General features: G+C 64.4%; 105 protein-coding genes, 2 tRNA genes and 2 pseudogenes (1 of these 109 running past the window's edge). 62 read left to right on the plus strand and 47 right to left on the minus strand.

Annotation, left to right across the window (positions count from 1 at the left end):
- Positions 1 to 162 precede the first annotated feature (162 nt).
- On the plus strand, positions 163 to 1,218 hold the full coding sequence (locus RFM40_RS19575) for an ABC transporter permease (RefSeq protein WP_320278033.1): 1,056 nt from the start codon (positions 163 to 165) through the stop codon (positions 1,216 to 1,218).
- A complete protein-coding gene (locus RFM40_RS19580) occupies positions 1,215 to 2,159 on the plus strand; it encodes an ABC transporter permease (RefSeq protein ID WP_320278034.1) in 945 nt (314 codons plus the stop codon). Before RFM40_RS19575 ends, RFM40_RS19580 begins: the two co-directional genes overlap by 4 nt.
- A gap of 192 nt (positions 2,160 to 2,351) precedes the next feature.
- Here RFM40_RS19580 and RFM40_RS19585 read toward each other — a convergent pair whose 3' ends face one another.
- On the minus strand, positions 2,352 to 3,119 hold the full coding sequence (locus tag RFM40_RS19585) for an SDR family NAD(P)-dependent oxidoreductase (RefSeq protein WP_320278035.1): 768 nt from the start codon (positions 3,117 to 3,119) through the stop codon (positions 2,352 to 2,354).
- Positions 3,120 to 3,427: 308 nt separating this feature from the next.
- Between RFM40_RS19585 and RFM40_RS19590 the strand changes: the two genes are divergently transcribed.
- Both RFM40_RS19590 and RFM40_RS19595 read left to right on the plus strand, forming a co-directional pair.
- Positions 3,428 to 3,577, plus strand: coding sequence for a hypothetical protein (locus tag RFM40_RS19590; RefSeq protein WP_320278036.1), 150 nt, complete (start codon positions 3,428 to 3,430; stop codon positions 3,575 to 3,577).
- Between the two features lie 166 nt (positions 3,578 to 3,743).
- Entirely contained in the window at positions 3,744 to 4,682 is a 939-nt protein-coding gene (locus tag RFM40_RS19595; RefSeq protein ID WP_320278037.1) for an LLM class flavin-dependent oxidoreductase, read from the plus strand.
- Positions 4,683 to 4,721: 39 nt separating this feature from the next.
- On the opposite strand, the gene RFM40_RS19600 is transcribed toward RFM40_RS19595, so the two are convergent.
- Genes RFM40_RS19600 through RFM40_RS19610 form a run of 3 tightly spaced genes read right to left on the minus strand, consistent with a single transcriptional unit; the run spans position 4,722 to position 6,129 of the window.
- Positions 4,722 to 5,654, minus strand: a complete 933-nt coding sequence (locus RFM40_RS19600; protein ID WP_320278038.1) for a sigma-70 family RNA polymerase sigma factor — start codon at positions 5,652 to 5,654, stop codon at positions 4,722 to 4,724.
- A complete protein-coding gene (locus RFM40_RS19605; protein WP_320278039.1) occupies positions 5,651 to 5,977 on the minus strand; it encodes an antibiotic biosynthesis monooxygenase family protein in 327 nt (108 codons plus the stop codon). Before RFM40_RS19605 ends, RFM40_RS19600 begins: the two co-directional genes overlap by 4 nt.
- Positions 5,962 to 6,129 (minus strand): hypothetical protein, encoded by a 168-nt coding sequence (locus RFM40_RS19610; protein ID WP_320278040.1) that lies wholly within the window; start codon positions 6,127 to 6,129, stop codon positions 5,962 to 5,964. Before RFM40_RS19610 ends, RFM40_RS19605 begins: the two co-directional genes overlap by 16 nt.
- Before the next feature lie 100 nt (positions 6,130 to 6,229).
- Here RFM40_RS19610 and RFM40_RS19615 point away from each other — a divergent pair, with 100 nt between their 5' ends.
- Positions 6,230 to 6,421, plus strand: coding sequence for a hypothetical protein (locus tag RFM40_RS19615; protein ID WP_320278041.1), 192 nt, complete (start codon positions 6,230 to 6,232; stop codon positions 6,419 to 6,421).
- Here the strand turns inward: RFM40_RS19615 and RFM40_RS19620 are convergent.
- A complete protein-coding gene (locus RFM40_RS19620; RefSeq protein ID WP_320278042.1) occupies positions 6,384 to 7,058 on the minus strand; it encodes a cysteine hydrolase family protein in 675 nt (224 codons plus the stop codon). The two genes, RFM40_RS19615 and RFM40_RS19620, sit on opposite strands and share 38 nt — an antisense overlap.
- A gap of 201 nt (positions 7,059 to 7,259) precedes the next feature.
- Between RFM40_RS19620 and RFM40_RS19625 the strand changes: the two genes are divergently transcribed.
- From RFM40_RS19625 to RFM40_RS19655, 7 genes are all read left to right on the plus strand, one after another.
- Positions 7,260 to 8,054, plus strand: a complete 795-nt coding sequence (locus tag RFM40_RS19625; protein WP_320226787.1) for an ATP-binding cassette domain-containing protein — start codon at positions 7,260 to 7,262, stop codon at positions 8,052 to 8,054.
- A gap of 17 nt (positions 8,055 to 8,071) precedes the next feature.
- Positions 8,072 to 9,016 (plus strand): tonB-system energizer ExbB, encoded by a 945-nt coding sequence (gene exbB, locus RFM40_RS19630; protein WP_320278043.1) that lies wholly within the window; start codon positions 8,072 to 8,074, stop codon positions 9,014 to 9,016.
- 6 nt (positions 9,017 to 9,022) lie between these two features.
- Entirely contained in the window at positions 9,023 to 9,514 is a 492-nt protein-coding gene (exbD, locus tag RFM40_RS19635) for a TonB system transport protein ExbD (protein ID WP_320278044.1), read from the plus strand.
- Positions 9,511 to 10,491, plus strand: a complete 981-nt coding sequence (locus tag RFM40_RS19640) for an energy transducer TonB family protein (RefSeq protein ID WP_320278045.1) — start codon at positions 9,511 to 9,513, stop codon at positions 10,489 to 10,491. The genes exbD and RFM40_RS19640 overlap by 4 nt, the downstream gene beginning before the upstream one ends.
- Positions 10,492 to 10,569: 78 nt before the next feature.
- Positions 10,570 to 11,964 carry a multicopper oxidase family protein gene (locus RFM40_RS19645; protein ID WP_320278046.1) on the plus strand — a complete coding sequence of 465 codons (1,395 nt, stop codon included), beginning with the start codon at positions 10,570 to 10,572 and terminating at the stop codon, positions 11,962 to 11,964.
- A 135-nt stretch (positions 11,965 to 12,099) separates the two neighbouring features.
- Positions 12,100 to 12,591 (plus strand): hypothetical protein, encoded by a 492-nt coding sequence (locus RFM40_RS19650; RefSeq protein ID WP_320226782.1) that lies wholly within the window; start codon positions 12,100 to 12,102, stop codon positions 12,589 to 12,591.
- A gap of 278 nt (positions 12,592 to 12,869) precedes the next feature.
- Positions 12,870 to 13,202: a hypothetical protein gene (locus tag RFM40_RS19655; RefSeq protein ID WP_320226781.1), complete on the plus strand. Its 333-nt coding sequence runs from the start codon at positions 12,870 to 12,872 to the stop codon at positions 13,200 to 13,202.
- 233 nt (positions 13,203 to 13,435) lie between these two features.
- Here the strand turns inward: RFM40_RS19655 and RFM40_RS19660 are convergent, their stop codons facing one another.
- The 4 genes from RFM40_RS19660 to RFM40_RS19675 form a co-directional block, all read right to left on the minus strand.
- Positions 13,436 to 13,843: a curlin gene (locus RFM40_RS19660; protein WP_320278047.1), complete on the minus strand. Its 408-nt coding sequence runs from the start codon at positions 13,841 to 13,843 to the stop codon at positions 13,436 to 13,438.
- 178 nt (positions 13,844 to 14,021) lie between these two features.
- On the minus strand, positions 14,022 to 14,423 hold the full coding sequence (csgH, locus tag RFM40_RS19665) for a curli-like amyloid fiber formation chaperone CsgH (protein ID WP_320278048.1): 402 nt from the start codon (positions 14,421 to 14,423) through the stop codon (positions 14,022 to 14,024).
- A 60-nt stretch (positions 14,424 to 14,483) separates the two neighbouring features.
- The gene (locus RFM40_RS19670) at positions 14,484 to 14,921 is read right to left on the minus strand and encodes a curlin (protein WP_320278049.1); all 438 of its coding nucleotides are present in this window, start codon (positions 14,919 to 14,921) and stop codon (positions 14,484 to 14,486) included.
- Positions 14,922 to 16,826: 1,905 nt separating this feature from the next.
- Positions 16,827 to 16,902 (minus strand) — tRNA-Ala (locus tag RFM40_RS19675).
- Positions 16,903 to 17,043: 141 nt separating this feature from the next.
- Here RFM40_RS19675 and RFM40_RS19680 point away from each other — a divergent pair.
- Both RFM40_RS19680 and RFM40_RS19685 read left to right on the plus strand, forming a co-directional pair.
- Positions 17,044 to 17,334: a YggT family protein gene (locus tag RFM40_RS19680; protein ID WP_320226777.1), complete on the plus strand. Its 291-nt coding sequence runs from the start codon at positions 17,044 to 17,046 to the stop codon at positions 17,332 to 17,334.
- A 15-nt stretch (positions 17,335 to 17,349) separates the two neighbouring features.
- Positions 17,350 to 17,661 (plus strand): DUF167 family protein, encoded by a 312-nt coding sequence (locus RFM40_RS19685; RefSeq protein WP_320278050.1) that lies wholly within the window; start codon positions 17,350 to 17,352, stop codon positions 17,659 to 17,661.
- Between the two features lie 223 nt (positions 17,662 to 17,884).
- On the opposite strand, the gene RFM40_RS19690 is transcribed toward RFM40_RS19685, so the two are convergent.
- Genes RFM40_RS19690 through RFM40_RS19700 form a run of 3 tightly spaced genes read right to left on the minus strand, consistent with a single transcriptional unit; the run spans position 17,885 to position 20,603 of the window.
- Entirely contained in the window at positions 17,885 to 18,766 is an 882-nt protein-coding gene (locus RFM40_RS19690) for a MurR/RpiR family transcriptional regulator (RefSeq protein WP_320278051.1), read from the minus strand.
- Positions 18,763 to 19,830, minus strand: a complete 1,068-nt coding sequence (locus RFM40_RS19695; protein ID WP_320278052.1) for an ABC transporter ATP-binding protein — start codon at positions 19,828 to 19,830, stop codon at positions 18,763 to 18,765. Before RFM40_RS19695 ends, RFM40_RS19690 begins: the two co-directional genes overlap by 4 nt.
- 2 nt (positions 19,831 to 19,832) lie before the next feature.
- The gene (locus tag RFM40_RS19700; protein ID WP_320226773.1) at positions 19,833 to 20,603 is read right to left on the minus strand and encodes an SDR family NAD(P)-dependent oxidoreductase; all 771 of its coding nucleotides are present in this window, start codon (positions 20,601 to 20,603) and stop codon (positions 19,833 to 19,835) included.
- Positions 20,604 to 20,776: 173 nt separating this feature from the next.
- On the opposite strand from RFM40_RS19700, the gene RFM40_RS19705 reads away from it, so the two are divergent.
- The 4 genes from RFM40_RS19705 to RFM40_RS19720 all read left to right on the plus strand — a co-directional run bounded on the left by RFM40_RS19705 (position 20,777) and on the right by RFM40_RS19720 (position 25,771).
- A complete protein-coding gene (locus RFM40_RS19705; RefSeq protein WP_320278053.1) occupies positions 20,777 to 22,006 on the plus strand; it encodes an ABC transporter substrate-binding protein in 1,230 nt (409 codons plus the stop codon).
- A gap of 473 nt (positions 22,007 to 22,479) precedes the next feature.
- Positions 22,480 to 23,349, plus strand: a complete 870-nt coding sequence (locus RFM40_RS19710; protein WP_320226830.1) for a carbohydrate ABC transporter permease — start codon at positions 22,480 to 22,482, stop codon at positions 23,347 to 23,349.
- Entirely contained in the window at positions 23,346 to 24,173 is an 828-nt protein-coding gene (locus tag RFM40_RS19715) for a carbohydrate ABC transporter permease (RefSeq protein WP_320226771.1), read from the plus strand. Before RFM40_RS19710 ends, RFM40_RS19715 begins: the two co-directional genes overlap by 4 nt.
- A gap of 77 nt (positions 24,174 to 24,250) precedes the next feature.
- Positions 24,251 to 25,771 (plus strand): M81 family metallopeptidase, encoded by a 1,521-nt coding sequence (locus RFM40_RS19720; protein ID WP_320226770.1) that lies wholly within the window; start codon positions 24,251 to 24,253, stop codon positions 25,769 to 25,771.
- Between the two features lie 107 nt (positions 25,772 to 25,878).
- On the opposite strand, the gene RFM40_RS19725 is transcribed toward RFM40_RS19720, so the two are convergent.
- From RFM40_RS19725 to RFM40_RS19750, 6 genes are all read right to left on the minus strand, one after another.
- Entirely contained in the window at positions 25,879 to 27,930 is a 2,052-nt protein-coding gene (locus RFM40_RS19725) for a M3 family metallopeptidase (protein ID WP_320278054.1), read from the minus strand.
- Positions 27,931 to 28,030: 100 nt separating this feature from the next.
- Complete coding sequence (locus tag RFM40_RS19730) at positions 28,031 to 28,447, minus strand: nuclear transport factor 2 family protein (RefSeq protein ID WP_320226768.1); 417 nt, start codon at positions 28,445 to 28,447, stop codon at positions 28,031 to 28,033.
- A gap of 24 nt (positions 28,448 to 28,471) precedes the next feature.
- Positions 28,472 to 29,113 (minus strand): carbonic anhydrase, encoded by a 642-nt coding sequence (locus RFM40_RS19735; RefSeq protein ID WP_320278055.1) that lies wholly within the window; start codon positions 29,111 to 29,113, stop codon positions 28,472 to 28,474.
- 143 nt (positions 29,114 to 29,256) lie between these two features.
- Positions 29,257 to 30,018 (minus strand): DUF429 domain-containing protein, encoded by a 762-nt coding sequence (locus RFM40_RS19740; RefSeq protein ID WP_320278056.1) that lies wholly within the window; start codon positions 30,016 to 30,018, stop codon positions 29,257 to 29,259.
- The gene (gene pdxY / locus RFM40_RS19745) at positions 30,015 to 30,899 is read right to left on the minus strand and encodes a pyridoxal kinase PdxY (protein WP_320273297.1); all 885 of its coding nucleotides are present in this window, start codon (positions 30,897 to 30,899) and stop codon (positions 30,015 to 30,017) included. Before pdxY ends, RFM40_RS19740 begins: the two co-directional genes overlap by 4 nt.
- Before the next feature lie 12 nt (positions 30,900 to 30,911).
- Entirely contained in the window at positions 30,912 to 31,163 is a 252-nt protein-coding gene (locus tag RFM40_RS19750; RefSeq protein WP_320222453.1) for a hypothetical protein, read from the minus strand.
- A gap of 154 nt (positions 31,164 to 31,317) precedes the next feature.
- Between RFM40_RS19750 and RFM40_RS19755 the strand changes: the two genes are divergently transcribed.
- The 5 genes from RFM40_RS19755 to ppa all read left to right on the plus strand — a co-directional run bounded on the left by RFM40_RS19755 (position 31,318) and on the right by ppa (position 34,958).
- Entirely contained in the window at positions 31,318 to 31,962 is a 645-nt protein-coding gene (locus tag RFM40_RS19755) for a LemA family protein (RefSeq protein ID WP_320226763.1), read from the plus strand.
- A gap of 181 nt (positions 31,963 to 32,143) precedes the next feature.
- Entirely contained in the window at positions 32,144 to 32,995 is an 852-nt protein-coding gene (locus RFM40_RS19760) for a TPM domain-containing protein (protein WP_320226762.1), read from the plus strand.
- Positions 32,996 to 33,000: 5 nt separating this feature from the next.
- The gene (locus RFM40_RS19765) at positions 33,001 to 33,639 is read left to right on the plus strand and encodes a TPM domain-containing protein (RefSeq protein ID WP_320226761.1); all 639 of its coding nucleotides are present in this window, start codon (positions 33,001 to 33,003) and stop codon (positions 33,637 to 33,639) included.
- 149 nt (positions 33,640 to 33,788) lie between these two features.
- Positions 33,789 to 34,295, plus strand: a complete 507-nt coding sequence (locus RFM40_RS19770) for a GNAT family N-acetyltransferase (protein ID WP_192249618.1) — start codon at positions 33,789 to 33,791, stop codon at positions 34,293 to 34,295.
- 129 nt (positions 34,296 to 34,424) lie between these two features.
- Positions 34,425 to 34,958, plus strand: a complete 534-nt coding sequence (gene ppa / locus RFM40_RS19775) for an inorganic diphosphatase (protein WP_320273299.1) — start codon at positions 34,425 to 34,427, stop codon at positions 34,956 to 34,958.
- On the opposite strand, the gene RFM40_RS19780 is transcribed toward ppa, so the two are convergent.
- Together RFM40_RS19780 and RFM40_RS19785 are read right to left on the minus strand one after the other, a co-directional pair.
- Positions 34,959 to 35,549, minus strand: coding sequence for a hypothetical protein (locus tag RFM40_RS19780; RefSeq protein ID WP_320273300.1), 591 nt, complete (start codon positions 35,547 to 35,549; stop codon positions 34,959 to 34,961).
- 44 nt (positions 35,550 to 35,593) lie between these two features.
- A complete protein-coding gene (locus RFM40_RS19785; protein ID WP_320273301.1) occupies positions 35,594 to 36,211 on the minus strand; it encodes a TetR/AcrR family transcriptional regulator in 618 nt (205 codons plus the stop codon).
- Between the two features lie 78 nt (positions 36,212 to 36,289).
- Here RFM40_RS19785 and RFM40_RS19790 point away from each other — a divergent pair.
- Positions 36,290 to 37,568, plus strand: a pseudogene (locus RFM40_RS19790) (MFS transporter).
- Positions 37,569 to 37,829: 261 nt separating this feature from the next.
- A complete protein-coding gene (locus RFM40_RS19795; protein ID WP_320278057.1) occupies positions 37,830 to 39,404 on the plus strand; it encodes an alkaline phosphatase D family protein in 1,575 nt (524 codons plus the stop codon).
- 210 nt (positions 39,405 to 39,614) lie between these two features.
- On the opposite strand, the gene RFM40_RS19800 is transcribed toward RFM40_RS19795, so the two are convergent.
- Positions 39,615 to 39,896, minus strand: a complete 282-nt coding sequence (locus RFM40_RS19800) for a hypothetical protein (RefSeq protein ID WP_320278058.1) — start codon at positions 39,894 to 39,896, stop codon at positions 39,615 to 39,617.
- A 201-nt stretch (positions 39,897 to 40,097) separates the two neighbouring features.
- Here RFM40_RS19800 and typA point away from each other — a divergent pair, with 201 nt between their 5' ends.
- Positions 40,098 to 41,927: a translational GTPase TypA gene (gene typA / locus RFM40_RS19805; protein ID WP_320223805.1), complete on the plus strand. Its 1,830-nt coding sequence runs from the start codon at positions 40,098 to 40,100 to the stop codon at positions 41,925 to 41,927.
- Positions 41,928 to 41,982: 55 nt separating this feature from the next.
- Here typA and RFM40_RS19810 read toward each other — a convergent pair whose 3' ends face one another.
- From RFM40_RS19810 to RFM40_RS19820, 3 genes and pseudogenes are all read right to left on the minus strand, one after another.
- Positions 41,983 to 42,492 (minus strand): DUF1062 domain-containing protein, encoded by a 510-nt coding sequence (locus RFM40_RS19810; protein ID WP_430691711.1) that lies wholly within the window; start codon positions 42,490 to 42,492, stop codon positions 41,983 to 41,985.
- 470 nt (positions 42,493 to 42,962) lie between these two features.
- The gene (locus RFM40_RS19815) at positions 42,963 to 43,286 is read right to left on the minus strand and encodes a YciI family protein (protein WP_292340500.1); all 324 of its coding nucleotides are present in this window, start codon (positions 43,284 to 43,286) and stop codon (positions 42,963 to 42,965) included.
- A 187-nt stretch (positions 43,287 to 43,473) separates the two neighbouring features.
- Positions 43,474 to 44,037, minus strand: a pseudogene (locus tag RFM40_RS19820) (peroxidase-related enzyme).
- A 129-nt stretch (positions 44,038 to 44,166) separates the two neighbouring features.
- Between RFM40_RS19820 and RFM40_RS19825 the strand changes: the two are divergent.
- Both RFM40_RS19825 and RFM40_RS19830 read left to right on the plus strand, forming a co-directional pair.
- Positions 44,167 to 48,939 (plus strand): NAD-glutamate dehydrogenase, encoded by a 4,773-nt coding sequence (locus RFM40_RS19825; RefSeq protein WP_320278060.1) that lies wholly within the window; start codon positions 44,167 to 44,169, stop codon positions 48,937 to 48,939.
- A 391-nt stretch (positions 48,940 to 49,330) separates the two neighbouring features.
- Positions 49,331 to 50,707, plus strand: coding sequence for an MFS transporter (locus RFM40_RS19830; RefSeq protein ID WP_320278061.1), 1,377 nt, complete (start codon positions 49,331 to 49,333; stop codon positions 50,705 to 50,707).
- A gap of 134 nt (positions 50,708 to 50,841) precedes the next feature.
- Here the strand turns inward: RFM40_RS19830 and purH are convergent, their stop codons facing one another.
- The 3 genes from purH to RFM40_RS19845 form a co-directional block, all read right to left on the minus strand.
- Entirely contained in the window at positions 50,842 to 52,458 is a 1,617-nt protein-coding gene (gene purH / locus RFM40_RS19835; protein WP_320278062.1) for a bifunctional phosphoribosylaminoimidazolecarboxamide formyltransferase/IMP cyclohydrolase, read from the minus strand.
- A gap of 98 nt (positions 52,459 to 52,556) precedes the next feature.
- The gene (locus RFM40_RS19840; RefSeq protein WP_320278063.1) at positions 52,557 to 54,281 is read right to left on the minus strand and encodes a heparinase II/III family protein; all 1,725 of its coding nucleotides are present in this window, start codon (positions 54,279 to 54,281) and stop codon (positions 52,557 to 52,559) included.
- 190 nt (positions 54,282 to 54,471) lie between these two features.
- The gene (locus RFM40_RS19845) at positions 54,472 to 54,951 is read right to left on the minus strand and encodes an Lrp/AsnC family transcriptional regulator (RefSeq protein ID WP_320226747.1); all 480 of its coding nucleotides are present in this window, start codon (positions 54,949 to 54,951) and stop codon (positions 54,472 to 54,474) included.
- A gap of 84 nt (positions 54,952 to 55,035) precedes the next feature.
- Here RFM40_RS19845 and RFM40_RS19850 point away from each other — a divergent pair, with 84 nt between their 5' ends.
- A complete protein-coding gene (locus RFM40_RS19850) occupies positions 55,036 to 55,971 on the plus strand; it encodes a DMT family transporter (protein WP_320278064.1) in 936 nt (311 codons plus the stop codon).
- Positions 55,972 to 55,998: 27 nt separating this feature from the next.
- On the opposite strand, the gene RFM40_RS19855 is transcribed toward RFM40_RS19850, so the two are convergent.
- Complete coding sequence (locus RFM40_RS19855; RefSeq protein WP_320278065.1) at positions 55,999 to 57,408, minus strand: RsmB/NOP family class I SAM-dependent RNA methyltransferase; 1,410 nt, start codon at positions 57,406 to 57,408, stop codon at positions 55,999 to 56,001.
- A complete protein-coding gene (gene htpX / locus RFM40_RS19860; RefSeq protein WP_320278066.1) occupies positions 57,399 to 58,430 on the minus strand; it encodes a zinc metalloprotease HtpX in 1,032 nt (343 codons plus the stop codon). The genes RFM40_RS19855 and htpX overlap by 10 nt, the downstream gene beginning before the upstream one ends.
- A gap of 121 nt (positions 58,431 to 58,551) precedes the next feature.
- On the opposite strand from htpX, the gene RFM40_RS19865 reads away from it, so the two are divergent.
- A complete protein-coding gene (locus RFM40_RS19865) occupies positions 58,552 to 58,770 on the plus strand; it encodes a DUF1674 domain-containing protein (RefSeq protein WP_320278067.1) in 219 nt (72 codons plus the stop codon).
- Between the two features lie 6 nt (positions 58,771 to 58,776).
- Here the strand turns inward: RFM40_RS19865 and RFM40_RS19870 are convergent, their stop codons facing one another.
- Positions 58,777 to 59,442, minus strand: coding sequence for an HAD-IA family hydrolase (locus RFM40_RS19870; RefSeq protein ID WP_320278068.1), 666 nt, complete (start codon positions 59,440 to 59,442; stop codon positions 58,777 to 58,779).
- Between the two features lie 396 nt (positions 59,443 to 59,838).
- Between RFM40_RS19870 and RFM40_RS19875 the strand changes: the two genes are divergently transcribed.
- Positions 59,839 to 61,332 (plus strand): TadE/TadG family type IV pilus assembly protein, encoded by a 1,494-nt coding sequence (locus RFM40_RS19875; protein WP_320278069.1) that lies wholly within the window; start codon positions 59,839 to 59,841, stop codon positions 61,330 to 61,332.
- A gap of 390 nt (positions 61,333 to 61,722) precedes the next feature.
- The gene (locus RFM40_RS19880) at positions 61,723 to 62,991 is read left to right on the plus strand and encodes a cyclopropane-fatty-acyl-phospholipid synthase family protein (RefSeq protein ID WP_320226740.1); all 1,269 of its coding nucleotides are present in this window, start codon (positions 61,723 to 61,725) and stop codon (positions 62,989 to 62,991) included.
- A 27-nt stretch (positions 62,992 to 63,018) separates the two neighbouring features.
- Here RFM40_RS19880 and RFM40_RS19885 read toward each other — a convergent pair whose 3' ends face one another.
- The 3 genes from RFM40_RS19885 to acs form a co-directional block, all read right to left on the minus strand.
- The gene (locus tag RFM40_RS19885; protein WP_320278070.1) at positions 63,019 to 63,837 is read right to left on the minus strand and encodes a sugar phosphate isomerase/epimerase family protein; all 819 of its coding nucleotides are present in this window, start codon (positions 63,835 to 63,837) and stop codon (positions 63,019 to 63,021) included.
- 207 nt (positions 63,838 to 64,044) lie between these two features.
- Positions 64,045 to 64,794, minus strand: coding sequence for an MOSC domain-containing protein (locus RFM40_RS19890; protein ID WP_320278071.1), 750 nt, complete (start codon positions 64,792 to 64,794; stop codon positions 64,045 to 64,047).
- Complete coding sequence (acs, locus tag RFM40_RS19895; RefSeq protein WP_320278072.1) at positions 64,794 to 66,749, minus strand: acetate--CoA ligase; 1,956 nt, start codon at positions 66,747 to 66,749, stop codon at positions 64,794 to 64,796. The genes RFM40_RS19890 and acs overlap by 1 nt, the downstream gene beginning before the upstream one ends.
- Positions 66,750 to 67,051: 302 nt before the next feature.
- On the opposite strand from acs, the gene RFM40_RS19900 reads away from it, so the two are divergent.
- Positions 67,052 to 67,324 carry an usg protein gene (locus tag RFM40_RS19900; RefSeq protein ID WP_320226736.1) on the plus strand — a complete coding sequence of 91 codons (273 nt, stop codon included), beginning with the start codon at positions 67,052 to 67,054 and terminating at the stop codon, positions 67,322 to 67,324.
- Between the two features lie 190 nt (positions 67,325 to 67,514).
- Here RFM40_RS19900 and RFM40_RS19905 read toward each other — a convergent pair whose 3' ends face one another.
- Both RFM40_RS19905 and RFM40_RS19910 read right to left on the minus strand, forming a co-directional pair.
- Entirely contained in the window at positions 67,515 to 68,549 is a 1,035-nt protein-coding gene (locus RFM40_RS19905) for an aldo/keto reductase (RefSeq protein ID WP_320226735.1), read from the minus strand.
- 40 nt (positions 68,550 to 68,589) lie between these two features.
- Complete coding sequence (locus tag RFM40_RS19910; protein ID WP_320226734.1) at positions 68,590 to 69,774, minus strand: MFS transporter; 1,185 nt, start codon at positions 69,772 to 69,774, stop codon at positions 68,590 to 68,592.
- Between the two features lie 120 nt (positions 69,775 to 69,894).
- Here RFM40_RS19910 and RFM40_RS19915 point away from each other — a divergent pair, with 120 nt between their 5' ends.
- On the plus strand, positions 69,895 to 70,800 hold the full coding sequence (locus RFM40_RS19915) for a LysR family transcriptional regulator (RefSeq protein ID WP_320278073.1): 906 nt from the start codon (positions 69,895 to 69,897) through the stop codon (positions 70,798 to 70,800).
- A 166-nt stretch (positions 70,801 to 70,966) separates the two neighbouring features.
- Here RFM40_RS19915 and RFM40_RS19920 read toward each other — a convergent pair whose 3' ends face one another.
- The 3 genes from RFM40_RS19920 to RFM40_RS19930 all read right to left on the minus strand — a co-directional run bounded on the left by RFM40_RS19920 (position 70,967) and on the right by RFM40_RS19930 (position 73,624).
- Positions 70,967 to 72,016 carry an aldo/keto reductase gene (locus tag RFM40_RS19920; protein WP_320278074.1) on the minus strand — a complete coding sequence of 350 codons (1,050 nt, stop codon included), beginning with the start codon at positions 72,014 to 72,016 and terminating at the stop codon, positions 70,967 to 70,969.
- Positions 72,017 to 72,254: 238 nt separating this feature from the next.
- On the minus strand, positions 72,255 to 72,656 hold the full coding sequence (locus RFM40_RS19925; RefSeq protein WP_320278075.1) for a hypothetical protein: 402 nt from the start codon (positions 72,654 to 72,656) through the stop codon (positions 72,255 to 72,257).
- 302 nt (positions 72,657 to 72,958) lie between these two features.
- Complete coding sequence (locus RFM40_RS19930) at positions 72,959 to 73,624, minus strand: YggS family pyridoxal phosphate-dependent enzyme (RefSeq protein WP_320278076.1); 666 nt, start codon at positions 73,622 to 73,624, stop codon at positions 72,959 to 72,961.
- Between the two features lie 144 nt (positions 73,625 to 73,768).
- On the opposite strand from RFM40_RS19930, the gene leuS reads away from it, so the two are divergent.
- From leuS to RFM40_RS19950, 4 genes are all read left to right on the plus strand, one after another.
- Positions 73,769 to 76,396, plus strand: a complete 2,628-nt coding sequence (gene leuS, locus RFM40_RS19935) for a leucine--tRNA ligase (protein WP_320278077.1) — start codon at positions 73,769 to 73,771, stop codon at positions 76,394 to 76,396.
- Positions 76,383 to 76,961 (plus strand): LPS assembly lipoprotein LptE, encoded by a 579-nt coding sequence (lptE, locus tag RFM40_RS19940; RefSeq protein WP_320226728.1) that lies wholly within the window; start codon positions 76,383 to 76,385, stop codon positions 76,959 to 76,961. The genes leuS and lptE overlap by 14 nt, the downstream gene beginning before the upstream one ends.
- 383 nt (positions 76,962 to 77,344) lie before the next feature.
- The gene (locus tag RFM40_RS19945; RefSeq protein WP_320278078.1) at positions 77,345 to 77,773 is read left to right on the plus strand and encodes a MerR family transcriptional regulator; all 429 of its coding nucleotides are present in this window, start codon (positions 77,345 to 77,347) and stop codon (positions 77,771 to 77,773) included.
- On the plus strand, positions 77,709 to 78,128 hold the full coding sequence (locus tag RFM40_RS19950; RefSeq protein WP_320278079.1) for a carboxymuconolactone decarboxylase family protein: 420 nt from the start codon (positions 77,709 to 77,711) through the stop codon (positions 78,126 to 78,128). The genes RFM40_RS19945 and RFM40_RS19950 overlap by 65 nt, the downstream gene beginning before the upstream one ends.
- A 254-nt stretch (positions 78,129 to 78,382) precedes the next feature.
- Here RFM40_RS19950 and fsa read toward each other — a convergent pair whose 3' ends face one another.
- A complete protein-coding gene (fsa, locus tag RFM40_RS19955) occupies positions 78,383 to 79,039 on the minus strand; it encodes a fructose-6-phosphate aldolase (protein ID WP_320221639.1) in 657 nt (218 codons plus the stop codon).
- A 91-nt stretch (positions 79,040 to 79,130) separates the two neighbouring features.
- Here fsa and RFM40_RS19960 point away from each other — a divergent pair, with 91 nt between their 5' ends.
- The 8 genes from RFM40_RS19960 to RFM40_RS19995 all read left to right on the plus strand — a co-directional run bounded on the left by RFM40_RS19960 (position 79,131) and on the right by RFM40_RS19995 (position 88,090).
- On the plus strand, positions 79,131 to 81,314 hold the full coding sequence (locus RFM40_RS19960; protein ID WP_320278080.1) for a primosomal protein N': 2,184 nt from the start codon (positions 79,131 to 79,133) through the stop codon (positions 81,312 to 81,314).
- A 52-nt stretch (positions 81,315 to 81,366) separates the two neighbouring features.
- Positions 81,367 to 82,062 carry an aspartate/glutamate racemase family protein gene (locus tag RFM40_RS19965; RefSeq protein ID WP_320278100.1) on the plus strand — a complete coding sequence of 232 codons (696 nt, stop codon included), beginning with the start codon at positions 81,367 to 81,369 and terminating at the stop codon, positions 82,060 to 82,062.
- A 112-nt stretch (positions 82,063 to 82,174) separates the two neighbouring features.
- Positions 82,175 to 82,570 (plus strand): AGROH133_08824 family phage infection protein, encoded by a 396-nt coding sequence (locus RFM40_RS19970; protein WP_320226724.1) that lies wholly within the window; start codon positions 82,175 to 82,177, stop codon positions 82,568 to 82,570.
- Between the two features lie 351 nt (positions 82,571 to 82,921).
- Entirely contained in the window at positions 82,922 to 83,482 is a 561-nt protein-coding gene (locus tag RFM40_RS19975) for a F0F1 ATP synthase subunit delta (protein ID WP_320226722.1), read from the plus strand.
- Positions 83,482 to 85,011, plus strand: coding sequence for a F0F1 ATP synthase subunit alpha (gene atpA, locus RFM40_RS19980; protein ID WP_320226719.1), 1,530 nt, complete (start codon positions 83,482 to 83,484; stop codon positions 85,009 to 85,011). The genes RFM40_RS19975 and atpA overlap by 1 nt, the downstream gene beginning before the upstream one ends.
- 29 nt (positions 85,012 to 85,040) lie before the next feature.
- A complete protein-coding gene (locus tag RFM40_RS19985; protein WP_320278081.1) occupies positions 85,041 to 85,925 on the plus strand; it encodes a F0F1 ATP synthase subunit gamma in 885 nt (294 codons plus the stop codon).
- Between the two features lie 76 nt (positions 85,926 to 86,001).
- On the plus strand, positions 86,002 to 87,582 hold the full coding sequence (gene atpD, locus RFM40_RS19990; protein ID WP_320226715.1) for a F0F1 ATP synthase subunit beta: 1,581 nt from the start codon (positions 86,002 to 86,004) through the stop codon (positions 87,580 to 87,582).
- 100 nt (positions 87,583 to 87,682) lie between these two features.
- Entirely contained in the window at positions 87,683 to 88,090 is a 408-nt protein-coding gene (locus RFM40_RS19995) for a F0F1 ATP synthase subunit epsilon (protein ID WP_320273330.1), read from the plus strand.
- A 103-nt stretch (positions 88,091 to 88,193) separates the two neighbouring features.
- Here RFM40_RS19995 and RFM40_RS20000 read toward each other — a convergent pair whose 3' ends face one another.
- Positions 88,194 to 89,690 (minus strand): mannitol dehydrogenase family protein, encoded by a 1,497-nt coding sequence (locus RFM40_RS20000; RefSeq protein ID WP_320278082.1) that lies wholly within the window; start codon positions 89,688 to 89,690, stop codon positions 88,194 to 88,196.
- A 191-nt stretch (positions 89,691 to 89,881) separates the two neighbouring features.
- Between RFM40_RS20000 and uxaC the strand changes: the two genes are divergently transcribed.
- The 8 genes from uxaC to RFM40_RS20040 are packed head-to-tail and all read left to right on the plus strand — an operon-like array spanning position 89,882 to position 96,961.
- Complete coding sequence (gene uxaC / locus RFM40_RS20005; protein WP_320278083.1) at positions 89,882 to 91,300, plus strand: glucuronate isomerase; 1,419 nt, start codon at positions 89,882 to 89,884, stop codon at positions 91,298 to 91,300.
- 32 nt (positions 91,301 to 91,332) lie between these two features.
- Positions 91,333 to 92,310, plus strand: a complete 978-nt coding sequence (locus RFM40_RS20010) for a TRAP transporter substrate-binding protein (protein WP_320278084.1) — start codon at positions 91,333 to 91,335, stop codon at positions 92,308 to 92,310.
- Positions 92,307 to 92,897 carry a TRAP transporter small permease gene (locus RFM40_RS20015; protein ID WP_320278085.1) on the plus strand — a complete coding sequence of 197 codons (591 nt, stop codon included), beginning with the start codon at positions 92,307 to 92,309 and terminating at the stop codon, positions 92,895 to 92,897. The genes RFM40_RS20010 and RFM40_RS20015 overlap by 4 nt, the downstream gene beginning before the upstream one ends.
- 3 nt (positions 92,898 to 92,900) lie before the next feature.
- Positions 92,901 to 94,181: a TRAP transporter large permease gene (locus RFM40_RS20020; RefSeq protein WP_320278086.1), complete on the plus strand. Its 1,281-nt coding sequence runs from the start codon at positions 92,901 to 92,903 to the stop codon at positions 94,179 to 94,181.
- 11 nt (positions 94,182 to 94,192) lie between these two features.
- A complete protein-coding gene (locus RFM40_RS20025) occupies positions 94,193 to 94,966 on the plus strand; it encodes a FadR/GntR family transcriptional regulator (RefSeq protein WP_320226699.1) in 774 nt (257 codons plus the stop codon).
- A gap of 17 nt (positions 94,967 to 94,983) precedes the next feature.
- Positions 94,984 to 95,835 (plus strand): 5-dehydro-4-deoxy-D-glucuronate isomerase, encoded by an 852-nt coding sequence (gene kduI, locus RFM40_RS20030; RefSeq protein ID WP_320278087.1) that lies wholly within the window; start codon positions 94,984 to 94,986, stop codon positions 95,833 to 95,835.
- On the plus strand, positions 95,832 to 96,599 hold the full coding sequence (gene kduD, locus RFM40_RS20035) for a 2-dehydro-3-deoxy-D-gluconate 5-dehydrogenase KduD (RefSeq protein WP_320278088.1): 768 nt from the start codon (positions 95,832 to 95,834) through the stop codon (positions 96,597 to 96,599). Before kduI ends, kduD begins: the two co-directional genes overlap by 4 nt.
- A 29-nt stretch (positions 96,600 to 96,628) precedes the next feature.
- Positions 96,629 to 96,961, plus strand: coding sequence for a cupin domain-containing protein (locus RFM40_RS20040; protein ID WP_320226695.1), 333 nt, complete (start codon positions 96,629 to 96,631; stop codon positions 96,959 to 96,961).
- Between the two features lie 208 nt (positions 96,962 to 97,169).
- Here the strand turns inward: RFM40_RS20040 and RFM40_RS20045 are convergent, their stop codons facing one another.
- Positions 97,170 to 98,264, minus strand: a complete 1,095-nt coding sequence (locus tag RFM40_RS20045; protein WP_320278089.1) for an IS4 family transposase — start codon at positions 98,262 to 98,264, stop codon at positions 97,170 to 97,172.
- 159 nt (positions 98,265 to 98,423) lie between these two features.
- Complete coding sequence (locus RFM40_RS20050; RefSeq protein WP_320226694.1) at positions 98,424 to 99,050, minus strand: LysE family translocator; 627 nt, start codon at positions 99,048 to 99,050, stop codon at positions 98,424 to 98,426.
- A gap of 165 nt (positions 99,051 to 99,215) precedes the next feature.
- Between RFM40_RS20050 and recQ the strand changes: the two genes are divergently transcribed.
- A complete protein-coding gene (recQ, locus tag RFM40_RS20055) occupies positions 99,216 to 101,063 on the plus strand; it encodes a DNA helicase RecQ (RefSeq protein WP_320278090.1) in 1,848 nt (615 codons plus the stop codon).
- A gap of 220 nt (positions 101,064 to 101,283) precedes the next feature.
- Here the strand turns inward: recQ and RFM40_RS20060 are convergent, their stop codons facing one another.
- The 3 genes from RFM40_RS20060 to RFM40_RS20070 all read right to left on the minus strand — a co-directional run bounded on the left by RFM40_RS20060 (position 101,284) and on the right by RFM40_RS20070 (position 104,499).
- Positions 101,284 to 101,736, minus strand: a complete 453-nt coding sequence (locus RFM40_RS20060) for a cupin domain-containing protein (protein WP_320273341.1) — start codon at positions 101,734 to 101,736, stop codon at positions 101,284 to 101,286.
- On the minus strand, positions 101,733 to 102,362 hold the full coding sequence (locus tag RFM40_RS20065) for a TetR/AcrR family transcriptional regulator (protein ID WP_320278091.1): 630 nt from the start codon (positions 102,360 to 102,362) through the stop codon (positions 101,733 to 101,735). The genes RFM40_RS20060 and RFM40_RS20065 overlap by 4 nt, the downstream gene beginning before the upstream one ends.
- Positions 102,363 to 102,879: 517 nt before the next feature.
- Positions 102,880 to 104,499: a caspase family protein gene (locus RFM40_RS20070; protein ID WP_320278092.1), complete on the minus strand. Its 1,620-nt coding sequence runs from the start codon at positions 104,497 to 104,499 to the stop codon at positions 102,880 to 102,882.
- A 231-nt stretch (positions 104,500 to 104,730) separates the two neighbouring features.
- Between RFM40_RS20070 and RFM40_RS20075 the strand changes: the two genes are divergently transcribed.
- Positions 104,731 to 105,507, plus strand: coding sequence for a sulfotransferase family protein (locus RFM40_RS20075; RefSeq protein ID WP_320278093.1), 777 nt, complete (start codon positions 104,731 to 104,733; stop codon positions 105,505 to 105,507).
- 116 nt (positions 105,508 to 105,623) lie between these two features.
- Here RFM40_RS20075 and RFM40_RS20080 read toward each other — a convergent pair.
- Positions 105,624 to 105,713 (minus strand) — tRNA-Ser (locus tag RFM40_RS20080).
- A 325-nt stretch (positions 105,714 to 106,038) separates the two neighbouring features.
- Here RFM40_RS20080 and RFM40_RS20085 point away from each other — a divergent pair.
- From RFM40_RS20085 to RFM40_RS20095, 3 genes are all read left to right on the plus strand, one after another.
- Complete coding sequence (locus RFM40_RS20085; RefSeq protein WP_320278094.1) at positions 106,039 to 106,749, plus strand: 50S ribosomal protein L21; 711 nt, start codon at positions 106,039 to 106,041, stop codon at positions 106,747 to 106,749.
- Between the two features lie 101 nt (positions 106,750 to 106,850).
- Positions 106,851 to 107,120: a 50S ribosomal protein L27 gene (rpmA, locus tag RFM40_RS20090; protein ID WP_126097380.1), complete on the plus strand. Its 270-nt coding sequence runs from the start codon at positions 106,851 to 106,853 to the stop codon at positions 107,118 to 107,120.
- Positions 107,121 to 107,246: 126 nt separating this feature from the next.
- Positions 107,247 to 107,834 (plus strand): GNAT family N-acetyltransferase, encoded by a 588-nt coding sequence (locus tag RFM40_RS20095; protein WP_320227566.1) that lies wholly within the window; start codon positions 107,247 to 107,249, stop codon positions 107,832 to 107,834.
- Between the two features lie 169 nt (positions 107,835 to 108,003).
- Here RFM40_RS20095 and RFM40_RS20100 read toward each other — a convergent pair whose 3' ends face one another.
- Positions 108,004 to 108,867, minus strand: a complete 864-nt coding sequence (locus RFM40_RS20100; RefSeq protein ID WP_320278095.1) for an endonuclease/exonuclease/phosphatase family protein — start codon at positions 108,865 to 108,867, stop codon at positions 108,004 to 108,006.
- Positions 108,868 to 109,211: 344 nt separating this feature from the next.
- On the opposite strand from RFM40_RS20100, the gene obgE reads away from it, so the two are divergent.
- The 3 genes in view from obgE to RFM40_RS20115 are tightly spaced (at most 14 nt apart) and all read left to right on the plus strand, a layout consistent with a single transcriptional unit that may run on beyond the window.
- The gene (obgE, locus tag RFM40_RS20105) at positions 109,212 to 110,249 is read left to right on the plus strand and encodes a GTPase ObgE (protein ID WP_320278096.1); all 1,038 of its coding nucleotides are present in this window, start codon (positions 109,212 to 109,214) and stop codon (positions 110,247 to 110,249) included.
- The gene (gene proB / locus RFM40_RS20110; protein WP_320278097.1) at positions 110,246 to 111,385 is read left to right on the plus strand and encodes a glutamate 5-kinase; all 1,140 of its coding nucleotides are present in this window, start codon (positions 110,246 to 110,248) and stop codon (positions 111,383 to 111,385) included. Before obgE ends, proB begins: the two co-directional genes overlap by 4 nt.
- A 14-nt stretch (positions 111,386 to 111,399) precedes the next feature.
- Positions 111,400 to 111,584, plus strand: partial view of a glutamate-5-semialdehyde dehydrogenase gene (locus tag RFM40_RS20115; protein ID WP_320278098.1) — the 5' portion only. It continues 1,102 nt past the right edge of the window; only the first 185 of its 1,287 coding nucleotides appear in the window; its start codon is at positions 111,400 to 111,402; its stop codon lies beyond the right edge, outside the window.

Consider the following 111,584-nt stretch of genomic DNA (forward strand, 5'->3'; position numbering starts at 1 on the left):
GTCCGGTTCGAGGCTCAGTCGCTTCCATCGCACAAATCTCTGTCCGTGCAGATACAAGGGGCGGCGCTGACGCCCGATGTGGTATCGATCGAACATAAGGCAATTGTCCTTCGATAATGGGTGTTCCGGCTTGACGGCTGTCCCAGGGACGGAGCACGCCTGATGTTTCGTCTCGAAGCCCGCACTTCGACGCCTGCCTGGTTCAATCTCGCGCTACCGCTGCTGGCGATCGCGGTTACGTTGGTTTTGTGCAGCGGCCTGATCGCGGTGGCCGGCGCCGGCGTGATCGAGGCCTATGGCGTGATGCTGTCGGCGTCGCTCGGCGACAGTTACGCCATCACCGAGACGCTGGTGCGCGCCGCGCCGATGATCTTCACCGGCCTCGCGGTGGCGATCGCCTTCCGCGCAAAATTCTGGAACATCGGCGCCGAGGGCCAGCTGCTGGCCGGCGCGGTGGCGAGCTGCTTCGTCGGCGCGATCCCGATGCCGGGCTATCTCGCCATGCTGTTGATGGCGCTTGTAGGCGCGGCTGCGGGCGCTCTCGTCGCGCTGGTGCCGGCGACGCTCAGGGTCAAATTCAAGGTCGACGATGTGGTCAGCTCGCTGCTGCTCAACTCGGTCATCTATTACGCGCTGATGGCGCTGATCGAGGGGCCGTGGAAGGATACGTTCAGCGGCTATCCGATCTCGCCGCCGATCAAGGACTCGGCCAATTTCCCGGTGCTAATCGAAGGCACGCGGCTGCATCTCGGCGTCGTCGCGGCGCTGATCGCGGCACCGCTCTGCTGGTTCCTGATTGCGCGCACCACGCTCGGTTTCCGCATCCGCGTCACCGGCGAGAACCAGGAAGCGGCGCGCTATGGCGGCATCAACGTGCAGCGCGTGCTGCTTTCCACCGCGCTGCTTTCCGGCGCGCTGGCCGGGCTCGCCGGCGTCGGCGAGGTGGGCGGCGTGCACTTCCAGGTGATGAGCGACATTTCGCCGGGCTACGGCTATTCCGGCATCGTCGTCGCGATGCTCGCGCGGCTCAATCCGCTCGGCGTGGTGCCGGCGGCGCTCTTCCTTGCCGCGGTCATGACCGGCGCCGAGGCGATGTCGCGCGCGACCGGCGTGCCGGCTTTCCTCAGCGACGTCATCCAGGGCACGGCGCTGCTTGCCATGCTGGTGGCGCTGCTCTTCACCGCCTACCGCATCCGCCGCGTGGGAGCTCCATCATGAGCGCGGTGTTCGAGCAGATTTTTCAGGTCGGCTTCCTTGCCGCCATCATCCGCATCGCCACGCCGCTGGCCTTCGCGACGCTCGGCGAAATGTTCTCCGAGCGCGCCGGCGTGCTCAATCTCGGCATCGAAGGCATCATGCTGCTCTCGGCGATGGCCGGCTTCACCGGCGCCAGCCTCAGCGGCAGCCTGTGGCTGGGCGTGCTGGTGGCCGTGCTTACCGGCGCGCTGATGGGCGCGCTGCACGCGCTGTTCACCGTAGCGCTGGGTCTCAGCCAGCATGTCTGCGGCATCGGCGTGACGCTATTCTCATCCGGCCTTGCCTATTTCCTCTACCGGCTGATCTTCGGCCAGCAGTCCGTGCCGCCGAGCATCGATGGTTTCAAGCCGGTGCCGATCCCGCTGCTTTCGGACATTCCCATCCTCGGCCCGGCCGTGTTCAACCAGTTCACGCTGGTGTATCTCGCGATCATCGCCATACCGCTCGCCGCCTTCGTGCTCTATCGTACGCCTTGGGGCCTGTCGGTGCGCATGGTCGGCGAGAATCCGCGTGCCGCCGACTCGGCCGGTGTCAGCGTGATCGCCACGCGCTTCCAGGCGGTGATCCTCGGCGGCGCCCTGATGGGGCTCGCCGGCGCGTTCCTCACCATGGCGCAGTTCAACGCCTTCACCTTCGGCGTCGTCTCAGGCCGCGGCTGGGTGGCGATCGCGCTGGTCGTGTTCGGCCGCTGGGATCCATGGCGCTCGGCGGGGGCGGCACTGCTCTTCGCCTTCGTCGATGCGCTGCAATTGCGCATGCAGGCAAGCGGGCTCGGGCACATTCCTTACGAAGCCTTCCTGATGCTGCCCTTCATCTTCACCATCGTCGCCATGGCCTTCATGTCGCGCAACGCGGTGGCGCCATCGGCGCTGTTGAAGCCGTTTCGAAGGGAAGAGCGGTAGCAAAGCTTGGGTTCCTCGCCCCCACGAAGGTGGGGGAGAGGTGGCTCGGCGGAAGCCGAGACGGAGAGGGGAATGGCTCAGCCTCGGCGTGGTTCCGCGAAAACTCGCCAGCATCGCAGCCCCCTCTCCGTCCGCTTCGCGGCCACCTCTCCCCCGCTTCGCGGGGGCGAGGAACCTAGATTCTGAAAAGCCTCAAATCGCCGTAAACGCATTATCGACGAACAAATGCGCGCCGTTGACGAAGCTCGATTCGTCGCTGGCGAGGAACAGCGCCGCCTTCGCCACCTCCTCCGGCTCGCCGATGCGGCCCTGCTGCGCGGCCATCGCCGCGTCCGAGACGTCGACGCCGAGCTTGCCGAGATCGGCGACCTCGCGCAGGCCGTGCGGAGTGCGGATGAAGCCGGGGCAGACGGCGTTGCAGCGGATGTTGCGGTCGCGGAACTCCACCGCGATGGCGCGGGCGAACATATGGCAGGCGCCTTTGGTGGTGTCGTAGAGCACTTCGTTCGGCGTTGCCGCCACCGCCGAGATCGACGAGGTGCAGACGATCGAGCCGCCGCCGGCGGCGATCATGCCGGGCAGCACCGCGCGCGTCATCAGGAACATCGAGCGCACGTTGACGGCGTGCAGCCAGTCCCATTCCTGTAAGGTCGTCTCCAGGAACGGTTTGATGACGATGGTGCCGGCATGGTTGAACAGCACGGTCACCGGCCCGAATTTTTCGGCCGCCGCCTTTGCCGCCGCTTCGACCTGCGCTTCGTCCGAAACGTCGGCGACGAAATGCTCGGCGATATGACCCCGCGCGCGGATTGCAGCGGCGGTCTTGCCGGCCGCCTCGCCGTTGCGGTCGATGATCGCCACCTTGGCGCCTTCGGCGGCAAACAGCTCGGACGCCGCTCCGCCCATGCCCGTCGCACCGCCCGAAATGATGGCGACCTTGTCCGCCAGCCTTCCACCCATGTCTTTTCTCCGTTCTGTTCTCTGAAGGGTCTTTTTGCCCAGCCGGGATGCTAAACCGGCCGCCTAGGATGGCCAAGCTCTATCGGGCAAGGGCTTTTTGGCTTCGGCAGGCCGCTCCGATTGGCCGATTCCAGGTCAATCCAAGGTCAGTGCCCCACACTCCGGCGGTCGGGATCCTCCCTTGAAGGAGGGTAAGAAAAACCACCAATTTCTAGAATCTGAGAATGTCGTTTCAAAAACGCCTAAAAAATAGCAATCGACAAAGTCTACTAACTTTATAGATTAATGGCCGAGACGGAGGCTCGACCATGTCCTACATCCAGAACGCCCAGCGCAGGGGCCAAAGGCTGACCGCCGGTGAGAGCTGGAGGCCCGCCTATGGCGGCACTTTCGCCTATGTCGTCTTCGCGCTGGCATTCGTGTTCACCGGCGCGGTGGTGCTGGGTCTCATACCCTGATTGACGGGTCCTGATTGCATCGGGGCCGAGGCCCCGCTGTGCAAAATCTGAGTTGAATAATCGAGCAGATGACTGGCCAAGCGCCGGGCGCTGTCGTGCGCCTACGCATTGGATTTGTTCGCGGGTTTTCAGAACGGGGCGACCCAACGTGATGGAGGAGATGGCGATGCCGATCGAGTTCACGCATGTTCCCGGTAAGCCTGCCAATGGCAGCTTCTTCTACGATTTCGCCGAGACCGCGACCAAGCTGTCGCTGATCGAGGATGCCGGTTTCCGCAAGCTGGTGGTCGACGATCCGGCCGGCCTGCTCACCAATATGGACATCGCCGCCCAAACGCTCGACCGCACGGCGTCGCTGGAAGTAGTGCTGACGCACTGGGCCGGCGTGGTCGAGCCGACGGTGGCGGCCAGGCAGCTTGCGGCGCTCGACGCCAAAAGCGGAGGCCGCCTGTCGCTCAGGATGCTGAGCGAGCCGCTCGATGACAGCGACGCCGAGGCGCGGCCGGCCGGCCACAGCGTGGTCTGGCAGCGTATCGACGAATATCTGGTGCTGTTGAAACGGCTGTGGTCGAACGACAAGCCTTTCGATCACGAAGGCGCCTTCTACAGCGTGAGAGGCGGTTTCGTGCCGCGCAAGGGCCCGCATGGCGCCGACCTCGCCATCCGCCTCGGCGGACAATCGGGCACGGCGCTGAAAGTCGCCGGCCGGCACGCCGATGTTTTCGAGCTCGCGACTGGTTCGCCCGACGAGGTCCGGCAGCTTATCGAGCGCGTGCGCGGCGCCGCCGCCGAGCACGGCCGTGCCGCTAAGCTGCGTTTCGCGCTTCCGGTCCGCATCCATCCGGAAGGCTGGGTAGGCGCCTCCGACCATCGGGCGGTCGAGCTTGCTGGACCACCGGCGCGGCTTGCGCTCTCGCTGTTGCCCTACGCCACCTTGGGCATCGAGGAATTCATGATCAGCGGCATCGACCGGCCCAGCGAGATCGCGCGGATCGGCCGCGAGACGATCACTCTGATCTCTAATTCGCTGGCGCGGCGCGAAGCCGATATCCCGCAGCCAGGACCGTTTGCGCCGCGCTCCTTCACGGACGCTCGCATCGGCTGAAATTGCCGGTCGAGGTGAGACCGGCTGTTGCGGCCGGTCTTATTGAGGATCGATGGCCGATGGCGGCTGCGGGGCATAATCCACACCGTCCATGACATAGTCCGCGAAGAGGAAATCGCGGATGCCGGCGATCCGGCCATTCTCCCAATCGAGGAGGATGAAGTAGCGCGGCGGCCTGTCCGGACGGTCCGGGCTCGTGACCAGGATGGCCGGCCGGCCTTCGATGGTGCCGGTGGTGAAATGCCAATGCGTCTCGTCTGCATAGCGGCCAAAATAATTGCCGACATACTCCTTGCCTTCGGCGCGAAGCCGATTGACCAGCTCCAGCTTCACGTCGTCGGCAAGCAGGCCGCGCAAGGCATCGAAATCCCGGGCGTTGAAGGCGGCGACATAGTCGCCGAGGCGCCGCATGTCCTCTCGGTTGAGGGCCGGGCGCGGCGCTGCTGACCGAGGTGCTGCCGCCAGCTTGCGCAGGTTTTCGCGGCCACGCTGCAGCGCGCCCTTGATCGCCGTTTCGGTGGTTTCGAGGATCTCGCCGATCTCTTCCAGGCTGTGGCCGAGCACGTCTTTCAAAACGACGGTGCATCGCTGTGCCGGCGGCAACTGCATCAGCTCGGCAAGGCTCGCCTCGGCGGCGATACGCGCATCGATGGGCGAGTCTTCGTCGGCGAGCGTATCGAGCTCGATGTCACTCTCATGCGCCTTGGAGCGGCTTCGCTTGCGCAGGAAATCCAGCGCTGAATTATGCGCGATGCGAAACAGCCAGGACTCGGTCTTGTCGGGCATGTCGCCATTCCTGATCGCCACGAAGCCTTTGGCCAGGGCTTCCTGGACGATGTCTTCGCCATCGATGACCGATCCCACCATGCGTGAGCAATAGCGGTGCAGCTTGGCCCTCAGGCCTGCGGCTTCGCGCTCGAAGGCGCGAAGCCTTGCTTCGGTCGTAGCAACGGGATGGTCCGAGCCGGTCACGAAGCCTCCTGGTTTTCCACTCCGCCGGTATGGGAATAGCTGGTGTGGCCCATCACGGTCTCGCCGGTTCCAACCTCCATAATCGTCTTCATGTACTCGGCGAAGCGGCGATCGCTGCGGAAGGCGGCGATGTCCTCGGCCGAGCGCCATTGCGAGATGTTGACCACCTTGCTGCCGTCGCCGCCGACGACCACGGATGACGACAGCGAGCCCGGCTGCTTGCTGAAGAAGTTCCGCGTCCCTTCGGCAAGCACCTTGGCGAGGTCCCGCTGCTTGCCGGGCTTGGCGGTGAAGACGTTGATCAAGGTCACTGCGGTCGACATGGCTTGGCTCCGTTTGTCCTGGCGGAGGCCATTGTGGCTTCCGCGATCGTCACAACCGTCAAGACGAACGCGATGCCGGGAACGGAACGGTGCATGCGAAAAAATTGATTGGCGGCCAACAAGCGCCTGTCGATCGGCAATGCATCGGTCATTTTCAGGAAAAATTCCTCCCCACCGTTCCGAAAGGTACCCGTCATTCGTCCTGGTGGGTGCCGATGCTTCTGGCGCCGGCATCAACCAAGGGAGAGAAAAATGTCGATCCTGTCATCCATCAGCCGCATGGCGACCGAATACGCGACCGTCCATGCCCGCTACCGGGCGGCGCGGACACTCTATTTGCTGCCGATGGATATCCGCAAGGATATCGGCTGGCCGGAGGTCGGCGACCCACGCGATCCCGAAGCCGTCAGTTCGCCGCGCCCGCGAGTCGTGACAGCGCGGTGATGACGGCCTCCGAGTCCGTCAGCGCGCCGAAGACGCCATCCTCGACGGTCACCATGTGCAGGGCGGCTTCGTGCGCCTTTTGGTCGCCGCTGGCGCAGGCGTCCGCGATCGTCAGGCATTGGAAATTGCGGTCGCAGGCCTCGCGCAAGGTGGTGTGCACACAGACATCGGTGGTGCAGCCGGTGAAAAGCAGATGCGTTATGTCCCGCGCGCGTAGCACCAGCTCCAGGTCGGTATAGGTGAAGGCGCCGTTGCAGGTCTTGTCGACGACGATGTCCTGCGCAGCCACCTCGATGTCGGCGACGATCTGGAAACCGGGGCTGGATCGCAGCAATATGTCGGTGCCGTCCAGTCCCGCCCGCTTGCGTCGCCATTTCTCGTAAGGCGTCATGTCGGCCATGTCGGCGCGATAGCCTTGCCTGGTGTGGATGACGGTCAAGCCGGCGGCGCGAGCGGCTGCAATCAGCCGGTTCACGGCCGGCAGAATCGCCCTCAGCGGCGCGGGGTCATAGCCTTTTCTGGCGAAGTACCCTGTCGGCGACAGAAAATCCTCCTGCAGGTCGATCACCAGCAGCGCGGTGCTTTGCGGCACCAGACGGCCGTCATAGGGGAAGTCGAAAGGTGTCGCCTTGATCATCGCCTGCTGCCTCGATTGCTACCGTATCGTGACTCAGCGGCGGCATTACCGTCCAGACCTCACTGCGGTCCCGATCAGGGTCCCGGCAATTTGTTGATCAACAAAGTCACCTTTATAGTTGACTAGTTACCTCATGTTTTCTAGTCAACCGGCGTTGGCCGCCTTGGCGACAGCCCGAGGCAGCGGCCGGTTGGGAGACGGATGTTGACCGGAGCAGATATCCAGACAGCCTTTCATGTCGAGGCGGTGCGCTTTGCCGTCGGCGAGCGCACGCTGCTCGGGCCGGTCTCGCTCGAGCTGCAATGCGCGCGTGTCTACGGGCTGATCGGCCATAACGGTTCCGGCAAGTCGACGCTGGTCAAGCTTCTGGCGCGCCAGCAGCCGGCAAGCTCCGGCGACATCCGCTTCGCCGAGCGCCCGCTCGCCGGCTGGGGCGCGCGAGAGCTGGCGCGGGCTCTCGCCTATCTTCCGCAGACGACGCCGGCGGCGACCGGCCTCACGGTGCGCGAGCTGGCGGCGCTCGGGCGCTATCCCTGGCATGGCGCGCTCGGCCGGTTCGGGCCGGAAGACAAAAGTCATGTCGAGGAGGCGCTGGCGCTGACCGACATGAGCGCTTTCGCTGACCGGCTGGTCGACGAGCTTTCCGGCGGCGAGCGGCAGCGCGCCTGGCTCGCCATGCTGGTGGCGCAGAATGCCGGCGTGATGCTGCTCGACGAGCCGATCTCGGCGCTCGACATCGCGCATCAGGTCGAGGTGCTCGGTTTGGTCCGAGAGCTCAGCCGCAAGCGCGGCCTTTGCGTCGTCGTGGTGCTGCACGACCCCAACATGGCGGCGCGCTATTGCGACGAGCTGATCGCGCTGAAGGAAGGACGGCTGCTGAGGCGCGGCACGCCGGACGAGATCATGCGGGGCGACGTGCTCAAGGACATTTTCGGCGTCGAGATGGGCGTGCTCAAGCATCCCGTCAGCGGCCAGCCAATCGGTTACGTGCAATGAAGAAGCGAGGACGAACCTTGTCCCGGAACAGTTTTTTTGCGGCACTGGCCGCGTCCGTCATTTTTTCGGCAGGCCCTATTCTTTCAGCCAGTATAGCGCTGGCGCAGGAGCAACCGGCAACGCCGGCGCCGGCCGCACAGGCGCCCACCCAACAGCCCATGACACCGCCGACAGCCGTGCAGGCACCGGTCGAGCCGGATACCCAGCCGGCTCCGAGCAACGCCGGGGGCGAAGAGCCTTCCGCTGTTGCGCTGACGCTGCCGCATGACCTCTCGCCCTGGGGCATGTTCATGGCGGCCGACATCGTCGTCAAAGCCGTCATGGTCGGGCTTGCCTTCGCCTCGCTGGTCACCTGGACGATCTGGCTCGCCAAGTCGCTGGAGATCCTCGGCGGCAAGCTGAGAGCTCGCCGAGCGGCCATTGCCATCGGCAATGCCGCGACGCTGATGCAGGCCGGCCGCGCGCTCGGACACGGCAACGGACCCGGCGTGCTCTTGGTGCGGGCGGCGGAGGAAGAGCGCGCACTTTCGGCCGGCGCGCTCGACCATGCTTCAGGCGACGGCCTGAAGGAGCGCGTCACCTCCAGGCTTTCGCGCATCGAGGCGGCGGCGGCACGGCGCATGTCGCGCGGCACCGGCCTGCTCGCCACCATCGGCTCGACGGCGCCCTTCGTCGGCCTGTTCGGCACCGTCTGGGGCATCATGAACGCCTTCATCGGCATCTCGCAGGCGCAGACCACCAATCTGGCGGTGGTGGCGCCGGGCATCGCCGAAGCGCTGCTCGCCACCGCCATGGGCCTGGTCGCGGCCATTCCTGCGGTGGTGATCTACAACGTCTTCGCGCGCTCGATAGCCGGCTACCGGCAGATCCTCGCCGACGCTTCCGCTGGCGTCGAACGGCTGGTCAGCCGCGATCTCGATTTCCGCACGGTGCCGCCGGCGACGGCCATGGCGGCGGAGTAGACGGCGATGGCGGCGCGGATCCGTGAGACGACGGGCGAGGATCTCGAGGAAAGCCACGAGATCAACGTCACGCCGTTCATCGACGTCATCCTGGTGCTGCTGATCATCTTCATGGTCGCGGCGCCGCTGGCGACCGTCGACGTCAATGTCGACCTGCCTGGATCGACCGCGACGCCGGCGCCACGGCCCGAGACGCCGCTGTTTCTGACGCTGAAAAGCGATCTCACGCTGGCGATCGGCAATGACAGTGTGCCGCGTCCGGCCTTCGCCGCGGTGCTCGACGGCCGCACCAGGGGCGACAAGCAGACGCGCATCTTCCTGCGCGCCGACAGAAATGTCGGCTATGGCGAGCTGATGGAGGTGATGAACCTGCTGCGCGCCGCCGGCTATCTCAAGGTGGCGCTGGTCGGGCTGGAGACATCCGGTACCGAGGGCGCGGGCCGGGCAGGAGCGCCAGCCGCCGGAGCTGCGCCGCCGACAGCCGGGACCAGCCAATGACGACCGCCGCCTTGCCCCGAATACCTCACCCGCGCTTCGGCCTCCGCGAAGCCGGCCTGTGGGCGAGCGCTGCCGCGATCATTCTCGCCGCGCATGTCGCGGTCGCCTATGCGGTGCAGAACCTCAGCTTCGCCGAAGTGCCGGACGGCGGCCCGCCGCCGGCTCTGGCGGTCGAAATGGCGCCGATGGTGATTGCATCTGCTATGCCGGAAGACGTAGCGACACTCGACGCGGTCACGCCGGATCCGCCCGATGCGGCAGAGACGCCGACGGTCAGCGAAGTAAAGCCGGTGACCGAGCCGGCGCCGGTGGTGGAAGAGGCCGAGCCGCTCACAGAGCAGCCGGTCGAGGCCGATAAAGCGGAAGAGGCCGAACAGGCAGGGCCGACCGTGGCAGCGCTGAGCGAGCAGCAGCCGCTGGACGGGGTCGTGCCTGATCCTGTCGAGGCCGTGGCTCCCGACGTCGTCATTCCAGTGCCGCAGCCGAAACCGGTCGACACGGACGTCAAGGCGGACAAGCCGGTCGAGGCGAAGAAGAAAGCGGAAAAGCAGCCTGCCGAAAAGCCGAAGCAGCGGCCAAAGAAGGAAAAGCCGGCGCCCGCCAAGACGGTGACGACGGCCAGCATCGATGCCAAGGCGGGAGCGAAGGCCGCAGCGCCGCAATCCTCCGACGCGGCGCCGCGGTCGAGCGTCAGCCCGTCGCGGTGGAATGCCAGCCTGGCGGCGTGGATCAGGCGGCACACCCGCTATCCGAGCGCGGCGCGCGCGAGAAAAGCCGAAGGCAGCCCCAGCGTGACCTTCACGGTGGACGCCTCAGGCAGGGTGGTCTCCGCCCGGCTGGCGCGATCCTCCGGCGACGGCGATCTCGACCGCGCGGCGCTCGGCGCGCTGCAGGGCGCAACCGTGCCTATCCCGCCGGCGGAGCTCGGCGCGCGCGTCACCCGCACGGCGCCCTTCGTCTTCAGCCTGCGGGACTAGGCCGGCGACACGGATGGTGATAGGCGGCTGAACGGTTCAGCCTGGGACGCAGCGGGACCTTGCCCGCCGGAAAGCCATATGACGGTATTCACACGCCGCAATCTTCTCAAAGCCACCGCGGCCGCCAGCCTCGCTGGCATCGGTGCCTCGACTGCCGGCAGATTGACCGGTCTCGCGGCGGCGAAGCCTGAGCCGCTTGTCCTGAAGGCCGTCAGCATCGAGGCGAAGCTGACGGAGGCCGGCCCGACCAAAAACGTGCTCACCTATGGTGCGGCCGGCACGCCGCCGGTCGTCAGGATGCGCAAGGGCGAGCCCTTTGCCGCGCGGCTCGTCAACGGCATCGACGACCCGACGACGATCCACTGGCATGGCATCCGCGTTCCGAACAAGATGGACGGCGTGCCGTTCCTGGTGCAGCCCTATGTCTATCAAGGCGACCATTTCGACTACGCGTTTTCGCCGCCCGACGCCGGCACCTTCTGGTACCACCCGCACTGCAACACGCTCGAGCAGATGGGCCACGGACTGACCGGCGTCATCGTGGTGGAGAACCCGAACGATCCGGTGTTCGATTCCGAACTGGTGATCAATCTGCGCGACTGGCGCCTCGGCGACGACGGCCAGTTCATCGAGTCGTTCCGCCCGCGCGACGCAGCGAGAGGCGGCACCTATGGAACCGTGCGTACGGCCAACTGGCTCGACCAGCCGCAATATGACGCGCCGGCAGGCGGCCTGGTGCGGCTCAGGGCCGCCATCACCGACGTCACCCGCATCTATGCCTTCCGCGTCGACGGCGCCGAGGCGGCGGTGATCGCAATCGACGGCAATCCGGTACCGCAACGTTTTGCGCCCGACGCCTTGCAGCTCGGGCCCGGCCAGCGGCTGGAGCTTGCCGTCCGCATGCCCGACGACGAAGGCGCGATCGTCAGCCTGCGCGACGTCAGAGGCACCAAGCCGAAGGTTCTGGCGACGCTGCGTGCGGTCGGGAAATCGCTCAAGCGGGATCTTCGCGATCTCGGCTCTTTGGAGGCCAACCCGGTGGCGGAGGTGGATCTTGCAAGCGCCAAACGCATTCCGCTGGCGCTCAGCGCCACAGCGGAGAACGTTTCGGCCGACAGCATCTGCGGCTCACTCGGCTATAGTTTCTGGGCGATCAACAAGGTGCCGTGGCCTGGCGACACGCCGGACCCGACCGCGCCGCTCGCCGAACTCAACCTCGGCAAGAGCTACATCATCGACATGGAAAATCTTACGCCGCACTCTCACCCGATCCACCTGCACGGCATGAGTTTCAAGGTGCTGTCGTCCTCGACGCGGCAAGTTCAGCCGCTCGTCTCCGACACCTATCTCATCCAGCCCGACGAGAAGGTTCAGCTGGGTTTCGTTGCCGACAATCCCGGCGACTGGCTGCTCCACTGCCACATCATCGAGCACCAGAAGACCGGGATGACGAGCTATTTCCGGGTGGTGTGACGGTTGCCGAGGAAAAGGTGTCGAACGCTCGCGCCTTCGACCGCGAATTCATGAACGAAGTTGGGTTGACGCGTTTGGCCGTTTGCCTAGGTAGCCAGAAGGGCGCTGGGGCGCCACGTAAACCCGACTAACGGCATGACATCTTTACGCATTCGAAAACTTGCCCTTGTCGCGGCAGGTATCTCCATCCTGTCTTCCTGTGTCGTTCCCGACGACACGTCGCGGGTCGCAAGAGAGGACGTCACGACGGCCGCCGCCCGCAAGGAGATGATCGGCCTCAGCGAGGCCGACATCCGCATGTGCGCCGGCTTTCCGACCGCGACGGCCGATATGGGATCATCCGGCCAGATCTGGACGTATCAGCGCACCGTGCAGCGCGGCAACCTCAGCATCGCGGTCCCGACCATGGCCGTGGGCGCGATCCCGGCGGTTGGAGGATCCGTCAATGTCGCACCGGGCGGCTACTGCAACACGCAGATCCGGATGATCGGCGGTCGTGTCGCCGAGGTCGCCTATGCCGGCGACAACAACCTGCCGAACAGCCGCGACGCGCTCTGCGTCAGCACCGTGGACGCCTGCGTGGCCTATGCGCGCCAACGTAGGCACACCACGGCGGTGTCCAGGTAAGTGGGGCCAGGCGAGGCCACGCGAGGCCACGCGGGAGCGCCCATATTTTGTCAGCGTTGGAAGCCCGCGAAGAATGGTTCTGCGGTCTCATACGCCGGTCAGTTTCGCAGGGATGGCGCGGAAAACTTCAGTCCTAAAGGCGAGCTTTGAGCATGCCGGTAGAAATATGATCTAACGCTTATATATGCGGCGGAAAATCAAAGTGATCACCGGCCGCCCCAAATCGTCCCCAATCTGGAAGTTTTTCCGACCCTGACTTGGAGACGAAGGAGAGGTCGATGAAATTGTCTGTTCTTGCCCTTGCCGGGGCCATGCTGGCGCCAATGGCTGCGGCCCAGGCGGCGCCGATGATGGCGGTGCCGGATAGAGACAGCTTGGTTCAAGAGGCGCACGTGACATGCGCGTACCTGACCGAGGACGGCTACTGCGTGCGGTCGCACAAGAAGCACAAGTACTGGAAGCCCAAGCACCACTACCGGCAAATCTACCGCACCTATGAGCCGCAGGTGCCGGACGAGTATTATTGGCGCTATCAGCGTCCGCGGACGGTTATCAGAGTCGTTCCCAGCTATCCGCAGGATGAAGACCATTGGGATGATTGGGACGATTGAGGCCAGCCGAGGCCTAAAGCGCGTCGCGATCTTTCAGATTCGCTCCATGCGCTTTAGGTCTTGATTTTACGCATGTCTTTGTCCCGAAACCGGCCCCACTTTCGGGAGACATGCTTTAAGGGCTGCCTCCGTTTGGGGGCTGCTCGCGAGTCCTCGCGGGCTGCAATCGATCATCGGCAACGGATGCGTGGCTGGACAGCCGGACACGTATCCGCAACCAGGCGACTTCTCGCCTACCAGCCGAACAGCAGGGCTGCTCCGCTTTGGCCGTCGCCCGCCTGCGCGATGTTGGCGTCGGTGTTTCTGCCGAACTGGAAAATGCCGTAGGAATTGTCGTTGCCGTCCTGCCGCAAGGTAGCGGAGTGGCCGCTGCCTTCCTGGCGAATTATGCCGAGATTGCCGGCACCGTCCTGACCTATGCCGGCACGGTTGTACCGCCCGAGCTGCCTGATATGGGCGCCGTTGCGCAGCCCATTGTAGGCGCGCAGACCGAGGTCGAGCGCCCGCGCATCGCGGGCCGTCCGAGGCGAGTAGTAAAGCCCGATCGAACCGCCCGCTTTTGCCGGAGCGACGACAAGAGGCAGGCCGATGGCTGCGGCGAGCGCGGTGGCGTGACCGAGCTTCGCGATCTGGCGGTTCATGTTCCGTCTCCCGGGGGTTCGACCGTTGATGAGAAACAGTCGCACAGCCAAGCTGAACCGTGACGGAAGGGATCGTTCAGCAGCCGTTCAAGACATGCTCCAGGGCCTCTCGGAAACGGCCAAGGGCTCCGGTTGCCCCGGAGCCCTTCTTTGATCTGCGGACCGCGAGAGCCGGCGTTCAGGCAGGGCCGGACACTTGCTTGACGCAGTTGACGCTCGTCCCGCCTGCGGTCACTTTCAGCTTGACGTCGTAGGCAGCGCCGTTCGCCCCGACGCTCATCCGGCCGAGCGATGCGGGATTGCCCGGGCTGGCTTCGAAGGCGCCGCCCTGCCGGATGTTAGCGGAGCCGGACGGGCCGTCGCCGGAGACGCTGACGGTGTAGGTGCCGCTGATGGTCTTGTCGGCATAAACCAGGGGCTCCAGCAGAATGGCGTCTCCTTCAATCGCATCTCGTATCTCGCACCGCAGCGGCCCGGAAGTCGAGCCATCCTTGCCGGCCGTCGCGCCGGTCGCGCCGGCGGCGATGACGGCCAGCAGCGCGGCCGACGCCGCTGCTGTTCGCTTGTCCAATCTGGTCATGGATGATCTCCTCGCGATGTCAGGATGGTGGCCGGCAACACCGTTGCCGGCCACCATGGTTCAGGGGCAGTCCTGGACGAAGGCGGCGACATTGCCGCCGCCGCCCTGGCTGACGTCGGCGTTGCAGCCGTGGCCGACCTGGACGCCGGCGGCGATGTTGCCGTTGCCGTCCTGCGTCAGGATCGCGGTATGGTTCGAGCCGAACTGGGCAATACCTGCGGCGTTCCGGCTGCCGTATTGATAGGTCGCGCCGTAGTTGTTGACGCCCTGCTGCCCGATCACAGACCGGTTGCGATGACCATATTGCTGGCCGATCGCGGTGTTGAAGCGGCCATCCTGATAGACGTGTATGCGGTTACGATAGCCGTGCTGGCCGCCGCCGGCGGAATTGCGCCAGCCATATTGCTCGATGTTGACGTCATTGGCCATCGCGGGAGCGACGGTGGTAAAGCCGACGACGGCTGCCAAGGCTGCGGCGACAATTGATGTGCGGGTCATGGGACTTCTCCTTCATGCGGCAGGGGACCGCGGTTGAACGGTCCCTTTGTAGGAGGTCGGCCCGGAACGGAGCCTGAAGGCTTCATTCAGCGAAAATTCATGGGGCTGATATTCAGCGGGTAACGCAGCGGCCCCCATGGTGCGTTGGGGTGGCTTTCTCGGAGCGGCTGCTTCGTGGAGCAATAAACAGGGGGCATTTCTGCCCCCTTGACGCACTTACCTGTTCTTGCCCGGTTCATCGGTCGTGGTTGTCGTCGAGCAGTTGTTGCAGGAGGTATCGCCCGACTTAATTTGACCATGCGGTCCAGACGTGGTCGTCGTCATTGTCGTCTGGCCATTGTTGTCAGGGTTGGCGCTGTCGTTTGTGTTTCCGCCATTCCCCTGCCCGGAGGTGGACGTCGTGCCGCTGTCGAAGCCATTCTTTCCGGCAAATGCCGGCGGCGACGCTGCAACGGCTAGAGATAAAAGGGAGCGGGTTCCCCAACAATCATCCGCACCCCTCTCCCTTCGCCAGACGGTCTTCACGGCATGCCCGCGGTTTTCCCGCACAACATGGTCGTAATCAGTTACTATTCCCCGGTCCGGTCGTCGTGGTCGACGTTGAGCAATTATTGCAGTCGGTCTTGCCGTTATTGATCTGCCCGCTCGGTCCGGTCGATGTCGTAGTCGTTGTCGTACCATTATCGTTGTTGGGTGGGTTTCCGCTATGTCCCTGCTCACTGGTGGTTGTCGTCGTACTGCCTTTAGGGTCCGCAAACGCGGGAGCGGAGACTGCGAATGCAAGCGCTGTCGTGACGATAAGGATCGTTTTCATTTCGTTCCTCCTGACACTGCTACGGACGCCGCATCTTTGGAGCGTGGCACGGCCTTCCAGCGCCACGCCAAACGATAAAATTAGACATAACTAATATTCAAATGCAATGCATCCTAAAGGACTACCACCGTCTCCCAGCGATACCGCAGATTTGTGCGTTCAGGCCGTCTAGGAAGGCCGTGAGGAAGGGCAGGGCTGTCACCTCTTGCCGGGCCTAGAAAACGGAAATGGCCGCTAGGATGATTCTGGATCGGAACATCGCCAGCAATGCGCCCGGAGCTATCACTATCACCGGTCCGGCTAGGCACATGCAGCCAAATTGCAATGCTTCTCTTCGGTTCAGTGGTCGGCAGCCATTCCATTCTAATGAAACCGTACAGCAGGTAGGCTAGGTAGGAATGCGCAGTAACGGCAATGCAGGCCGGGACAATGGTCAGCCACGGGCTATCTGACAACGGGACAATAGCGACGAGCCGGTTGAGCGCTTCGTACATAAGACCATGAACGACGCCCAGTAGTATGACGGACCACCATCGGCGAATGGGGTAGGCTCCCAACAGTGCTCGCTTGGTCACTTAGTCAAGCGGCAAATGCCCAAGTCCGTACATTCGCAACGCCATATGATGATAGCAGCGGCGCTTGCAGAGGCGCGGCGAGCAAAGGACATGACGCAAGCTGAAGTCGCATCTGCGCTCGGTAGGCGTCAGCCCTTCACAGCCAATATCGAGAGCGGAGAGCGACGGGACCCAGGGTCGTGCCTGAGGCTGCCGACACAGCGACGCGATGAGCAGGAGCCTCGACATTCGCTTCAAGGACGTAGCCGTTCACGGTTGCGTCGTGGTCGAGTACCGACCTCGCGTACGCGCCACTGGCCTTCCTATACTCGGTTATCAACGTCCGTCTGTCGCCGTCCGACAACGATGTCGGCTTCCCGTATTTTTCCAAGGTATGATCGACGATGATGCTGTCGAAAGCGTACTGCTTCAGATGGTCCTTCATGGAGTCGGTAGTGGGAAATCGAGACTAGCAATGTCTCACTTCGTTGTCCCACCAACGAGAACCCATTGCCAAAGCCTTGATTTTAAATCCGCTGGTGGAGCTGAGGGGGATCGAACCCCTGACCTCATCATTGCGAACGATGCGCTCTCCCAGCTGAGCTACAGCCCCGTTCCAGCGGATGGGCTTGTATCGGTCGCGGCCGTTCGATGTCAAGGCGAAACGGCTCGATGGCGTCGATGCGCCGGGGCCGGCGGGCCTTGCCGGTTCCGCCAGCAATGGCTACATGTCGGCGACAATTTGGAGACCGGCATGATCGCCCTCATTCAAACCATCGTCATGGCGCTCGACCTCTATTGGTGGGTCATCATCGCCTCGGCGATCTTTTCCTGGCTTTATGCCTTCAACGTCGTCAACTCGCGCAACCAGTTCGTCGGCACCATCGGCAACATGCTCTACCGCCTGACCGAGCCGGCGCTCAGGCCAATTCGCCGTTTCATGCCGGATCTCGGCGGCATCGACATCTCGCCGATCATCCTGCTTTTGATCATCTTCTTCGTCCGGCAGTTCCTGCTCACGACCGTGCTGTCGCTGGTCGCCTGAGGCCTGGTCCGGTCGATGAGCGCGCCGTTTCGCCTGCGCGGGGATGGCATCGACCTTTACGTGCGGCTGACGCCGAAGGCGGCGCTCGACCGGATCGAAGGTGTCGAGACGGCCGCCGACGGGCGCAGCCATCTCAAGGCCCGTGTGCGCGCCGTGCCGGAGAACGGCTTGGCCAACGCTGCGCTGGAGCGGATGGCGGCCAAGGCGCTGGGTGTTCCGGCATCGTCGGTCTCGGTCGTGGCCGGGGGCACAGCGCGGTTGAAGACGGTGCGGGTGCTGGGCGATGCGGCTGCGTTGGCGAAAAGCGTCGGGGCACTTTCCGGGTAATCCAAGATTTGAGATGTAGGGACAGCGCCCCCCTCTGTCCTGCCGGACATCTCCCCCACAAGGGGGGAGATCAGCTGTCACGCCGGTTTTCGCCAATATCCTGCGTTGCAGAAAGAGCGGGGCGCCGAAGCTGCTAATCTCCCCCCTTGTGGGGGAGATGTCCGGCAGGACAGAGGGGGGCGCGAAGGATCGCCAACCCTGACGGCGCAAGCCGCTGCAATCTTCAATCCCCCAGCGGCAGTTTTGGGTCGTCGACCTTCAGCGTGTTCACGCTCTGCTTGATGCGGCGCAGGTTCTCCAGCACTTTCGGCCCGCGCGATTCCGCCACCGTAGTGGCGATCATGTCGACGATGGCCAGAAGCGCGTAACGCGACGAGGTCGGCTTGTAGATGTTGCCGTCCTCGAAAGGCTGCAGAAAGATCACCGTGTCGGCTACCTTTGCCAGTGCGGAATCCGGCGCGGTGACGGCCACGGTAGCGGCACCATATTGCTGGGCGACCTCGACCGCCTCGATCACCGAACGGGCATAGCCCGAGACCGAGAAGGCGACCAGCGTCGTCTCCGGCGTTGCGACAGCGGCATACATGCGCTGCAGCTGGCCGTCGATCTGCGCGAGCGCCGAGAGGCCGAGGCGAAACAGCCGGTTCTGCATCTCGGTCGCCATCATCGAGGAAATTCCGCCGGAGCCGATGCAGAGCACATTGCCGGAGCCGGCGATGCGGGCGGCGACGTCCATCAACGTCGTCATATCGAGATTTTCGCTGGCGCGCTGGATGGCGGCGATCGCGGCTTCGGTGATTGCCGAAGCGATGCGCTGCTCGCGCGCGTCGCGGCTCAACGGCTCCGGCGACAGATACTGACCGCCGATGGCGATCGCCTGCGCCAGATAGAACTTGAAGTCGCGCAGGCCCTCGCAGCCGAGATTGCGGCAGAAGCGGGTCACCGTCGGCTCGCTGACACCGACACGCGCGGCGATCTCCGAAATGGCCGCCTTGGAGGCGAAATCGAGGTCGGAAAGCACCAAGCCCGCCAGCCGACGGTCCGATTTGGTGCCGTCCTGCGACATCAGTTGCAGGCGAGTGATAATGTCGGCCGGCGTCTTCATAGGGGGAGGCCGGTCGCCCTGTCGAAGAGATGGATGTTGCGCGGGTCGACGCTCACCGGCAGCCGGTCGCCCGGCTTCACCTGCAGCCGGTCGCGGAACACGGCGCGCACACTCTGACCGCCGACCGAGCCGTAGACATGGGTTTCCGAGCCGGTCGGCTCGACCACATCGACGTCGATCGCGATCGCATCGTCGGCGGCGCCGATGACGAAATGCTCGGGGCGGATGCCGGCCTCGATCGCGTCGGCGCCTGACGCGGCCTTGGTCGTTAGCGCCAGGCGGCCGCCGCCGCTGGTCTCGAACCAAGACTCGGCTCCGGCGGTCTTCAAGGCGCCGGAGACAAAACTCATCGACGGCGAGCCGATGAAGGCGGCTACGAATTTGTTGGCCGGCCGGTCATAGAGCTCCAGCGGCTGCCCGACCTGCTGGATGCGGCCGCGATCCATCACCACGATGCGGTCGGCCATGGTCATGGCCTCGATCTGGTCGTGGGTGACGTAGACGATGGTCGATTTCAGGCGCTGATGCAGCGCCTTGATCTCGGTGCGCATCTGCACGCGGAGCTGCGCATCGAGGTTGGAGAGCGGCTCATCGAAGAGAAAGACCGAGGGCTCGCGCACGATGGCGCGGCCCATGGCGACGCGCTGGCGCTGGCCGCCCGACAACTGCCTTGGATAGCGGTCGAGATAGGAGAAGAGGTTCAGCACGCCCGAAGCCTTCTTCACCTTGTCGTCGATCGCCGCGCGGGTTTCACCCCGGATTTTCGGACCGAACCCGATATTATCGGCGGCTTTCAGATGCGGAAACAGCGCGTAGGATTGGAACACCATGGCGATGTTGCGCTTCTGCGGCGGCAGGTCGTTGGCTCTCAAGCCGCCGATCACGAGGTCGCCAGAGGTGATCGTCTCCAGCCCGGCCAGCATGCGCAGCAAAGTCGACTTGCCGCAGCCGGACGGGCCGACCAGCACGACGAACTCGCCGCTTTTGATCTCGAGGTTGATGTCCTCGAGGATTTTGTGCTGGCCGAAGGATTTCGACAGGTTGCGAAACAGGACATCGGTCATGGTCACGCTCCCAAGATGTCGTCGATGAAAGGCAGGTAGCCGGCCGTCAGTCCGGCGTCCACCGGCACCACCGCGCCTGTTATGCCGGAAGCCCGGTCGGAGGCAAGGAAGGCAACGGCTTCGGCGACTTCCGAGGCATTGACGATGCGGCCGAGCGGATAGAGCCGCTTCAGCCGGCCGAGGATTTCCGGGTCCTTGGCGAGCCGATGGTCCCAGGCGGCGGTGCGGATCGAGCCCGGGCACACGACATTGGCGCGCACGCCGCTGCGGCCAAGTTCGACGGCGATCGACTTGGCGTAGGCGTTGATGCCGGCCTTGGCGGCGGCATAGGCCGGGTTGCCAAAATGCGCGATGGCATTGACCGAGGAGACGAAGACGACGCTGCCCGAGCCGCGTGCCGCCATCGCCTTGACCAGCGGATCGGCGAAAGTCATCACCCCGGTGAGATTGAGGTCGAGCTCCTGCTCGATCCTGTCCGCCGTCAGCGCATCTAGCGTCTCCGCGCGCGTCCAGCCGGCGTTGTTGATCAGAATGTCGGGGACGCCGTCCTTGTCGAGCAAAGCGGGGACCGCAGCTTCGATCGAAGCCCGGTCGAGCAGGTCGAAGACGTGGCGCGAGGCGATCAAGGGGCTCTCCAGCGCCTCGGCCGACTGGTCGCAGCCGACGATGCGCGCGCCACGTTCGGCCATAAGCGCCACGATCGCCGAGCCGAGACCGCCGCCGGCGCCGGTGACGACAATTGTCTTGCCCTCGAAATCGGCTTTCGACACCACGATACGCGCTCCTCAGCCACGTCAGATAGCGACAGAACGCTACTCAACGAAATGTAATTAAGCAACACGATAAACCGCTTGCATCGCGGAAAACCCTCGATAATGTAGGAAAGTCACATAAATCCTGCGCCTACAAGGGCCAGGCGCGAATGCGCATCATGGGAGGAAATCAGATGAGCCTTGCGAAATGGACTGTCGGCCTGTTGGCCGGGATGAGCATGCTGGCGCTGGCAGCGCCCGCCGATGCCGGCGAGGTACGCGTCACTGTCGCCGAATACAGCGCCAAGACCGGCCCCTATTTCGAAGCGGTGAAGAAGGAATTCGAGGCGGCGAACCCAGGCATCACGATCAAGTACGAGGTCGTGCCTTGGGATGTGCTGTTGCAGAAGCTCACCACCGACATCACCGCCGGCACCAATGCCGACCTTTCGATCATCGGCACGCGCTGGCTGATCGATTTCGTGCAGCAGGATGTCGCCGAGCCGCTCGACAGCTACATCACGCCCGAGTTCAAGGACCGCTTCATCGACACCTTCCTGCAGCCCTCGATCATGGGCGGCCACACCTACGGCCTGCCGATCGCGGCTTCGGCGCGCGCCATGTATTACAACAAGGAGCTGTTCGAGAAAGCCGGCATCACCAAGCCGCCGGCCACCTGGACCGAGCTGCAGGAGGACGCGCGCAAGATCAAGGCGATAGGCGCCTTCGGCTTCGGCCTGCAGGGCAAGGAGATCGAGACCGACGTCTATTACTATTATGCGATGTGGTCGCAGGGCACCGAGATCCTCAACAAGGACGGCACGTCCGGTTTGAGCACTCCGGGCGCGCTCGAGGCGGCCAAGCTTTACAAGTCGATGATCGACGAGGGCCTGACCGAGCCGGGCGTGACCTCCAACAACCGCGAGGACGTGCAGAACCTGTTCAAGCAGGGCAAGGTCGGCATGATGATCACCGCGCCCTTCCTGTCCAACCAGATCAAGGAAGAAGCGCCGAGTCTGAAATACGGCGTTGCCGCGATTCCCGCCGGACCGACCGGCGCGCGCGGTACCTATGGCGTGACCGACTCCATCATCATGTTCAAGAACTCCAAGAACAAGGACGAGGCCTGGAAGCTGCTCGACTTCCTGTTCACCAAGGAGCAGCGCGCCAAGTTCACGCAAGGCGAAGGCTTCCTGCCGGTGAACAAGGAAGAGGCGAAGATGGACTATTACGTCAACAATGCCGACCTCGCCGCCTTTACGGCACTTCTGCCCGACGCCCGCTTCGCGCCGGTCATCCCGGGCTGGGAGGAGATTGCCCAGATCACCTCGGACGCCATGCAGAAGATCTACCTCGGCAGCGCCGAGCCGGAAGCCGCCTTGAAGGAGGCGGCGGCCAAGGCCAATGGCGTGCTGAAGAAATAGGGCGTATCTCCCTGCGCCCGTGGCGCGTCCCACCCGTCGGGGCGCGCCACATCTTTTCTCCTTCACAGTGCGTGGCGGTTTCTGAAATTGCGGAAGAATGACAGTGCTTCGGGCAAGGCGAGATCGCCGACGTCGGCGTTGCCCCTCATTGCCCTGCCGGGCATTTCTCCCCGTATAGTGACGGGGAGAAAGGGCTGGCCGCTCCCTCGGCGCCATTCTTGCGACGTTGGAGATTGGCGAAATCGCCGGCGACAGCGTCCCCTCTCCCCGTCACTATACGGGAGAGGATGCCGGCAAGCAGGTGAGGGGCGGCGCCGACGCCGGCAGGCAAATCAAAGCCGAAGCGATTGCCCTCAGAAACGAGAGGCCGAAATGAGCCAAGCCGGTAAGCTGCCGAAACTCCAACCGGGGCGCGCGTCTTGAGTGCCTATGCCGCCGCAACTGATGTCCACGCAACCCGGTACAGCCAGCCGATGCAAAGCCGGATCCTGCCTTACCTGCTGACTTTGCCCAGCCTGCTGCTCGCGGCGGTGGTGATCTTCTGGCCGGTCTGGGACCTCGTGCAGATCTCGACGCATGACGTGAATCGCTTTGGCCAGCTGCGCGACTTCAGCGGCCTGGCTAATTTCTGGGCGCTCGCAGCCGATCCTGACTTTGTCGCCGCGCTCTGGCGTACTGGCCTATGGACCGTGCTGGTGGTCGGCGGCGCGCTGTTCTTGTCGATCCCGGTGGCGATAATCCTCAATACCGACTTCTACGGCCGCGGGCTGGCCCGCGTCATCATCATGCTGCCTTGGGCGGTGTCGCTCACCATGACGGCGGTGGTCTGGCGCTGGGCGCTCAACGGCGAAAGCGGCATGCTGAACTCGGCGCTGATGAAGCTCGGGCTGATCAGCCAGAACATCCAGTGGCTGGCGAGCGCCGAGACCGCGTTCCCGATGCAGGTGCTGATCGGCATACTGGTGACGGTGCCGTTCACCACCACGATCTTCCTCGGCGGCCTGTCCTCGATCCCGGACGATCTCTATGAGGCGGCCGCGCTGGAGGGAGCAACGCCGTTCCAGCAGTTCCGCGAGATCACCTTTCCGCTCTTAAAACCGTTCATCAACATCGCGATCGTGCTCAACACCATCTATGTGTTCAACTCCTTCCCGATCATCTGGGTGATGACGCAGGGCGGGCCGGCCAATTCAACCGACATACTGGTCACGCATCTCTACAAGCTCGCCTTCCGCATCGGGAAACTCGGCGAGGCGTCGGCGGTGTCGCTGGTGATGTTCGTCATCCTGCTCGTCTTCACCATGATCTATGTGCGGCTCGCCATGCGGGAGCAGCGCGCATGAGGAACGGCAAGCTCAAACGCACGATCATCGCCTGGCTGCTGCTCGCGCCATTGATCGTGGTGACGATCTTTCCCTTCGCGGTGATGTTCCTGACAGCGGTGAAGCCGCGGCCGGAAGTGCTGACACCCACCTGGTGGCCGAGCGAGTTCCGCTGGTCGAATTTTGCCGACATGTGGGTGGCGACCGGCTTCGGCCAGGCGCTTCTCAATTCGCTCTACGTCTCGGCGCTGGCGACAATCGGCGCCATCCTGATCTCGGTGCCGGCGGCCTATGCGATGTCGCGCTTTCGCTTCGGCGGCTATGGCGCGTTCCGCCAGTTCCTTTTGATCTCGCAGATGATCTCGCCGATCGTGCTGGTGCTCGGCCTGTTTAGGCTGATGGCCGCCTGGGGCCTGGTGGAGAGCACGACGGCGCTCGGCTTCATCTACATGGCCTTCAACGTCGCCTTCACGGTGTGGATGCTGCAGAGCTATTTCGACACCATTCCGCGCGACCTCGAGGAGGCCGCATGGATGGAAGGCGCCGGCCGCTGGCTGACCTTGCGCAAAGTGTTCCTCCCGCTCTGCCTGCCGGCGATCGCGGTGACGGCGATCTTCACCTTCATCAACGCCTGGAACGAGTTCGTGGTGGCGCTCACCATGCTGCGCAGCCAGGAAAGCTACACGCTGCCGATCCAGGTTTTCTCGCTGGTCGCCGGCCGCTATACGATTGAATGGCACCATGTCATGGCGGCGACGTTGCTCGCTACCCTGCCGGTGGCCATCCTCTTCATCTGGCTGCAGCGCTATCTTGTCCGGGGCCTGGCGCTCGGGGCCGTAAAATAGCAATTCCAGCAATTCCAGGAAAAGTGTGCAGCGGTTTCCGCCCGGAATTGCGAAAAACAGAAGTCCACGGAGTTTTGATGCGCATCTTCACCGCCTCGCTGGCGACGGAAACCAACACCTTCTCGCCGGTGCCGACCGACCGGGCTTCGTTCGAGATGGCCTTCTATGCCGGGCCGGGAAAACATCCGGAGACGCCGACGCTGTGCTCTTCGCCGATCGTGGCGCTGCGCCGGCGCGCGGCAGGCGAGGGCCTGACTGTAATCGAAGGCACCGCCACCTGGGCGGAGCCCGGCGGCCTCGTTCAAAGGGAGACTTACGAGACGCTGCGTGACGAGATCCTCGGCCAGCTGAAGGAGGCCTTGCCTGTCGATGCCGTCATCCTCGGCCTGCATGGCGCGATGGTGGCGCAAGGCTATGATGATTGCGAAGGCGATCTGCTGGAGCGTGTGCGCGGCATCGTCGGGCCGGAAGTGGTGATCGCCTCGGAGTTCGATCCGCACAGCCATCTGACGCCGAAGCGTGTCGCGGCATCGGACATTATGGCCTACTTCCTCGAATTCCCGCACACCGATTTCTACGAGCGCGGCGAGCATGTCGTCGAGCTCGGCCTCGCCGCAGCGCGCGGCGAGATCAAGCCGGTGATCTCGAGCTTCGACTGCCGCATGATCCAGGTGCTGCCGACCAGCCGCGAGCCGATGCGCTCCTTCGTCGACAAAATCAAAGCGCTTCATGGCAAGGACGGCGTGCTGTCGGTCTCGGTCATCCACGGCTTCATGGCCGCCGACGTGCCGGAGATGGGCACGCGCATCCTGGTCATCACCGACAACGACAAGGAAAAGGGCGATAAGCTGGCCGAGACGCTGGGGCGCGAGCTTTACGCCTTGCGCGAAAAGACGGCGATGACGATGCTTTCCGCCTCTGCCGGCATCGAGCGGGCGCTTGCCGTGCGCTCGACGCGCCAGCACAACCCGGTGGTGATCGCCGACATCTGGGACAATCCGGGCGGCGGCGTGCCGGGCGACGGCACCATCGTGCTGCGCGAGTTGTTGGCGCGCGGCGTCGACAAGGTCGGCGTGGCGACGATCTGGGATCCGATCGCGGTGACGTTTTGTCAGGCTGCCGGCGAGGGCGCCGTCATCGACCTGCGCTTCGGCGGCAAGGCCGGGCCTCAGGCCGGCGAGCCGATCGACGCGCGCGTCACGGTGCTCAAGGCCGTCACCGAGGGCTGGCAAAGTTTCGGACCGAGCCGGGTGACGCTCGGGCCGTCAGCGGTGGTGCGCATCGAAGGCACCGAGGTCGACGTCATCCTCAACACCAACCGAACCCAGACCTTCGAGCCGGATATCTTCTCCAACATCGGCGTCGATCCGCTGTCGAAGGACATCCTTTTGGTCAAATCGACCAACCATTTCTACGCCGGCTTCGCGCCGATCGCCGCCGAGATCGTCTATGTCGCGGCGCCGAGCTCCTATCCGAGCAACCCGGCGGTCACGGACTATAAGAAGCTGGCGAGACCGATATGGCCAAGGGTGGCGGATCCGTGGACCGTTTCACCTTCTCCCCTTGTGGGAGAAGGTGGCCGCGAAGCGGCCGGATGAGGGGTGTTCCAGCGGAGTGAGGCGCTGGCGTTCCCTGGAACACCCCTCATCCGTCTCGGCGCTGCGCGCCGATCCACCTTCCCCCACAAGGGGGAAGGGAAAGCTAATCACACCAACCCTCTTTTCACCATCATCGCCTCAGGCGACGGCATCTTGCCGCGGAAGGCGGTGTAGAGCTCTTCGGGGTCCTTGGAGCCGCCGGCGGCGTAGATGTTCTTCCTCAGCCGTTCGGCCAGTTCCGGATTGAAGGGATCGCCGGTCTCCTCGAAGGCCGAGAAGGCGTCGGCGTCCAGCACCTCCGACCACATGTAGGAATAGTAGCCGGCCGAATAGCCGTCGCCGGCAAAAACATGGCCGAATTGCGGAGTGCGATGGCGCATCGCGATGGTGTCGGGCATATGCAGCTTCTCAAGCGTTTCGGCCTCGAAACGAAGCGGCTCTGCCGGCGCATACGGGCGCGCGTGGTAGGCCATGTCGATCAGCGCCGAGGCGGTGAACTCGACCGTGGCGAAGCCGGCGCCGAAGGTGCGGGCGGCGAGCATCTTGTCGAGCAGATCCTTCGGCATCGGCTTGCCGGTCTTGACATGCAGCGCGTGCTTTTCCAGCACCGCCGGCACGGTCAGCCAATGTTCGTAGAGCTGCGAGGGCAGTTCGACGAAATCGCGGCTTACCGACGTGCCGGAGACCGACGGCCAGGTGACGTCGGTCAGCATGCCGTGCAGCGCATGACCGAACTCGTGGAACAGCGTCTTCGCCTCATCGACCGAAAGCAGGGCGGCCTCGCCGGCCGGCGGCTTGGCGAAATTCATGATGTTGTAGATGACCGGCTTCGCGCCGTCGCCGAGTTTATAGCCGGACTTCAGCGCGCTCATCCAGGCGCCGGAGCGTTTTGACGGCCGCGCGAAATAGTCGGCGAGGAACAGGCCGCGTTCGCTGCCGTCGGCATTCTTCACCATGAAGACGCGGGCGTCGGGATGCCAGGCGGCGATGCCCTTCTTCTCCTCGAAGCTGATGCCGAACAGTTTTGTGGCGACGTCGAAGCAGGCCTCGATGACGCGATCGAGCTGCAGATAAGGCTTCAGCTCCGCCTCGTCGAAGGCGAATTTCTCGGCGCGCAGCTTCTCCTGGTAGAAGCGCCAGTCCCAGGCCGCGAACTTCTCGTTGCTGCCGGCCTCGTTCGCCAGTCGTTCCAGGTCCTTCCGGTCGGCGGCCGCCTTCTCAAGCGCCTTTTCCCAGACCGGATCGAGCAAATCATGCACGGCCTTCGGCGTCTTCGCCATGGTGTCGTCGAGCTTCAGCGCCGCGAAGGATTCATACCCAAGCAGCTTCGCCTTCTCGGCGCGCAGTTTCAGCATGTCGCGCACGACATCGGTGTTGTCGCTGGCGCCGCCGTTCTGGCCGCGCATGATGAAGGCGCGGAAAGCGGTCTCGCGCAGGTCGCGGCGCTCGGAAAACGTCGAGAACGGCTCATAGATCGAGCGCGACAGCGTCACGGCATAGCGACCCTTCTGGCCGCGCATCTCGGCGGCCTCGGCCATGGCGCTCTTCAAAAAGTCCGGCAGACCGGCAAGGTCGGCCCCGTCGAGGAACAGCGCCCAGTCGCGCTCGTCGGCCAGAACGTTCTGGCCGAACTTGGTGCCGAGCGAGGACAGTTCCTCGTTGATCGCTGCAAGCCGCTTCTTGCCGTCAGCGTCGAGCTTCGCGCCCGACCGAACAAAGCCTTTCCAGGTCTTTTCCAGCACACGCAGCGTTTCGGGATCGAGATTCAGGCTGTCGCGGCGCTGGTAGAGGTCGTCGATACGGGCAAACAGCTTCTCGTTCATCGAGATCGCCGAGAAATGCCTGGACATCTTCGGCGAGACCTCGCGCTCCATCGCCTGGATGGTGTCGTTGGTGTGGGCGCCGGCGCGGCACCAGAAGATCGACGAGACATGGTCGAGCGGCTCGCCGGCCAGTTCCAGCGCAGCCAGCGTGTTATCGATCGTCGGTGCCTCGCTGCTTCCCGCGATAGCGTCGATCTCGACCTGATGCGCCCGCAGCGCCGCGTCGAAGACCGGGCCGAAATCATTGTCGCCGATGCGCGAGAAATCCGGCAGGCCGAGCGGGCCTTGCCAGAGCGTCAGCGGATGGGCGGCGAGGTCGGCTTTCGAAGATGACATGAGCAATTCCGGTGGGCTGGATGGAGGCGGGGCTGCCTCGGATGTAGGGCGATGCTCGGCGTCGCGCAACTCTGGGTTAAAGCGGGATGACTTTTCAGCTCTAGTAAGCGCTGCAGTCCTGCGCGATCGCCGTCTGGGTGCTGGCGGTGATGCGGCCGCCGACGACGGTGAAGGTCTCGCGCATCAGCGTGTCGTTTTCGGGGAAGTCGTAGCAGGCGAGCACTGTGGTCTCGCCGTGCTCGCTCTTCTCGATACGGTGGCGAATTGTGGCGCCGGCGACGGCGCCCTGCCATTCGTCGATCGAGGCGAGGAATTCCTGCTTGTCTTGGACCACGCCAATATCGTCAAGCTTCATGCGCACGTCGTCGGCGAGCAGTTCCGACAGTTCGCTGCGGTCGGCGATCAGGAGCGCCGAATACCAGCGGTCGATGATGGCGCTATCATCGGCGCTGACGCAAACAATCGAGGACAGCAGCAGTGCTGTCGCGAGAAGCAATTTCCGGCAGGCGCGATGCATCAGCCTCTCCCCCTGGTTATGCGCTCACAGCTCCGGCCGTTCGAAATCGCCGGTCTCCTTGTTCATCACCCAGAGCTCGCCGGTCGAGATGTCGAACCAGGCACCGTGCAGCGTCAGCCTGCCCTTGCCTTCGAGGATCGAGACGCAGGGAAAAGTCCTGAGATTGGCGATGGAATAGCGGATCGAGATGCGCTCCAGCGCGGTCTGGCGTTCCGTCGCGGTCATGAAGGTGCTGGATGACACGGTCTCGGCGGCGGGCGCGATCAGGCTCATCCATTTGCCGATGAAGTCGCCGGGCGAGAGCGGCGCCGAATTGGTGTCGAGCGCGGCGCGGATGCCGCCGCAGCGGCCATGGCCCATGACCACGATGTTCTTGACCTTCAGGCTCTGCACGGCGAATTCGAGGGCGGCCGAGGTCGAGTGGTACTCGCCGTCCGGCTCATAGGGCGGCACCAGATTGCCGACATTGCGCAAAACGAAGAGCTCGCCGGGACCGGCATCGAAGATCGCTTCCGGCGCCGAGCGGGAATCGCAGCAGGCGACGATCATCGTCTCGGGCGCCTGGCCCTCGCGGGCCAGCGAGCGATAGCGTCCGCTTTCGGCGGGATAGCGGCCGCTCATGAAGTTGCGGTAGCCGGCGAGAAGGTGCTCGGGGAGGTGAGGCATGGGCGGCGTCTTGACCCTTTCCGGGTTGGATGCGGCTGCACGTTCTATTGCGAGAAAGGCTCTAGCGGCAAAAGTCGGTCGCGGGCAATGCCGAATTGCGGATGGCTCCGTCGCATTCGCGATGCGTCAGGCCCCTCGCTCGACTACGCCCAGATCGCAACCCGAATGCCGAAACGGTCGGCCATTGGCGGATCGGGTGATGGCCGCGCCACGCCGCTGGCGATGCGCCCGGCAATCAGCATCATCGCGGCCGCGTCGAGGAAGTCGTCGGTGGCAGCGCCCCTCGGCGGCGGCTGTTCGAGAAAGAATTTCTCATAGCCATGCCGGCAGAGCAGCGCTTTGCGTTCCTCCATGCCGGCCGGATTGACGGCGCCCTTGATCTTCTTCGGCAGCGTCATCGCCGCGCCGCCGTTCAGCCGGCAGAAGGCGACTTCCGGATGCGATTCGAAGACACGGCCGCGCAAATCGGGCCGCGCGATCAAAAGTGCGTCGATCTCGCGGATCTTGGCAAAGATGCCGAAGGCCTGGATGGAAACGCCCCGCGGCGGATCGGAGGTAGCGATTGCCACCTTGCTCGCCTGCCGGTGCGCGGCATACCAGGCTTCGATGGTGGTGAAGTCGCTGGTGTCGGCATAGAGCGCCGCACGCGAGGGAATAGCAAAGACGCTCGATTGCCTTGCCCCGAGCAGCGGCCGCACCAAGGCTTCCGGCCCGCGACCGCCGCGGCTGGAAAAATCCGGCAGGCCGATCGGCATGTCGACGGCAATCGTGGCATCGGGCAGCGCGTCGAGCAGTGCCTGGAAGCTCGGGAAGACCGAGACCGACGGCTCGGCGCCATCCGTGCGATGGACGGCTATCCAGCCGGCCTTGCAGCCATCGACGCCGGCCAGCACGCCTTGCTTCACGCCCGCTTGTCCCGCCCGGGATGGAGGAGATGGCGAAGCTGCACCATGGCCATCGGATGCGACAGGCTCTGCGCGTCGGTCTCGAGCTGCAGCTCGTCGCCGCCGCGTTTTGCGGTGCGCGCCAGGATCTCGTAGACGGCGGCCGTGGTCGACTGCAGCGCCTTCAGAGGCGGCTGGCCGGAAAGGATGCGGGCGAGATAGACGGCTGCCGTCAGGTCGCCCAGACCGTTCGGCGGCCTCTCGATCACGCGGTGCTCGGCAAGCAGCGCCTGGCTGCCGTCGAGCAGGAAATTGCCGGTGCCGCCCGCCAGCATCGACGGCGCCGAGGTCACCAGCATGGTCGACGGGCCGGCGTGGAGTGCCGCCGCCGTCACCGCCTTGATGTCGGGGAGCGGCGCGCCGGCCATCCATTCCAGCTCGTAGCGGTTGGGCGTGGCGATGTCGGCGATCGGCATCAGCCTGTCACGCAGCGCCGCGGCCGTCGGCTCCGGCACGTAGAGCCCGCCCGAATCGCCCATCACCGGGTCGCAGACATAAATCGCGTCCGGCGTCCTTGCCTTGACGGCGGCGACGAGCGAGGCGACGGCCTCGGCTTGGCCGGCCTCGCCGAGATAGCCCGACAGCACCGCACGGACCTCGCCAAGCCACGGCGCGCGCTCGAGATCGGCCAACAGCGCCTTGAACTGGTCGAGCGGCGGCACGATGCGGGTGGCGCGGCTGTGGCCCGGGTGCCAGGGCAGGATGACGGTCGGCACCGCCCAGACCGGAAAGCCCAAAGTCTCCAGCGCGAATACCGCGGCGCGGTTGCCGACCGAGCCGCGGGCGACATGGCTGGAGATGACGATGACCGCACGCGGCGCGTCGGTTTTTTCAGCATTCATGGAGTTTGATTCCTAGCCACCCCGCGTGGCGACATACACCAGCCAGGCCAACAGCCCAATGGCGACGATGAGGCCGAGCGTTCGGCCAATGCGTGTGCCCCAATATTCGATCGGATCGGAGCGGTCGGCGTCCGCGGCGGTCACGCGGTCGCGCGTGTCCTTTGCGACGCGAGCGATAAAGGAGGTGCCGCCCGGCGCCGTCTCGCGCGCCACGCGCTCGAGGATGCGGCGCGATTCGCTCTCGTCGTCCCGGCGCTCGGCCATGGCAAATGTCCTTTCCTGCCGGGAGCTTAGCCTGTTCGCGCAGGTATTCACAGAGGCGCCCGGCCGGCCCGGAGCGACATCATAGCGGGTTATTTTCTTGCGCGTGGATTGTGCTATTGCTTCGCATGCAACTTTGACCCGAGGGGAACCAATCATGTTTGCCGAGCGCCTTTCCCTACCCTCCGCCTTCCGCAATTTGCCGGCCCTGCTGATGATGGCTTTCGTGCTGCCGCTGCTTGCCGGCTGCGGCTACAACACCATCCCGACGGCCGAGGAAAACGCCCGGGCGGCCTGGAGCGAGGTGCTCAACCAGTACCAGCGCCGCTCCGACCTGATCCCGAACCTGGTCGAGACGGTCAAAGGCTATGCCTCGCATGAGAAAGACACGCTCGACGCTGTGGTCGAGGCGCGCGCCAAGGCGACGCAGATCACGGTCACGCCGGACACGCTGAAGGATCCGGAAGCGTTGAAGAAATTCCAGGATGCCCAGGCGGGGCTGACGGGCGCGCTGTCGCGACTGATCGCGGTGTCGGAAGCGTATCCCGACCTCAAGGCCAACCAGAATTTCCTGGCGCTGCAGGCGCAGCTCGAAGGCACCGAGAACCGCATCGCGGTGGCGCGCCGCGACTACATCCAGGCGGTCAGAGATTACAATCTGACGCTCAGGACCTTCCCGTCGGTGCTGTGGGCCACCTTCTGGTTCCGCGGCAACGAGCCGTTCGCCAACTTCACCGTCGAGGAAGACAAGCTGCAGGTGCCGAAGGTAGATTTCGGGACGAGCACGAAGCAGGGCGGGTGAGCGGCCGACGGTCTTTCGAAAACTGCTCCTTGTGAAAAGACGGACCGCTGGCGTGCGAACACCCCCCTCTGTCCTGCCGGACATCTCCCCCTCAAGGGGGGAGATTGGCAGCGTCTGCCTTGCCGTCATTTCTGCAACGCTGGAGATTGGCGAAAGCCGGCGTGACATCCGATCTCCCCCCTTGAGGGGGAGATGTCCGGCAGGACAGAGGGGGGCGCGACAGAACGCCAGCCTTCATGTTCTTGGCCTTCTTCTCTGTCTCATCCTCATCCCCCTCGCCGCCCTCGCCGCTGACCTTCCCGCCCTGACCGGACGCGTCGTCGACAATGCCGGCATCATCGATGCCGGCACGCGCGCGGCGCTGACCCAGAAACTTGCCGACTTCGAGACGAAAGGCTCCGACCAGATCGTCGTCGCCACCATCCCCAGCCTCGGCGGCGAGGAGATCGAGCCTTACGCCAACCGCCTGTTCCGGTTCTGGAAGCTCGGCCAGGCCAAGGAGAACAACGGCGTGCTGCTGCTGGTCGCGCCGAACGACCGCAAGATGCGCATCGAGGTCGGCTATGGGCTGGAAGGCACGCTGACCGACCTGCACACCAAGCTGATCATCGAAAACGACATGGTGCCGGCATTCCGCGCCGGAGACTTCTCCGGCGGCATCACGAAGGCCGTCGACGACATGATCATGGTGCTTGAGGGCAATCCGGAGGAGCTGGAAGCGCGCGGCAAGCGCAACGAGCAGGCGCCGTTCAACTCCGACGACCTGTTCTTCGCCATCTTCATCACGATCTGGGCGCTGATCTTCTTCGGCAGCATCGCGCTGACGGTGCTGCCGCCGATCTTCGGCCAGAAGATAGGACCGGGCCGCTACCGCTGGCTCGGCATGACCTTCGAGCCTGGACGGCGGTCGTCCTCCAGCGGCGGCGGCTGGTCGTCGGGTGGCGGAGGCTGGTCCTCCGGTGGAGGCGGCGGTGGCGGGTTTTCCGGCGGTGGCGGCTCGTCGGGCGGCGGCGGCTCCTCGGGAAGCTGGTGAGGACCATGGCAACGCGACCGATCAGCCCTGAGGACCATGACCGCATCGCCGAGGCGATCCGCGCCGCGGAAGCCGAGACCGACGGCGAGATCTATTGCGTCGTCGCCCATGCCAGCGACGGCTATTTCTTCCCGGCCGCGTTTGCGGCGGCTTTAGCCACGCTCATCGTCAGCCTCGCGGTGGCCTACGGGCTGGAAGCCTGGTGGCTGACCATCCGTCTGCCGCATTTCGTGCTAGCCCAGCTTCTGGCGCTAGGCTGCGTGCTCGTGCTTTTGTGGGCGCTGCCCGGCTGGTGCATACATCTGGTGCCGAGACGGCTGCGCTATCAGACGGCGCACGCCAATGCGCTGAGGCAGTTCCTGGCGCGCAACGTCCACCGCACGAGCGCGCGCACCGGCGTGTTGATCTTCGTTTCCATCGCCGAGCGCTATGCCGAAATTGTCGCCGACAGCGGCATCGACGCCAAGGTCGGCCAGCATGTCTGGGACGGCGTGGTGCGGGAGCTCACCCGGCACGCCGGCGCCGACCGGCTCGCCGACGGTTTTGTCCGCGCGATCGAATCAGTCGGCGCGGTGCTCGCCGAGCATTTCCCGGTCACCGAAGGCGATACCAACGAGCTCGACGATCATCTCGTCGAAATCTGACCGGACCTGTCCGTAAATCCGCGCCGGCAGGGGCGTTTCGAGCGGTTTTTCGTGCTTCCGACGCTGGCAAGTTCGCTTGTGCGAAAGCGGCGGGCGCGACAGTGCGGACTCTTTGCAAGCGGGCGAAGCGGGTCTATGGTTAACAAATCATGAACACGCTGACGATCGATATCCGGAAAGCCGACCCTCGCGATGCAATCGCCATCGCCGAAGTGCATCAGGAAGCGTGGCGCGGCGCCTATTCCGGCATCATCCCGCATCGCACGCTGACGGCCATGATCAATCGTCGCGGCCCCGATTGGTGGGCGAACGCGATTCGCCGCGCGGCCACCGTGCTGGTGGTCGAGATCGGCGGCACGATCGCCGGCTATGCCACGATCGGCAAGAACCGCGCCCGCGAGCTCAGGCAGCAGGGCGAGATCTACGAGCTTTACCTGCGCCCGGAATATCAGGGCATCGGGCTTGGCAGCAGGCTGTTCAAGGCGGCGCGGACGCGCCTTGCCGACCATGGCCTGAGAGGCCTGGTGGTGTGGGCGCTGGAAGACAATTACAATGCTTTAGCCTTCTATGCCGGCAATGGCGGCCGCGACATCGCCGAGGGCGTCGAGGTCTTCGAGCAGAAGGCGTTGAAGAAGGTCGCCTTCGTCTGGGAATGAGGCGCCGCCCGCCTAGGTTACAATCCATCACAAAGTGTGCGCTTCCATCAGCGTTGGGCACCATTCGCCGCATTGCACCATGACGCGTGTCCCGCTATCGGTCACACAAGATTGAGAGGGATTTGAGCCATGCGTATCGAAGCGATAGCCACCGGAAAGAACCCGCCTGAGGACGTCAACGTCATCATCGAGGTGCCGATCGGCGGCGAACCGATCAAATACGAGATGGACAAGGAGGCCGGCACACTGTTCGTCGATCGCTTCCTGCACACCTCGATGCGCTATCCTGGCAATTACGGCTTCGTGCCGCACACGCTGTCGGGCGACGGCGACCCGATCGACGTTCTGGTCTGCAACACGCGCGCGCTGGTGCCGGGCTGCGTCATCAACGTGCGGCCGATCGGCGTGCTGATCATGGAAGACAATGCCGGCCAGGACGAGAAGGTGATCGCGGTTCCGTCGCCCAAGCTTACGCTGCGCTACGAGAACGTCACCGAATACACCCACCTGCCCGACATCACCCGCCAGCAGGTGCAGCATTTCTTCGAGCACTACAAGGACCTCGAGCCCGGCAAATGGGTCAAGATCGAGGGATGGCACGATTCCAAATACGCCAAGAAGATGATCGTCGAGGCGATCGAGCGGGCGAAGGCCAGCAAGTAATCAGTTATCGACGCGGCCGAAGTCGGGCACTTTGCCGATCACCTCGCGCCTGTCCTTGCCGCAGGCAAAACTCTTCGCCTTTTCGTCGGCGAGCTTGCGCGCCTGGTCGTTGGCCTCAGGGTTGCCGGTGGCGAGCACCAGGCCGACCGTGCAGCCCTGGTGTTCTTCCGGCTGCGCCACCTTGGCGACGACCAGTACCTCGGTCGGCTTGTTCTCGTCTTCGGGATTGCTGATCTCGCGGCGGTGAATGACCGCGAAGGGCACCGCCTTGTCGCCATTGGTTTCGATGCGCCATTCGACCTTCGGACCCGCGGTGTTGAGGCCGGAGAAACTCTCCCAGACGGCGGTCATGTCGTCGGAGGGAAAGCCGTAATAGACGGATTCGCGGGCGTCGTCGTAGCCGATCAGCACCGGATAGCCGCGATAGCCGGCGCAGGCGAGGCTAGCCCAGTCGCCATCGCCTTCTTGCGCCTGCGCGTAGGTCACGCAGTCCTTCTTCCAGTCGAGATCGGTATAGGCGCTGGAAATATCGCCGGCATAGGCTGCCTGGCAGAGACCGGCGAGGGCAAGCGGGACGAGAAACGCACGCATCGCTGACAACTCCGTTTCGAGTTGCCGGAGCGTATCGCCAATCCTTATTTCTTCAAGCTGGCTTCAATCAGTAGATCGGCGTTGCGGGCGACCGAGGCCGCCGGTCCGCCCAGCCCGAACAACTGGCCGCTGATATAGGCGCCCTCGATGAGGAGCAGCAGCCCGTCGCCGAGCGTGTCGGCGTCCGTTGCGCCCATCGCCGTGGCCATGGCGCGCAGGCGCCGGCGCAGTTCCTGCTTGTTGTTCTCGCTGACGATGCGCGCCGGATGGCCGTGCTCGGGATATTCGACCGCCGCATTGGTCATCCCGCAACCGCGATAGTCTCGCTTTTGCGTGCGCTTGCCGACCCGGGTGAGGAAAGCGATGATCTGCGCACGCGGATTGCCGGGATGCGCGTCGACGGCTTCGTTGAAGCGCGCCCAGAATTCGAGGTCATACTTGCGCAGATAAGAGGCGGCGAGCTCGTCCTTCGACGGAAAGCTACGGTAGAGGCTGGGCTTGGTGACGCCGGCGCGCTTGACGATCTCGTCGACGCCAATCGCACGGATGCCTTCGCGATAGAACAGGTCGCGCGCCACGTCGAGGATCTTGTCGGCGGCCTTCGGCGCCGGCACGGTGGGCGTCTCGTTCACCGACGCTTCAATTTTATTGTCCGATGGCATTCAACAAACTCGCTTGACAATGTTACTGACCGGTACGTATGTATGGCGCCACCCCATTGCAACGTACCGGTCAGTAACATGATAACCCAGTCCCGTCCGTTTGGCCAGCGCTACGCCTTCGTCGTCGTTGCCGTCATTTTCCTTTGCCTGTGCCGCCGGGCTTCGCTCGGCGCCCGCCGTCATGATGCTGCCGTTGGAAAACAGTTTTGGCTGGCGGCGCGACGTCATCTCGCTGGCCGCCGGCGTCGGCATCCTGCTCTACGGCCTGACCGGGCCGTTTGCGGCGGCGCTGATGGAGCGAATTGGGCTCCGCCGCACGCTGCTCGCCTCGCTGCTGATCATGTCGGGCTCGACGGCGCTCAGCCTGCTGATGACAGAGCCATGGCATCTCTTCATCACCTGGGGCGTCTTTTCCGGCATCGGCTCGGGCGCGGTGGCAAGCGTGCTCGGTGCCACCATCGTCAATCGCTGGTTCAAGACCAATCGCGGCCTGGTGATGGGCCTGATGTCGGCCTCCAGCGCCACCGGCATGCTGGTGTTCCTGCCGCTCATCGCCTCGCTGGCCCAGGCCGGTGGCTGGAAGCCGGTGGCGATCGCGGTGGCGCTGGCAACGGCCGCGCTCATCCCGCTCGTGCTCCTGCTGGTGCCGGAGCGTCCGGCCTCGATCGGCCAGGTCCGCTACGGCGCCGATGCGGACGACGTGCCGCCGGTGTCGCCGGCCTCGCAGGGCAATTTCCTTACGCATACGCTCACCACGCTGCGGCGCGCCGCGGGCACCAGGGTGTTCTGGTATCTCTTCGCCACCTTCTTCGTCTGCGGCTTCACCACCAACGGCCTCGTCGGCACGCACCTCATCGCCTTCTGCGGCGACATGGGCATCGGCGAGGTGCAGGCCGCCGGCCTGCTGTCGATGATGGGTATCTTCGACCTGATCGGCACCACACTGTCGGGCTGGCTCACCGACCGCTTCGATCCGCGCAAGCTGCTCGGCGTCTACTATGCCGTGCGCGGCCTGTCGCTGATCTATCTGCCCTATTCCGGTTTCTCGGCGGTCAGCCTGATCATCTTTGCCGTGCTCTATGGTCTGGACTGGATCGCCACCGTGCCGCCAACGCTGAGGCTCGCCAACGAAGCCTTCGGCGACCGCAGCGGGCCGATCGTCTTCGGCTGGATCGTCGCCGGTCACCAGGTGGGCGCAGCGGCCGCTGCGGCCTTCGGCGGAACCATGAGGGAATTGCAGGGCAATTACGAGCTGGCGTTCATGATCGCCGGCATGACCGGTATTGCCGCGGCCTGTATTTCGCTGCTCATTAATACGAGCAAGCCGGCGTTCGAGCCTGAGCCGCAGGCGGCTTGAGGTGCTACTTTCCCTTCTCCCCCTGTGGGAGAAGGTGGCCGAGCGAAGCTCGGTCGGATGAGGGGTGTTCCAGCTTGGCAGTGACGGCGATCCGTCCAGCACCCCTCAACCGTCTCGGCGCTACGCGCCGATCCACCTTCTCCCGCAAGGGGGAGAAGGGAAGGCTGTTCACTGTTATCAAAACTTCATGGTTCCGATATGTGCCTGAAACATTGAGGCTGGAGCTTGGCGGTCCCGTTCAACGCCATCCCGGAGACAGCCATGAACAAGCTCTCGTTGACCCGCCGCGCTTTCGTTACCTCGGCCAGCGCCTTTGGCCTTGTCGGTGCCTCCGGGCTCGCACTGCCTTATTATTCCCGTGCCAACCAGCGCCCGGCCTTCACCCATGGCGTCCAGTCGGGCGACGTCGATGCCACCTCGGGCATGGTCTGGACCCGCACCGATCGGCCGGCGCGCGTGATGTACGAAGTGTCGACCACCGAAAGCTTCGCCGACGCGACGCGGCTGGCTGCGCTCGATACCTCGCCGGCAAGCGACTACACGGTGAAGCGGCTGCTCACCGACCTCGCCTCCGACCAGGACATCTTCTACCGCATGACTGCCGCCGACCTTTCCGACATCAATGCCGTCTCCGAGCCGATCGTCGGCCGCTTCCGCACCGCGCCGGCCTCCAAGCGCGACGTGCGCTTCGCCTGGTCGGGCGACACCGCCGGCCAGGGCTGGGGCATCGACGAGACCGGCATGAAGACCTATTCCACCATCGCCAAGCACACGCCGGACTTCTTCCTGCATTCCGGCGACACGATCTATGCCGACGGCGCCATGAAGGACGAAGTCGACCTGCCCGGCGGCGGCAAGTGGAAGAACGTCGTCATGGTCGACGGCAAGCGCAAGGTCGCCGAGACGCTGGACGAATACCGCGACCAGTGGAAGTACAACATGATGGACAAGCATGTGCTGGGCCTTTCCGCCATCTGCCCGACCTTCTACCAGTGGGACGACCACGAGGTGCTGAACAACTGGTCGGATTCAAAGGACCTCACCGCCGACAACCGCTACAGCGAAAAATCCATCCATGTGCTGGCGGCCCGCGCGGCGCGCGCCTTCCATGAGATGACGACCATCCGCTACGAGCCATCGGAGCCCGGTCGCGTCTACCGCAAGATCGCCCACGGGCCGCTGCTCGACGTCTTCTTCCTCGACATGCGCTCCTATCGCGGTCCCAACGGCCCCGACATGGAAGAGACGCTGACGCCGAAATCGCGCATGCTCGGTGAGCAGCAGACGCAGTGGCTGAAGCGCGAGCTCGCGAACTCCAAGGCGACCTGGAAGATCATCGCCGCCGACATGCCGCTCGGCCTCGTCGTCTGGGACGATGCCGCCAAGAAGGCTGGCGCCGAGGCGGTCAGCAATGGCGATAATGGCGGGCCGAAGGGCCGCGAGCTCGAATTCGCCGATCTGCTGCGCTACATCAAGAATGCCGGCATCGCCAACACGGTGTGGCTCACCGCCGATGTCCACTACACGGCGGCGCATTACTACAACCCCGACAAGGCGCAGTTCCAGGATTTCAACCCGTTCTGGGAGTTCGTCTCCGGCCCGATCCACGCCGGTACGTTCGGCCCCAACGACCTCGACATGACGTTTGGTCCGGAGTTGAAGTTCATCAAGGCGCCAACCGCCGAGCAAGGCCAGAACCTACCGCCGTCGGCCGGGCTGCAATTCTTCGGGCTGGTCGATATTTCCGGCGCCACCGAGCAGCTCACCGTGCGGCTGATGGATCGCGACGACAACGAGCTCTACAAGATGACGCTCGACCCGGTGCGGTCGGCGTAAGGCCGGCGCGAGGCACCCCCCTCTGTCCCGCCGGACATCTCCCCCGCAAGGGGGGAGATTGGCGGCTTCGGCCTTGGCGCCCCTCTCCGACGCTTGAGATTGGCGAAAGGCGACGTCACATCGATCTCCCCCCTTGCGGGGGAGATGGCCGGCAGGCCAGAGGGGGTGGGAAGGATCGCTACGTTTGCCGCGTTCTTAAGACTGCCGTCGTCAATCCGGATAGCAGGTCGCTGGAACGTTCGGCCAGACGGCGCTGTCGCAGTCGGCCGCCTTCTGCCGCTGCTTGAAAGCGGCGCTGACCGGGCCGGTGACGATCGGATCGACGCCATCAGGGGCGTCGGCGAACATCTGCTGCGCGGTCTTGGCGTCAGGCGGCGAGATCGGGTCGGCTTCTCTCAGCGCCGCCGCCGACTGCGCGGCGCCGGCCGCGACCAGCACGCCAAGCGCTGCCCACGCGAAAACCGGACGCAATCTGGACATCTGATCGGTCATGAACATCGAACTGCCCGGCCCCTCAAAGGTTCCGCCTTGGTTAACAGAATCATTTCACACCAAGACGTTTAAGAATCAGTGACCACGTATTTGGGGTGGGGCCTCCCCTTTCGCAATTGCGAAAAACCTTGTATGAGCCGCGCAACCGAAAAAGGCGGCGCCTTTGGGCCTGCTGCCGGCAACGCTCCCGAGACCAGAAAAATGAACATCCGCAATATCGCGATCATCGCGCACGTCGACCATGGAAAAACCACCCTCGTCGACCAGCTCCTGAAACAGTCCGGATCCTTCCGCGACAACCAGCGCGTCGCCGAGCGCGCCATGGATTCGAACGACCTCGAAAAGGAACGCGGCATCACCATCCTCGCCAAGGCGACCTCGGTCGACTGGCACGGCACCCGCATAAACATCGTCGACACGCCCGGACACGCCGATTTCGGCGGCGAGGTCGAGCGCATTCTGTCGATGGTGGATTCGGCGATCGTGCTCGTCGACGCCGCCGAAGGCCCGATGCCGCAGACCAAGTTCGTCGTCGGCAAGGCGCTCAAGGTGGGCTTGAGGCCGATCGTCGTCATCAACAAGATCGACCGCCCGGACGCCCGCCACATCGAGGTGGTGAACGAGGTGTTCGACCTGTTCGCCGCGCTCGACGCGACCGACGAGCAGCTCGATTTCCCGATCCTCTACGGTTCCGGCCGCGACGGCTGGGTGTCCGAGAATCCCGAAGGCCCGAAGGACCAGGGCCTGGCGCCGCTGTTCGACCTCGTCGTCAAGCATGTGCCGGCGCCGACGGTGCATCCCGGTCCGTTCCGCATGATCGGCACCATCCTCGAAGCCAATCCGTTCCTCGGCCGTATCATCACCGGCCGCATCGAGTCCGGCACGCTGAAGCCCAACCAGGCGGTCAAGGTGCTGCATCATGACGGCACCCAGATCGAAACCGGACGTATCTCGAAAATCCTCGCCTTCCGCGGCCTCGAGCGCCAGCCGATCGAGGAAGCGCAAGCGGGCGACATCGTGGCGATCGCCGGCCTGTCGAAGGGCACCGTCGCCGACACCTTCTGCGATCCGACGGTGACCGAGCCGCTGCACGCGCAGCCGATCGACCCGCCGACGGTGACGATGTCCTTCCTGGTCAACGACAGCCCGCTTGCCGGCACCGAGGGCGACAAGGTGACCAGCCGCGTCATCCGCGACCGCCTGCTGCGCGAGGCGGAAGGCAATGTGGCGCTGAAGATCGAGGAATCGGCAGAGAAGGATTCCTTCTTCGTCTCCGGCCGCGGCGAATTGCAGCTTGCGGTGCTGATCGAGACGATGCGCCGCGAAGGTTTCGAAATCGCCGTGTCGCGGCCGCGCGTCGTCATGCAGAAAGGCGAGAACGGCGAACTGCTCGAGCCGGTCGAGGAAGTCGTCATCGACGTCGACGAGGAACATGCCGGCGTCGTCGTGCAGAAAATGTCGGAGCGCAAGGCCGAGATGGTGGAACTGCGTCCCTCCGGCGGCAACCGCCAGCGCCTTGTTTTCCACGCACCGACGCGTGGGCTGATCGGGTACCAGTCGGAGCTCCTGACAGACACGCGCGGCACCGCCGTGATGAACCGGCTGTTTTACGCCTACGAGCCGTATAAGGGCGAATTGCCCGGCCGCACCAACGGCGTGCTGATCTCCAACGAGCAGGGCGAGTCGGTCGCCTATGCAATGTGGAACCTGGAAGACCGCGGCCCGATGATCATCGATCCGGGCGTCAAGGTCTATCAGGGCATGATCATCGGCATCCATTCCCGCGACAACGACCTCGAGGTCAATGTCTTGAAGGGCAAGAAGCTCACCAACATCCGTGCCGCCGGCAAGGACGAGGCGGTGAAGCTGACGCCGCCGGTTCGCATGACGCTGGAGCGGGCGCTGGCCTGGATCCAGGACGACGAATTGGTCGAGGTGACGCCGAAGACCATCCGGCTGCGCAAGCTTTATCTCGACCCGAACGAGCGCAAGCGCTTCGAGAAGTCGGCCAGGGTGATGGGCGCGGCGTAGGGTTTTTTCGCAAGCAGTCACAAAGGGAGGGAGTTGTTGCTCCCTCCCTTTCATTTCATCCGCTTGCGGCCGAGAGGATGGCGTCGCGGTCGGCCTCGCCGGTAAGGTCGATGCGGACCGCCGTGCTATTGCGCGCCGGCTTGCGCAAAGCTTTGGCGTTGCCCGGTTCGATGATGAGCTGCTTTTGCTCTTCCCAGCCCTGCAGCCTTGACCGGGAGATACCCAGTTCGCCTGCAAGGAAGCGGTCGAGCCGCAGGGGCGTTGCGGTATCGAGCCGAAGCTCGAGCCAAAGTGCGGCCGCGCATTCCGGCCTGCCGTCCAGCAGCTCTTTTCGGACCGTGACATCGGGAAATTCCTCGATCCGTTCGATCCGGCTCCGTAGTGCTGTGGCATCGAAAGCATGGAGACGCACGAGCGCCGGATCGTTGCCCTCCAGCGCCGCAAGCAGCGCCGACTTGATGTCGCGGCGGTTGCTGCGCTCCAGAAGAGTGCGGTTCCAGGAGTTGTCGCAGCCTGTGCAGCGGTAGGTCAGCCAGGCATCGATGCGCTTGCCATTGGCGTTCACACGGAATTTGCCGCTGCACCGATAGGGTCTCACGCCGCCGCAGCGATTGCAGTTGATGAGAGGTCGAGGCGCGATTTCGGGCGCGATCGTCCAGCGAATACGCAAGTATTGAGACATGCCGGTAGGCCCTTCCCGTCGGGAAGTCCGTCAGGCCGACGATGTCCGAGATGCCCGCAGGCACGGTGTGGCGAAGACTGTGCAGGTTGGAGGTCAGGCGTCGGCGTGGATTACGCGCGGCGGCTCAGCAATGCCAAACCGGTCTCGAAACCGCCGCCTGAAGAACACATGAAAATGATGCAGGTGCCGCCAAAGCTGCGCCTGCGGTGTTTTCGGGGGTTAGACGAGACCGGCGGTTACTGAGGCAAAGTCAGGCTCGAAATGGATAAAGGGTCGGCTCTTCTAGCTGGGCGAAGGCGGGCAGGCAAGTCCGGCCCGCCTCATCGCCGCGGCGATGGCGACGCTCCTGAGTGTCACATCATCTCGATGATCGGCGCGATCTCGACGCTGAAGGCCGGGTCCAGCAGGATCGGGCAATCTTTGGCCTTGGCGACGGCATCGTCGATGTCTTTCGCTTCGACGATCGTGTAGCCGGCGGTCGGATTGCTGCCGCCATTGTTCTCGATCTTCCCGCCAGGCAGCACCGTTCTCGACATGCCGACGGGATTGCCGCCGTCGACCACGGCCGGGCCGAGCTTGTCGTACCAACCTGTCCAGGCGTCCATCGCCGCTTTGCGCTCGGCCTCGTCGGTCGGCATCTTACCGGAGCCATGATAGACATAGAGATATTTCGCCATGTTCTCCTCCCTTGTCGGCGGCGTCGAACCGGCATGCGGCCACGCCGCTTGCGATTTGCGGCCATGCCGCAATCCGATATGCGGCCATGCCGCAATCCGATATGCGGCCAAACCGCAATCGTTGATCATCGGACCAAATGGCGGGGCGGGCAATGAAAAATTCGAAGTAGCTAATGTAATACCGGCTTCACCGTGCCATGGCGTGGTATTCGGGGTTCGGCCGCATATCGACGGCGGCCGCCACCCGGTTCGACATGTTGAAGAAGGCGGCGGTCGAAGCGATGTCCCAGATGTCACGGTCGCTGAAGCCGGCCTGCCGCAGCGCGGCGCGATCGGCCTCGACGATCTTTGCCGGCTACTCCGTCAGCTTGACCGCGAATTCCAGCATCGCGCGCTGGCGGTCCGGCAGATCGGCGGCGCGGAAGTTCATCACCATCATCTCGCCGAGCGCCGGCTCGCCCGATAGTTGCCGCACCACCGCACCATGCGCGATCAGGCAGTAATAGCAATGGTTGATCGAGGAGACAGCGACCGCGATCATCTCGCGCTCCAGCTTCGACAGGCCGGAATCGCCCAGCATCAGGTCGTTGTACATGTCGGTGAAAGCGAGCAGCTTCTTCTCGTCGAAGGCGTAGGCCAGAAGCACGTTAGGCACGAGGCCGAGCTTCTCCTCGCATTTGGCGAAATAGGCTTTCGTCGCTTCGCTGAGCTCCGCCTGCACCAGGTCGAGCGCGGTAATCCTGTCAGTCATGATCGTTCTCCTTGCGGGGGCGACGGCGTCGGTTCGAATTTTTTAAAGCGTCGTCAAACCTTTGTCGCCAAACAGCGCTCATCTGGCTACCATAGTCGCAAAAGCATTCCACGGGAGGGAATTGGCGTCATGGCCAGCGTGAAATCCAAGCCGAAGAAGAAAGCAGCAGCCGCCGCGAGAGCGGAGGAGAAGCCAGCGAGGCTTGCCGACTATCTGCTTGCCCGCGCACCGGCGGAGGATATCGCGGCTTATGATGTGGCCGACCTGGAGCGCGCGGGCGAACTCGCCAGCCGGGCAGTCGCCGGTCACAAAAAGGGTGAGAGCGTCGTGGCGGTCGACGCCGATTCAGGCGTCTCCTGCGGCGGCAGGCCGGTCACGGTCATCACCGTCGTCAACGACAACATGCCGTTCCTGTTCGATTCCATCCTTGGCGAGATCGCCGAGACCAGTGGCGAGCCAACGCTGGTCACCCATCCGATCGTCACCGTGCGACATGACAAGAGCGGCGTCGCCGAGGTTCTGGGCGACGCCGGCAAGGACGAGGACGACCGGCTGAGCGTCGTTCATGTCCATATCCCGCGGCTGACCGCGGAACAGGCAACCGCGCTTACCGAGCGGCTGCGCAAGATACTCGGCCAGGTCCGCGCCGCGGTCACCGACTGGAAGCGGATGCTCGCTCGCCTCGACCAGGCGATTTCCGAATTCCGCTATTCGGCCGTGCCGCTCGACAAGAAGAGCGTCGCCGAGGCGATCGCCTTCCTCGAATGGTTGCGCGACGACAATTTCACCTTCCTCGGCATGCGCGAGTTCAAATATATCGGCGAGCAGGAGAGCGGCACCCTGGAGCGCTCCGACAAGCCCGGCCTCGGCATCCTGTCCGATCCGGACGTGCTGGTGTTGCGGCGCGGCACCGAGGCGGTGACGACGACGCCGGAAATCCGCGCCTTCCTGCACGGACCGGAGCCGCTGATCGTCACCAAGGCGAACGGCAAATCCCTCGTGCACCGCCGCATCTATCTCGATTACATCGGCATCAAGACCTATACGGCCAAGGGAGCGCTTGCCGGTGAGTTGCGCATCGTCGGCCTGTTCACCTCGACCGCCTACACGCGCTCGGTGATGAAGATCCCCTATCTGCGCTCGAAGGCCGAGACCGTGATTTCGAAATCCGGTTTCGACCCGCACGATCATTCGGGCAAGGCGCTGATCAACACCCTGGAAAGCTATCCGCGCGACGAGCTTTTCCAGGTTCCGGTGCCTGTCCTCAGAAAACATGCCAACGCCATTCTCGGGCTGATCGAGCGGCCGCGGATCAGGGCGCTGGTGCGCATCGACCAGTTCGACCGTTTCGTCTCCATCATCGTCTTCGTGCCGCGCGACCGTTACGACAGCGTCGTGCGCGAAAAGATCGGCACCTATCTCAAGACCGTATTCGAGGGCCGGCTCTCGGCTTACTATCCGGCCTTTCCGGAAGGCGGGCTGGCGCGCGTTCATTTCATCATCGGCCGCTCCGGCGGCAAAACGCCGAAGATCGAGCAGGCGGCGATAGAGGCGGCGATCCGCGACATCGTCCGCACCTGGGAGGATGCGCTCTCCGATGCCGCGGAAGCGGCCGGCAGCGACCCGACGCTGAAGGCAATCGCCGCGCGCTTCCCGGAAAGCTACCGCGATACCTTCAGTGCTGCCGTGGCGCTCGCCGATGCCGGGCGCATCGCCAGGATCGGGCCCGACAATGCGATTGCGATCGACTATTACCGCCATGCCGACCAGAAGCCGCACCAGGCGGCGCTGAAGATCTATCACTATGGCAGTCCGGTGGCGCTGTCGCGCCGCGTTCCGGTGCTGGAAAACATCGGCTTCCGCGTCATCAGCGAGCGCACTTTCGAGGTCGGCGACGAGGGCTCCGGCAAGGTCTTCATCCACGACATGGAGCTGGAGAACAGCTACGGCAAGGCGATCGATCTAACCGATGGCGGCGCGCTGTTCGAGGACGCCTTCCTGTCGGTCTGGCGCGGCGATGTCGACAATGACGGCTATAACGGGCTGGCGCAGACCGCGGGTCTCTGGTCGGGCGAGATCACCATCTTGCGCGCCTATGGCCGCTATTTGCAGCAGGCCGGCATTCCACAGAGCCAGGATTTCCTCGCCGCCGCGCTCAACCGCTATCCCGAAATCGCGCGCGGCCTGCATCAATTGTTCGTCGCCCGCCTCGGGCCGACGGCCGAAACCGAAGGCGTGGTCGCCGCCAAACACCTCAAGGCGAAGATCAAGGACGCGCTGGAAGAGGTGCCCAACATCGATGACGACACCATCATCCGCCGCTATCTCAACCTGATCGAAGCCTCGCTGCGCAGCAATCATTTCGTAGCCGATACGAAAGAGAAGGGGCAGTCGCTGGCGATCAAGCTCGACTCGCAGGCGGTCGAGGGCCTGCCGGCGCCGCGGCCATGGCGCGAGATCTTCGTCTACGGCTCGGAGGTCGAAGGCGTGCATCTGCGCTTCGGCCCGGTCGCGCGCGGCGGCCTGCGCTGGTCGGACCGCGCCCAGGACTACCGCACCGAAGTGCTGGGCCTGGTCAAGGCGCAGCAGGTCAAGAACGCGGTCATCGTGCCGGTCGGCGCCAAGGGCGGCTTCTATCCGAAGAAGCTGCCGATGAGCGCCGGCCGCGACGCGATCTTCGAGGCCGGCACCTCGGCCTATAAGAACTTCGTCTCCAGCCTGCTTTCGATCACCGACAATATCGGCGTCGACGGCGTCATCCCGCCGGCCGGCGTGGTGCGGCGCGACCAGGACGATCCCTATTTCGTCGTCGCCGCCGACAAGGGCACGGCGACCTTCTCCGACACCGCCAATGCCATTTCCGAGAAGCACGGCTTCTGGCTGGACGACGCCTTCGCCAGCGGCGGCTCGGCCGGCTACGACCACAAGAAGATGGGCATTACGGCGAAGGGTGCCTGGGAAGCGGTGAAGCGGCATTTCCGCGAGATGAACCGCGACATCCAGACGTCATCCTTCAGCGTCGTCGGCGTCGGCGATATGTCGGGCGACGTGTTCGGCAACGGCATGCTGTTGTCGCCGGCGACCAGGCTGATCGCCGCCTTCGACCATCGCGACATCTTCATCGATCCCGACCCCGACATGGTCGCCTCGATGGCCGAGCGCCAGCGTATGTTCGCGCTGCCGCGCTCGTCCTGGCAGGACTACGACAAGGCGAAGCTGTCGGAAGGCGGCGTCATCGTCTCGCGCAGCCAGAAGTCGATCACGCTGCCGCCGGCGGCGGCGGCCGCGATCGGGCTTGTCAAAACCACCGCGACACCGGTCGAGATCATGAACGCCATCCTCAAGGCGCCGGTCGATCTTTTGTGGTTCGGCGGCATCGGCACTTACGTCCGGGCTTCCGGCGAGAGCAATGCCGATGTCGGCGACCGCGCCAACGACGCCATCCGCGTCACCGCGCTCGACGTGCGCGCCAAGGTCATCGGCGAGGGCGCCAATCTCGGCGTCACGCAGCGGGCGCGCATCGAATTCGGCATGAATGGCGGCCGCTGCAATTCCGATGCCATCGACAATTCGGGCGGCGTCAACTGCTCCGACGTCGAGGTCAACATCAAGATCGCCTTGGCGTCGGCCATGCGCAAAGGCTCGCTGGCGCGGCCAGCGCGCAACAAGCTGCTCGCCGAGATGACCGACGAGGTGGGCGCGCTGGTGCTGTCCAACAATTACCAGCAGACGCTGGCGCTTTCGCTGGCACGCAAGCGCGGGCTGGCCGACATCGCGCACCAGGCGCGCTTCATGACGGCGCTCGAAGCGCGCGGCCTGCTCGACCGCGCGGTCGAGACGCTGCCCTCGCCGGCCGCCCTTGCCGAGCGCGAGGCGCGCGGCGAGCCGCTGACAAGGGCCGAGCTTGGCGTGCTGCTTGCCTATGCCAAGATCGTGCTGTTCTCCGACATCGTCGCCAGCGACGTGCCGGACGATGCGCATTTCGACCGCGACCTGATGGGCTATTTCCCGGAGCGCATGGCGAAGAAATTCGCCGGCGAGATCCGCGATCACCGGCTGCGGCGCGAGATCATCGCGCGCGTCGTCGCCAACGATCTGGTCAACAGAGGCGGGCCATCCTTCGTCGACCGGCTGCAGGAGGCGACGGGCCGCACCGCGGCCCATGTCGTGCGCACCTTCGCGGTGGTCCGCGACGGTTTCGCGCTGCCCGCGCTCTATCAGGAGATCGACGCGCTCGACAACCAGATCGACGGCCAGATGCAGCTCGATCTCTACCAGGCGGTCAGCCGGCTCATCTTCGTGACCAGCGGCTGGTACCTGAAGAACGATGCGGGTTCAGCACCGCTCAGCCAGCGCATCGCCGAGCTGCAGGAGGCGCGCAAGGCGCTGGAGCCGAAGCTGGTGTCGCTACTGCCGGCTTTCTCACGCGAGCGGATCGAGGAGCGGCGGCATGGCCTGTTCAAAGGCGGCGCGCCGGAGAAACTGGCCGAGAAGCTGGCGCTCGCCGAGGTGGGCGAACTGATCCCGGACATCGCGCTCACCGCGCGCACGGCCAATGCCGACATCGTCAGCGCGGCCAAGGCCTTCTTCGCCGTCAGCGATGCCTTCCGCATCCCGCGCGTCGAGGAAGCCGCCCGCTCGATCATGCCGCCGGACTATTACGACCAGCTGGCGCTGTCGCGCGCGACCGACACGATCGGCGCCGCAAGGCGCGGCATCGCGGTCGCGGCACTCACCGCCCATGGCAAGGCAGCCGATCCGGTCGCGGCCTGGCTCGAGGCCGGCGGCGAGCGCGTCGGGCGCATCCGCGAGCGGCTGCAGGCGCTGACCGAAGGCGGCGACATCACCGTGTCGCGGCTGTCGGTGGCGTCTGGGCTGATGAGTGACCTGACTGGGATGTAAGCCTTCGAGAGCTTGGGTTTCCTCGCCCCCGCCAGAGCGGGGGAGAGGTGGCCGCGAAGCGGCCGGAGAAGGGCCCCTCGTAGGGCAGAGCCCTTCATCCAACGATCTACGCGAGCTTGCTAGAGCAATTCCAGGAAAAGTGTGTAACGGTTTTCCGTCCGGAATTGCGTAGAAACAAACAGTTAGAGCAGTTCGGCGTTTCCGTGAAACGGTGAACTGCTCTAGGCCGGCGCTATTCCCCCTCTCCGTCTCGGCTTCGCCGAGCCACCTCTCCCCCACTTCGTGGGGGCGAGGAACCCAAGCCCAATGAACGTGGTGCTGTGCTTGTTCATTTGCATGCGCGAGGGAAACATGCAGACATGACGCCGGCAACAGGACGGTTGGAGGGGACATGGCCGAGGTAGCAGTGCAGCGGGCAACGGGGCGCGGCATCTGGGGCTGGATGTTCTTCGACTGGGCGGCGCAGCCCTTTTTCACCGTCGTCACCACCTTCATCTTCGGGCCGTACTTCGCCTCACGCATGGTCAGCGATCCGGTCGTGGGTCAGGCTGCCTGGGCCTGGGGCATCGCCGCCGCCGGGTTGGTCATCGCCGTGCTTTCGCCCATACTGGGCTCGATCGCCGACCAGACGGGCCCGCGCAAGCCGTGGATCGCCTTCTTCGCGGCAGTCAAGATCACCAGCCTCTCGCTGCTTTGGCTCGCGGCGCCCGGTTCAAATGTTTTCCTGATCGTGCTGTTGTTCTCGCTGGCCTCGGTGGCCGCGGAGTTCTCGACCGTGTTCAACGATTCGATGATGCCGCGGTTGGTGCCGAAGAGCGAAATCGGGCGCATCTCCAACATCGCCTGGGGTCTCGGCTATCTCGGCGGGATGATAGCGCTGATTTTCGTCATTCTGTTCATGGCCGGCAATCTGGAAACCGGCAAAACGATCATCGGCCTCGATCCGATCCTCGGGCTCGATCCGAAGCTCGGTGAAGATGCCCGCGCCACCGGACCAATGTCGGCCGGCTGGTATTTTCTCTTTATCCTGCCGATGTTCTTCTTCACCCCGGACGCCGCCAAGGGCATTCCGATCGGACCGGCAGTGCGCGAGGGCTTGTCGGAGCTGAAATCGACGCTGGCCGAGGCGCGCAAGCGCGGCGGCATCTTCCGTTTCCTCGTCGCCCGAATGATCTATCAGGACGGCGTCAACGCGCTGCTCACGCAGGGCGGGGTGTTCGCTGCGGCGATGTTTGGCTGGTCGATCACCGAGATCGGCATCTTCGGCATCATCCTCAATGTCGTCGCCATTTTCGGCTGCTGGATCGCGGCGCGGCTCGACACCGCGCTTGGTTCCAAGGCGGTGGTGATGATCGCGCTGGTGATGTTGACCGTGGCTACCGCCGGAATCATCTCGACCGGGCCGGGCTTCACGCTGCTCGGCCTGATACAGCTCCCGATGACTGATTCCGGCGGCCTGTTCGGCACCGCGGCCGAGAAGGCCTACATCCTTTACGGGCTGCTGATTGGCCTTGCCTTCGGGCCGGTGCAGGCTTCATCGCGCTCCTATATGGCGCGGAGCGTCACGGCCGCCGAATCGGGCCGCTATTTCGGCATCTACGCGCTGTCCGGACGGGCGACCAGCTTCCTGGCGCCATTCCTGCTCGCGACGATTAGCTACCTCAGCGACTCTTCGCGGCTCGGCATGGCCGTGATCATCCTCTTTCTCGGCATCGGCATGGCGATCCTGGTCAGAACGCCATATCCGGCGGACAAGCCGGTGGAGTGAACCTACCCTCCCCCTTGTGGGGAGGGTCGATCCGCGAAGCGGAGCGGGGTGGGGGTCGGCGCCATCACCCCGCCCCGGTGCGCTCGCAAGCGAGCGCACCGACCCTCCCCATCGAGGGGAGGGTAAAGGCGCGCTCAATGCCTGAAATGCCGCACGCCGGTGAACACCATGGCGATGCCGTGCTCGTCGGCGGCGGCGATGACGTCGTCGTCGCGCATCGAGCCGCCGGGCTGGATCACGGCCGTGGCCCCTGCCTCGATCGCCGACAGCAGGCCGTCGGCGAAGGGGAAAAAGGCGTCGGAGGCGACGACGGAACCCTTGGTCAGCGGCTCGGCAAGGGCCCCGGCTTCCGCCGCGTCGAGCGCCTTGCGGGCGGCGATGCGCGAGGAATCGACGCGGCTCATCTGGCCGGCGCCGATGCCGACTGTGGCGCTATCCTTGGCGTAGACGATGGCGTTCGACTTGACGTGCTTGGCGACGCGGAAGGCGAATTTGAGATCGGCCATCTCGGCCGGCGTCGGGGCGCGCTTGGTCACTACCTTCAGCTCGAGGTCGTCGACCACCGCGTTGTCGCGGCTTTGCACAAGAAGCCCGCCGGCGACCGATTTCACCGTCGTGCCGGCGGCGCGCGGGTCGGGCAGGCCGCCGGTCACCAGCAGGCGCAGGTTCTTCTTGGCCGCCACGATCGCCGCAGCCTCGTCGGTGGCGCCCGGCGCGATGATCACTTCGGTGAAGGTTTTCACGATCTCCTCGGCCGCCTCCGCATCGAGGACGCGGTTCATGGCGACGATGCCGCCGAAGGCCGAGACCGGGTCGCAGGCCAGCGCCTTGGCGTAGGCCGCCTTCAACGTTGCGCCTTCGGCTACGCCACAGGGATTGGCGTGCTTGATGATGGCGATCGCCGCCGAGCGGGCCGGATCGAACTCGCCGACCAGCTCGAAGGCGGCGTCGGTGTCGTTGATGTTGTTGTAGGAGAGCTGCTTGCCCTGCAACTGCCTTGCCGTCGCCACGCCCGGCCGCTTGTCGCCGGACAGATAGAAGCCGGCGCCCTGGTGCGGGTTCTCGCCATAACGCATCACCTGGTCGAGACGGCCGCCGAAGGCGCGCCAGGTCGGATGCTCGATCTCGAGCGCCTCGGCGAACCAGCCGGAGATCGCCGCGTCATAGGTCGCGGTGCGGGCAAAGGCCTTGGCCGCCAACTTCTTGCGGAAATCGAGCGACAGCGAGCCGAGATTCATCTCGAGCGCGTTGAGCACCGAGGCGTAGTCGGCAGGGTCGGTGACGATGGCGACATAGGCATGGTTCTTCGCCGAGGCGCGGATCATCGCCGGGCCGCCGATGTCGATGTTCTCGACGATCGAGGCGTAGCCGGCGCCGGAGCGGCGCACGTCCTCGAACGGATAGAGGTTGGAGACGACGAGATCGATCGGCTGGATGTGATGATCGTGCATGGCTTTCGCATGCTCGGGATCGTCGCGCACGCCGAGCAGCGCGCCATGCACCGACGGATGCAAGGTTTTGACGCGGCCGTCCATGATCTCGGGAAAACCGGTCAGCTCGGAAACATCGCGGACGCCGAGGCCCGCCTCGGCGATCGCCTTCGCCGTGCCGCCGGTGGAGACCAGCTCGATGCCGGCGGCGGCCAGCGCCTTGGCAAAGTCGATCAGGCCTGTCTTGTCGAAGACGGAAAGCAGCGCGCGTCGGACGGGAACGAGGTCGGGCGCGGGAATGTTCTTGGCGGGGACGGCCATGGGCTTGCGGCCTTTCAAGGCTGGTTGGGAAACGTTCGCGGGCCGTAGCATATGAGGCCCGGAAATCAAGCGCGCAGCTGGGATCGTCCGATCCTGCTTTAGTTGTTTTCGGGGTAGCCGGCGATGTGGGTGCGCGTCAGCTGCCAGTGCACCTCGGCAGTCTCCGAGGCCTTGAAGCCAAGCACGATCTGCCGGCTGCGGCGCGGCCCGCCGAGCCCGGCGAAATAGATCGATTCCTCGACCTCCGGCGCCACTTCCGTGCAAGTGAACACCCAGGTGTCGCCCTGGGAGGCCGCCAGGGTCAGGCGATCCTGCTCGTCCTGCAGCAGGCTGATGTCGGGATGGATGTGGAAGCGCACCGTGACGAAGTCGCGGCCATTGTTGCGGATCGCGCCTCCCCCGGGGCGCAGGAAACGGTCGCGGCCGGTCAGCACATTGCCGCCAGCCGCCAGCTTCAGCTCGCGCTCATGCAGGAAGCCGAAGCGTGCCGCATAGCCGTCGTGGCGGGCGACAAAGCCGTGCACTCCCTTCTGGTCGATGCGCCTGCAGGGCACGTGCTGCGGACCGGCGATCAGCGGCGAGCCGAGCAGGTCGCTGACCCGCAGCGAATGGCTGAAGCGCGCCAAGGACGTATCGTTGACGGTGGCGGTCGAATGCGCGGCGGTGGCACGCGCAAGCGGGCGGAATTCGGCGGCGCCATAGGTGTCGATGCCGGCATTGACGATGAAATGCTGGCGCCCGGAAGAAAGCTCGAAGGCGAGGCATCCGGCATGCGCGGCGTTGGCGACGTCGACAGGCGGTGGCGTGCCGGTGTCGGCGATCGCCGTGACGCCGCCCATCGACAGGCGCTCATAGCCGGAATGCGGCGCGTGCAGCAGCGGCGCGCCGACCGTGTCGTCATGGCGCAGGATGGTGGCGATGCGATCGTGGATCGTGGCGCCCATGCCGTTGAAGCGGGCAAGGCTGCCGTCCTGGTGGCGGAAAAAGCGCAGCGCCGGCAGCATGCGGTCGATGGCGTTGATCAAGGCCGGCGGCGGCGCCTCGGCCTGGTTGGCATAGGTCTGGCGCAGCGGCAAAAGATCGGCCAGCAATTCCAGCACCGTCATCGGGTTGCGCGAGATATGGCCGCCGTCGGGCAGGATCTGGCGGTCGAGCTCCTCGGCCAGGTTGCGCGAGGCGCTGCGCAGCGCCGAGGCTGGCGCCGGCAGCGACAGGGCGGCGAAGGCGAGCGCGATGCGGGCGCGCAGTCTGTCCTTGCCGTCCGGCATCTCGCGCGCCATCGACCGCAGATAGCGGATCTGCATGGCGAGCGATTTGAGGAAGGCGCGGTAGAAGGGAAACTCGGCGCCTTGCAGCACGACGGAGGAATGCTGCAGCCATGCGATCACCCGCTTGGCGCTCGTACCCGGCTCCCAGGCGACGCCGGATATCTGATTGCCGTGCATGGCGACCCAGTCGGAGACCAGGGCGCGAGCATTGGCGGCGGCGAGCTCGGTGCCGGCGGCGCGCATGTGGCGCAGCCAGCGGAAGGCATGCAGCGATTTTTGCCAGCCGCGGTTGGGCACGTTGATCTGGAAGGGCGATTTGCCGCCGGTCTCGACCAAGTGGCCGGACAACGGGTAGCGGCCATAATAGATTTCAAGCGCGATCTGCGGATCGGCGAGCCTCAGATCCGGCGGCGCGATGAGGACGCGCTCCGGCGTGCGGCCGGAATAGCGCCAGCGATAGATGGGGCCGGCGCGAAGGCGCCGGCGCGTCTTGCGCCAGAACTCCCTCGCGACAAGCGTCCAAAGACGCGTCGTGCTGCCGGCAACAAGTGCCAAAACCCCTCCTGATCGTCCGCTACCCCAAGCACAAGCTTATATGATTCAAGAACTTATGCGAAGGCGGATTTCGCCGAAGTGAGGCCTTCACGCGGCGCCGCCGGGGTCGTCCCTAAAAAAGTCGGCTGGCTGGGCGGGATCGGGTTGCGATTTCTTGCCGGTCATCAGCGTTTGCCGCGACGCCCGCGCGCTACAGGGGCGGCAATCGCCGCTTGACGGAGATTCCTTTGATGACGGCTGTGCTGGTGACGGCATGCTCGGAGAGAGACTCAAGGACATCGTCCATCTGCTCGATCGAATGAACGACCAGGCGCGCAAGAAAGGGATCGTCGCCGGTGATCTTGTCGCATTCGACAAATTTCGGCTGCTCCTGAATGAGCTTCTCGACCAGATGCAGCTTGCCGGGCAGCGGCCTGATCCTCACCATCGCCCGGATCTCGTAGCCGATCGCGCGCGTATCCACATCTAGGGTGAACCCCCGAACCACGCCGCCGGCTTCCAGCCTACGGACCCGTTCCGACACGCTCGGCGCCGACATGCCGACAAGCCGGGCGAGCTCGCTCATCGACAATCGCGCATCGGAATCGAGCGCGGCAAGAATGCGTGCGTCGGTCTCGTCTAGCGTAGAGTTTCCAGATTGAAGGTGTCGAGGGGATTTTGCCTTCGTCATGGCATGGAACCTAGCCGATCATCCCTTGTCATTCCATATAAAACAGCCGGTCAAATTGCATGATGGCTCCAACAGGAGAAAGTCATGCTGCTTGGGATCATCGCCGGCCTCGCCACTTGCGCCTTGTGGGGCCTGACCTTCGTTGCGCCTCGGGCCGTCGCCCCGTTCACCGCATGGGACCTAACCATTGCACGCTATGGCATCTTCGGCTTGGCCTGCCTCCTTCTGATGCTCGATCGACGGTTTCGGCCCACCGGCTTTGCCCCCTCCCGACTCCTGACAGGCCTGCTTCTCGGCGGTGCGGGATATGTGGGGTATTTCGTCAGCGCCGCGTTCGCGGTGCAACTCGCGGGCGCAGCCATCCCGCCGATTACCATCGGCACAATGCCGGTGTTTTTGGCGATCGTCGCCAATGTCAGGGATCGCTCCGCGCCATGGCAGGCTCTCGCCTTGCCCTTGATGTTGATCGCGGTCGGCGTGGCGATGGTCAATGTCGTGACGATCAGCGCGGCGGACATTCCCGATACGGCGTCGATCATGCTCGGCATTCTCGCCAGTTCCGTCGCGTTGGCGATCTGGATTGCCTATGGGCTGGCAAACGCGGCCGTGATGCGGTCAGACGACGCACCGGACGGGCTGCGGTGGACAGGGCTACAAGGCATTGGGGCGGCCATCGGAAGCCTGCTCTTGTTGCCGCTCGCCTCATTCAGGCTGGCGGATACGGCCTCGGCTTTTGAGTTCTTCCGCTTCGTCGGATGGGCGCTGCTGATGGGACTGGCCGGCTCGTGGTTCGCAACCTGGTGCTGGGTCCTGGCTTCCCGTCGCCTGCCACTCGCATTGTCGGCGCAACTCATCGTTGCCGAAACGGTGTTCGGCCTTGCCTATGGCTTCATGTTCGAAGGGCGGTTGCCGTCTTCCGCCGAAGCGATCGGGGCGTCATTGCAGTGCGCGGGTGTCTGCGCGGCCATCGCGGCGTTCAGCAAGTCGCGGACCTTGGCACAATCGCCGCAAATCTCCTGAATTCCGCGGCAAATCGTGTCCCGAACCTCAACGGGAATTCCTGTCGCCTAGCTCGGTCGCTCTGCGCATGCGGGCGGCGAAGAAGCCGTCGAGCCCCGAAGTCCCAGGCGTTTCCATCACCATGTCAGCCGGCGTGGTGCGCAGCGTGCCTTCAGGTGTGAGAAACGGGTCGAGGCCGGCGAATTCGCCTGCTTGGATCGGATCGGCGGCCACGCCGGAGGTTTCGGCAAGGAAAGCGCGGTACAGCTCCTCACCCTCGATCGGGTCGAGCGAACAGTTGGAAAAGACGATCCGTCCGCCGGGTTTGACGAGGCTGACGGCGTGAGTGAGCAGCCGGCGCTGGAGCGCGGCGAGTTTCTCGACATCGGCCATGGTCTTCGTCCACGGCACGTCGGGATGCCTACGCACGGTGCCCGTCGACGAGCAGGGGGCGTCGAGCAGCACGGCGTCGAACAGTTTTTCCGGCCGGTAGTCGAGCAGGTCGGTCTGCACCAGTTCCGCCGACAGGCCGAGGCGCTCGAGATTCTGTTCCAGCCTGGCCAGCCGGTTCTTCGAGGTGTCGACGGCGGTGACGTTGGCGCCGGCGAGGATGAGCTGCACCGTCTTGCCGCCGGGAGCGGCGCAAAGGTCGGCGACGCGTAGCCCGTTGATGTCGCCGAACAGGCGTGCCGGTAAAGCTGCCGCCGCGTCCTGCACCCACCAGGCGCCGTCGGCGAAGCCCGGCAGGTCGGTCACGCCGGCCTGTAGCTTCTCGACGCGCACCGTGCCCGTGGGAAGCACGATGCCGCCCAGCTTCTCTGCCCAGAGCGCCGGATCGGATTTGACGGTGAAATCGACCGGCGCCTCGTGACGGTGGGCAGCAAGGATGGCCCGCGCCTTATCGGCGCCGTAGGCGGCGATCAGCCGTTCGGAAAACCATTGCGGCGCTTCGTTCGTGGCGGCAAGCGCGGGTGCAAGCTCGGCGTCCTTGGCGCGAGCCAGCGAACGCAGCACGCCGTTGACGAGTCCGGAGAAACGCAGCGTGCGCGGGTCGGACTTGGCGTGGGTGACGGCGAGGTCGACCGCGGCGCTATCGGGGATATCGAGGAACAGGATCTGCGCCGCCGCGACATGCAGGATATGCGACAGCGCCGTAGCGTTGGCCGGCAGCGGCCTTTCCAGACGCTTGGCCAGCAGCCCGGCAATGGTCATGCGGTGGCGCAGCGCCGTGACCAGGATGGCGCGGACCAATGCGCGGTCTCGGGCATCGAGCGTCTTGTATTGCGGATGGCCGTGCTCGTTGTCGGTCAGGCCGTCGAGCGGGGTGCGGGCATCGACGACGGCGGCGAGCAGGCGCGCGGCGGCCTTGCGCACGGCAAGGCCGGCGATCTGCTCGCCCGCATTGCCGTCACGTCTGCCTGGGTTCTGCGGTCGGCGCTTGGCTCCGCTCACGACCACGGACCCTTGGGTCCTGCGCCGCGGGGTCCGGTCGGGTTGCGGCCCCACGGATTGGGCTTGGCCCGCTCCGGCTCGGCCGGCGGCGTGGACTCGGACGGCTTGCCCCACGGTCCGGCCTGCGCCTCGTCTGGGCGGCTTGGCGCCGGCGCCTCGTGCGGCGCGGCCGGCGCGGCGCCGCCCATCGCGCCCGCCATCTGCTGCAGGGCGGCGATGCGGTTCTCGGTGCTCGGATGGGTCGAGAACAGATTGTCCATGCGCTCGCCGGAGAGCGGGTTGATGATGAAGAGATGGGCCATGGCCGGATTGCGCTCGGCGTCCGGGTTGGGGATGCGTTCGGCGCCGCGCGCGATCTTGTCGAGCGCGGAGGCCAGCCACAGCGGCTGGCCGCAGATCTCGGCGCCGCGGCGGTCGGCCTCGTATTCGCGGGTGCGGCTCACCGCCATCTGCACGATCATGGCGGCGAAGGGCGCGACCAGCATGGCGACAAGCACGCCGACGAAGCCGAACGGGTTGTTGTTGTCGCGGCTGCCACCGAAGAAGAAGGCGAAGTTGCCGAGCATCGAGATGGCGCCGGCAAGCGTCGCGACGATCGTCATGGTAAGCGTGTCGCGATGCTGCACATGGGCAAGCTCGTGCGCCATCACGGCCGCGACCTCCTCGCGGCTGAGCCGCTCCAAGAGCCCGGTCGAGGCGGCCACGGCCGCGTTCTCCGGATTGCGGCCGGTGGCGAATGCGTTGGGCTGCGGGCTATCGATCAGATAGGTCTTGGGCATCGGCAGGCCGGCCTGCTTGGCCAGCGCCTGGACGATCGCATAATATTCAGGCGCATTCTTCTCGTCGACCTCGACGGCGCGGTTCATCGACAGCACCATCTTGTCGGCATTCCAGTAGCTGAACAGGTTCATGCCGGCGGCGAAAAGCAGAGCAATGATCATCCCGCCCGAGCCGCCGATCAGAAAGCCGACGCCCATGAACAGCGCGGTCATCGCGGCAAGAAGCATGGCTGTGCGAAGCGTGTTCATCGTCTCTTCCGTTTGGTGTAGTGGCGAACAGGGATCGATCCGTCTTGCATCATGGCTATATGATGGGAAAGGCCGGTCATCGTTTCAATCGGCCCCTGTTTTAATCGGCAAGGCATATCGCATGACCGAACAACCCAGCAAAACCGAAACTGCCGATGGCGGCACGCCGCACAAGACGCTGACGCCAGAGGCGCAGCGCGCCCTGGCCGAAGCCGAAGCCAGGCGAAAGGCTTACCGCGAGGCGGAGGCCCGTCTGCCGAAGGAGGTCGGCGGCCGCGGCGGCAACGAACCCGGGCGCTACGGCGACTGGGAGGTGAAGGGGCTCGCCAGCGATTTTTGACAAGAACTAGGCTGCGTCGCGCTGCGGCTCGAGGACCATCCAGCCGCTGTCATCCGTGGCGAAGCCGAGCGAGTCGTATGTGGCGATGCTGGCGTGTGGCGTCACAACCGGATGGACGTGCGTGGCGCTGATCACCATCACCGAGGCGCCGGAAGCTTCGCCCGCCGCGATACCGGCCGGCGCATCCTCGAAGACCAGGCAATCGCGCGCTTCGACGCCGAAACGTTTCGCCGCCAAAAGGAAGCAGTCGGGCGCCGGCTTGCCGCGGGTGACGTCCTCCGCGGAAACCATCATGGCTGGAATCGGAATGCCTGCCGCTTGCAAGCGCAGCAGCGCCAGTTCGCGCGGCGCCGAGGTAACGATCGCCCAGCGCTCTAGCGGCAGCGACTTGAGAAAGGCAACGGCGCCGGGGATCGCAATGATGCCCTCGAGGTCGGCGGCCTCGGCCTTGAGCAACGCTTCGGCTTCCACGATCGGATCGATGCCGGGAAGCTTCAGCGCGGCGATCGTCTCTCTCGCGCGCCTGCCATGGATCGTCGGCAGGAAGCTCGCGACGTCGAGGCCGTGGCGATGGGCCCACGTCGTCCACACCCGTTCCGCCGCGGCGATCGAGTTGAGGACCGTGCCGTCCATATCGAAAAGGAAGGCGGCGAACTTTCTGCCTGCGAACATTTGATTTCCTGGAGAATCGTTTTCGGGGAGGGCGAAACGCAACCATAGTCTAAACCGCCCAACGCCGCGTGAGAAGGCGCTGGCGGTTCAACCTCGCCACATCATAGCCCAGGCGGCTGTACCACTACGGCTCCAGCACCGCTGTTGACCAAGTTCGGCACAGACCCCGCTGTGCCGAACCGGGATGGGCCGCAATTGCTCCGAAGATCATGGTAAGCGCTTCCTGAACGGCATTTTCATGGCCGCTTTTTCGTTTACCGGCCGTTCACCTTCCTGCTTGCCGAAAGCAAGCAAAAACAATGAGTTAACCTGCGATTAAGCATCTTTCCTCCGACCGGCCGCCGCGTCTGGCCGAAATCCTGCAACGCCTCCGCCGTAGACAGTGGAGGCGGAAGGATGCGGCAGTTCAAAGATCTCGTTCGTGGGGGTCTCGTTCGTGGGGTGGACGGCCTTGCCCGGGATCGCGGAGGCAATTTCGCGGTTCTGTTCGGGGCTGCCGCATCGGTGCTGGCGCTGGGGGTGGGATTCGCGGTCAATATCTCGCAGCTCTACAATGCGAAATCGAGCTTGCAGGGCGTCGTCGACGCCGCCGTGACCTCGACGGCGCGCGATCTCACCCTCGGCGTCATCAAGGAAGCCGACGCCAATCGATCGGTACAGGCATTTCTCGACGCCAACAGCACGGCCGGCATCCTGCAGGCCGGCCAGATCGTGCTCGACAGGCTCACGATCAACAGAACGGAGAAGACCGTGCAGGCGGATGTGCATGCCGATATCGGCCTTTACTTTCCCCTGTTCAACATTGGCGACATGCAGCGCGTCGGCACCTCAACCACGGCGCTTTATTCCGACAAGAAGGTCGAGGTGGCGATGATGCTCGACATCACCGGCTCGATGGCGAAAAGGGGCAACGTCGATAAGATCGGCGATCTGAAAGCAGCGGCGAAAAACGCCGTCCGGACGATGCTTCAGAACCAGGATCCGAAGAACCCCCGCGTGCGCGTCGCGCTTGTACCCTATGCATCCGCCGTGAACGCCGGCAAGCTGGCGGAGAATGTCTATGCCGAGAGGCAGGGGAGCTCTGACCTGCCGCCCGTCGCCGGCAGCTCGCTTCTCGTCGCCAAGACGGGCAACAAGCTGCTGCCGTCCTTCGGCGACTACATCTCCATTGTCGGCGCGGCGACGCCTCGTTCCGATGATTGCGCCACGGAGCGCAAGGACAAGAACGGCGATCCGGATTTTAGCGCCGACGGCCCCGACACGGTTCGCACGGACAGGAACGGCAAGAAATATTACGCCCTGGTCAACCGGGATGATCATCTGGGTGGCGGCGGAATGAACAAGTGCCCTGATGCGGCGGCGATCCCGCTGACCGCCGATTCCGCCGCATTGCTTGATTCGATCGACGACTTCGAGGCCGGTGGTTATACGGCCGGCGCGATCGCCATTCAGTGGACCTACTATATGCTGTCGCCGCAATGGCGCGCGGCGATCAAGAGTGCCGGCCTCGGCAGCGGCCCCTCGGATACCAATGCGAAGAAGATTGCCAAGGTCGCGATCCTGATGACCGATGGCCAGTTCAATACCGCCTTCGCCAGCGCCGGGGGCAGCTACAACAACCAGGGCAACCTTGCGCGCGGCAACGCCGAGACGCTATGCGGCAACATGAAAAGTGACGGCATCGAGATTTTCACCATCGGCTTCGATCTCAACGACAAGGACATGTCGGCAACCGAGCGGGACCAGGCGAAGGCGGTGCTGAAGGATTGTTCGTCGAAGGACGTCTCCGCCGCCAACAAACATTATTTCGAGGTGTCCACCGGCGTGGAACTGGATAACGCCTTTCAGGAAATCATCCGCAACACCGAAAAGGTCACGCTGACGCAGTAATCCGCAAACGGAAAAGGCCGCCGTTTCTTGGCGAAGCAGGCGGCCTTCCGTGTTTCCGTCCATGACGCGGCTCCTGGCGGAGACCCCATCGGGTCACCTGCCGCGCGTTTCGCGCCTTAACGGGAAGACTGCTTCCCGGAAGTGCAATCCGCTGAGCTCACGTTCTGGAAAACGAAATCACTCGACATCGGATCACCTCCTTTCAGTTTGTTGAACACAGCCAAATGATGGGGTGCGTCGCGGCAAAAGACAAGATCACTTAACGGAATGGTTAGGCCTCGGGCAGGAAATCCTCCTCCGCGGTGTTTTCGTGCAACAGATGGATTGCGGTCCACGGGCCGGTGGACGACAGTGGCTCGGGGACAGTATCGACGTATCGGGGAGGTGGGAATGGATGCCGCCGACAGAGCTGCGCGGATCGTGCGAACAGTCGTCGAAACGCTGAAGCCGGGCTTTGCGGTCAGGCTGTGGACCGGCGAGCGGATCGGGCCCGCCGACGGTCCGGTGCTCGCCATCAACGACCAGGACATCGTCTGGCAACTGGTGCGCCGGCCGGCTTTCTCGACACTGGTCGAGATGTGGATTTCCAAGACCGTCGACATCGAAGACGGCACTTTGTTCGATTTCTACGCCCTGCCGTCGCAAGGCAAGCTCAAGACGAAGCTCAGATCGTTGCCGAAGCTGGCGATCCTGCGCGACCTGCCAATGGTGCTGTTTTCGCGAAAACAGATGACGGCGCGCAGCGATCTTTCCGGCCGCAAGCCTTTCGTCAGCGGATCGAACAAGGAGGCGATCCAGCACCATTACGACATTTCGAATGCCTTCTACCGGCTCTTCCTCGACGAGCGCATGGTCTACAGCTGCGGCTATTTCAGGGATTTCGCCAACGGCATCGACCAGGCGCAGATCGACAAGCTCGACCACATCTGCCGCAAGCTCAGGCTGAGACCCGGCGACAGGCTGCTGGACATCGGCTGCGGCTGGGGCGCGATGCTCATCCATGCGACTAAGCATTACGGCGTCGTCGGGCACGGCGTCTCGCTGTCGGAAGCGCAGACGGAGCTTGCCCGCGAGCGCATCCGCGCCGAGGGGCTGGAGGACCGCATCACCATCGAGATAAAGTCCTATGCCGAGCTCTCCGGCAGCTTCGACAAGATCTCGTCGATTGGCATGTTCGAGCATCTCGGGCTTGCCAACCACGCGGCCTACTTCTCGGCTGTCCACCGCCTGCTGAAGCCAGGCGGCATCTATCTCCACCACGCCATCACCAGGCGCAGCAAGGGCGACATCAGGAAGACGCTGCGCAAGGGGCCGGAATACAAGGCGCTGATCAAATATATCTTCCCCGGCGGCGAGCTCGACACGATCGGCATGACGCTCGGCAATCTCGAAGCGCATGGCTTCCTGGTCCACGACGTCGAGAACTTGCGCGAGCACTACGCGCGTACCTGCCACCTGTGGGCGGAGCGTCTCCATGCACACTTCGACGAGGCGATCGCCGAGGTAGGCGAGGCGAAGGCGCGGCTCTGGCTGCTCTATCTCACCGGCTGCTCGATCGCCTTCGAGCGCGCCTCGGCGCAGATTTTCCAGACCGTCGCCACCAAGCGCGCGCGTGGCCCGAGTGGCCTGCCGCCGACGCGGGCGGATTTGTACCGGTAACGCGGCAGGCTCTCGGTTCCGCCATCCTCACTCCGCGATACCGAGCGAGGCAAGATAGGTCGCGGAAGCCGGTATCTTGGCCTTGTCCTTGATCTCGATGATCAGGCGCGGATTGCTTTCGAGTTTGGCAAGCGCGGCAAAGACCGCTCTCCATCGGATCGTGCCCTCACCCAAGCTCCAGTGGCGATCGGCGTAGCCGTCACCATCCTGCAAGTGGACGTGCTGCAGACGATTGCCCGCGGCGTGCACATAGTAATCAACCGGTGGAGCGCCGGTCGAACCGTGGGCATAATAGGCATGGCCGGTGTCGAGCGAGACGGCAACGGCAGCGGAACCGAAGCTGTCGGCCAACCCGACGCGGATATGCGGATCCTTGTCCTCGATATTCTCGATGACCAGGGTGCAGCCGATGTCCTCGGCCCGCTTGACGGCATCGCGCAACGTCAGATGGCAGCACTCGATTATTTTGTCGCGGTCGCTGGGGTTGTTGTCGAGATTGTTATAGGACCAGGTCGTATAGGGGCTGTGGACAACCATCTGCGTCGCGCCGATGGCGGCGCAGATCTCGATTCCCTGTATGTGACGTCTGCTCACGACATCGCGGACATCAGGGTCACTCGACGCAATGGTCAAGCCCCAGAAAGGTCCGTGAATCCCGAGCCGTCCACGGTGTCCGTCGAGAAGCTTTCTGGCGCGGGCGGCGAGCGGTGTCCAGTCGCCACTAAGAACTCTCGCATCGACGAAGCTCTGCAGCTCCAGATCGCGCTGCCTTTCGAATAGCCAGTCGCGGTGGATTTCGACGTCGTCCAATGTCATGGCGGCGCCAAGAACGGGCAAGGAAGTCATCGGGGCTCCGGTAGGTGAGATTTGAAGGTAGTTGGACAACAAGGCAGACCGTGCGGTTCTATGACGCCGTTTTCTGTCATGCGTATTACACGCAGCGCCAAGCCCGCGGCGTCAAGATCATGGCGTCATCACGCAGCATAACGGGACCGGTATGAATCTTTTTGACGCAATTCCGGACCGAAAACCGTTTCACTTGCTGGAATTGCCCTAGACAAAGCGCATCGGCGCGCCGGTCTCGACGCGTGCCGGCCTGTCCACGGTGCAGTAGACGCCAAGATTATGGGCGTTGTGACGCACCAGGTTGCGCAGGATGCCGGGATCGTTGTCGAAGCCGTCCTGGGCAATGATGGTGAAGCCGCAGCGGCGGCAAGGCTCCGAGACGGTGAGCAGGAGATCGCCGACCGCGAGCTTGCGGCCGATCCATTCCGTCTCCGGGAAGGAGCCTTTGACCGGGTCCATGTCGACGACGATGTTGGGGCGGAAGCGGCGCGGGTCGGCAGCCCCCTCCGGATGCAGCGCCTTGAGCCGCGCCAATGAGGCGGTGGTCAGCAGATGGATCGGCGCCTTGCGATAGCGCGCCTGCGTCAGCGGACCGGAATAGGCCGGCGGTGCGTTCTCCTGACCGAACGGCCGGATCGAGGCTGTGAAGCCAAGATAAGCAGACACGGCACGATCGCATTCGGCGCCGGGCGCGCTCAGCCAGTCGCCGCCAGGAACGGCCACCTCCAGGTCACGATCGTTGCTCAGCCTGGTGCGGATGCGCGGCACCTTATGCCATTTGGCATCGCGGTCGGGCCGCGCGATTTCATTGTCGGTGGCGTCGACCAGGCCGAACATACGGTCGCCGTCGATGGTTTCGACGTCGACGGAGATCGCGTCCAGCCGCTCGCCGGCGAGCGAGCTCGCCGGATAGCGCCAGAGCTGGCTGACGGTGCCGAGTGAAGCCTGAACTGTCATCAGGCCCTTTTATTCTGCCGGTTGGCGACAAGGTCGTCGACGACGGCCGGATCGGCCAGCGTCGAGGTGTCGCCGAGCGCGCTGTAATCGTCCTCGGCGATCTTGCGCAGGATGCGCCGCATGATCTTGCCCGAACGGGTTTTCGGCAAGCCGGGCGCGAACTGGATCTTGTCCGGAGTGGCGATGGCGCCGATCTCCTTGCGGACGTGGTCGATCAGCTCCTTGCGCAATCCATCGCCCGATGCCTCGCCGGCCATCAGCGTGACGTAGCAGTAGATTCCCTGACCCTTGATGTCGTGCGGATAGCCGACGACGGCGGCCTCCGAGACCTTGTCGTGGCTGACCAGCGCCGACTCCACTTCCGCCGTGCCCATGCGATGACCGGAGACGTTGATGACGTCGTCGACGCGGCCGGTGATCCAGTAATAGCCGTCGGCGTCGCGGCGGCAGCCGTCGCCGGTGAAGTATTTGCCCTTGTAGGTGGAGAAATAGGTCTGCACGAAGCGATCGTGATCGCCATAGACCGTGCGCATCATGCCGGGCCATGCATCGATGATGCAGAGATTGCCGTCGGCCGCCCCTTCCAGCACCTTGCCCTCGCCGTCGACCAGTTGCGGCTGGACGCCGAAGAAGGGCCGCGTCGCCGAACCCGCCTTGAGGTCGGTGGCGCCGGGAAGCGGCGTGATCAGGATGCCGCCGGTCTCGGTCTGCCACCAGGTGTCGACGATCGGCACCTTGGCGTTGCCGACGACGTTGAAATACCACTCCCAGGCTTCGGGGTTGATCGGCTCGCCGACCGTGCCCAAAACGCGCAGCGACTTGCGCGAGGTCTTCTTCACATGGCCGTCGCCGGCGCCCATCAGCGCGCGCAGCGCCGTCGGCGCGGTGTAGAAGATGTTGACCTTGTGCTTGTCGATGACTTCCCAGAAGCGCGACTGCGAGGGATAGTTCGGCACACCTTCGAACATCAGCGTGGTGGCGCCGTTGGCCAAAGGCCCGTAGACGATGTAGCTGTGGCCCGTCACCCAGCCGACATCGGCGGTGCACCAGTAGATGTCGCCGTCATGGTAGTCGAAGACATATTGGTGGGTCATCGCGACATAGACGAGATAGCCGGCGGTGGTGTGCAGCACGCCCTTCGGCTTGCCGGTCGAGCCCGAGGTGTAGAGGATGAACAGCGGATCCTCCGCCTTCATCTTCTCCGGTTTGCAGTCGGCCTTAACGGTCGCCGCCTCGTCGTGGTACCAGACGTCGCGTCCCGGCACCCAGCCGGTCTTGCCGCCGGTGCGGCGCACGACCACCACCTTTTCGACCCTGGTGCCGGCCTTGGCGGCGATGTCGATCGCCTTGTCGGCGTTGTCCTTCAGCGGGATCGGCTTGCCGCCGCGCAGGCCCTCGTCGGCGGTGACAATGATGGTCGACTTGCAGTCGTCGATGCGCCCGGCGAGCGCATCGGGCGAGAAACCGCCGAAGACGACCGAGTGGATGGCGCCGATACGCGTGCAGGCCAGCATCGCGTAAGCCGTTTCCGGGATCATCGGCATGTAGATGGTGACGCGGTCGCCCTTCTTGACGCCATGCTTCTTCAGCACATTGGCGAAGCGGCAGACATGCGCATAAAGCTCGTTATAGGTGATCTTCCTGTCATCGTAGGGGTTGTCGCCCTCCCAGATGATGGCGGTCTGGTCGCCGCGCTTCTTCAGATGGCGGTCGATGCAGTTGTAGGAAACGTTGGTCTGGCCGTCCTCGAACCACTTGATCGAGACCTTGCCGTCGAAGGAGGTGTTCTTGACCTTGGTGAAGGGCTTGAACCAGTCGATGCGCTTGCCGTGCTTGCCCCAGAACTTGTCCGGATTTTTCACGCTGTCGGCATACCATTTGAGATAGGTGTCGTTGTCGATCAGCGCGTTTTTCTTCCACGCCGGCTGGACGCGGTGGACACGGACGTCGGACATTTTAGCTTTCCTCCGGGACGGTTCCGCTGGCTTGAAGCACCAGCGGCATCGCGGCGAACCGGCCGCGAATTCGCGGGCATTATTAACAGTTCCGCGCCGACGGCAACATTAGACGTTGGATTCGCGTGGCGGGATGACGCAGGGTAGCTGCGAAACGCTGTCAGCACTCCCACCTCATCGCTGCTAACCGACTGTTTTAGCGATGGAAAACTGCCCCTGGTGCTGCTAAAATCAATAGACAGTTAAGCAACTGAGCGCAGAATCGCGCGTTGGGAGGAAAGGAGATCGACCTAGGGGCTGCGATGCGTGACCGTTCCGAAATGGATCTGATGCTCAAGGGCTATGGGCTGACGACGGCCAAGATTCTCTATCATTTCCCCGATCACCCGCACTTGCTGCAGAGCTATATCTGGCAGGACTACGACATCGCCCCAAAATTTCCGGTGCTGATCCGCTTCATCGAATTCTGGAAGACCAGGCTCGATGGGCCATTGCATTCGGTCACCTACACGCACCAGACGCTGATCGCGCCGAACGAGTGGCGGAAGGTGGACGGGGAGTTCGTGTTGCATTGAGGCGTCGCGCATAATCTCCCCCCCTTGAGGGGGAGATGTCGCCGAAGGCGACAGAGGGGGTTGCCGCGCGTGGAGCGCCAATGCCCTCCATGACGAGAGACGACGCTGGTGCTCTACGTGAGACGACCCCCTCTGGCCTGCCGGCCATCTCCCCCGCAAGGGGGGAGATCGGCAGCTTCAACGCTGGCGCTCACACCGCCGGCGGGTTCAGCCGGGCGAAGCCTTCCTGGCGGCGATAGGGGAAGTACGGATAGGGCGCGGTCACCGCGCTTGCTTCATCGAGCGCCTGCATCTGCTCCGGCGTCAACACCCAGCCGACGGCGCCGAGGTTCTGGCGCAACTGCTCCTCGTTGCGCGCGCCGATGATCACCGACGACACGGTCGGCCGTTGCAGGAGCCAGTTGATGGCGACCTGCGGCACGGTCTTGCCGGTTTCGGCGGCGACCGCCTCGAGTGCGTCGACAACCCGATAGAGATGCTCGTCCTCGACCGGAGGGCCGAAGCTCGCCGTGTCGTGCAGCCGGCTCTTTTGCGGCAGCGGCTGGCCGCGGCGGATCTTGCCGGTCAGCCGGCCCCAGCCGAGCGGGCTCCACACCAGCGCGCCGACGCCCTGGTCGAGGCCGAGCGGCATCAGTTCCCATTCATAGTCGCGCCCGACGAGCGAATAATAGACCTGATGCGCTACATAGCGCGGGTAGCCATGCTTGTCCGCAAGCCCGAGCGACTTCATCACTTGCCAGCCGGAGAAGTTGGAGACGCCGACATAACGCAGCTTGCCGGAGCGCAGGAGGTCGTCCAGCGTCGACAACACCTCCTCGATCGGCGTCGCGGCATCGAAGGCATGGAGCTGCAAGAGGTCGATATAGTCGGTGCCGAGACGTTTCAGCGCCGCGTCGACGGACCGTATCAGCCTCGAGCGCGACGAGCCGTAGTCGGCCGGCCCGTCGCCCATCGGCAGCGCGGTCTTGGTCGAGATCAGCACCGCGTCGCGACGACCCTTGATCGCTTCGCCAAGCACCTCCTCCGAGGCGCCGTTCGAGTAGACGTCGGCCGTGTCGAAGAGATTGACGCCCGCCTCCAGGCAGATGTCGACCAGCCGGCGTGCTTCCTTGGCGTCGCTGTTGCCCCAGGCGCCGAACAGAGGGCCCGAGCCGCCGAAGGTTCCGGCGCCGAAGGAAAGCGCCGGCACTTTCAGGCCGGAGGCGCCGAGACGTCGATACTCCATGATGGTTCTCCTTGGGATGTCGAAGACGGAATTGATCTGATCAACACTGTGCCAGCGCCGGCGAGCCGATCGCGCGGCGCTCGAGGCGCTGCGCCAGAAGGACCACGGCCAGCGCCACGAGCGGCACCAGGCCGGCGACAAGCGTGACGGCGCCCAGGCCCGGTCCGTGATCGATGACGAAGCCGCCGAGCCAGGCGCCGATGGCATTGCCGAGATTGAAGGCGGCGATGTTGAAGGACGAAGCGAGGCCCTGGCCGGCGCCCTTGGCCTTTTCCAGCACCCACATCTGCAGCGGCGCGACGGTGGCGAAGGCGGCCGCGCCCAGCAGGCCGACGGCGATGATTGCCGCAATCGGCTGATGTATCGCGGCGGTCATGACGAACAGTACGGCCGACAGGGCGATCAGCGTGCCGATGACTGTCGGCACCAAATGCCGGTCGGCAAGGCGCCCGCCAAGCAGGTTGCCGGCGACCAGCCCGCCGCCGAAGACGAGCAGGATCGGCGACACGGCGGCTTCGGAAAAGCCGCTGATGCGGGTCAGGATCGGCGCCAGATAGGTGAAGGCGGCAAAGACGCCGACCCAGCTCAGCACCGTGGTCAACAGGCCGAGCAGCACCGGCCGGCGGCCAAGCACGGTAAGCGCGCCTTCGGAGCTCTCGTCCTCGTCGGCCGCGGCCGGCTCGTCGCGCGGCACCAGCAGCGCGATCACGGCCAAGGCGATGACGCCGACCAGCGTGACGGCGAGGAAGGTGGAGCGCCAGCCATAGGCCTGGCCGAGCCAGGTGCCGAACGGCACGCCGAGGATGTTGGCGACGGTGAGGCCGGTGAACATCAGCGCGATCGCCGACGCCTTCCTGTTCGGCGCAACAAGGCTGGTCGCGACGACCGAGCCGACGCCGAAGAAGGAGGCATGGGCGAAAGCGGTGAGCACGCGCGCCGCCATCAGCGTCCAATAATCGGGCGCCAGCGCACAGGCGAGGTTGCCGATGGTGAAGACCACCATCAGGGCAAGCAGCAGCGTCTTCTTCGCCAGGCGGCCGGTGAGCACGCCGAGCAGCGGCGCGCCGACGACGACGCCCAGCGCATAGCCGGAAATGAGCAGGCCAGCGGCCGAGATCGAGACGCCGAGATCGGCGCTGACATCGAGCAGCAGGCCCATGATGACGAATTCGGTGACGCCGATGCCGAAGGCGCCGGCGGTGAGGGCATAGAGGGCAAGAGGCATGGCGATCGTCCGTTTGATTGCTGAAGGACGCCCCGTCCGCGCCCGACCGGGTAGATCGTTATCCGCCAAGCTGTGAACCAGCCTTGCATCGGGCATATTTTCTGTGAAATAGATTCACGAATGGCGAGGCCCGAAATCAACCGCTCCGGCGAGATCGAAGTGTTCGTCCGCGTCGTCGAGGCGGGCAGTTTTTCGGCCGCGGCGCGGCGGCTCCGCATGACGCCGTCGGCGGTGAGCAAGCTGATCGCGCGCTTGGAGGCGCGGCTCGGCGCTCGCCTCGTCAGCCGCTCGACGCGCCGGCTGCAACTGACCCCGGAAGGGGCCGCCTTCCACGACAGCGGCCTGCGCATTCTCGCCGATCTCGATGCGGCCGAGCGCGAAGCGGCGGCGGGTGCCGCGCCCCGCGGCAGGCTCAGGGTCAACAGCTATGTGCCCTTCGGCCAGCATCGGCTGATGCCGCTCTTGCCGCGCTTCCTGGAACGCTATCCGGAGATTAGCGTCGAGGCGGTGCTGACCGACAATGTCATCGACCTTCTGGAAGAGCGCGCCGATGTCGCCATCCGCGCCGGTCCGCTGCGCGAGTCACGTCTGGTGGCGCGCAAGCTTGGCCAGAGCCCGATGGTGGTGATTGCCGCTCCCGCCTATCTCGAAGCCCGCGGCATGCCACGCACGCCCGCCGATCTCAACCGTCACAATCTGCTTGCCTTCGGCTTCGCGCGGCATATCGACGGCCTGCCTTTCATCGGCGTGGATGGCGCACCGATCGTCGTCCCGATTGCCGGCAACGCGACGGTCAGCGACGGCGAGGCGATGCGGCTGACCGCGTTGGCGGGTGCCGGCATCGCCCGGCTGGCGCGCTGGCATGTCGAGCCCGATATCTTTGCCGGGCGACTAGTTTCGCTGCTGGAGGAGTTCAATCCCGGCGACGAGGAGCCGACGCACGCGGTCTATGTCGGCCAGGGCAAGCATCTGCCGGCCAGGGTGCGGGCGTTTCTCGACTTTCTCGTGGAGACGGTGCGTCTTTGAAGGAATCAAAAAGCCGCGCACCAGGAAGCGCGCGGCTTTAGAGCGTTTCACCGTTTCACGGAAACGGCGAACCGCTCTATCTCTTTGTTTTGACGCAATTCCGGACGGAAAACCGCTCACACTTTTCCTGGAATTGCTCTAGATATCGGCCAGATGTCAATCGGGCTCAAGCCTTCGGCACGAAGGGCGCCGGACGCCGGCCGGCGCCTTGCCGCTCCAGCATCCAGCCGGGATATTCTGAAGGCAGCGCGCTGACCTCGTCGAGCTTGGCAAGATCGCCGGCATCGAGCTTCAGCCCGGTTGCGGCGAGGTTCTGCTCGAGCTGGTCCATGCGGCTGGCGCCGATGAGGACGCTCATCACGAAGGGCTTGGCCAGCACATAGCCCAGCGCCACCGTGGCGACGCTGACGTCATGCTTCTTGGCGATCTCGCGCATGACGGCGACCGCGGCCCAGGCGCGGTCCTCGTTGACCGGCGGGAAGTTGAAGCTGGCGCGGCGGCCTTCGCCATTGCCCGGCGCGCCCGGGCCGTATTTGCCGGAGAGCAGCCCGCCGGCCATCGGCGACCAGACCATCAAGCCGAGCTTCTCCTCGTTGATCAAAGGCACGATCTCGCGCTCGAGATCGCGGCCGGCGATCGAGTAATAGGATTGCACCGTCTCGAAGCGGGCATAGTCCTTGCGCTCGGCGATGCCCAATGCCTTGGCGATGCGCCAGGCCTGCCAGTTGGAGACGCCGACGTAACGCACCTTGCCGCTGGCGACGAGGTCGTCGAGCGCCCGCAGCGTCTCGTCGATCGGCGTCACCGTATCGGTGCCGTGCAGCTGGTAGAGATCGATGTGGTCGAGCTGCAGCCGCTCTAGGCTGCCGTCGATCGAGTCCATGATGTGGCCGCGCGAGGAGCCGCGCTGGTTCGGGCCTTCGCCCATGACACCATGCACCTTGGTGGCGATGATGACGTCCGAGCGCTTGACGCCAAGGTCCTTGAGCGATTGGCCGAGCAGCCGCTCCGACGCACCGAAGGAGTAGACGTCGGCGGTGTCGAAGAAATTGATCCCGGCGGCGATCGAGCGGCCGACGATCTCGTTCACGCCCTTTTGGTCAAGGCTGGCGATGAGGCCCCATTGGGCGTTCTCACCGGCGGCGCCGAAGGTCATGGTGCCGAGGCAGAGTTCGGAGACGAACAGGCCGGTGTTGCCGAGTTGGTTGTAGCGCATGGTGAATTTCCCCGAGAGAAGGATTGGGTGACACGGTTGAATGACATGTTTGTCTGACTGACACGGTTTTGTCTGACTGACACCGGGGAAATAGGAACGGTCCGTTTCGTTTCAAGCGCTGGCGCAACGCTATCGTCCGGTTGGAGGGGCCGGTAACGCGATCGTGACGAAGAGGTCGGCACCGGATCGCCTATCCAGTTCCCGACAGAAAACCGCTGCGCGCTTCTCCTCGGATCGCTCAGCTTTCGATCAGGGCGAGGATCGCGAATGCCGTCATGCCGAAGGCGACGGCGGCAAGCGGCAGGAGAATTTCGATCGTCGCGGTGCTGGCTTTCACCGGATGCTCGCCGGTGTCGAATTCGCCCGCGATCCAGTCGGGGAAAGTTTTGGGCTTGCTCGGACGGCCGATCCGGTGATGGCGCCAAACGTGGCCGGCGATGGCCGGCAGCGCCACCGCCATCACGATGAAACCGGTGACGACGAAAAGCAGATATTCGTCATAACCGCCGGCGAAACCGATCCAGGCCGATAGCGCATAGCAGGCCGCGAGCCCCACCATGGCGAAATAGACCCACCGGTGCAGCCCACGGGAGACTTGCTGGTTTTGTGTGATTTCCTGGTCGTGGCGTGTGACGGTCATCGGGGCCTCCTTTCACTTGAAGGAGCCACGCGCGCGTTCCTTCGAGCGCACGTAGTGAGCCGACCCGGCGGTGCAATGCGGTGGTGTGACGCGTCTGCTTTAGCCGTTTGTTTTTCATCGGAATTCCGGGCGGAAAACCGCTAACGTACGTTTCCTGGGATTGGACGGTGTGCTTGCGTCGGCAAAATCTCGCATTGTGGAGATTGGCCGAAGCGCCAGTCAGCTCGTCATCCTGGGGTCTGCGCTCCGCTTCGCGGCGCTACGCCCAAGGGATGACGACGCCGGGACTTCGTGTCGTGGAATTAGTCGCGGCTGCCGAAGATCGCCGAGCCGACCCTGACGCTGGTCGCGCCGAAGGCGATCGCCGTCTCGTAATCGCCGGACATGCCCATCGAGAGTTTTGCGACGCCCGCCTCGCGGGCGAGCTTTTCCAACAGCGCGAAATGCGGGCCGGGGTTTTCGTCCGCCGGCGGTATGCACATCAGGCCTTCGATGGCGAGGCCATGGAAGTCACGGCAGCGCTTGACGAAGGCGACCGCCTCGCGCGGCTCGATGCCGGCTTTCTGCGGCTCAGAGCCGGTGTTGACCTGGACATAGAGTTTTGGCGTCCGGCCGTGCTTCGCAATCTCCTTTGCAAGCTCGGCGGCGATCTTCTCGCGGTCGACCGTCTCGATGACATCGAAAAGCGCTACCGCTTCCTTGGTCTTGTTGGATTGCAGCGGGCCGATCAGATGCAATTCGATATCGGGAAATGCCTCTCTCAGCGCCGGCCATTTACCTTGCGCTTCCTGCACACGGTTCTCGCCGAAGACGCGCTGGCCCGCCTCGATCACAGGGCGAATATCTTCCGCCGCAAAGGTCTTCGACACCGCGACCAGCGTGACGACGCCGGGTTCGCGCTTGGCCTCGCGCTCGGCATTTGCGATCCTCGCCTTGACCGCGAGAAACTGTTCTACGGCACTCGTCATGCCCATATCCTGCCTGTAGTTTCAGCGCCAACGCCGGATCGCCACAGTTGACGGGTCCGGCAATCCATGGTGAACACCGCGACGACATATCGGCTGCCGGTCTTGTCCGGCGCCGCGCACCTGCTTTTAAGTGAAAAACATCCGATGGCAACCGAACGATACAATCCGCGCACCTCCGAGCCCAAATGGCAGAAGGCCTGGGCCGAAAAGAAGCTGTTCGAAGCCCGGAACGACGACCCCAAGCCGAAATACTACGTGCTCGAGATGTTCCCCTATCCGTCGGGCAAGATCCATATCGGCCACACCCGCAACTATACGATGGGCGACGTCGTGGCGCGCTACAAGCGCGCCAGGGGTTTCAACGTGCTGCATCCGATGGGCTGGGACGCATTCGGCATGCCGGCCGAGAACGCGGCAATGCAGAACAAGGTCCACCCCAAGGACTGGACCTATGAGAACATCGCGGTCATGCGCGAGCAGCTCAAGGTCATGGGCCTGTCGCTCGACTGGGCGCGCGAGTTCGCCACCTGCGACGTCGACTATTACCACCGCCAGCAGATGCTGTTCCTCGACTTCGTCGAGAAGGGGCTGGTGACGCGCAAATCCTCCAAGGTCAACTGGGACCCGGAGGACATGACGGTGCTCGCCAACGAGCAGGTCATCGACGGCCGCGGCTGGCGCTCGGGCGCACTGGTCGAGCAGCGCGAGCTGACGCAGTGGTTCTTCAAGATCACCGACTTCGCTCAGGACCTGCTGGAGTCGCTCGAGCGCCTCGACGAATGGCCTGAAAAGGTCAAGCTGATGCAGCACAACTGGATCGGTCGTTCGGATGGCTTGCTGATCCGCTGGCCGCTGGCGGCTTCGGTCGGCGACATGCATGAGTTGGAAGTCTACACGACAAGGCCGGACACGATCTTCGGCGCCTCCTTCATGGCGGTGGCCGCCGATCATCCGCTGGCGAGGAAGGCCGCCGAAAGCAATCCCGCGCTGGCCAAGTTCATCGACGAGGTCCGCCACATGGGCACCTCGGTGGCGGCGCTGGAGACGGCCGAGAAGAAGGGTTTCGACACCGGCATCCGCGTCGTCCATCCGTTCGACGAGAACTGGACGCTGCCGGTCTATGTCGCCAATTTCGTGCTGATGGAATACGGCACCGGCGCGATCTTCGGCTGCCCGTCGGGCGACCAGCGCGACCTCGACTTCGCCAACAAATACGGCCTGCCGGTGATCCCGGTTGTCATGCCGGAAGGCGAAAATCAAGGAAGCTTCCAGATCATCGATGAAGCCTATGTCGACGACGGCGTGATGATCAATTCGCGCTTCCTCGACGGCATGAAGCCGGAGAGGGCGTTCGACGAAGTGGCGAAGCTGCTCGAACAGAAGACGATCGGCGGCCGGCCGATGGCCGAGCGCAAGGTGAATTTCCGCCTGCGCGACTGGGGCATCTCGCGCCAGCGCTACTGGGGCTGCCCGATCCCGATGATCCATTGCGAGGCCTGCGGCGTGGTGCCGGTGCCGAAGGCCGACCTGCCGGTCAAGCTGCCCGACGACATCGAGTTCGACCGTCCGGGCAATCCGCTCGACCGCCACCCGACATGGCGGCATGTGAAATGTCCGCAATGCGGCCGCGACGCGCGGCGCGAGACCGACACGATGGACACCTTCGTCGACTCGTCCTGGTATTTCGCACGCTTCACTGCGCCCTGGGCAAATGAACCGACCGAGCCGAAGGCGGCCGACGAGTGGCTGGCGGTCGACCAGTATATCGGCGGCATCGAGCACGCGATCCTGCATCTGCTCTATTCGCGCTTCTTCACCCGCGCCATGCGCGAGACCGGGCACCTCAATCTCGCCGAGCCGTTCAAGGGCCTGTTCACGCAAGGCATGGTGGTGCACGAGACCTACCGGGTCGGCGGCCCGTCGACCAATGGGCGCTGGCTGTCGCCGGGCGAGGTCAGGATCGAGGATGCGGGCGGCAAGCGCCGCGCCATCGAGATCGCCACCGGCGAAGAGGCGACGATCGGCGCGCTCGAGAAAATGTCGAAGTCGAAGAAGAACACGGTGAGCCCGGAAGAGATCACCGACGGCTACGGCGCCGATACGGCGCGCTGGTTCATGCTGTCGGACTCGCCGCCCGAGCGCGACGTTGAATGGACGGACGAGGGTGCGGCCGGCGCGCATCGCTTCGTGCAGCGCGTCTGGCGCCTGGTGCAGATCGCGGCCGAGCAGCTCAACGGCGTGAAGCCGGCCGCGGCGAAAGAGGGCGATGCCGGAGCCGTCTCCAAGGCCGCGCACAAGATCCTGAAGGCGATCGGCGAGGATATCGAGAAGCTCGGCTTCAACCGGGCGATCGCCCGCATCTACGAGCTTGCCAATGCGCTGACGGCGCCGCTCAACGATGTCGCCGAAGGCAAGGCCGACGCGGCGCTGAAGGGCGCCTGCCGCGAGGCCGTGGAGATCCTGGTGCATGTGATCGCGCCGGTGATGCCGCATCTGGCCGAGGAATGCTGGCAGGAGCTGGGCGGCACCGATCTCGTCGCGGAACGGCCTTGGCCGGTCTACGATCCGGCTCTCGTCGTCGACAACGAGATCGTGCTGCCGGTGCAGGTCAACGGCAAGAAGCGCGGGGATTTGACAATTGCCCGCGACGCGGATCAAGGTGCCGTCGAAAAAGCGGTGCTGGCCCTCGACTTCGTGCAAAAAGCGCTCGATGGTAAGGCTCCCCGCAAGGTGATCATCGTCCCGCAGAGGATCGTCAATGTCGTTGCCTGATCCGGAAAAGTCACAGGCGGCGCATTTGCTGCGCCGCGCGGCTCTCTTCGGGCTGGTCGCCTCGCTGGCGCTGGTCTCGGCCTGCACGGTGCGGCCGCTCTATTCCAGCCAGCCGCTGACAGCCGGCTCGCAGGTCGGCGCCGCCGCCGAGCTGGCATCGATCTCGATCAAGCCCGTCGGCTCGCGCGCCGGCCAGCAGGTGCGCAACAATCTGATCTTCGCTTTCGGCCAGGGTTCGGGCGAACCGGCTTCGCCCGCCTACACGCTCGACCTTGGCGTCAGCGAGCTGGTCGAGTCGGCGGCCATCGTCCAGGTGCAGACCGAAGAGGACGAGCCGACGGCGGGCACCGTGACGCTTACCGCCAATTACGTGCTGCGAGATGCGACCGGCGCGGTGGTAGCGGTCGGCAAGCGGTCGATCCCGTCGTCCTTCGACCGGCCGCGCCAGGAGTTTGCGGCCTACCGGGCGCAGATCGACGCCGAGAACCGCGCCGCCCGCGAGCTTGCCGATCTGCTTCGGCTGGCGATCGCCCAGGATTTGGCCAAGCACGGCAAGAAGGCCTAAAGTGTGTTGATTTTCAGGCGAGGCCGGCCTGCAAATGCCGGTTTCCAGCGCTTCCGGCCTTCGCCGACCGAAGCGCTCATAAGTGGCGTGGCAGTTAAATTAAGGCTACGGCCGGCATAAGCCGGTTCCCGGAAACCGTCCAGTTTGGTCGCTTCGCGCCCGTCTTCGCCTCCGGCTCGGCTTGACCAGATTGTCGGATGCAGAAGCTCCAACAATCCAGTCATGTGGTTGCTCTCCGGCGTCCAGGCATCATCTCGCATGCGCTCATGTCATGGAACAGTGCGCTACCGTGTAGGAGCAGGAGTTGCGCGACTAGTTACCCCTTGACTTAGAGCGCACTCTAACCTGTAGCTTCCCGTGCGTCGTGACGAAAGAAGGCGTTCATGAAGATTGGTGAACTGGCGAAGCGTTCGGGATTATCGACCCACACCATCCGTTACTATGAGCGGATCGGGCTGCTTCCCTATGCCGACAGGAACCAATCGGGCCAACGTGACTACGACGCATCAATCCTCAGCTGGATAGAATTTCTCGACCGTCTCAAAGCGACCGGGATGCCTATCCGGGAAATGCTGCGCTACGAGGCCTTGCGGGAACGTGGCGTCGGCACGGAAGCGGAGCGCGGCGCGTTGCTTGAACGGCACCGCGAGCGTGTCCGAGCGCATGTGGCCGAATTGCAAGCCTGCCTTCTCGTCCTCGACACCAAGATTGCCGGATATGCAGGCAAAGAACAGAGGATGAAAGAATATGACGCAACAATCCCCGAACGCCGGCGAAAGCCGGCTGGAACGCGGCAAGCGGGCGCTCGCTGAAATCGACGGCGAAGCCGGCCACAATGTCATTGCCGCTCTGGCGGACATTGCCCCCGACTTCGCAAACTACGTGTTCGAGTTCTCGTTTGGCGACATTTACAGCCGCCCCGGCCTCGATCTGCGCGCTCGAGAAATCGCCACTGTCGCGGCGCTGACCGCGATGGGGACAGCGACTCCGCAATTGAAGGTTCACATTGAGGCGGGCCTGAATGTCGGGCTGACCAAGGACGAAATCATCGAGATCATCATACAGATGGCGGTCTATGCGGGCTTTCCTGCGGCGCTCAACGGCCTGTTCGCAGCCAAGGAAGTATTCGCCAGATTTCCCGTCCAGAAGGGGGAAGCGACCGTGTAGGAGCCCGGTTCGCGGCGAGGGACCACGAGATGGCGCAGGTGGCTTAGGAGCCTTCCGATCCGGGTTTCGTGCGTCACGCGGCCAAAGGCTATTCACCCTCTCCCGGAACCGCTCGAACACCTCAGACGGGAATAGCTCCCGAAGGGTCTCGCGAACCAGCTCAAGAAACCCCTGAAACTCAACACACGTTCGCGCACCGCTTGTATCTAAAAAAAGGCCGGTTGCCCGGCCTCTTTTTTGTCCGATCTCCGGCCTCAGTTGATCTTCTGGCCGGTCTTGGCCCAGTCGGCGAGGAAGGCGGCGAGGCCCTTGTCGGTCAGCGGATGGTTGACCAGCGCCCTCAGCGTCGCCGGCGGCGCGGTCACGATATCAGCGCCGATCAGCGCGGCCTGCTTGACGTGGTTCACCGTGCGCACCGAAGCGGTCAGGATCTCGGTCTTGAAATCGTAATTGTCGTAGATGGTGCGGATTTCCGAGATCACCTCCATGCCGTCCGAGCCGGTATCGTCGATGCGGCCGACGAAGGGCGAGATGAAGGAGGCGCCGGCCTTGGCGGCGAGCAGCGCCTGATTGGCCGAGAAGCAGAGCGTGACGTTGACCATGCGGTTCATCTCGGTGCGGATCGTCTTGCAGGCCTTGAGCCCATCCAGCGTCAGCGGCACCTTGATGGCGACATTCGGCGCAATCTTGGCCAGCACCTCGGCCTCGGCCATCATGTCCTTGAACTCGGTCGCGACGACCTCGGCCGAGACCGGGCCTTCGACGATGTCGCAGATCTGCTTCGTGACCTCGGAGATCTTGCCGCCCGATTTCAGGATCAGCGAGGGGTTGGTGGTAACGCCATCGAGCAGCCCCAAATCGTTCAGTTCCTTGATCTCCTTGATGTCGGCGGTGTCGACAAAAAATTTCATAACGGTCTCCTTGGGGATTTCCAGGTGCCGATCCGGCACGTTCGAGGGTCGCTCTTTGATCTAGAGCAAAGTCGGGGCAAGGTCACGCCTGATGATCGAAGATTCGCCCTTTGTCGCGGCCGCACCCGTGCTGGTGCCGATGCCGGCCGAACGGCCCTATACCTATGCCGTGCCGCCGGGCATGCGCGTGGTGCCGGGCTCGATCGTGCGCGTGCCGCTAGGCCCCCGGCAGGTGGCCGGCATCGTCTGGGACGCCGTCGTCGAATCCGTCGATCCGAAAAAGCTGCGGCCGATCGAGGAGGTCTTCGACTGCCCTCCGATCGACCGGGCGATGCGTCGCTTCGTCGACTGGATCGCGCAATACACGCTTTCGGCCCCCGGCATGGTGGCGCGGATGCTGCTCCGAGCCCCGGAAGCCTTCGACCCGGAGCCGTGGATCGAAGGGCTGCAGCGCACCCTTGCGGAACCGGACCGGTTGACCGACGCGCGGCGGCGGGTGCTGGAGACGGCAGAGGGTGGGCTTGCCTGGACGCGCTCCGGCCTCGCCCATGCGGCGGGCGTCTCCTCGACGGTCATCGACGGCTTAAGGGCACAAGGCGTGTTCGAGACGGTGATGATCCCGCCACGACCGGTAGTGGCGGCGCCCGACCCTTGCCACGGGCTGCCGGAATTGATGCCGGACCAGAAAGCGGCGGCCGAGAAGCTGCGCGGAGCTGTCGCTGCCGACGCCTTCAACGTCACCCTGCTCGACGGCGTCACCGGATCGGGCAAGACCGAGGTCTATTTCGAGGCGGTGGCGGCGGCGCTCGACAAAGGCAGGCAGGTGTTGATCCTGCTGCCGGAAATCGCGCTCACCCATGCCTTCCTCGAACGCTTCCAGGATCGTTTCGGCGCCAAGCCGGCGGAGTGGCATTCCGACTTGCCGCCCAGGATGCGCGAGCGCGTCTGGCGGCAGGTCGCGGAAGGCGGCGTGCGCGTCGTCGCCGGCGCGCGCTCGGCGCTGTTCCTGCCGTTCAAGGAACTCGGCCTGATCGTCGTCGACGAGGAGCATGATCCTGCCTACAAGCAGGAGGACCGTGTCTTCTACAATGCCCGCGACATGGCAGTGGTGCGCGGCCACATCGGCGCCTTTCCAGTCGTGCTCGCGTCGGCGACGCCCTCGGTCGAGAGCCGGGTCAATGCAACCCAGGGCCGCTACGCCAGAGCGGTCCTGTCGTCGCGCTTCGCCGAGGCGGCGCTTCCAGACCTCAAATCGATCGACATGCGGCGCGCCCCGCCGGCGCGCGGCGGTTTCCTGTCGCCTCTCCTTTTGGAGCAGATGCAGCGCACGCTGGAGAGACAAGAGCAGTCGCTGCTCTTCCTCAACCGGCGCGGCTATGCGCCGCTGACGCTCTGCCGCGTGTGCGGCCATCGCTTCGGCTGTCCGGTCTGCTCGGCCTGGCTGGTCGAGCACCGTTTTCGCGGCCAACTCGTCTGCCATCATTGCGGGCACAATGAGCGGCGGCCGGAAGCCTGCCCGGAATGCGGCACGCTCGACCATCTCGTCGCCTGCGGGCCGGGCGTCGAGCGCATCGCCGAGGAGGTGGTGGCGCATTTCCCGGACGCGCGCACCATCGTGCTGTCGTCCGACCTGCTTGGCGGCGTGCGCCGGCTGCGACTTGAGCTCGAGGCCGTCGCCAATGGAGAGGCCGATATCGTCATCGGCACGCAACTCGTCGCCAAGGGCCACAATTTCCCCGGCATGACGCTGGTCGGCGTCGTCGACGCCGATCTCGGGCTGGCCAATGGCGACCCGCGCGCGGCCGAGCGCACCTTCCAGCTGCTCAGCCAGGTGACGGGGCGCGCCGGCCGCACCGGCAAGAAGAGCCTCGGCCTCTTACAGACCTACCAGCCGGATCATCCGGTGATGCGGGCCATCGTCTCCGGCGATTCGGAAGCTTTTTATGAGCGCGAGATTGCGGAGCGCGAGCGGGCGGCACTCCCACCTTTTGGCCGGCTCGCCGGCATCATCGTCAGCGCAGCGACACGAGGCGAGGCCGAAGGTCATGCGCGGGGCCTGCGGCGCGTGGCTCCACAGGCGTCCGATCTCTTCGTGCTCGGACCGGCCGAAGCGCCGCTGTCGCTGATCGGCGGCCGCCATCGCTTTCGCCTGCTCGTGCAGGGCGAGCGGCGCGCCGACATGCAAGGTTTTATCCGTGCCATGCTGGCGGATGGGCCGAAGCTTAGGGGCTCGGTGCGCGTGCAGGTCGACATCGACCCGCAGAGCTTTCTGTGAAAGAGATCATCTAGTCCCGCTGGAGCGTATGCTTATGAAAACCCTTGTTCCGATGAAAACCTTGGGCCTCATCGGCGGCATGAGCTGGGAATCGACGGCGATCTATTACCGGCTGCTCAATGAGATCGTGCGCGAGCGCCTCGGCGGGCTGCATTCGGCGAAGCTGCTTTTATGGTCGTTCGATTTCGCCGAGATCGCCGACCGCCAGCATGCGGGCGATTGGGAAGGCGCCGGCGCTCTTCTGGTGGAAGCCGCGCGCGGGTTGGAGGCGGCCGGCGCGCAAGGCCTGGTGATCTGCACCAACACCATGCACAAGCTCGCAGGCGCGGTTGAGGCGGCTATTTCGATCCCGCTCATCCATATCGCCGATGCCACGGCGCGCGCCGCCCTCGAAACGGGCGTCAAGCGCCCGGCGCTGCTCGCGACGCGCTTCACCATGGAGCAGGATTTCTACAAGGGACGGCTCGCCGACAAATACGGGCTGCAGCCGGTGGTGCCGGATCAGGCCGGCCGCGACATGGTGCATAAGGTGATCTACGACGAACTCTGTCAGGGCGTCGTCAACGGCGAATCGAAAGCGGCCTATGTCGAGGAGGTCGGCCGCATGCTGCGCGACGAAAAGATCGACGGCCTCATCATGGGCTGTACCGAGATCACGATGCTCATCGGTCAGGACGATTTCGATATCCCGGTGTTCGACACCACGCGTATCCATGCCGAGGCCGCGGTCGACTTCGCCCTATCCTGATTGGGCGCTCTTCTGATGCGTCTTTTCTAATGTGTCGGCGGCCATCTGGCGCGCGGCTTTTCCTCCGCTAGAATGCCGGCAATTTCAGAACAAGACTTTACGAGGGGATCAGATGGAATTCGCATTTCCGTGGCCGGCGAGCCAGGGCGAGTTGCTGGCATGGTCGAGCGCCGTCGTCACGCTGCTCATCGGCCTACTTCTATTCCTGGCGCCGAACCTCGCCTTCCGCATCCTGCGCCTGCAGGCCAAGCCGGAGAAGGCCGCGGCGATCGCCGAGGGGCGCGGCCGCATGTCGGGCTTCTATCTCGGCGTCAGCCTGTGCTGCATCCTTCTGGCGCAGCCGCTGCTTTACATGGCGCTCGGCTTCTCGTGGCTGTTCACCGCTTTCGGCCGGCTTTTGTCGATGATGTCGGACGGCGCCAATACCCCTTTCAACTGGGCTTCCATCGTGGTTGAATTGGTGCTCGCGGCGCTGCCGCTCGCCTTCGCCTTCGGCTTCGTGCCGTGAAATCGTGACTAAAGCGCGTCGCGCTGAAACGGATTCAAGCGACGCGCTTTAGGTCCTTGTTTTGATGCATGTCGTTCTCCCAAAACCGCTGCACACTTTTGGGCGACATGCATTAATCCGGCGCTTGAGCTTGGCCTTCGCCGCCTGATGCGACAAAAGTGCCTGAGAACCATGCCGGAGGATGCATTGCGGTCTTAAAAGGCCTGTGCTAGACGGCAATCGACTTTCGGCCGGGGATAGCGGAAGCCATCCCTCCGTGCTTGGAAAAATCGCAGTAAGGTCAAAGATTTAGCCAGAGTTTTCGCTCGCGCCAACAATCTGCGGCCTGTCAGACAAGAGAAAAGACGGTCCGTGGCCCAATCGTCATCGCCAATCTCAGCTGTCGCAGAACGCTATGCCGGCTCGCTGTTCGAGCTCGCGCTGCAGGAAAATTCGGTCGCCAAGGTCGAAGCCGACCTCACTGATTTCGAGGCGATGCTCAACGGCAGCGCCGACCTTGCCCGGCTGATCAACAGCCCGGTGTTCTCCAGCGAGGACCAGGCCAAGGCCATCGGCGCGATCATCTCCAAAGCCAAGATCACCGGCCTCGTCGGCAACTTCCTGCGCGTCGTCGCCAAGAACCGCCGCCTGTTCGCCGTGCCCGGCATGATCAAGGCGTTCCGCCAGATCGCCGCCGACCATCGCGGCGAGGCTTCCGCCGAGGTCACCTCGGCGCATGCGCTGACGGCCGCGCAGCAGACCGAGCTCAAGGCGGCGCTGAAGAGCCTCGCCGGCAAGGACGTGGCCATCGCCATGACCGTCGATCCGTCGCTGCTCGGCGGCCTGATCGTCAAGATGGGCTCGCGCCAGATCGATACGTCGCTCAAAACCAAACTCAATTCGCTCAAGCTTGCACTGAAAGAGGTCGGCTGATGGACATCCGCGCCGCGGAAATTTCCGCAATTCTGAAAGACCAGATCAAGAATTTCGGCAAGGAGGCCGAGGTCTCCGAAGTCGGCCAGGTTCTGTCCGTCGGTGACGGCATCGCCCGCGTCTACGGTCTCGACAATGTCCAGGCCGGCGAGATGGTCGAATTTCCGGGCGGCATCCGCGGCATGGCGCTGAACCTCGAAGCCGACAATGTCGGCGTCGTCATCTTCGGCAACGACCGCGACATCAAGGAAGGCGATACCGTCAAGCGTACCGGCGCCATCGTCGACGTTCCGGTCGGCCCCGGCCTGCTCGGCCGCGTCGTCGACGCGCTCGGCAACCCGATCGACGGCAAGGGCCCGATCAAGGCGACCGAACGCAAGCGCGTCGACGTCAAGGCGCCCGGCATCATTCCGCGCAAGTCGGTGCATGAGCCGATGTCGACAGGCCTCAAGGCCATCGACGCGCTGATCCCGGTCGGCCGCGGCCAGCGCGAGCTGGTCATCGGCGACCGCCAGACCGGCAAGACCGCCATCATCCTCGACACGATGCTGAACCAGAAGTCGGTGCACGACAACGGCCCGGAGAAGGAGAAGCTTTACTGCGTCTACGTCGCCGTCGGCCAGAAGCGCTCGACCGTCGCGCAGTTCGTGAAGGTGCTGGAAGAGCGCGGCGCGCTCGACTACTCCATCATCATCGCCGCCACCGCGTCAGATCCAGCGCCGATGCAGTTCCTGGCGCCATTCGCCGGCTGCACGATGGGCGAGTATTTCCGCGACAACGGCATGCATGCCCTGATCAGCTATGACGACCTGTCGAAGCAGGCCGTCGCCTATCGCCAGATGTCGCTCTTGCTGCGCCGCCCGCCGGGCCGCGAAGCCTATCCGGGCGACGTGTTCTACCTGCACTCGCGCCTGCTCGAGCGCGCCGCCAAGCTCAACGACGACAACGGCAACGGCTCGCTGACGGCGCTGCCGATCATCGAGACGCAGGCCAACGACGTGTCGGCCTACATCCCGACCAACGTGATCTCGATCACCGACGGCCAGATCTTCCTCGAAACCAACCTGTTCTTCCAGGGCATCCGCCCGGCGGTGAACGTCGGTCTCTCGGTGTCGCGCGTCGGTTCCTCGGCGCAGATCAAGGCGATGAAGCAGGTCGCCGGCTCGATCAAGGGCGAGCTCGCGCAGTACCGCGAAATGGCGGCCTTCGCGCAGTTCGGCTCGGACCTCGACGCCGCCACGCAGCGTCTGCTCAACCGCGGATCGCGCCTGACGGAGCTGTTGAAGCAGCCGCAGTTCTCGCCGCTCAAGGTCGAGGAGCAGGTCGCGGTGATCTTCGCCGGCGTCAACGGCTATCTCGACAAGCTGGCGCTCAACCAGGTCGGCAAGTTCGAGCATGGCCTGCTCAGCCACATGCGCTCGGCCGGCAAGGAGGTGCTCGACGGCATCCGCAACGAGAAGGCGCTGTCGGACGACCTGCGCGCCAAGCTGAAGGCGGAAATCGACGCCTTCGCCAAGACCTTTGCTTGAACGAAGCCGGACGGGATCGGGTTTGAAGCATGGCTTCGTTAAAAGACCTTCGTAACCGTATCGCCTCGGTCAAGGCGACGCAGAAGATCACCAAGGCGATGCAGATGGTCGCTGCGGCGAAGCTGCGTCGCGCGCAGGAAGCGGCGGAAGCGGCGCGTCCCTACTCCGAGCGCATGGGCGTGGTGCTGGCCAACATCACCCAGGCGGTCGGCGGCGGCGGCGATGCCCCGGCGCTGATGACCGGCACCGGCAGGGACGACGTGCAGTTGCTCATCGTCTGCACCGCCGAGCGCGGCCTGTGCGGCGGCTTCAACTCGCAGATCGCGCGTCTTGCCCGCGAACATATCCGCCGGCTCCTCTCCGACGGCAAGCAGGTGAAGATCATCTGCGTCGGCAAGAAGGGCTTCGACATCCTGCGCCGCGACTATGCCTCGCTGATCCTCGAGCGCGTCGATCTGCGCGAGGTCAAGACGCTCGGCTTCGCCAATGCCGATGCGATCGCGCGCAAGATCATCAACCTGTTCAACCAGGACGGATTCGACGTCTGCACGCTGTTCTATTCGCAGTTCAAGTCGGTGATCAGCCAGATCCCGACGGCGCAGCAGATCATTCCGGCGGCCCAGGCTTCCGCCGCTGCCGAGACGGGCAACGGCGCCACCGCGGTCTACGAATACGAGCCGGAGCCGGGCGAGATCCTCTCCGACCTCATCCCGCGCAACATCGCCGTGCAGATTTTCCGCGCGCTGCTCGAGAACGCGGCCGGCGAGATGGGCGCCAAGATGAGCGCGATGGACAATGCGACGCGCAACGCCGGCGACATGATCAACAGGCTGTCGATCACCTACAACCGCCAGCGGCAGGCGCAGATCACCAAGGAACTGATCGAAATCATTTCGGGCGCCGAGGCGCTCTAGGCGCGCCCTGCCGGCGAGGTTCGTCGACCTCGCTGCAGACGGCGTGAACAACGGATAGACGAAAAGGGCAAAGACGATGGCGAAAGCAGCTACCCCGAAGACCGCAGCCAAGGCGGCACCGGCCCCCAAGGCGGCAAAGGCTCCGGCAGCAGCCGCGAAGGCCGCTCCGGCCAGGAAGGCGGCCGCTCCGGCCAAGGCAGCGGCGCCCGCCAAGGCGGCGAGCGTTGCGGCGAAGAGGGTCGGCGCCGCCGGCAAGGTCCGCCAGGTCATCGGCGCCGTCGTCGACGTGCAGTTCGAAGACCATCTGCCGGCCATTCTGAACGCGCTCGAAACCGACAATGTCGGCAACCGCCTGGTGCTCGAGGTCGCTCAGCACCTCGGCGAGAACACCGTGCGCTGCATCGCCATGGACTCGACCGAAGGTCTGGTCCGCGGCCAGGACGTCTTCGACACCGGCGGGCCGATCTCGGTGCCGGTCGGCCCGGGCATGCTCGGCCGCATCATCAACGTCATCGGCGAGCCGGTCGACGAAGCCGGCCCGGTCGACGCCGTCGAGCTGCGCGCCATCCACCAGCCGGCTCCGGCCTATGTCGACCAGTCGACCGAAGCGCAGATCCTGGTCACCGGCATCAAGGTTCTCGACCTGCTCGCGCCTTACGCCCGCGGCGGCAAGATCGGCCTGTTCGGCGGCGCCGGCGTCGGCAAGACCGTGCTGATCCAGGAACTGATCAACAACGTCGCCAAGGCTCACGGCGGCTTCTCGGTGTTCGCCGGCGTCGGCGAGCGTACCCGCGAAGGCAACGACCTCTACCACGAGTTCATCGAATCGGGCGTCAACAAGAAGGGCGGCGGCCAGGGCTCGAAGGCAGCGCTGGTCTACGGCCAGATGAACGAGCCGCCGGGTGCCCGCGCCCGCGTCGGCCTCACCGGTCTGACGGTCGCCGAGTATTTCCGCGACCAGGGCCAGGACGTGCTGTTCTTCGTCGACAACATCTTCCGCTTCACGCAGGCGGGCTCGGAAGTGTCGGCGCTGCTCGGCCGTATTCCCTCGGCCGTGGGTTACCAGCCGACGCTGGCCACCGACATGGGCGCGCTGCAGGAGCGCATCACCACCACGACCAAGGGCTCGATCACCTCGGTGCAGGCGATCTACGTCCCGGCCGACGACTTGACCGACCCGGCGCCGGCGACCTCCTTCGCCCACCTCGACGCCACCACCGTGCTCAACCGCGCGATCTCGGAAAAGGGCATCTACCCGGCCGTCGATCCGCTGGACTCGACCTCGCGCATGCTCGACCCGATGGTCGTCGGCGAGGAGCACTACCAGGTCGCCCGCCAGGTGCAGTCGATCCTGCAGCGCTACAAGTCGCTGCAGGACATCATCGCCATCCTTGGCATGGACGAGCTGTCGGAAGAGGACAAGCAGACCGTTGCCCGCGCCCGCAAGATCGAGCGCTTCCTGTCGCAGCCGTTCTTCGTCGCTGAAGTGTTCACTGGATCGCCGGGCAAGCTGGTCGACCTCGCCGACACCATCAAGGGCTTCAAGGGCCTCTGCGCCGGCGACTACGATCACCTGCCCGAAGCCGCCTTCTACATGGTCGGCGGCATCGAGGAAGCGGTCGAGAAGGCGCAGCGCCTGGCGGCTGAAGCGGCATAAGAAAGCGAATAGCGAATAGGGAGTAGCGAATAGGGATCAACAGGCTTGGCGAGTTTCTTCACTACTCGCTACTCGCTATTCCCTACTCGCTAAATTGATCATGGCTGAAGCTTTCAAGTTCGAACTGGTCTCGCCGGAGCGTCTCTTGGTTTCCGAAGAGGTGGAGTTCGTCGTCATCCCGGGCGCCGAAGGCGAGATGACCGTGATGGCGCAGCACGCTCCGGTCATGACCACGATCAAGCCTGGCGTCGTCACGGTGAAGACCGCGGCCGGCAGGGAAGAGCGCTATGTCGTGTTCGGCGGCTTCGCCGACATCCTGCCCTCCGGCTGCACGCTGCTTGCCGAATCGGCGACGCATGTGAACGACATCGACCGCGCCGACATTACCCGCCGCATCCAGGAGGCCAGGGAAGACGCCGCCGACGCCAAGGACGACGAGGCCCGCGCCAAGGCCGAGCAGTTCCTCAGCCAGCTCACGACGCTCGAAGGCGCGTTGCTGCCGGCCTGACGACGTCTCCTGACACATGATTGAAAAGGCGGGGCTTGCCCCGCTTTTTTGTTTGATGGACAGTCCGCCCCGCTTGTCCAGCGCAGGCAAATAGGCGCGAGCGTTATCGGCTGTCTATGCCGAGCGCGGCGAATGCCAGCACCGGCCCCTCTCGTCGCAGGTGGACGAGATGCACGGCCACGAGTTCGATCAACGTCTGGCGTTTGGCGTGGTCCTTGGCGAAGCCGGCCAGCTCAAACACCTCCGTCACCGTTTCATTCGCCGGCAGCTCCTGGCCCAAAAGTGCGGTCAACGCCGCATCGAGCGGATCGGTGAAATGGCCTAGCGGCAAGCTGCCACCGCGCGCGGCGCATGCGGCGATCCAGGCAGCGACAACCAGCGACAGATGTTCTGGAAGCAGACCTGCCTCCAGCCGGGTGAGGGCGGAAGCGACGATGCGCTGCGGCAGCTTCTGGCTGCCGTCATTGGCGATCTGCGCCGTGCGGTGGGCCAGCGCCGTGTTGGAAAAGCGCGCGGCGAGCTCGGCCGTGTAGGGGATTGGGTCGAGCCCGGCATCCTGCGGCAGCGTTGGAATGGCCTCGGCCCAAAGCCAGTCCACGAATTGCCGGATCGCCGGATCGGCAAACGCGCGATCGACGGTCGCATGACCGCTGAGCAGGCCGAGATAGGCTATGCCCGAATGGGCGCCGTTGAGCAGCCTCAGCTTCATATCCTCGAAGGGACCGACGTCCTCGACCATGGTGACGCCGAATTTCTCCCAGGCCGGCCGGCCGGCCGGGAAACGATCCTCGATCACCCATTGCCGGAACGGCTCGGTCATGACCGGCCAGGCATCCTCGAGGCCGAGTTCGCCGGCAATGCGGGTGCGGTCGGCATCGGTGGTCGCCGGCACGATGCGGTCGACCATGCTCGACGGGAAGGCCACTTCGTCGGCGACATAGCCGGCTAACGGGCGATCGCCTGCGCTGCCACGGGCGTCGAGCAGCATCGCAAACTCAATCAGCAGCCGGTGCAGCGTCGCGCCGTTGGCCGGCAGGTTGTCGCAGCAGAGCACGGTGAAGGGCGGCGCGCCGGCAGCGCGGCGGCGCGCGAGCGCCTCGGCCAGGAAACCATGCGCCGTCTTTGGCGATCCGGGGTTCGCCAGATCATGCACGATGTCGGGATGGCTCCCATCGAGACTACCGTCAGCCGCCCTTAGATAGGCTTTTTCGGTGATGGTCAGCGTAACGATGCGGGTACGCGGGTCGGTCAGCGCGGCAAGCACCGCGCCAGGGTCCTCCGGCGCCACCAGCAACGACAGGATGGAGCCGACGACCTGCAGCTTTTCGCCAGCGCTGTCCCGCACCGCCAGCGTGTAGAGCCCATCCTGCGGCGCCAGTGCGTCGCGCGTGTCGGGGCTGCGCAGCGAGACGCCGACGATGCCCCAGTCCGCCTCGCCATCCGCCAGGCAAGCGTCGACATAGGCCGCCTGGTGGGCGCGGTGGAACGCGCCGACGCCAAGATGGACGATGCCGGGCGTCACAGCGTCGCGATCGTAGCGAGGTATGGCGATTGCGCCCGGCAGTTCGGCGATCGTGGCGTTGGAAAGACGGCTGTTCATTGGCGTTCAAAGTCTCCGATCGGCGCGTCGAGCCACTCGCTGGGCAGGAATGGACGCTGCGGCGTAGCACCCGTCACCGCCTCGTACAATGGCCGAGGCATATGCAAAAGTCATCATACAACTTAATGATTTTTGTATGTTGACATTATCTCTGGCCGATCTACCAATAAGGCCAGCCTGGGAGGAGCCGAGTGGCTGCACTGACCGATCCGGACCTGCTGTTCGCGCCGGAAACGCGAACGCTGGCTCGCGCCCTTTATGCCGGGGTGAAGAACCTGCCGATCGTCAGTCCGCACGGTCATACGGATCCGCGCTGGTATGCGCTCAACGAGCCGTTTCCCGATCCGGCGCAATTGCTGATCGTGCCGGACCACTACATTTTCCGTATGCTGTTCAGCCAGGGCGTGCGGCTGGAAGAGCTCGGCGTGCCGACGCTCGACGATCCCACCCTTGATTGCGCGCCGGTCGAGACCGACGGCAGAACGATCTGGCGACGCTTCGCCGCGCATTATTACCTGTTCCGCGGCACGCCGACCCGGCTCTGGCTCGACCATGTGTTCGAGCATCTGTTCGGCATTGACGAGCCGCTTAGCGCAAGCACCGCCGACCGCCACTACGACACGATCGCGGCGCTGCTCAGCCAAGACGACTATCGGCCGCGGGCGCTGTTCGAGCGCTTCAACATCGAGGTGATCGCGACGACCGAAGGCGCGCTCGACGATCTCAAATGGCACCGGATGATCCGCGACAGCGGCTGGAAGGGCCGCGTCGTCACCGCCTACCGGCCGGACGCCGTGGTCGATCCCGACTTCGAAGGGTTTTTGGCCAATCTCGATCGGCTCGGCGAGATCACCGGCTGCGATACCGCCACATGGGCCGGCTATCTCGATGCGCACCGTCAGCGCCGCGCCTATTTCAAGGAGTTCGGCGCCACCTCGTCGGATCACGGCCATCCGACGGCCGAGACCGCCAATCTCTCCGACACCGCGGCGCAGCAGCTGTTCAACCGAATCCGCAGCGGCTCGGAAGATGAGCGCGAGCGAAAATTGTTCCGCGCCCAGATGCTGACCGAAATGGCCAAGATGAGCCGTGACGATAGCCTGGTGCTGCAGATCCATCCCGGATCATGGCGCAATCATTCGCCGGCTGTTTTCCAGGAATTCGGCCGCGACAAGGGCTTCGATATCCCGACCAGGACCGACTATGTGGCGGCGCTGAAGCCGCTGCTCGATTGCGTCGGGCTGGAACGCGACCTGACGATCATTCTGTTCACGCTCGACGAGACGAGTTATGCGCGCGAGCTGGCGCCGCTCGCCGGCGTCTATCCGGCGCTGAAGGTTGGGCCGGCCTGGTGGTTCCACGACAGTCCGGAAGGCATGCGCCGCTTCCGCGAGATGACCACAGAGACGGCCGGCTTCTACAACACCGTCGGCTTCAACGACGACACGCGCGCCTTTCCGTCGATCCCGGCGCGTCACGACGTCGCCCGCCGCGTCGACTGCGCATTCCTGGCGCGGCTGGTCGCCGAGCATCGGTTGCGCGAGGAGGAAGCGCATGAGCTGGCGCGGGAGCTTGCCTACACGCTTGCCAAGAAGGCGTACCGGCTCTGAGCCGGCCGCCAGGGTTTCAAAGGGAGGAAGTCATGTCGCATTTTTCGAAATTGACGGTGGCCACATTGGCCTCCGGCTCGCTGCTCATCGGCATCGCCAACGCCGAGACGGTGCTGCGGTCGTCGGACACGCATCCGGACGGCTATCCGACCGTCGAGGCGGTCAAATATATGGGCGAGCTGATCAAGCAGCGGACGAATGGCCGCTATTCCGTCGAAGTCTATCATTCGGCACAGCTCGGGGAGGAGAAGGACACGATCGAGCAGACGCAATCGGGGGTGATCGACCTCGACCGTGTGTCGATGGGACCGTTCAACGGTATCGTGCCGGAAACCGCCGTGCCGTCGCTTCCCTACATGTTCCGCTCGGTCGAGCATATGCGCCACGTCATGGACGGGCCGGTCGGCGACCAGATCTTGAAGGCTTTCGAGGCGCATGACCTCGTCGGCCTCGCTTTCTACGATTCGGGCGCGCGCTCCTTCTACAACACCAAGAAAGACATCACCTCGATCGCCGACCTGAAGGGCATGAAGTTCCGCGTCATCCAGTCGGACGTGTTCGTCGACATGGTCAACGCGCTCGGCGCCAACGCGACGCCGATGGCCTATGGCGAGGTCTATTCGGCGCTGCAGACCGGCGTCATCGACGGCGCGGAGAACAACTGGCCGAGCTTCGAATCCGCCAAGCACTATGAGGTCGCCAAGCATTACACGCTGGATCAGCACCAGATCGTGCCGGAAGTGCTGGTGATGTCGAAGGCGAGCTGGGACAAGCTGTCGCCGGAAGACCAGGCGATCGTCAGGCAGGCGGCCAAAGACAGCGTCGTCAAGATGCGCGAGCTCTGGGACGCGCAGGAAAAGAAGTCGCGCGACATCGTCGAGAAGGCCGGCGTCAAGGTCGCTGAGATCGACAAGCAGCCGCTGATCGACGCCATGAAGCCGGTCTATGACAAGTACCTTTCGACGCCCGAGCTGAAAGATCTCGCCGCCCGCATCCAGGCGGCGAAATGACCAGCACCGACGATAGGCCCAGCGGCGCGGATGCTTCCGCGCCGTCGTTGGCGCGACCAGGCGGCACGGCATTCTGGCTGCGTGCCGAGCGATTGCTGTCGGGCCTGGCCACGCTGGCGCTGTGGATCAGCGGCGCCGGGCTGACCTTGATGACGATCATCATCACCTGGCAGGTCTTCTCGCGCTATCTACTCAACCGCTCGCCAAGCTGGACCGAGGCCTCCTCGGTGCTGCTCATGGGCTGGTTCATCTTTCTCGGGGCTGCGGTCGGCGTGCGCGAACGCACGCATCTCGGGTTCGACGTGCTGCTCTATTTCCTGCCCGCGTCGGCAAAGGCGGTGCTGCGCACCATCTCCGACATCGTCGTGCTGGCGTTCGGCGGCGGCATGATCGTCTACGGCATCCAGCTTGCCAGGCTGACCTGGGGCACGGTCATGCCGTCGCTCGCCCTGCCCGGAGGCGTCGGCTTCCTGCCGGTGATTTTCGGAGGCGCGCTCGTCTGCCTGTTCTCGCTCGAGCGGCTGGCGGGGCGCTTCGCCGGCCTGCCCGTCGATGTCGACATTCATGCCACCGGCGAGGAGATGTGAGCCATGGCCTTGACCGTGCTTTTCGGCACCTTCGTCTTCCTGCTGATCATCGGCACGCCGATCGCCTTCTGCCTCGGCGTGGCGAGTTTCGCGACGATCATCGTGCTCGGCCTGCCACCGGTGGTGGTGTTCCAGCGGCTGAACTCGGGGGTCAGCGTCTTCTCGCTGATGGCCATTCCGTTCTTCATCTTCGCCGGCGACCTGATGGTGCGCGGCGGCATCGCCGCCCGCCTGGTGGCGCTGGCCGGATCCGTGGTCGGGCATCTGCGCGGCGGCTTGGGCCAAGTCAACATCGCCGCCTCGACCATGTTCGGCGGCATCTCCGGCTCGGCGGTGGCCGACGCGTCCGCCGTCGGCGGGCTGATGATCCCGCAGATGAAGGCGCGCGGCTACGGGATCGACTATGCCGTCAACATCACCTCTGTCGGGGCCATCATCGCCCTTTTGATCCCGCCGTCGCACAACATGATCATCTACTCCATCTCGGCCGGCGGCCGCATCTCGATCGCCGACCTGTTCACCGCCGGCGTCATACCGGGCCTGCTTCTGGCGCTGTCGCTGATGATCACGGCCTATTTGGTCGCAAGCCGGCGCGGCTATCCGACCGAGCCTTTCGCCGGTTTTAGCCGGGCGCTCCAGCTGCTCTTCGGCGCCATTCCGGGCCTCATCCTGATCGGCATCATCTTCGGCGGCGTCAGGTCCGGTATCTTCACGGCGACCGAAAGCTCCTGCATCGCCATCGTCTACGCCTTCCTGGTGACGCTCATCATCTACCGCTCGATGAGCTGGAGCGACTTCGTCGCCGCGACCAGCGCAGCGGTGCGAACCACGGCCATGGTCCTGATGATCATAGGCTGTGCAGCCGCCTTCGGCTGGCTGCTCGCCTATCTGCGCGTGCCGGTGGCGCTGGTCGCCTTCCTGCAGGAGATATCCAGCGACAAGCTGGTCATCCTGCTGTTGATCAACGTCGTCCTGCTGATCCTCGGCACGTTCATGGACATGTCGCCGCTGATCATCATCACCACGCCGATCTTCCTGCCGGTGGTCATGGCCTACGGCGTCGACCCGGTGCATTTCGGCGTCATCCTCATCCTCAATCTCGGCATCGGCCTCTGCACGCCGCCGGTCGGAGCCGTGCTGTTCGTCAGCTGTGCCATAGGCCGCATTCCGATCTGGACGGCGATGCGGTCGATCTGGCCCTTCTACGGCGCGGCTTTTGCCGTGTTGATGCTTGTCACTTACGTTCCCGCGATATCATTGTGGCTGCCGAGCCTCTTCCATTAGGAGTCATTAAGGTGGCCGATACCACAACGGATCTCAGGGTCGAACGGAAGCCGAAACTGTCGGAAACGGTGGTCGCGGCGATCCGCAAGCAGCTCCTGGCGGGCGAGATGCCGCCCGGCCACAAGCTGCCGACCGAGGGCCAGCTGACGGAAACTTTCGGCGTCAGCCGCACCGTCATCCGCGAGGCGCTGGTCAAGCTCGCCGCCGACGGCCTTGTCGAGGCGCGGCAGGGCGCCGGCGTCTTCGTCACCGAGCATATCTCCACCACACTCGGCGTTCTGGCCGCCGACATGGGGGCCAAGGATTCCATCGCGCTCAACGTGCTCGAGGTGCGGCTGGCGATCGAGATCGAATCGGCCGGCCTTGCCGCCATCCGCCGTAACGCCGCGCAGGAGGCGGCGATCCAGGAGGCTTTCTTCGAGTTCGAGCGGCTGCTGCTCGACAGCCAGCCGACCGGCCCGGCCGACCTTGCCTTCCACAGGGCGATCGCCAGCGCCACCAACAATCCGTTCTATGTCGAGATGCTCGACGTGCTCGGCCGCCGCGCCATCCCCTGCGACGTCACCTCGCCCTGGTCGACGGAGCTCGTCCAGTCCGACGACTACCAGCGCGGCCTGCAACGCGAGCATCTGGTGATCCTCAACGCGATCTCGGCGGGCGATGCGAACGCCGCACGCGAGGCGATGCGGGCGCATCTCACCGCCAGCCAGCAGCGCTACCGCGAGCGCCTGCAGGCGCGGCAGGCCTATTACGCAAAGTCGGTGGCGGCGGCATCGACCGGATGATCATTCGAGCAGGATAGATGGACAAGAAACACACCGAATTCTCCTCCCGCTTCGCCATCGACCCCATTGCCGCGGCGGCGATGGGAACCGACGAGCTGCGGCACAATTTTCACATCGAGGGGCTTTTCCAGCCCGGCCTCGTCAGCCTGACCTACACGCATTACGACCGCATGATCGTCGGCGGCGCCATGCCGGCCGATAAGGTCCTGTCGCTGGAAGCGATCAAGCCGACCGGCACCCAGGCATTCCTCGACCGCCGCGAGCTGATCGCCGTCAATATCGGCGGCGCCGGCACCGTGACGGCGGATGGCCTGCCCTATGAGATGGCGGCGCGCGACATGGTCTATCTCGGCATGGGCACTGAGCAGGTGTCGTTCGCTTCGGCCGATACGGAGAAGCCGGCCAAGTTCTATCTGCTGAGCGCGCCGGCGCATCAGGTCTATCCAAGCCAGCTGATCCGCATCGGCGACGCCAGGCGGCTCGACCTCGGCAGCCCGGCGACCAGCAACGAGCGCTCGATCTTCCAGTTCATCCATGCCGACGGCGTGAAGACCTGCCAGCTCGTCGTCGGCATGACCCAACTTGCGCCCGGATCGGTCTGGAACACCATGCCTTGCCATGTACATGACCGGCGCATGGAGGCCTATCTCTATTTCGACCTGGACGAGGGCGCGCGCGTCTTCCATTTCATGGGCGAGCCGGACGAGACGCGCCACATCGTCATGCGCAACGAGGAGGCGGTGCTGTCGCCGGGCTGGTCGATCCATTCGGGCGCCGGCACCTCGAACTATGCCTTCATCTGGGCCATGGCCGGCGACAATGTCGACTATACCGACGTCGATCCGGTTGCGCTGGACCAGCTCAGGTGAGCGATCTTTCGGCTTTCAGCCTCGCGGGAAAACGCATCCTCGTCACCGGCGCCAACACCGGCATCGGCCAGGGCATCGCCGTGTCGGTGGCGCGCGCCGGCGGCGCCGTCGTCGGCGTCGGCCGCTCGGCGATGGATGAGACGGCGGAGAAAGTCGCAGCCGTCGGGGGACGTTTCGAAGCGGTGGCCGCCGACCTCGGCGATCCTGCCAGTGCGGCGGCCATGCTCGATCGCGTCTGGGAGGCAAGCGGGTCGCTCGATGGGCTCGTCAACAATGCCGGCATCATCCGGCGCGCCGACGCCGTCGACCTGACCGAGGCCGACTGGGACCAGGTGATGGACCTCAACCTGAAGACGGTGTTTCGGCTCTGCCAGGGTTTTGCGAGGCGCGTGCTGGCGGAGCCCGGGCGGCGCGGCAAGATCGTCAATATCGCTTCGGTGCTGAGCTTCCAGGGCGGCATCCGCGTCGCCTCCTATACGGCCTCGAAACATGGCGTGCTCGGCCTCACGCGGCTGCTCGCCTGCGAATGGGCGCCGAAGGGCATCAACGTCAACGGCATCGCCCCGGGCTATATCGAGACCAACAACACCGAGGCCCTGCGCGCCGATCCGGACCGAAGTGCCGCCATCCTCGGGCGCATTCCTGCGGCACGCTGGGGCCAGCCCGGCGACATCGGCGACGCGGCCGTGTTCCTGCTCGCGCCGGCGTCGGACTACATGCATGGCGCGGTGATGCCGGTCGACGGCGGCTGGCTGGCGCGCTGACCATTTCAATTTGTAAACGGAAGCCTGCAATGACCGACATTTTCTCCCATGCGGACGAGAAAACTTGGACGCCGACGCCGGACGGCAACCGTCGACGCGTGCTGGTGCACACGGACGAACTGATGATGGTCGAGTTCGCCTTCGACAAGGGCGGCGTCGGCGCGCTGCATTCGCATCCGCATGTGCAGGCAAGCTATGTCGCCGAGGGCCGCTTCGAGGTTACCATCGACGGCCGGTCGGAGATCCTGGAAGCGGGAAGCAGCTTCATCGTGCCGTCCAATCTCGTGCACGGCGTCAAGGCGCTGGAAGCGGGGCGGCTGGTCGACAGTTTTGCGCCTTACCGGGCAGACTTCCTCGCCTGAGAAGGCCGCTTCGCCAAAGGAAAACCCGCGCCTTCAGGGCGCGGGTTTGTTGCCTGGGGCGCCCGTGGCGCCGCCGCGGTACTCAAACATTGCCGCAGGACGACTAAGGTGCTGCAATATGGTGAAGATAGGTTTAACGCGGCCCGGCAAATGACAGCAGCGGCTGTTTAAAGCGCGTCGCGATCCTTCGGATTCCACAGTACACGACTCATAGGTTTTTGATGCGTTTTGGGAATTCGTTTTGCCACGCGCGGATGGCGTTTTGGGGTGCGAATGTGATCCATGCCCTGAGCGCGTCGAGGCCGGTGCGGAACCACGACTTCTCACGTCGGCCATGGATCTTTCGCTTGATTGCCTTCATGCCCATGATTTGGGTAGCACATCGATAGGCCCAGGTGACGGCGATGGCCAGAATGGCGGTCAGCGTGTCGATCTTGTCTGGGGCCGTCATCCTGGTGTCTTCCATGTTGAAGCCGCGTGTCTTGGCATCGGCGAACAGGCATTCGACGGCCCAACGGTTCTTATAGGCGCTGATTGCCGCCTTGGCGTCGGGGCTGTTGGTCATGACGATCAGCCATTCGCCTTGCTGGCCTTTTCTGCCGTCGATCCATTTGGCGGCAAAGGACAAAGTGTCGGAGGCGCCCGGCAGGCAAGCCTGGAAGGTGGTGATGGCACGGCTCTTGCGGCGCCTGCGCAGCAGGGTTTCGATTGTCCAGAGCCACCCATCGGCCAGGGCAACGCACTGGCCCTGCTTGACGCGAATGGCGAATGGGACCTTGTTTTCCATAAGGAATTTGATCCAATCGGCGCCAATGAACTCGCGGTCGGCGAGCAGCAGCTCGATCGAGGCCGCGCCGAACAGGCTCAGATACCGTCGCATCAGTTCGATGCGCTGGCCGGTGTTGCTGTTGCCCTGGTGGTCGATCACCGTCCACAGCAGCGGCACGCGGAAGCGCCGTGTCACGATGGCCAGCATGAGAATGTTGATATCCTTGCAGCCGACCTTCCAGTTGGTGCGGTCGAGTGCCAGGCATTTGGGCCGCGACAGGTTCAGCATTCGCACGACGAGCTGCGCGACAACCGCCTGATCCAGCCGGATCGACTGGAAAAAACGCTGCAGGCGACGGTAATTCGACCCGTGCTGCGCCGCTCCCGGGAAGTGGCTCGCAACATGGCTCAGATTGACCGTGCGGCCCTGAACCAGCGCCACGATCAGGACGGCCAGCGTTTCCAGGCGCGAATTGCGCAGCGCAAAATGACGTTTTAGGGTCTCGATGAGGGCGGCGTGAACCGTGCTTGGCATGGCAGGATCCTTTTGGCGAAGAATCCTCTATTCAATCACTTCAAGCCGTCCTCACCCTTGCGTCGTGTACTGTGCTTCGGATTCGCTCCATGCGCTTTAAACTCTTGATTTTGAGCATGTCTTTGTCCCGAAACCGGTCCCACTTTCGGGAGACATGCTTTAGCGCTGCTGCAGCGCCAGTCGCAGGCCGAGCGCGCAATAGATGCCGCCAACCACCTTGCCCTGCCATTTCAACACGGCCGGGTTGCGGCGCAGGAAGGAGCCCAGACCTCCGGCGGAGACGGCGAAGACCACCGTGCTGAAGAGACCGAGAAGGACAAAGACGGCGCCAAGGATCGTCAGCTGAAGCACGACCGATCCGTTTTCAGGCCGCACGAACTGCGGCAAGAAAGCGAGGAAGAACAACGCCGTCTTCGGGTTCAACACTTCGGTCAATATGGCTTGGCGGAACGCCTTGCCCGCCGGTATGGGCAAGGCGCTGCCGGCGAGATCGGCCGGCGCCTTCTCGAGGATGGCGCGGATGCCGAGATAAACGAGATAGGCCGCGCCGAGATATTTGATGATGCCGAACAGCATCGCGGAAGCGGCGATGATGGCCGAGATGCCGAAGATCGCCATCACGGTGTGGACGACGTCGCCCGCCGCGACGCCGGCGCCTGTGGCGATACCGACCTTGGTGCCCGAGCTCGTCGCCCGCGCCACGGTGAGCAACGTGGCAGGCCCCGGGATGAAGACGAAGCCGAGCACGATCGCGACATAGGTCGTCAATGTGGCCAGGTCGATCATTGCCGGTTCCTCCGCTGCAGGCCGGGACAGGAAGCCACCCTTTGCGCGCAAAGGCAATGCGCTATCGATGCGCCCGCAAAACGACGGGCGGCACCGGTTCGGATAGCATTTGGGCGATCTTCTCCTTAAGAAGGTTGCCTCAGCCGAATCCGGGAATCACACTCAATGTGGACATCGACGGCAGGTCTCTTTGCCGAGGGACGCGATCCGAAACGGAGTGTGCTGAAGGACGTTTTCGGCTTCGACGATTTTCGCCCCGGCCAGGCCGACGTGATGGAAGCGCTGCTCTGCGGACGCCACGTGCTGGCGGTCATGCCGACGGGCGCCGGCAAGTCGCTCTGCTACCAGGTTCCGGCGCTGGTCCTTGGCGGGCTCACCATCGTCGTCTCGCCGCTGGTGGCGCTGATGCAGGACCAGGTCGCGGCGCTGCGGTTCGCCGGCGTCGCCGCCGACACGATCAACTCCTCGCTCGACCGCGATGCCAATGTCGCGGCATGGCGCCGCGTCGCGTCGGGCCAGACTCGTCTGCTCTATCTCGCGCCGGAGCGGCTGATGACCGAGCGGATGCTCGACGCGCTCGCCAGGCTCGACATCCGCCTGATCGCCGTCGACGAGGCGCATTGCATCTCGCAATGGGGGCCGGCCTTCCGGCGCGAATATGAGGACCTTGCGCGGCTGCGCGACATCTTTGCGAACGTGCCGATCATCGCGTTGACGGCGACCGCGGACGAGACGACGCGCACCGACATCTCGGCGCGGCTGTTTGCCGATCGCGTCGACACGCTGGTGCTGGGCTTCGACAGGCCGAACATCAGCCTTGCCATCGAGCCGAAGCAGGACAGCAAGCGCCAGCTGCTGCGCTTCGTCGAGCGCCATCAGGGCCGCAGCGGCATCGTCTACTGCCTGTCGCGCCGCAAGACGGAGGAGATGGCGGCCTTCCTCGGGCAAAACGGCGTCACCGCGCTCGCCTATCATGCCGGCATGAGCAAGGACGCACGTGAAGCGAATCAAAACGCCTTCATGACCTTGTCCGGCGTCGTCATGGTGGCGACGATCGCCTTCGGCATGGGCATCGACAAGCCGGACGTCGCCTATGTCTTCCACACCGACCTGCCGGCGAGCCTCGAGGCCTATTACCAGGAAATCGGCCGCGCCGGCCGCGATGGCCGGCCGGCCGAGGCGCATATGCTGTACGGTTTCGGCGATATCCGCACACGCCGCATGTTCATCGACGACGAGGACGCCTCGCCGGAGCACAAAAGGCGCTCGCACGGCCGGCTGGACACCTTGATCGGCTATTGCGAGACAGCACAGTGCCGCCGCCAGGTGCTGCTCGGCTATTTCGGCGAAAGCGCCTCGCCCTGCGGCAATTGCGACAACTGCCTCGGCCAGTCGCCGCGCGCGGACGGCAGCACGGAGGCGCGCATCATCCTTTCGGCCATCGCGCAAACCGGCGAACGGTTCGGCGCCGCCCATGTCATCGACGTGCTTCTCGGCCACGAGACCGAGAAGGTGCTGGCCAGAGGCCATCAAAACCTTGCCAGCTTCGGCACCGGCGCAGCGCACAAGAGGCCTGCCTGGCTGTCGCTGATCCGCCAACTCGTGGCGGGTGGGTTCCTGATGCCGGACCCGGACGGCTATGGCGGCCTTGCCATTTCCGAAAGCGGCCGCGCGCTCGGCCGCGGCGAGACTGCATTTGAGTACCGCGTCGAGACGCGGCACCGTTCCCTGCGCAACAAGGCGCGTTCGGCCCAGGGCGCCGCCGCGGCGGGCACGGACAATCTGGACGCCGCGCTGCTTGCCGCGCTCAAGGCGCTGCGGCTGCGCCTGGCGAAAGAACGCCAGGTGCCGGCCTATGTCGTTTTCTCAGACCGCACGCTCATCGACATGGCCGAGCGCCGCCCGCGCGACCTCGATGCCTTCGCGCAAGTGAACGGCGTCGGCGCTGCCAAGCTGAGCGAGTTCGGCGAGATTTTCTTGAGCGCGATCGCGGCGCATCAGGCGGGCGCCTAGAGCAAATTCCAGGAAAAGTGTAGCAGTTTTCCGTCCGGAATTGCGTAAAAACAAAAAGCTAGAGCGGTTCTGTGTTTCTGTCAAAAACTGAATCGCTCTAGTGCCATTCGATCCGCGACGGAGGAGGTGCTGCCCCCGCACCTGAGCGCGTTGCCGTCAACAAGGGAGCACTTGCTCTCCCTGCCGGCGGCATCGTTCAGCGTCGTCGTCGCGCGGCAGTTCAGGCCGCCATGGGCAGCGCCTCGATGCCGTGGCGCTGCATGGCGGCGCCAATCCGGGCAAAGTCGGGCTGCGCCTGCGGCTCGACGGTGCCGATATCGCGGAAGAATGCGATCATGGACGGCTCGACGAGCACCAGCATCCGCACCGGGCGGCCGCTGTCGTTGGAGTAATTGTGCGGCGCCCTCGGGCCGATGCGCACCGAAGTGCCGGGACCCGCGACGGTGACTTCGGGCGGGCCGCCCGCGCCAAAGTGACGGACGGTGAGCGCGCCTTCCAGCACATAGAACAACTCGGGCGAAGCGTGGCTGTGCGGCGGAGTGCCGGAACCTGGCGGGACCTCGACTTCGATGAGTTCAAGGCTGGAATCGGCGATGCCGCCGAGCAGGCGAATGCGGTCGGCGACGACCCAGAGCGTCTGGGCGGCCTCGGGAGTGGTGATTTTGAAGTTCATGGCTTGTCTCTTTGGTTTGTAACTTCCGCCGGTGAATGACCCGGGGTGACCGCGGACAGGATCACCTCGAGTGCCCAGGAGGCGGTCTCGCCGGCCTGGGCGCCGGTGAGACCGCCATAGTCCTTCAAGATCTCCCATGCGGAGGCCGAGAAGAGCAGGTGAGCCAGCGCCTCGACCTTCTCGGCTTCGGCGGGCTGAAGAGAGGAAATGGCAGGAGCCAGCGCGCGGCTGAAATTGGCGCGGCGACCCGTCACGGTGCCCATGCGCATCTCACGACCAGTCCGCGAATGGAGCGATGAGCGGATCGCTGCGTCGTGCATATCGAACCGCGGGAAGGCCTGCCGGGGACCGTCGATGATGTCCTTGGGAGTCCTCGGGGTCGTAGAGGCTCCTATCCGAGCATTCAGCCAGGGCCAGAAGGCAGCCAGCAGGTCGTCCTTGGTGGCGAAGTGACGGAACACGGTCCGCCTTTGCACCCCGGCCTTCTGGGCGATCGCCTCCATGCTGATCTCGTCCGCGGCGGTGGCTGAATCCATGAGCTCAAACAGGGCACGAAGGATTTCCTCATGCGTTTCACGCGCTTTCTCTTCGCGCATGGGGCTGTTGTAGGTGCGGACTTGCGACACGCGGTTGCTCCCAATTTGATGACACTATCTGTGTCATGAAAATCGAGGCCCGTCAATTGGCGTCACCACGGGTGTCATCAATCGAAATTGAGGGACGCCGGTTCTGCCGCCGCGCGACCTTGGTGCGTTCGCGTCGGCGACGCCAAGCTCAGGGAGTTGGCAAGATATTGTTGAGCGCGATAGCGGCGCACGCCGAGGCCTTCCTGAAGCCCAGGTTCCTGTCCGAGATCCGGCCAACCCAATGGAACTACACGGTGGATATCCGCGGTGTGTGGGCGGCAGGCCGATACCGGTTCATACAGCGCTATCGTCGAGGACGAAATCGGGCGACGCAATCCCGCCGGATATGACAAGGCAGCAGCCCTTCTTTCCGATCTCCTGGCGCTCGCAGAAAAACAGGACAGTGTCGAGGAATTCCGCCTCCGGCTTCAATCGATCCGTGAGCGCCATGCCGGCAAGGGCCGTTTCATCGAACGTCTAGCGACGCTGGGATAGGTTCGCGAGGGCCACCCTCCATTCAATAATGCGCGTAGCCGCTCAACGGGCATCTCTGGGACGCGGGGACCTCAAAGGTGCCGTCAATGCCGCTGCAGGTGCGGAACCCGGACTTCCGTCCCGTCGCCTTCGATTTCGGCGCTGGTCTTGGATTGGCTGCTTCGCGTTGCCGGTCGCGTCTGGGCTTTGCGCGGACAACCGGCTGCGGTTTCTGTATCTTTTGCGGGGTCGCGCTTTCCTGCTTCTTTGCTTCCGCCTCCGATGCTCGCTGGGCGCGATAGCTTTTCACCGCGTCGTCCGTGTCGAGTTTCAGGCGCCCATATTGCTTCGAAGTCAGAAAGGTGGTCGGGGCCAATTGGTTCTCTTCCTGCCACCGGCCGATGGCGCGACGCGTCTTGATCCCGAAGTCGCCGTCGGCCCCGTCCAGCTCGTAACCGATCGCCAGCAGCCTTTCCTGCAGATCGATCTTTTCCCGACGATCAAGCCCGATCGCGCTTTCCGTCAGCTCGGTCCCGACATCGGTTTCCGGGTTGGCGGCCGCCGCCGGAGGTTCCGCCGCCGTGGCCGACCGCGACGCGGCGCTCTCGGTGTCGGCGGCGACGGGCGGTGTATTGCCGACGACGACCGGCGGCTTCTTGAACTGATCGATGTTGAGGCGGGCGAGATCCGCGAACGCTCCCTTGGGAAATTGCTGCAGATAGGCTTCGTAGTGCGCGAGCGTGTTGCGCTTCGAGGCTTCGTCCCATACACGCTGCTCGATTTCCCATCCGCGCGCGTCCGCGCCCGTGGGCTCGGCCGGCGTCTCCGCGGCGGATGGCTGCGGAGCCGGGGCGGCCGGCGGCGGGGCCTGCGGACCGATGAAGACCTCGCGACCGAGCGAGGCATTGTGCCAGGGCCGCTGGCGCCCGTCGGTTTCGGCCGTCACTTCACCGCGGACCCGGGTCAGCGCGCTCTGGATCTCCACGCCCGGCTCGGCGAGATGCCTGGCCAACGACATCGTATAGGGGCTGTTGGCGCCATTGCCGTCGTAGGACACGGCTCCGGGATCGGTCGCAAAGGCGATCAGCACGCCGCCGCTGCCGACGTCCGACCCGCTGACATCGATGGGCGCCAGGCCCGGCGCGGTGGTCGAGCGGCTCTTCGGCAACGAGGCCGCCAGGGTCCTCGCCAGCGGATTGTCGCGGCAGGCATCGAGAATGACGATGCCGACGGCCGGGTCCGGCGGAAGGGCCGCAAGCAGCTCCTCGATCTGGATGGTGCGGGTCTTGAGATGCGCCGGAGCCGTAAGCTCGGCGTCGATGGGGATCAGGTAATTCTTGCCGTTCACCTGCATGCCATGGCCGGCGTAGTAGATCAGCGCCGTGTCGGCGTCATACGAGGCCTCGGTGAACTTGTTCAGCCGATCCCGCATTCCGGCATAGTCGAGATCGACGCCTTCGATGACGTTGAACCCGGCCTTGCGCAGCACATCGGCCATCAGGCGCGCATCGCCTGCCGGATTGGGAAGGGCCGGCGCGTAGACATACTTGCTGTTGCCGATGACCAGCGCGACCCGATTGTTGCCGGCGGCAAGGGCGCTCGCCTGCAGCAGATCGGCTACGGCCAGGAAAAACAAACCAACAATGGCGGCCCAGAACCTCATCGCGCGCACTTTCAGTTGCGGCTTTGCCTGCTCGTTCCAGTCGCAATTTCACGTGGGGAAAGTCCCTTCCATGAAATTCATAACACATTAGCGCCGTCGAATACGCTTCGCAGCGCGCCATAGGAAAAATTCCTGGAAGGCAGCGAACTCTGCAAATGAAGGCCGGCACGGCAGGCCAGCTGCCGTTCCAGACGCCACGGCTGGTCGCGGTCCCTGTGGAAACATTCCCTATTGCAATCCGCGAAAGAAGAGGGTTCGATCGAGTGTACGGGGAGACAAAATAAAGTGAACAGGGGTATGGTACGGCTTATTCCAAAGCCGAAGGTCTCAATATTTATCTGTGGTTGTGGCCATACCGGCTCGACCTTGCTTGCCCGGATATTGGCCGCCCATCCCGATGTCTTCAGCGTTCCGCGCGAGACAAGCGCTTTTGTCTCGAGCAAAGGCGCCAGATGGACCAAGTTAAGCTTGCTTTTGCTGGAGGCGGCCATCTCGCGCCGGAGCGTTTGGGTCGAAAAAACCCCCGGCCATATCCACCATACCCGTCAGATACTCGAGACGATCCCGGGCGCCCGTTTCATCGTCGTCACGCGCGATGGCCGGGATGTCGTGACATCGCTCGGGCGGCGTTACGAGGGCGATTTCGACCGAGCTTTCCAACGGTGGGTTGCCGACAGCAAGGCCTCGATGCTCTGTGTCGAGAGGGGCGGGGGCATGCTGTGGCGCTACGAGGACTTTATCGAATCGCCAGCGCTTTCCATCGAACGGCTATGCCGCTTCATGGGCGTGGCTTTCGATCCGGCCATCCTGAACTATCACCAGCAACCCGTCGTCTGGGGAAGGGAAAGGAAAGTTCGCACGCCGCATTCCGCCCGCCGCTTGACGCAGGTCAACCAGCCGATCACCGACTACAGGGGCGGCTGGAGATCGAAGCTGCCCGCGGACGTCGCCTCGCGTTTCGAGGCGGGTGAAGCCCAGGAGCTGATGGCCTATTTCGGATATTGCTGAGAGCGGGTCATCGAGGCCGCTCGGCCCTCCTTCGCCGAGGCTTCGGAGGGCATCCTGCTTCGCGCTGAGAAGAATTCGCCGGACTTGTCCTGCGAAGCGCGCAGCGCGAAGCAGGATGGCGGAGAGGGAGGGATTCGAACCCCCGATACCCTTGCGAGTATGCCGCATTTCGAGTGCGGTGCATTCGACCACTCTGCCACCTCTCCGCGAGGTCATGGTCGGCCGTTGCCGGCGCGGCGCACTAGATAACGGCTGACCGCCACAGTTACAAGGCCCTATTCGACCGATTTCCCGCTTCTGCGAAAAGCGACCGCGGCGCGACGGACTGAGCTTTGCCGGCAATGTCGCCCAGGGTATCTCAGGTATGATCGGCTTGCCTTGACTTCCGCGCAACCTTCGGTTAGGGACAGCCCGCATTCGGCGTGGGGGCTTCTCCGCGCCGCTTGTTTTTTGAACCCGCAGACTGACAAAAAGACGGCCGGACCGCCTGAGGCGGTTCATCAAGGCCGACCGAACAGCGAAAGGCAAAAAATGTTCGCAGTCATCAAAACGGGCGGCAAGCAGTATCGCGTCGCCGCCAACGATCTGCTCAAGATCGAAAAACTCGAAGCCAATGTCGGCGATATCGTCGAAATCGGCCAGGTGCTCGCGCATGGCGAGGGCGAGAACGTTACCTTCGGCGCGCCGTTCGTCGATGGCGCTTTGGTCACGGCGGAAGTCGTCGAGCAGGGCAAGAACCGCACCGTCATCGCTTTCAAGAAGCGCCGCCGCCAGAATTCGCGCCGCAAGATCGGCCACCGCCAGCTTCTGACCACCGTGCGGATCTCCGAGATCCTGCTGGGTGGCGCCAAGCCGTCGAAGAAGGCTGCCGCGAAGCCGAAAGCCAAGGCCGAGGCCAAGGCGCCCGAAGCCAAGGCGGAAGCCGCCGCCGAGGCGAAGGCCGAAGCCGCTCCGAAGGAGGCCAAGGCCAAGAAGGAAGCCAAGGCAGAGGCCGCTCCGAGCGAAGAGGCCAAGGCCGCGCCGCTGTTCAAGGCGCCGAAGGGCGAGCCGGATGACCTCACCGTGATCAAGGGCATCGGCCCGGTCGCGGCGAAGGACCTCGCCGAGCAGGGCATCGTCACCTTCGCGCAACTCGCCAAGCTCACCGACAAGGATGTCGCCAAGATCGACGAGCACATGCCGTTCAGCGCCGACCAGATCAAGGACTGGCGCGAGCAGGCCAAGGAGCTGGCGAAGAAGTAAGACGATACCGGCGATAATCGTCGCCGGCACGACTTGAAACGGAACGCGAACGCGTTCATAAGACCATTCAAGCGCCCCCTGGGCGCATCGGAGTTAGTTAGATGGCACACAAGAAAGCTGGCGGTTCGTCGCGCAACGGTCGCGACTCGCACTCCAAGCGGCTCGGCGTGAAGAAGTTCGGCGGCGAAGCCGTGATCGCCGGCAACATCATCATCCGTCAACGCGGCACGCAATGGCATCCGGGCACCAACGTTGGCATGGGCACGGACCACACCCTCTTTGCGCTCGAAGCCGGCGCAGTCGCCTTCAACAAAAAAGCCAACGGCCGAACCTACGTGTCGGTAAACCCGATTACCAAAGCAGCGGAGTAGCCGGTTCCGCACCATAACACCGGCGCCCATCTCGGGAACCGGTGTCTGGCCAGGCCAGGAAAAGGATCAGGAGAGATGGGCTTCCATCTCTCCTTTTTTATTTTTCTTATGCCCTGGAGGACTAAAATGGTTGCCGAAGCGGAAGACACCGACGACGAAAGTTACGCGATCGATTGCCCGGTGCTCGCCACCGAGCGTCTGGTCATGCGCGCCCCGCGCGAGAGCGATCTCGAGCAACTGGTGGCTCTGGCCGACAACCGTCACGTCGCCGAAATGCTGGCCCGCATGCCGCATCCTTACGGCGAAGCCGAGGCCCGCGCCTTCCTCGCCATGGCCTCATCGCGCCGCGCCGGCATCGTCTATGCGCTGACGCTCGCCGGCACCGGCACCTTCGTCGGCTGCGCGGGGCTCAACACCACCGATCGCGGGCTGGAGCTGGGCTACTGGATCGGCGAACCTTACTGGAAGCGCGGCTATGCGACGGAAGCCGCGCATGCGCTGGTCGACCTTGCCTTCCAGAAGACCTCGATCCAGGTGCTGCATGCCTCGACCAGGGTCATCAATCCGGCCTCGCGCCGCGTCATCCACAAGTGCGGCTTCCAGTATGCCGGCCAGGGCATGCTGAACTCGATCGTCGCCGGCCAGGTGCCGGTCGAGCGCTACCGGCTGGACAGGAAGACGTGGGCGAGCCTGCGGAACTGGGTGCATTTTTGATGATTGCTTCAGAAGGCTGAGCAAGCGCCCCCTCACCCGGATTGCCAACCGAATTGCGGAGAGCAATTCGGGGCAATCCGACCTCTCCCCGAGGGGAGAGGAGTTTGAGGCGCCGGCGCCAGCCTCTTCTTCCCTCGGGGAGAAGGTGGCCGCGAAGGGGCCGGATGCCTCAGGCAAGTTCGGCCCAGACCGGCAGGTGGTCCGATCCACACGCTTGCCGGTCGACCCACAGGCGCTTCAGCGAGCCGGCGAGCGAAGCGCTGGTGAAGACATAGTCGATGCGTTTGTGTCGGTCGGCATCATCGGGGCGCTTGGGGTCGACCCAGGTGAACAGGCCGGAAACGTCGAGGCGCTGGGCGACGTCGACTGCGAGATCGGCGGTCAGCGGCATGCCGAACTCATGGTCCGGACGCCCGGCGAGTTCGACATATTCGGGCGATCCGGGCAGCATGTTGAAGTCGCCCATGACGATAAAGGCCTCCGGGTAGGGCAGGTCCGGCAGACCGATCTCGGGAATGCCGGAAAGGCCCCCGCCTTCCAGCGCATAGTTCAAGAGGCGCTGGCGCAGGAAACGGATCTGGCCCTGGCGCTCGACGGGACTGCGGTGGTCGAGATGGGTGGAATAGAAGCGGATGAAACCGAGCGGCGTCTCGATCAGCGCCTCGAGCGCGCCGCGCTGGAAGTTCATCCTTTCCAGACTGCGGCTGCGCGGCAGAAGGAGATTGCGCGACAGATGAATGGGCGTCTTCGACAGCACCATGTTGCCGAGCTGGAAGGTCCTGGTGACGGCGCGGCCGGCATCCAGGCGCGAGCCGATGTTGACCTCGAAATTGCTGCCATAGGCGGCAAAATAGTCAGGCAGCGCCTCGCCGATCTCGGCCACCATGTCGTGGTCGCCGTTGCGCGGATTGTTGCGGGTCACCTCCTGCAAGGCGATGACATCGGCGCCGCGCACGGCGTCGGTAATGCGGCCGACATCGTACTGGCCGTCGAGGCCGATGCCGTACTGGATGTTGTAGGTGACGAGCTTCATTCCGGTACTCCAACACCAACGCAGAACCGCGAGAACCGGAAACGATCGTCGCGCGGGATCATTCGCAATCGGCCAATGCCGGCGTGTTTCCCGCGTGCGCAAAAGCGTGTGCCAGCGCTTTCGTCACAAAACAGCCTCGCCCTAAGCTCCGCCTTGGTTTAAGGCGTGTTGACATTCAGGTGATGCCGGCCTGCAAATGCCGGTTTCCTGCGCTTCCGGTGCTCACGTACTTAAGTACGCTCCACTCCGGTTCTCGGAACCCGCCATTTTCGGCTCGGCCTGACCTGAATCTCAACACGCCTTAGGGCAGTCGCGCAAGACCATCAGAAGAAACCTGAAATCCGATGAAATTCCTCGACCAGGCCAAAGTTTACATCCGTTCCGGCGACGGCGGCGCCGGATCGGTGTCGTTCCGACGCGAGAAGTTCATCGAATTCGGCGGGCCGGACGGCGGCGATGGCGGCCGCGGCGGCGATGTCTGGGCGGAAGCGGTCGACGGGCTGAACACGCTGATCGACTACCGCTATCAGCAGCATTTCAAGGCCAAGACCGGCATGCACGGCATGGGCCGCAACATGACCGGCGGCAAGGGCGCCGACATCACGCTGAAAGTGCCGGCCGGCACCCAGGTCTTTGCCGAGGACAATGAGACGCTGATCTGCGATTTGACCGTTGTCGGCCAGCGCTTCCTGCTCGCCAAGGGCGGCAATGGCGGCTTCGGCAACCAGCATTTCAAGACCTCGACCAACCAGGCGCCGCGCCGCGCCAATCCCGGACTGCCTGGCGAGGAGCTGAGCATCTGGCTCAGGCTCAAGCTGATCGCCGACGCCGGTCTTGTCGGCATGCCCAATGCAGGCAAGTCTACCTTCCTTGCCGCCGTCACCGCGGCGAAGCCGAAGATCGCCGATTATCCGTTCACCACGCTCCATCCGGGCCTCGGCGTCGCCCGCATCGACGGTCGCGAATTCGTGCTGGCCGATATTCCCGGCCTGATCGAAGGCGCGCATGAGGGTGTCGGCATCGGCGACCGCTTTCTCGGCCATGTCGAGCGCACGCGCGTGCTGCTTCACCTGGTCTCGGCGCAGGAAGAGAATCCGGGCAAGGCCTACAAGACCGTTCGCGCCGAGCTCGATGCCTATGGCAACGGGCTGACCGAGAAGACCGAGATCGTCGCGCTTTCCCAAGTCGACATCCTCGACGCGGAGGCCCGCAAGAAGAAGGCGGCGTCTCTGAAGCGCGCCGCCGGCCGCGCGCCGCTGCTGTTGTCGGCGGTCACCGGCGAAGGCGTCGAGACTGTGCTGCGCGCGCTGATGGCGGTGGTGGCCGAGGCGCGCGACGCCGTTCCTGCTCCCGTCGACACGCGCTGGCAGCAAAACACATGAAATCGCTGAAATCATACCGGCGCATCACCGTGAAGATCGGTTCGGCGCTGCTGGTCGATCGCGCGAGCGGGCTGAAGCGCGACTGGTTGACCTCTTTGGCCGACGACATCGCGGTGCTGGCCAATACCGGCGCGGAAGTGCTCGTCGTCTCCTCAGGCGCCATTGCGCTCGGTCGCACCATTCTCGGCCTGGGAAAGAGGGCGCTGAAGCTCGAGGAGAGCCAGGCCGCCGCCGCCGCCGGCCAGATTGCGCTCGCCGGCGCCTGGTCGGACGCGCTCGGCAAGGACGGGCTGAAATCGGGCCAGATTCTTTTGACCCTGGGTGACACCGAAGAGCGCCGCCGCTACCTCAATGCGCGCGCCACGATCTCGACGCTGCTCAAGATGAAGGCGGTGCCGGTCATCAACGAGAACGACACCGTGGCGACGTCGGAAATCCGCTACGGCGACAATGACCGGCTGGCGGCGCGGGTGGCGACGATGATGGGTGCCGATCTGCTGGTGCTGCTTTCCGACATTGACGGTCTCTACACGGCGCCGCCGGCCAAGGATCCGCAGGCGAAGTTCATTCCGGTGGTCGATCGCATCACCCCGGACATCGAGGCGATGGCAGGGGCGGCCGCATCCGAATTGTCGCGCGGCGGCATGCGGACAAAGCTCGACGCCGGCAAGATCGCCAACGCCGCCGGCACCGCCATGATCATCACCTCCGGCACCAGGCTTTCGCCGCTGATGGCGATCGAGCGCGGCGAGCGCGCCACCTTCTTCAAGCCCAGCGCCAACCCGGTGAAGGGTTATAAGACCTGGATCGCGGGGCAGCTCGAGCCGGCCGGGCGGCTGACCGTCGACGCCGGCGCCGTCGGCGCGCTGAAGTCGGGGAAGTCGCTGCTGCCGGCCGGCGTCAAGCTGGTCAGCGGCAATTTCTCGCGCGGCGACACGGTGGCGATCCTGTCGCCCGAGGGTCGCGAGATCGCGCGCGGCCTGGTTGCCTATGATGCCGCCGATGCCGTAAGGATCGCGGGCTTGAAGACGGCCGAGATCGAAAATGTGCTCGGCTACGAGGTGCGCTCGGCAATGATCCATCGCGACGACCTTGTGGTAAACCTTGCCGGCGACCACGTATTGGCCGAAGAGTGAGCGGAGGATGAAACATGCTGAAGCTGCACGAAAAATCCGGGGAAGATACGATAGCGCTGATGGCCGATATCGGCCGCCGCGCCCGCGCCGCTGCCCGACCGTTGGCCGTCGCCGCGACCGCGGCCAAGAATGACGCTTTGGCCGCCATGGCCGACGCCATCCTGCGCAACGAGCGGGCGATCCTCGACGCCAACGCCAT

The organism is Mesorhizobium captivum (assembly GCF_033977165.1).
Classification (GTDB): Bacteria; Pseudomonadota; Alphaproteobacteria; order Rhizobiales; family Rhizobiaceae; genus Mesorhizobium; species Mesorhizobium captivum.

What these genes read in the sequence shown, in the direction of transcription:
- RFM40_RS19945 (WP_320278078.1), top strand. Translation starts at nt 77,345, where the DNA reads ATGAAGATTGGTGAACTGGCGAAGCGTTCGGGATTATCGACCCACACC.
- RFM40_RS19985 (WP_320278081.1), top strand. Translation starts at nt 85,041, where the DNA reads ATGGCTTCGTTAAAAGACCTTCGTAACCGTATCGCCTCGGTCAAGGCG.
- RFM40_RS20000 (WP_320278082.1), bottom strand. Translation starts at nt 89,690, where the DNA reads ATGAACAGCCGTCTTTCCAACGCCACGATCGCCGAACTGCCGGGCGCA.
- RFM40_RS20100 (WP_320278095.1), bottom strand. Translation starts at nt 108,867, where the DNA reads ATGAAGCTCGTCACCTACAACATCCAGTACGGCATCGGCCTCGACGGC.
- recQ (WP_320278090.1), top strand. Translation starts at nt 99,216, where the DNA reads ATGTGGACATCGACGGCAGGTCTCTTTGCCGAGGGACGCGATCCGAAA.
- proB (WP_320278097.1), top strand. Translation starts at nt 110,246, where the DNA reads ATGAAATCGCTGAAATCATACCGGCGCATCACCGTGAAGATCGGTTCG.
- RFM40_RS19755 (WP_320226763.1), top strand. Translation starts at nt 31,318, where the DNA reads ATGTTTGCCGAGCGCCTTTCCCTACCCTCCGCCTTCCGCAATTTGCCG.
- RFM40_RS19615 (WP_320278041.1), top strand. Translation starts at nt 6,230, where the DNA reads ATGTCGATCCTGTCATCCATCAGCCGCATGGCGACCGAATACGCGACC.
- RFM40_RS19965 (WP_320278100.1), top strand. Translation starts at nt 81,367, where the DNA reads ATGAAAACCTTGGGCCTCATCGGCGGCATGAGCTGGGAATCGACGGCG.
- RFM40_RS19655 (WP_320226781.1), top strand. Translation starts at nt 12,870, where the DNA reads ATGAAATTGTCTGTTCTTGCCCTTGCCGGGGCCATGCTGGCGCCAATG.
- RFM40_RS19605 (WP_320278039.1), bottom strand. Translation starts at nt 5,977, where the DNA reads ATGTCGACCGCAGTGACCTTGATCAACGTCTTCACCGCCAAGCCCGGC.
- RFM40_RS19865 (WP_320278067.1), top strand. Translation starts at nt 58,552, where the DNA reads ATGACCGAACAACCCAGCAAAACCGAAACTGCCGATGGCGGCACGCCG.
- typA (WP_320223805.1), top strand. Translation starts at nt 40,098, where the DNA reads ATGAACATCCGCAATATCGCGATCATCGCGCACGTCGACCATGGAAAA.
- RFM40_RS19595 (WP_320278037.1), top strand. Translation starts at nt 3,744, where the DNA reads ATGCCGATCGAGTTCACGCATGTTCCCGGTAAGCCTGCCAATGGCAGC.
- RFM40_RS19995 (WP_320273330.1), top strand. Translation starts at nt 87,683, where the DNA reads ATGGCTGAAGCTTTCAAGTTCGAACTGGTCTCGCCGGAGCGTCTCTTG.
- RFM40_RS19950 (WP_320278079.1), top strand. Translation starts at nt 77,709, where the DNA reads ATGACGCAACAATCCCCGAACGCCGGCGAAAGCCGGCTGGAACGCGGC.
- RFM40_RS19715 (WP_320226771.1), top strand. Translation starts at nt 23,346, where the DNA reads ATGAGGAACGGCAAGCTCAAACGCACGATCATCGCCTGGCTGCTGCTC.
- RFM40_RS19695 (WP_320278052.1), bottom strand. Translation starts at nt 19,830, where the DNA reads ATGACCGATGTCCTGTTTCGCAACCTGTCGAAATCCTTCGGCCAGCAC.
- RFM40_RS19905 (WP_320226735.1), bottom strand. Translation starts at nt 68,549, where the DNA reads ATGGAGTATCGACGTCTCGGCGCCTCCGGCCTGAAAGTGCCGGCGCTT.
- RFM40_RS20040 (WP_320226695.1), top strand. Translation starts at nt 96,629, where the DNA reads ATGACCGACATTTTCTCCCATGCGGACGAGAAAACTTGGACGCCGACG.
- RFM40_RS19870 (WP_320278068.1), bottom strand. Translation starts at nt 59,442, where the DNA reads ATGTTCGCAGGCAGAAAGTTCGCCGCCTTCCTTTTCGATATGGACGGC.
- RFM40_RS20010 (WP_320278084.1), top strand. Translation starts at nt 91,333, where the DNA reads ATGTCGCATTTTTCGAAATTGACGGTGGCCACATTGGCCTCCGGCTCG.
- RFM40_RS19780 (WP_320273300.1), bottom strand. Translation starts at nt 35,549, where the DNA reads ATGCGTGCGTTTCTCGTCCCGCTTGCCCTCGCCGGTCTCTGCCAGGCA.
- leuS (WP_320278077.1), top strand. Translation starts at nt 73,769, where the DNA reads ATGGCAACCGAACGATACAATCCGCGCACCTCCGAGCCCAAATGGCAG.
- RFM40_RS19590 (WP_320278036.1), top strand. Translation starts at nt 3,428, where the DNA reads ATGTCCTACATCCAGAACGCCCAGCGCAGGGGCCAAAGGCTGACCGCC.
- RFM40_RS20045 (WP_320278089.1), bottom strand. Translation starts at nt 98,264, where the DNA reads ATGCCAAGCACGGTTCACGCCGCCCTCATCGAGACCCTAAAACGTCAT.
- RFM40_RS19970 (WP_320226724.1), top strand. Translation starts at nt 82,175, where the DNA reads ATGGAATTCGCATTTCCGTGGCCGGCGAGCCAGGGCGAGTTGCTGGCA.
- RFM40_RS19710 (WP_320226830.1), top strand. Translation starts at nt 22,480, where the DNA reads ATGCAAAGCCGGATCCTGCCTTACCTGCTGACTTTGCCCAGCCTGCTG.
- htpX (WP_320278066.1), bottom strand. Translation starts at nt 58,430, where the DNA reads ATGAACACGCTTCGCACAGCCATGCTTCTTGCCGCGATGACCGCGCTG.
- RFM40_RS19680 (WP_320226777.1), top strand. Translation starts at nt 17,044, where the DNA reads ATGATCGCCCTCATTCAAACCATCGTCATGGCGCTCGACCTCTATTGG.
- ppa (WP_320273299.1), top strand. Translation starts at nt 34,425, where the DNA reads ATGCGTATCGAAGCGATAGCCACCGGAAAGAACCCGCCTGAGGACGTC.
- RFM40_RS19960 (WP_320278080.1), top strand. Translation starts at nt 79,131, where the DNA reads ATGATCGAAGATTCGCCCTTTGTCGCGGCCGCACCCGTGCTGGTGCCG.
- RFM40_RS19885 (WP_320278070.1), bottom strand. Translation starts at nt 63,837, where the DNA reads ATGACTTCCTTGCCCGTTCTTGGCGCCGCCATGACATTGGACGACGTC.
- obgE (WP_320278096.1), top strand. Translation starts at nt 109,212, where the DNA reads ATGAAATTCCTCGACCAGGCCAAAGTTTACATCCGTTCCGGCGACGGC.
- RFM40_RS19925 (WP_320278075.1), bottom strand. Translation starts at nt 72,656, where the DNA reads ATGACCGTCACACGCCACGACCAGGAAATCACACAAAACCAGCAAGTC.
- pdxY (WP_320273297.1), bottom strand. Translation starts at nt 30,899, where the DNA reads ATGAATGCTGAAAAAACCGACGCGCCGCGTGCGGTCATCGTCATCTCC.
- RFM40_RS19930 (WP_320278076.1), bottom strand. Translation starts at nt 73,624, where the DNA reads ATGACGAGTGCCGTAGAACAGTTTCTCGCGGTCAAGGCGAGGATCGCA.
- RFM40_RS19670 (WP_320278049.1), bottom strand. Translation starts at nt 14,921, where the DNA reads ATGACCCGCACATCAATTGTCGCCGCAGCCTTGGCAGCCGTCGTCGGC.
- RFM40_RS19580 (WP_320278034.1), top strand. Translation starts at nt 1,215, where the DNA reads ATGAGCGCGGTGTTCGAGCAGATTTTTCAGGTCGGCTTCCTTGCCGCC.
- RFM40_RS19845 (WP_320226747.1), bottom strand. Translation starts at nt 54,951, where the DNA reads ATGACGAAGGCAAAATCCCCTCGACACCTTCAATCTGGAAACTCTACG.
- csgH (WP_320278048.1), bottom strand. Translation starts at nt 14,423, where the DNA reads ATGACCAGATTGGACAAGCGAACAGCAGCGGCGTCGGCCGCGCTGCTG.
- RFM40_RS19910 (WP_320226734.1), bottom strand. Translation starts at nt 69,774, where the DNA reads ATGCCTCTTGCCCTCTATGCCCTCACCGCCGGCGCCTTCGGCATCGGC.
- RFM40_RS19915 (WP_320278073.1), top strand. Translation starts at nt 69,895, where the DNA reads ATGGCGAGGCCCGAAATCAACCGCTCCGGCGAGATCGAAGTGTTCGTC.
- RFM40_RS19705 (WP_320278053.1), top strand. Translation starts at nt 20,777, where the DNA reads ATGAGCCTTGCGAAATGGACTGTCGGCCTGTTGGCCGGGATGAGCATG.
- RFM40_RS19900 (WP_320226736.1), top strand. Translation starts at nt 67,052, where the DNA reads ATGCGTGACCGTTCCGAAATGGATCTGATGCTCAAGGGCTATGGGCTG.
- RFM40_RS19620 (WP_320278042.1), bottom strand. Translation starts at nt 7,058, where the DNA reads ATGATCAAGGCGACACCTTTCGACTTCCCCTATGACGGCCGTCTGGTG.
- RFM40_RS19585 (WP_320278035.1), bottom strand. Translation starts at nt 3,119, where the DNA reads ATGGGTGGAAGGCTGGCGGACAAGGTCGCCATCATTTCGGGCGGTGCG.
- rpmA (WP_126097380.1), top strand. Translation starts at nt 106,851, where the DNA reads ATGGCACACAAGAAAGCTGGCGGTTCGTCGCGCAACGGTCGCGACTCG.
- RFM40_RS20015 (WP_320278085.1), top strand. Translation starts at nt 92,307, where the DNA reads ATGACCAGCACCGACGATAGGCCCAGCGGCGCGGATGCTTCCGCGCCG.
- kduI (WP_320278087.1), top strand. Translation starts at nt 94,984, where the DNA reads ATGGACAAGAAACACACCGAATTCTCCTCCCGCTTCGCCATCGACCCC.
- fsa (WP_320221639.1), bottom strand. Translation starts at nt 79,039, where the DNA reads ATGAAATTTTTTGTCGACACCGCCGACATCAAGGAGATCAAGGAACTG.
- exbD (WP_320278044.1), top strand. Translation starts at nt 9,023, where the DNA reads ATGGCGGCGCGGATCCGTGAGACGACGGGCGAGGATCTCGAGGAAAGC.
- RFM40_RS19610 (WP_320278040.1), bottom strand. Translation starts at nt 6,129, where the DNA reads ATGACCGATGCATTGCCGATCGACAGGCGCTTGTTGGCCGCCAATCAA.
- RFM40_RS19830 (WP_320278061.1), top strand. Translation starts at nt 49,331, where the DNA reads ATGGCCGAGGTAGCAGTGCAGCGGGCAACGGGGCGCGGCATCTGGGGC.
- RFM40_RS20060 (WP_320273341.1), bottom strand. Translation starts at nt 101,736, where the DNA reads ATGAACTTCAAAATCACCACTCCCGAGGCCGCCCAGACGCTCTGGGTC.
- RFM40_RS19640 (WP_320278045.1), top strand. Translation starts at nt 9,511, where the DNA reads ATGACGACCGCCGCCTTGCCCCGAATACCTCACCCGCGCTTCGGCCTC.
- purH (WP_320278062.1), bottom strand. Translation starts at nt 52,458, where the DNA reads ATGGCCGTCCCCGCCAAGAACATTCCCGCGCCCGACCTCGTTCCCGTC.
- RFM40_RS19685 (WP_320278050.1), top strand. Translation starts at nt 17,350, where the DNA reads ATGAGCGCGCCGTTTCGCCTGCGCGGGGATGGCATCGACCTTTACGTG.
- RFM40_RS19850 (WP_320278064.1), top strand. Translation starts at nt 55,036, where the DNA reads ATGCTGCTTGGGATCATCGCCGGCCTCGCCACTTGCGCCTTGTGGGGC.
- RFM40_RS19800 (WP_320278058.1), bottom strand. Translation starts at nt 39,896, where the DNA reads ATGACCGATCAGATGTCCAGATTGCGTCCGGTTTTCGCGTGGGCAGCG.
- RFM40_RS19795 (WP_320278057.1), top strand. Translation starts at nt 37,830, where the DNA reads ATGAACAAGCTCTCGTTGACCCGCCGCGCTTTCGTTACCTCGGCCAGC.
- RFM40_RS19770 (WP_192249618.1), top strand. Translation starts at nt 33,789, where the DNA reads ATGAACACGCTGACGATCGATATCCGGAAAGCCGACCCTCGCGATGCA.
- atpA (WP_320226719.1), top strand. Translation starts at nt 83,482, where the DNA reads ATGGACATCCGCGCCGCGGAAATTTCCGCAATTCTGAAAGACCAGATC.
- RFM40_RS19645 (WP_320278046.1), top strand. Translation starts at nt 10,570, where the DNA reads ATGACGGTATTCACACGCCGCAATCTTCTCAAAGCCACCGCGGCCGCC.
- RFM40_RS20050 (WP_320226694.1), bottom strand. Translation starts at nt 99,050, where the DNA reads ATGATCGACCTGGCCACATTGACGACCTATGTCGCGATCGTGCTCGGC.
- RFM40_RS19730 (WP_320226768.1), bottom strand. Translation starts at nt 28,447, where the DNA reads ATGCATCGCGCCTGCCGGAAATTGCTTCTCGCGACAGCACTGCTGCTG.
- RFM40_RS19825 (WP_320278060.1), top strand. Translation starts at nt 44,167, where the DNA reads ATGGCCAGCGTGAAATCCAAGCCGAAGAAGAAAGCAGCAGCCGCCGCG.
- atpD (WP_320226715.1), top strand. Translation starts at nt 86,002, where the DNA reads ATGGCGAAAGCAGCTACCCCGAAGACCGCAGCCAAGGCGGCACCGGCC.
- RFM40_RS19725 (WP_320278054.1), bottom strand. Translation starts at nt 27,930, where the DNA reads ATGTCATCTTCGAAAGCCGACCTCGCCGCCCATCCGCTGACGCTCTGG.
- RFM40_RS19815 (WP_292340500.1), bottom strand. Translation starts at nt 43,286, where the DNA reads ATGGCGAAATATCTCTATGTCTATCATGGCTCCGGTAAGATGCCGACC.
- RFM40_RS19880 (WP_320226740.1), top strand. Translation starts at nt 61,723, where the DNA reads ATGGATGCCGCCGACAGAGCTGCGCGGATCGTGCGAACAGTCGTCGAA.
- RFM40_RS19890 (WP_320278071.1), bottom strand. Translation starts at nt 64,794, where the DNA reads ATGACAGTTCAGGCTTCACTCGGCACCGTCAGCCAGCTCTGGCGCTAT.
- RFM40_RS19575 (WP_320278033.1), top strand. Translation starts at nt 163, where the DNA reads ATGTTTCGTCTCGAAGCCCGCACTTCGACGCCTGCCTGGTTCAATCTC.
- RFM40_RS19735 (WP_320278055.1), bottom strand. Translation starts at nt 29,113, where the DNA reads ATGCCTCACCTCCCCGAGCACCTTCTCGCCGGCTACCGCAACTTCATG.
- RFM40_RS19765 (WP_320226761.1), top strand. Translation starts at nt 33,001, where the DNA reads ATGGCAACGCGACCGATCAGCCCTGAGGACCATGACCGCATCGCCGAG.
- acs (WP_320278072.1), bottom strand. Translation starts at nt 66,749, where the DNA reads ATGTCCGACGTCCGTGTCCACCGCGTCCAGCCGGCGTGGAAGAAAAAC.
- RFM40_RS19690 (WP_320278051.1), bottom strand. Translation starts at nt 18,766, where the DNA reads ATGAAGACGCCGGCCGACATTATCACTCGCCTGCAACTGATGTCGCAG.
- RFM40_RS19920 (WP_320278074.1), bottom strand. Translation starts at nt 72,016, where the DNA reads ATGCGCTACAACCAACTCGGCAACACCGGCCTGTTCGTCTCCGAACTC.
- RFM40_RS20085 (WP_320278094.1), top strand. Translation starts at nt 106,039, where the DNA reads ATGTTCGCAGTCATCAAAACGGGCGGCAAGCAGTATCGCGTCGCCGCC.
- lptE (WP_320226728.1), top strand. Translation starts at nt 76,383, where the DNA reads ATGTCGTTGCCTGATCCGGAAAAGTCACAGGCGGCGCATTTGCTGCGC.
- RFM40_RS19720 (WP_320226770.1), top strand. Translation starts at nt 24,251, where the DNA reads ATGCGCATCTTCACCGCCTCGCTGGCGACGGAAACCAACACCTTCTCG.
- RFM40_RS19750 (WP_320222453.1), bottom strand. Translation starts at nt 31,163, where the DNA reads ATGGCCGAGCGCCGGGACGACGAGAGCGAATCGCGCCGCATCCTCGAG.
- RFM40_RS19625 (WP_320226787.1), top strand. Translation starts at nt 7,260, where the DNA reads ATGTTGACCGGAGCAGATATCCAGACAGCCTTTCATGTCGAGGCGGTG.
- RFM40_RS19660 (WP_320278047.1), bottom strand. Translation starts at nt 13,843, where the DNA reads ATGAACCGCCAGATCGCGAAGCTCGGTCACGCCACCGCGCTCGCCGCA.
- RFM40_RS20095 (WP_320227566.1), top strand. Translation starts at nt 107,247, where the DNA reads ATGGTTGCCGAAGCGGAAGACACCGACGACGAAAGTTACGCGATCGAT.
- RFM40_RS19875 (WP_320278069.1), top strand. Translation starts at nt 59,839, where the DNA reads ATGCGGCAGTTCAAAGATCTCGTTCGTGGGGGTCTCGTTCGTGGGGTG.
- RFM40_RS19785 (WP_320273301.1), bottom strand. Translation starts at nt 36,211, where the DNA reads ATGCCATCGGACAATAAAATTGAAGCGTCGGTGAACGAGACGCCCACC.
- RFM40_RS19650 (WP_320226782.1), top strand. Translation starts at nt 12,100, where the DNA reads ATGACATCTTTACGCATTCGAAAACTTGCCCTTGTCGCGGCAGGTATC.
- RFM40_RS20070 (WP_320278092.1), bottom strand. Translation starts at nt 104,499, where the DNA reads ATGAGGTTCTGGGCCGCCATTGTTGGTTTGTTTTTCCTGGCCGTAGCC.
- RFM40_RS20020 (WP_320278086.1), top strand. Translation starts at nt 92,901, where the DNA reads ATGGCCTTGACCGTGCTTTTCGGCACCTTCGTCTTCCTGCTGATCATC.